Origin of the sequence: Phocicoccus schoeneichii, assembly GCF_014635565.1 — a bacterium.
In the GTDB taxonomy this organism is placed as follows: Bacteria; Bacillota; Bacilli; order Staphylococcales; family Salinicoccaceae; genus Phocicoccus; species Phocicoccus schoeneichii.
The window spans coordinates 402,929-518,271 of record NZ_BMDB01000001.1 but is presented as its reverse complement, the minus strand read 5'-3'; the positions used below and the strand labels follow the sequence as shown (position 1 = coordinate 518,271).

Sequence of the window (115,343 nt, the reverse complement as noted above, 5' to 3'; positions counted from 1 at the left end):
AATACACAAGTGAATCTACGGTGTCAGTAGTAAACCTACCAAATGACGAAATGAAAGGTAGAATCATTGGACGTGAAGGTCGTAACATCAGAACGATTGAAACGCTGACAGGTGTCGATTTAATTATCGACGATACACCTGAAGCAGTAATTCTTTCTGGATTTGACCCGATCAGACGTACGATTGCAAAAAATGCCTTAGAAGAGCTCGTTAAAGATGGACGTATTCATCCAGGTAGAATTGAAGAAATGGTAGACAAAGCACGCCGTAACATCGAAACAGAGATTCGAGATGCAGGTGAGCAAGCAGCATTTGAAGTAGATATTCACAACTTACATCCTGAACTTATCAAACATTTAGGTAAGATGAAGTTCAGATTGAGCTATGGACAAAACGTTTTAAAACACTCAGTCGAAGTTGGATTCTTATCAGGTATGCTTGCAGCAGAACTCGGACTAGATGTATCCCTTGCTCGTAGAGCAGGATTACTACATGACATCGGTAAATCGATTGACCATGAGATTGAAGGATCTCACGTAGAAATCGGTGCAAACTTAGCAAAACGCTATAAAGAATCTGATGTTGTAATAAATGCAATCGAGTCGCATCACGGTGATGTAGAACCGAATAATATAATTTCAATCATTGTAGCAGCAGCAGATGCGCTGAGTGCAGCACGACCAGGAGCTCGTAGAGAGACTCTTGAGAACTATGTCAAACGACTGGAAAACCTTGAGCAAATCGCGCTCGGTTATAAAGGTGTGGAAAAATCATTTGCGATTCAAGCAGGTAGAGAAATCCGCATCATGGTGAGTCCAGAAGAGATCGATGATGTAAAAGCACATCGACTTGCACGTGACATTAAAGCACAAATTGAAGATGAACTGCAATATCCAGGGCACATTAAAGTGACAGTTGTCCGCGAGATGAGGGCAGTAGAATATGCCAAATAAAGATTGGAACTCTGTTTCCAATCTTTTTTATTTAGAAAATAGTGAGGGTTATTATGAGAATATTATTTATCGGTGATATCGTCGGTAAAATCGGACGACGTATGGTTAAAGATCATCTATCAGAATTGAAAAAAACACATCATATTAATTTTACAATTGCCAATGGTGAGAACAGTGCACATGGTAAAGGAATCACAAAGTCCATTTATAAAGAACTCACAGTAGCTGGTGTAGACTTTATCACTCTAGGAAATCATGCGTTCCATAAAGATGAAGTGCATGAACTTCTAGAAACAAAAAACATTATCAGACCTGCAAACTACCCAGATAGTGTTACAGGTGATGGGTACAAAATCGTAAATATAAATAGTATTAAACTCCTAATTGTAAATATTCAAGGACGTAGTTTTATGGAAGCCATAGACAATCCATTTACAAAAATTGATTCCATTTTAGAAGCGAACACATACGACGAAGCTTTTGTAGATTTCCACGCAGAGACAACAAGCGAGAAAATAGCGATGGGGTATTATTTAGATGGTCGCGTCAATGCAGTTGTTGGTACACATACGCACGTTCAAACAAATGATGAAAAGATATTAGAAAAAGGAACTGCATATATCACAGATGTTGGAATGACTGGATATAGTGAAGGAGTTCTTGGGATTGACCGAAAAGCAGTAATCGACCGTTTCATAGATCAACTACCCAAACGCCACGAAGTACCTGAAAATGGACCTGGTATTTTATCGGCAGTAGTCATTGATACGAATAAGAAAACGATTGAGAAAATAAGAATTGAGGAATAGTCGTCCGATAGACTGATTTTGTTAAAAGCACACTAAGATTCTTAAAGAAACCCAATATTTTTGATATAGTTACATTACTAGGAGGCTAGAAATAATGATTAGTCAATTATCGTGGAAAGTCGGCGGTCAGCAAGGTGAAGGTATCGACTCGACTGGTGAAATTTTTTCCACTACATTAAATCGAATGGGGTATCACTTGTATAGTTATCGTCATTTCTCATCTAGAATTAAAGGTGGACATACAAATAACAACATTCGTATCTCATCAAAAGAAGTAAGATCTATTTCCGATCACATAAATATACTCGTTGCATTTGACCAAGAAACAATCGACGTCAATGCACATGAACTTGTTTCTGACGGGGTTATTTTAGCTGATGCTAAATTTAAACCAACGAAACCTGAAGGAATTGAAGCAGCATTAATACAAGTGCCATTCACAGAAATTGCTCAGGAACACGGCAGTAAATTAATGAAGAACATGGTTGCTGTAGGTGCGAGTGCAAGACTCATGCACCTACATAGTCAAGATTTTGAAGATATGATTTACAAAATGTTCATTAGAAAAGGACAAGAGATTGTTGATAGCAACATTCAAGCATTGCTTGCTGGATATGAATACATTCAAAATAAATCAGAATTCATCGAAGGTGATTTTGAACTAGAGAAAGTTGAAAAACGCGATCAACTTTACCTCATTGGTAACGATGCGATAGCTTTCGGAGCATTAAACGCAGGTGTTAGATTTATGGCAGCATACCCAATCACACCCGCAAGTGACATCATGGAATACATGATTCAGCACTTACCAAGTGTTAAGGGAACAGTCATTCAAACTGAAGATGAAATCGCAGCTGTCACTATGGCAATCGGTTCAAACTATGCTGGTGCAAGAAGTTTCACATCATCTTCAGGTCCTGGTCTATCTCTAATGATGGAATCTATCGGTTTATCTGGCATGACTGAAACACCTCTTGTAATTGTAGATGCAATGCGTGGAGGTCCGTCAACAGGACTACCAACCAAGCAAGAGCAATCAGATCTCATGCAGATGATTTATGGAACGCATGGAGATATTCCAAAAATCATTCTTTCACCAACTGATGTGGAAGATGCATTTTATCTTACAACAAAAGCATTTAACTTAGCTGATAAATACCAACTTCCAGTGATTGTTCTTTCTGACCTACAGATGTCACTTGGTAAGCAAACAACACCTGTGTATGACTTAAGTAAAGTCACTATCGACAGAGGTAAGATGATTACGGATCAGATTGCTGACGAAAATGGGGATTACTATGAGCGCTATGAAATTACTGAAGACGGTATTTCTAGTCGTCCAATTCCAGGTGTTAAAGGTGGAATTCACCACGTAACTGGTGTAGAACACAACTCGATCGGTACACCAAATGAAGGTTCAGTAAACCGAAAAGCACAAATGGATAAGAGAATGTTGAAAGTAAAAGACTTCTCATTAGATAAGCCATTTAAAGTTAATGGTGAAAAAGAAAGTGAGCTACTCATCATCAGCTTCCTAAGTGTAAATGGAGCAGTAGATGAAGCGGTAGAACGTATTGATAACAACATTACTGTAATTCACATGCGTCAATTATTCCCAGTCCCAATCGAGGCATTAAGACCTTATTTAGACGGTGCGAAAAAAATCTCAGTAATCGAACAGAACTATACAGGTCAATTATTTAACATCATCAAGATGAACTATGGTGGACATGACAAAATGGACACATTCGTTAAATATGATGGAACGCCATTCAAGCCTGTAGAAATTGAAGATTATATCAACGATATATTATAAAAAGGATGAAATAAATGGCAACATTTAAAGATTTTAGAAATCACGTGAAGCCAAACTGGTGCCCCGGTTGTGGACACTTCAGTATACAAGCAGCGATTCAACGTGCAGCAGCGAATAATGGAATCGAACCAGAAGAACTTGCATTAATTTCTGGTATCGGATGTAGTGGGCGTGTGAGTGGTTATATTAAATCATACGGTTTCCACGCAACACATGGTAGAAGTTTACCACTTGCTCAAGGTGTTAAAATGGCTAACGATGATTTAACAGTTGTAGCATCAGGTGGAGACGGAGACGGTTTTGCAATTGGTATGGGCCACACGGTTCATGCATTAAAACGTAATATCGATATCACATACATCGTTATGGATAACCAAATTTACGGTTTAACTAAAGGACAAACGTCACCATCTTCAAGTACAGGGTTTGTAACTAAATCAACACCTGATGGATCGATTGAAGCACCTATTGTACCGATAAAAACAGCGATGGCATCTGGTGCAACATTTGTTGCTCAAAGTGTTTCAAGTGATATCAAAGGACTTACAAAAATCATTGAAGAAGCAATGAACCATAAAGGATTCAGCTTCGTGGCCGTATTTAGTCCATGTGTCACTTACAATAAAGTAAACACATACGATTGGTTCAAAGAACATATCGTACCTATTGATACAATTGAAGACTATGACGAAACAGATTCGAATGCTGTAACTCGTCACATTAATGAACATGAAGGTATGTTAACAGGTATTCTTTATAGAGACACTGAGAGAAAATCATACTCAGAATACATTGATGGTTATTTAGATGAAACACTTGTTGAACGTGAACTGAAACTTGAACAAGATCAATTTGACGATATTATGGCAGCATTTAAATAATTATATTCACGACATCTTCGGATGTCGCTTTTTTTTATATGTATTTTTAGAAAAATCAAACATCAGTCAAATGATTGATGTCATCTCACTTCATTTTATGTCATACTAGAATAAACAATTCGATTTCCGAAATAAAAAGAGGGGTTCCATGAAAACTGTCTTTCGTTATGCTTTGAAATATAAGTGGATTATCATACTCGGGTTAATCTTAATGCTCGTTGAACTCGGAGTAGAGTTAATTCAACCTCTCTTCATCAGAGGTGTAATTGATGAAGGGATTCAACAAAATAGCTTAGAAAAAGCTTACTTATATCTATTCTTAATGCTTGGAGGAAGTGCCGTTTCGTTTATTGCTGGTATATTTAATACATACTTTTCGAGTTACGCAACGAACGCATTCGGTAACGACTTAAGAAATGCGATATTTAGAAGAATCCAAGGATTTAGCCTTGGTACGCTTGCGAAATTTAATAGTTCTACATTAATCACGAGACTTACACAAGACGTATTAATGTCAGAGAACCTGGTGTTCATGGGTATGAGAATCCTGCTCAGAGCACCACTAATGGTTATCGGTTCTCTTGCGATGTCATTCGTTGTAAATGTAAAACTTGGGTTTTATCTAACAATACTGACACCAATTTTATTTGTTTTCTTACTTATAACAGCGCATTACGGTGCGAGAATCTTCTCACGTATTCAGAGAAGACTCGATGGTATTAACAGATTCTTCCAAGAAAACTTATCTGCGATGACACTCATAAAAGTGAATAACCGTATGGAATATGAGTCGAGTAGATTTAGTAAGACAGCAGGGGATCTTCGTGATGATATGATCTTTGGTTTACGACTTATGGAATCAATTCTACCTGTGTTACTACTCATCATGAACGGTAGTTTATTAATTGTATTATATATTGCAAGAGATTTACTAGAATCATCAAGTATTCAAGTCGGTGAGCTTGTTGCGGTTATCAACTATGCGCTTAGAATGCAAGGCGGATTCTCAATGTTCAGCTGGCTGATCATCGCAGCAACAAGAGCAAAAGCTTCTGCAGACCGTATTGAAGAAGTTCTTGAAGCACCAATTACTAAATATGAATATGAGGATTTTGAAAAGACAATTACAGGTAGTTCTGTAGAGTTTAAAGATGTGTCATTTAAATATCCAAATGATACACTCATGGCCTTAAAACACATATCATTTAAAGTTGAAAAGAATGAAAACTTTGTCATCATGGGTGCAACAGGAGCAGGTAAGAGTACGCTCGTAAACTTAATCCCACGCATGTATGATGCAACTGAGGGACAAATTTTAGTTGATGATAAAGACATCAAGGAATGGAACATTGTAGAACTTCGAGAAAAAGTAGGATATGTACCACAATCCGCGATTCTCTTCACAGGTTCTATTTATGAGAACATGCTCTGGGGTGATAGAGAGGCGCATGAAGACAGTATCTACGATAGTACAATGAAAGCACAAATTCACGATTCAATTTTAGAATTTGATGATCAGTACAAAACGCAAGTTGGTCAACGCGGTGTGCAATTATCTGGAGGACAAAAACAAAGACTCTCAATTGCACGTGCATTAGTGAAACGTCCAGCTGTACTTATTTTAGATGACAGTACTTCTGCACTTGACGTCTCAACGGAGACGAGTCTATGGGAAGCAATCGAAGACGTAGAAGTGACTAGAATTGTCATCACACAAAAGATTTCTACAGCAAAAGCTGCGGACCGTATACTTCTCTTAGATGAAGGAGAAATCAGTGCGATTGGTACTCATGAAGAACTTGTAAGAAAGTCAGAACTCTACAATAAAATTGTGCAGTCACAATCGGAGGGAGGGTCATTTGATGATTAACTTCTTAAGAGAACCATTTGGTCAAAAGCGTATACTAAAAAAAGAAGATATCGGAAACAAGAAGAATAAACGTCGTGCGAATGACTTTACCGGTACACTGAAACGACTGTGGCAGTTCATGCGTGGAGAAAGAAATGTCATTATCTTCATCGTATGTATTGTCGTAGTGACGAGTTTACTTGGAATACTAGGACCTTATATTGTTGGACAAATTATCGATAAATATTTTGTTCCAGGAAACTTTAGTGGGGTAGGAAAAATCCTATTATTTCTGCTATTCATATATATCTTGCACTCACTGACAACATTGACACAATCATTCTTAATGGTTGGGGCATCACAACGTACGATATTTAATATGAGATACGAGTTATTTAACCACATGCAGTACTTACCAATTGATTTCTATAATAGAAGACAACATGGTGAATTAATGAGTCGTATGACAAACGATATTGAGACACTCTCTCAAACATTGAACTCATCATTCATACAATTCACGACAAGTATTATCACACTGATCGGTACGATTTCTGTAATGCTGTATTTATCTCCATTATTAACAATCTTAACGGTGACAATTATTCCGTTACTTGTTGTAGGAATTAGATTTATAACAAACCGTACAGGTCCGTTATATAAAATTCGCCAAAGAACGACTGGAGAATTGAACGCATATATTGAAGAAGTCATTTCTGGTCAAGAAATAGTAAAAGTATTCTCGCAAGAAGAACGCGTTATTGAAGAATTTGAAGTAAAGACAAAAAATTTAAGAGATGTTACATTCTGGGCAAACCTTTATTCAGGTATGATTCCTAAATTAATGAACGTTTTAAATAACTTGAGCTTTACAATTGTTGCAGGTGTCGGTGGGTTACTCGCACTTACAATGGATAACGTCGTGACAGTCGGTACAATTGTAGTGTTCGCAGAATACGCGAGACAATTTACACGACCACTTGCAGATCTTGCTAACCAATTTAACCAAGTGTTATCAGCAATTGCCGGAGCTGAGCGTGTGTTCCAAATTATTGACACTGAAGTTGAAGAAGATAGTGGTTATATAGAAAATGCAAAAATTAAAGGTTCAATTGAATTTAAGGATGTCACATTTTCTTATAATAAAGACCAACATGAGCCAACAATTAAAAATGTATCTTTTGACATTAAGAATGGGGAGTCCATTGCTTTAATTGGGGCGACTGGTGCTGGTAAAACAACGATTGTACAGCTCTTAAATAGATTCTATGATGTCGATCAGGGTGTAATTGAAATAGATGGCATACCGATTATGGATTATAAACGTGATGTATTAAAAGACAATTCAGCATTCGTACTTCAAGATCCGTTTCTATTTAAGACATCAATTAAAGAGAACATTAAGTACGGTAATCTTGATGCAACAGACGAAGAAATTGTTGAAGCGGCTAAACGTGCAAATGCGCATAGCTTCATCATGAAACTTTCTGACGGTTATGACACAATTATTGACGAAGAACATACAAGTCTATCTGTCGGACAGAGACAACTTGTCTCAATTGCACGTGCATTTGTCAGAAATCCTAGTCTGTTATACTTAGATGAAGCCACATCTTCTATTGATACAATCACTGAAATTGAGATTCAAGAAGCATTAGAAGAGTTAATGAAGGGACGTACATCAATTATTATTGCACACAGGTTAAATACTGTGCGTGCAGTAGATCGATTAATCGTACTTGAAAAAGGAATTATCAAAGAAATGGGTTCTCACGAAGAATTACTAAGTCAAAAAGGAATCTATTATAAAATGGTGAATGGCTAATGTTGAGTAATCGAGTTAAACACTTTATAATGAAGACAACGACTAATTAAAGGTGAGAATTAAATGTATACAAAAGATGAAATAGTAAATGCAGCAAAAGAACTCGGTAAAATGATTGCTGAAACTGACGAAGTTAAATTCTTTGAAAAAGCTGAAGCAAAAATCCACGAAAATAAAGATGTAAGAGAAAAAATGGCGTCATTACGTTCTCTACAACAACAATCTGTAAACTTCCAAAGCTATGGTAAAGACAAAGCACACCAACTTGCTGAGAAGAAGATTTCTGTACTTGAAGAAGAACTAGACAACATGCCAATTGTAAATCAGTTCATGGATGCACAAGATGACGTGAACAGTATCTTACAGATGGTGTCACATGCAATCAGCAGCACTGTTACACACGAAATCATTGAACGTACTGGTGGAGATCATCTTGAAGGTGAAACTGGTGCAGCAATGGCAAATAGACCGAGCAAGGACGTTAAATAAGAACTCATAGAGGCGATTATATTCGCCTCTTTTTTAAATTTTTATAATGGATGTGTAAGAAATGACGAACGTAACCCCGATGATGAAACAATATTTTAGTATCAAAGAAGACCATAAAGACGCGCTTCTTTTGTTTAGACTTGGCGATTTTTATGAACTCTTCTATGACGACGCAGTGACTGCTGCAAAAGTATTAGAAATTACGCTTACTACTAGAGATAAAAAGAATAATATACCTATGGCAGGCGTGCCTCATCATTCTGCAAAGGGGTATATCGAAAAACTTATCAATCACGGATACAAAGTAGCAATCTGTGAGCAGATGGAAGATCCTAAAGAAGTAAAAGGTATGGTGAAGCGAGAGGTAGTGCGTATCATTACTCCTGGGACTCTGATCGATGACTTTGGAATTGACTCTGGAGAGAGTAACTTTATTTTATCTGTCTATTTTAATAATCAAACATACGAAGTGTCTTATAGTGATATATCAACTGGAGAAATTTACCAATTCGACACAACTGATTTAGAAGTAGTTACAAGTGAAATCAGACGTATCACGCCTCGAGAAATCGTAGTGAATAGTCACGCTCTAAAAAGTGTCCGAGATATGTTTTATGAACCGCCGATGATTACAGTTAAAGATACATTTGAAACACATGATATTGAGTTAAATTCAGATGTTTTAAATAGAAACGCAGTCGATTTACTTCTTTCTTACATTGAAACGCAAAATATGAAACCACTAGAGCACTTAAAACCGGTAGAAAAATATAATGTACACGCATATTTAAAGTTGAACTATGCAGCATTATCTAACTTAGAGTTACTCGAAAACTTACAGACGAAAAAACAAAAAGGATCGCTTTATTGGTATCTTAACCACACAGAAACGCCAATGGGCAAAAGAAGACTGCGTCGTTTAATCGAACAACCATTAGTGAATAAAGAAGATATTATCAACCGTCAAAATATCGTCGAAATTCTTCTGGATAATTTCTTGCCTAGAGAAGACATGAAAAATCTTCTTAACAACGTTTACGATATTGAAAGGCTTGTCGGTAGAATGAGCTTCGGTAACATTGATGTGAAAGGACTTATTCAACTGAGAGATTCGCTCGAACATCTTCCTGAAATAGAAACTTTACTAATAGAAACGAAACTTACGGACAACCACATTTTCAGAAACTTCGATAATATGAGTGATATTTACAACACTCTAAAAGTTTTAAAAGATGAAGCCCCAAAAACCATTCGTGAAGGTGAAATCTTTAAGTCAGGTGTGAGTGAAGCGCTCGATGAGTTAAGAGAAATCCGTGATAATTCAAGAGTTTGGCTTGAAAATTATCTTGAAAAAGAACGTGAACGCACAGGCATTAAAAACATGAAGATTGGTTTCAACAAAGTATTTGGATACTTTATTGAAATATCAAAAGGGCAAGCGACTTCATTTGACTCAGATGCATATGGCTATACAAGACGTCAGACATTAACGAATGCTGAACGCTATATTACCGATGAGTTAAAATCTATGGAAGATAAAATCTTGAAATCAGAAGATGAGAGTATCTTACTAGAATATCGTATGTTCCTAGAATTAAAAGATATGCTTAGTGAGCATATCACGAGACTTCAAATCATTGCTGAACAACTTGCGATGCTCGATGTCTTTATCAGCTTTGCGACCGTAGCAAACATGTATAGACTTGTAAAACCAGAGTTTAGTGATTCTATTTTAGAACTGAAAGACTCAAGACACCCGATCGTTGAAAAGATGAGTGGAGAAACGAATTATGTACCAAACGATGTGAAACTTGACCAGGATACGGGTATCTATTTAATCACAGGACCCAACATGAGTGGTAAGAGTACGTACATGCGTCAAATAGCACTCATTGCGATCATGGCACAGATGGGGATGTTTGTTCCTGCGAGTAAAGCAACAGTTCCAATCTTTGACGCGATTTTCACACGTATCGGTGCTAGCGACGATCTATCGAGTGGTAAATCGACATTTATGATTGAGATGATGGAAGCAAACGAAGCATTAAAACACGCAACGAAAGACTCTCTTTTAATCTTCGATGAGATAGGTCGCGGAACGTCAACATATGACGGTATGGCTTTAGCTGAAGCAATGCTTTTATACATTCATAATAAAATCGGTGCAAAGACACTATTTTCAACGCACTATCATGAATTGACTGAGCTTGATAAGAGACTCCATAGACTTGTTAACGTACATGTAAAAGCGACAGAGCACAATGGAGAACTAATCTTCTTACACAAAGTAGAATATGGTGCAGTAGAAAAGAGTTACGGTATTCATGTCGCCGAACTTGCCGGATTACCGCTTGAGGTCATCGTTGAAGCGAGAAATATATTGAGTACACTAGAAGTGAATGAAACGTCTAATGTGAGACAATTAGAACTCGATTTAATGGATAATGATACGAGCAAATTCGATGACACAAATACTGAAATATTAGAGCAAATCAAGAACTTAAACATCAATGAATTATCACCACTTGATGCACTCATGTTTATCGATAAAATAAAAAAAGAAATGAAGTAGCGTGTGCTTGAGTTAATAAATAGTGTAAAGGAGGATATATCTTGGCAAACATTCAAGTATTAGATCCGATTATCACAAATAAAATTGCTGCTGGTGAAGTTGTAGAAAGACCGAGCTCCATCGTAAAAGAACTCGTCGAGAATAGTATCGATGCGAATGCGAGTTATATTGAAGTCTTCATTGAAGAGAGTGGTATGAAATCAATTAAGGTTATCGATGATGGTGATGGCATTTTAAAAGAAGATGCATCACTACTATTTGAACGACACGCGACGTCTAAAATTTCATCGGATTATGATCTCTTTTCCATTCGCACGATGGGATTCAGAGGAGAAGCACTTGCGTCAATCAGCTCTGTTTCTAGAACGATCGTGAAGAGCTTCAACGAATCGAGCGCACCATTCTTGATCGAAATGTATGGTGGTGAAGAAGTCGTTCGTGAACCAGCTGCTGAACGTAAAGGCACCGAAGTTATCGTTCTAGACCTATTCTTTAACACGCCGGCACGTTATAAGTATGTAAGTAGTTTGACGACTGAAGCAGGTAAAATTATTGATGTCATGCAGAAGTTTAGTTTTAACCATCCAAATATTAGTTTTAAACTGACGTTCGACGGTAAACAGAGATTTAGAACTAAAGGGAACGGAAATCTAAAAGAGATTATTGCAGATATTTATGGCATAAACACCGCAAGAATCGCCCTTCCAGTCGAAGCGAAATCACCGGATTATTCATTAACAGGTTATATCATTAGACCCGAAATGACGAGAAGTAATAGAAACTATATTAATATCTCAATCAATAACCGAATGATTCGTGACTTTAGACTAACGAATAGTGTGATACGTGCATATCACACACTTTTAGCAAAAGATAAATACCCAATCGTCATTTTAAACGTGGATATGGATCCGAAAATCGTAGACGTCAATGTACATCCTGCTAAAACTGAAGTCAGAATTTCTAAAATAAAAGAACTAGAAGCACTGATAGAAGAGTCAATTAAAAAAGTGCTTCATGGCGAGACCTTGATCCCTGATTCAATTGAACATACAACGTTTCAAAAGCCTAAGATTGAAAAGCCACGTATAGAACAAGAAGCAATTGATTTTAGTTCAATTACTGATGGTATCAATCCATGGATTCAAAGAGAAAAAGACTACTCAAAAGAGAATACTGATAGTGAAGACAAAACTTTTAGAGATAATATCTTAAGTTATAACAATAAAAATGTGGACAGAGAGGTACCACCAAACGTATCTAGAGCAAATGAATCTATACCACAAAGCTTTAAAGACGATACTAGAGGAGTAACAGAAGTAGAAGTAAAAAAAGAAAGACTTCCGTACTTTGAAATCATTGGACAGTTTCATGGTACATACATCTTAATGCAAAATGAGACAGGACTTTATTTAATGGATCAACACGCTGCACAAGAGCGCATAAAATATGAGTATTATTATAATCATATTAAAAACCGCGACGAAAAGGTGCAACTACTGCTTCCTTATACATTTGAGTTCGCATATGATGATGTCATTAAAATAGATGAAAAACTCAATGACTTGAAAAATCTAAGCTTCAAAATTGAGAAGACTGGCATGAAGAACTACACAGTCGTAGAATACCCTAGCTGGATTAATCAAAAAGATCCTGAGGGCGATATTCGTGCAGTGATTGATTTTATCTCTAACACAGATCACTTTAGTGTGGAAGACTATAAAGAAGAAATGTCTATCATGATGAGTTGTAAGGATTCAATTAAAGCCAATCATTATCTTGATAAAAGACAAATGCAAAATCTTTTAGATGAATTAGGTCAATGTCATTCACCATTTACATGTCCACATGGAAGACCAATCATCATTCACTTTACAACATACGAAATCGAACGCATGTTTAATCGAATTATGAAATGAGGAGAGTATGTGTTTACAGTTCAAACAGTAATAAGAGAAGATACAGAATTTAAAGTGAGAGTATATGCTCCAGAGAATCCAAAAGCGTGTATTCTCATATTACATGGAATGGCTGAGCATAAAAAAAGATATCATTCAATGTTGCAATATTTCTATGATAATGATATTTATGCAGTCATTTATGATCATAGAGGTCATGGTACAAGAAAAAAAGAAAAAATCGGTCATTTTGATTCATTCTCTGATCTTGTCGAGGATGCGAAGGCAGTTTTTGAAATGTTACCGGGTGACATGCCAAAGTATGTACTTGGTCACTCAATGGGGAGTATCGTACTCAGAATACTTCTTAAATATATTGAACCAACAGGTGCTATTATCATTGGAACTGGAATGAAAAATCAACTGACAGATTCAATCGGCGGGAAATTTATTTCGAGACTAGCGCATCAATTTCCAGTGAGACGTAGTCCAGTGATCAACACGCTTGGTTTTTTAGGTTACGACGCGCACTTTAAAGGTAATACTAGAAATAGATGGCTTTCAGAAAACTATGCAAACATTCATGAATATAACAGAGACCCGTTAAGTGGAAATTTGATGTCGAACACTGCATTAAAAGAAACATTGGAAGCAATTCAAATCGCTGATAGAGAATCATTTATAGATACGTATAGTAAGTCTGCAAAATATCTTTTCATCTCTGGGAAAGAGGACCCCTTCGGACATTATGGAAGAGATATAGAAATACTAAAAGATAAATATACGGCAACAGGTTTAGATGTCTCCGCCTATTTATTTGAAGGGTATCGACACGAAGTATTAAATGAGGGTGCTAAATATGACATTTATGATTTGATTATAGAGTGGATGATTAATAATGAATAAAAAAATCATTGTCTTAGTTGGACCAACAGCAGTAGGGAAGACCGCCCTTTCTATCGATATCGCAAAAAAATATGACCTTGAAGTCATCAGTGGGGATTCTATGCAAATATATAAGGGTATGGATATAGGAACTGGAAAAATTACTGAAAGTGAGATGGATGGTGTTAATCATTACATGATTGATGTGATTACACCAGAAGAAATTTATTCAGTTGCTGAGTTTCAAAGAGATGTAAAAAGCCTTATTGATGAGTCATATGCTAAAGGAAAAATTCCGTTCATCGTTGGGGGAACAGGATTTTATATTCAAGCGTTGCTTTATGAATTTGAGTTTGATAAAGACAATGAAACAGACACAGATATTAAATATGATGCGTTAGTTATCGGTTTAAATAGAGACCGAGCTAAGCTTTATGAAGCAATTAATGCGCGCGTTGAAGAGATGTTTGAAGCGGGATTAGAAAACGAGGTAAAGAAACTTTTTGATAATTATACATTTGGACTCACTGCAAGTGGTGCAATTGGTTATAAAGAGTTTATTCCATACTTTGAAGGAAGTCTAACTCTAGAAGAAGTAAAAGAAAATATACAGAAGAATTCTAGGAACTATGCGAAACGTCAGCTGACTTATTTTAGAAATAAGCTTCCAGTCATATGGTTTGATACAGATGAAGACAGAAAAGAAGATGTGTTTAAAACAATCGACCAGTTCTTAGAAAAAAATATATAGAAGGAAACGTTATCCTTCTATATATTTTTGTATAGAATTCTCTAATTCGTCCAAAGAACGTTTAGAATTAAATCGTTTTACTATGCGGCCTTCTCTCGAGATTAAAAACATAGTGAATGCACGTTTAATTTCATTCTTAAAAATTCGGTTTTTACTTTCAGTAAGATACCGAAACAGTGGATGAGTATTGTCTTTATCTAATTGAATTTTTTTCATAACTTGAAAATCTATATCATACTTGCGATCAAAATCTTCTTTTAAATCTTGGTCTTCTAAAATCATGCCCTCAGAAAATTTATTAGAAGGGAAGGCGAGGATTTCTAATCCAAAGGGTTGATATTTTTTATATAAGTATTCTAACGTTTTAAATTCTTCGTAGTAAATATCATCTGAATTAGTATTTAAAATCAGTAGAACACGGCCTTTGTAGCGGGAGAGTGGGACTTCTTCATAATCATTATTCAAAACTGAAAAATTATATAAAGTTTGTTTCATTATTTTAACCACCTATAATTATCGTCTATAGATTATAGACTAAAAAGAGAATTACTAAACATTTTATAGAAAATTGAATGGAGTGAGTGGATTTTGACATTTAAATATAAAGGCGTCATCGTTGCTGTAAATACAAAAGAAACGTATAAAATCGAAACAGAAGTTCATGAACTAAAAGAACTTGCTGAATCGATTGATATCGAAGTGATTGGTACGCATATCCAAAATCGTTCACGACAAGATCGTAAGTTTTATGCCGGTAGTGGATTTTTAGATGAAGTGAGAGCGATGTATGATGATATCGATTACGTGATTGTGAATGATGAAATTCTCGCTTCACAAAATCGAAATATAGAAGCTTTATTTGATGCGTCCGTGATTGACCGTACACAAGTCATTTTAGATATCTTCAGTCAAAGAGCAAAGTCGCGCGAAGGTAAGCTTCAAGTCGAACTTGCTCAACTAAATTATTTAGTGCCTAGGCTAAGAGGTCAGGGGATTAATCTATCAAGACTTGGTGCCGGAATTGGTACGAGAGGTCCAGGTGAAACGAAGTTAGAGACTGACAGAAGACACATTGGAGAACGTATCAAAGAAGTAAAACACCAATTGAAGACAATTGAGAAACATCGTGAGAGTTATCGTGAAGACCGCAATAAAACACTTGTTACGAAATTTAGTTTGATTGGATACACGAATGCTGGAAAGTCAGCGATGTTTAATACTTTAACTGAAGCGGATGAATTACAAGAGAATAAACTGTTTGCGACTCTGGATCCAAAAACAAAGCGCTTAGAATTTAATACAGGGCTAGAAGTATTACTTACGGATACAGTTGGGTTTATCCAGAAACTACCCACGATGTTGATTGAAAGTTTCAAATCGACATTAGAAGAAGCAGCGGACAGTGATTTTCTCATTCACGTGATTGATAACAACAATGAGGATATTATGAGTCAGTATCGTACAGTAAAAGCACTTATTGAAGAACTAAAGATGGGTGATATTCCGCAAATTGTATTTTTCAACAAGAGTGATTTAAATGATGAACTCAGATTCATCCCAGAAGAGAAATATACGTTCACAAACTATCATATGAATAAAGAAGACATCAAATCTGTGTTGTTGTCATTGATTGAAGAACATTATTTTCCGTATAAACGACATTTAACAATGGCACAGACAGATGAATTATATACGTTAAAACGAGATACGTATGTTAAAAAAGAAACGTTCAATGAAGATACTTTGAAGTATGAAGTTGAAGGGTTTGCAAAAGATATGAGTATCGTTAAGAGAACATTGAAGGAGTAAACATGAATAATTTTGATTTAATACAAGAAACGTTATTAGAAATTGATCCAATTATAAAAGAAAATAAGAAAATTGCTTATTTTAATTTTAAAAAAGTGATGTCAGCATTTAGAGCGCATTCTGTGATGGAGAGTGATTTTTACGGTACGACTGGATATGGATACGATGATACAGGTCGAGATAAATTAGAAGATATTTACAGAGATGTATTTAAGGCAGAGGACGCAATCGTGCGTTCACAAATCATTTCAGGTACACATGCCATCTCACTTTCATTGCTCAGTCTCCTAAATAAAGGAGATGAGTTACTTTACATCACGGGTACTCCGTATGACACTTTAGAAAAAGTGATCGGAAATAGTGTAGATGACGTAGGGAGCATGATGGAATCTGGAATCAAATTCAATACTGTTGACTTAAAGGAAAACACATTTGATACTGAAAAAATTCTAGAAAGTATAAAACCGAATACTAAAATTATTGGAATCCAGCGTTCACGCGGATACAGTGAGCGTAAATCAGTAACGATTTCTGAAATAGCTGCAATTATTAAAGAGATAAAAGACAGACATAAAGACATCATTATTTTTGTAGACAACTGTTACGGAGAATTTGTTGAAACAAGAGAACCTGTTGAAGTTGGAGCAGACGTTGTTGCAGGAAGCTTAATTAAAAATCCGGGTGGTGGACTCGCTAAGATGGGTGGGTACATCGTTGGTCGTGAAGATTTAATTAAACGTATCAGCTACAGACTCACTGTACCAGGAATTGGTAAAGAAATGGGTGCGACGCTCACTGGATTGAACGAAATGTACCAAGGATTCTTCATGGCACCCCATGCAGTCATTGAAAGTTTAAATGGTGCAGTTCTCATGAGTAAAACATTAGAAAAACTTGGATTTACAACCAATCCAAGTTTTGATGCGAGACGTACAGACATCATTCAGAGTGTCTATTTTAACAATCCAGACGAAATGATCACGTTCATTCAAATGGTTCAAAGTGCGTCACCAGTGAACTCAAGATTCCTACCGATTCCAGATCAAATTCCTGGATATGAAAATGAAGTCATCATGGCGGCAGGAACGTTTGTGCAAGGTGCATCATTAGAACTTTCAGCAGACGGGCCAATTAAACCACCGTATATTGCCTTTGTACAAGGTGGACTCACAATAGAACATGTGACTTATGCACTCGAATATATTTTAGATGGTTTGAATAAATAAAAGACTCTTTTGTTAAAAACATACAAAAGAGTGTAAGGTGTTTTGTACTTTATAGACATACTAAAAGTCGTGTATAAAGCTATACTATTAAGTTAAGGATGAAATTTTATTAAAAGGGGATGATATGTATGTTAGTAAAATTATTAGAGCCTTTAAACGTAAGTGATGAAACAATTGAAACACTTGCGAAAGAAATAAAAGATTTAGGTCATGAGTTCGAGTATTACAATACAAAAACAACTGACACAGAAGAACTCGTAGAACGCAGTAAGGATGCAGATGTCATCATGATCGCAAACAATCCGTATCCAAAAGAAGCGATTGAAAATAACCCTAATTTAAAACTAATCAATGTTGCATTTACAGGAGTAGACCATGTTGAGCTTGATGACAACAGTGACATTTTAATTTGTAATGCAGCTGGATATGCGAATACAGCAGTTGCAGAACTCGTTATTGGTTTAGTATTAGATCTTTATAGACAAATCACTAAAGGTGACAAGGATACAAGAAGAGCAGAAGACTTCCCTGGTGCATTCCAAGGGCGTGAAATTAAAAATAAAACAGTAGGTATTATTGGTACTGGAAAAATCGGTGTTGAAACCGCAGCTTTATTTAAAGCGTTTGGTGCAAAACTCCTTGCAGCAAATACTTCATCAGTAAACAATAAAGCACTAGAACTTGGTGTAGAGTACGTTTCAATGGATGATCTCTTAGAACAATCGGATATTGTTACACTTCATGTGCCTGCAACAAAAGATACAAAGCACATGATTGGTAAAGAAGAACTTGAAAAAATGAAATCAAGTGCGATTTTAATTAACTGTGCGAGAGGTCCAGTTGTAGACAATGATGCACTTGCGGATGCATTGAACAATGAAGTGATTGCCGGTGCTGGACTCGATGTCTTCGACATGGAACCACCGATTCCAAGGGATTATAAAATACTCTCAGCAAAAAATACAATCTTAACACCACATGTTGGTTTCTTAACAGATGAAGCCATGGTACTCCGTGCTGAAACAGCATTCAAAAATACAGTGAACTTCCTAAATGGAAATCCTACAAACCTTATAAAAAAATAACAATTAAGAAAGATTGATGAACACATGTGGTTTCAAGAATATAACCCAATTGGAAACGAGATCCTAAGTGGACTCGTTGCTGTAATACCTATTGTAGTTTTTTTACTCGGACTAACCGTATTTAAGTTGAAAGGGACAATTGCTGCGTCTTTGACACTTATTTCGGCGCTTCTAATCACAACATTCGTATATAAGATGCCAATTGATGCAGCATTACTTTCACTCATATTAGGGGTAGGTAAAGCGTTATGGCCAATTGGTTATATTATTATCATGGCAGTTTGGTTATATAAGATGTCTGTAAAATCCGGAAAATTCGATATTGTTGGTAAAACGATTATCGGAATTTCAAATGATCAACGCATTCAATTGCTCGTTATCGGGTTCTGTTTCCTTTCGTTCTTAGAAGGAGTTTCTGGACTCGGTGTACCGATTGCCATCTGTTCGGCATTACTTGTTTCACTAGGATTCCATCCAATTAAAGCAGCTGGCTTCTGTTTGATTTCAAACGCTGCAACTGGTGTATTTGCAACAGTTGGTATTGGAGTATTTACTGGTGCAGAAGTTGGAAATATGCCTGTGTCTGAACTTTCAGCACTTACAGCCTTATCTGTACCTGTGATTGCATTCATTGTTCCGTTCTTACTAATTTTTATTCAAGATGGAATCAAAGGTGTTAAAGAAATTTTCCCAGCACTGATTACTGTTAGTCTTGTATTCTCAGTATTCCAGTTCTTAATTGCGACTTTTGTTGGTCCAGAACTTACAAACATTATTCCATCTCTACTTGCGATGCTTACACTCGCACTCGTAATGAGAAAATGGGAACCGAAAAATGTGTATTATGAGCCTAATGCAGATCGCACAAAAATAGCTGAAAAATTATCGTTTAAACAGCTATTAAGAGGATGGTCACCATTCTATTTCCTTACCATTGTAATTGGTATCTGGAGTTTACCATTCTTCAGTAAACTATTTGCTGAAAATGGACCTTTATCATTCACAACACTTCATATCAAGATACCTAACTTGCATGAACGCATAATACAATCTGCACCGATTGCTTTAGAAGAAACAGCGATGCCAGCGATATTCCACTGGGATATTATTTCTTCAACAGGTACTGCAATTCTAGTAGCAGCAATTATTACTTCTACAGTATTCTCAGAAATTACAATGAAAGACCGTGTCGGACTCTTTGGTGAAACACTAAAAGAATTAAAGACACCATTAATCATTATTATTTTAGTATTATCATTTGCAAGCCTTTCAAATTACTCTGGATTAAGTGCATCTATTGGATTAGCACTCGCAAATACGGGAATGTTATTCCCACTATTTAGTCCATTACTTGGTTGGCTAGGGGTATTCTTAACGGGATCAGTAGTAAACAACAACGCATTATTTGCAGGTCTTCAAGTTGTGACAGCAAAACAACTTGCATTAAATCCATCATTATTTGTAGCTGCGAACACAGTAGGTGGTGCAATGGCTAAACCAATTGCACCAACGTCACTCGCAATTGCAGCAGCAGCTGTTGGACAAAATGGTAAAGAATCAGAAATACTGTCATTTACGCTAAAGTATAGTTTACTGTTAATAACAATCATCTGTATTATTAACTTTATGCTTGCATACACAATGACTTAACAACAATTGGTTTTAATGATTTAAAAAATAAAAATATATTTAGGAGAGGTTTCTTTTGAACAATTCAAATACTGCAGTATCCAATAAATATTGGATCAAGATAGTTGTACTGTTCACACTTGGTTGGCTCGTAATCTATGCGACACGCCAAGTCCTCGCACCATTAATTCCAACAATCATGGAGGAATTCAACTTATCTAACAGCCAAGCTGGTAACATCATGTCTATATTCTTTATTGGTTATACATTATCTCAGGTTCCATCAGGAATTATTGGAGATAAAGTTGGTCGTAAGACTATGGTTATTATCGGTACAATCGGATTTGGTATCTTCGCAGCACTGACAGGTATGATGACAACATACATCCTGTTCATTGTTGCATGGTTCTTAGTTGGTTTATTCCAAGGAATGTACTACGGACCACAATATGCATTATCATCTGAAGCAATTCCACCCGAAAGAATCACTTTAGGTTCTGCATTAATTAACTCCGGTATGGCATTCGGTACTTCAATCGGTATGTATATTTCAACAATCACTGTGTTTGACATGGGACTAGACTGGAAATGGCCATTTATCATTATTTCTATCCCGGTAATCTTACTTGGTATTGTAATGTTGTTCTTAGTTAAAGAACGTGCACCACATATCGAAGCAATGAAACAACAAGAAAAAGAAAGTGGCGCAGAAGTAGTTGTTGAAGAAAAACTTAAGATCATTGACTTATTTAAGAAGCGTAACTTAATCTTAGCGTTCATCACAATTTTCTGTTCAATCTACGGATTCTTCGTAATCTTAACTTGGTTACCAACGTACTTATTAAACGAACGTGGTGTACAAGGTTCAGACGTTGCATTCGTAACATCTTTAGTACCTTGGGCTGCAATTCCTGGTTCATTAATCCTATCTTGGATTTCAGACAAACTAGGTCGTCGTAAACCAGTATTACTCGTAATGCTACCAGTAGCATTCATTTCAATGATTTCTATCGTATTCTTCGATAGCATGACTGTATTATACGTTGCGTTAATCCTTTACGGATTATTCGGTAAGATCTCAACTAACCCTGTGTTAATCGCTGTAGTAGCAGACGCAGCTCCACGTGTTGGATTATCTACGTCATTTGGTGTATATAACTTCATCGGTATGTCAGCGTCAATCTTAGCACCAGGACTTACTGGTTGGATCACAGACGTTTCAGGAAGCTTCAACATGGCATTCTACGTAGCAGCAGGATTTACATTAGTAGGTATTATCGCATCATCATTACTCGATGAGTCAGATAATATTGACAGAATGAAAAAGCATAAGAAGCTTGAACTTCACACAGAAGAAGCAAACTAATAAATATATAGTTTTTCACCCATCAGTATTTATCAATTGATGGGTGATTTTTTTGAATTTTTATTAATAGATAAACACAAAATAACTCCTGACATTGTCGTCAGGAGCGTGAATTTAATCTTATTTAAATGCCGACGGGAAAGGTGAAATATCGAAGTTGAATATAATTGGTAAAAATACAATTGAAACAATGATGATAACACCGTAGAATGAGCAAGTTGCCCGTTTAGTAATCATATGTTACATTAGGTAAAACCTAAAAAAATAGGTAATACCTAAAAAAATTAGGTAATACCTAAAAAAGGGGTTATTAAATGGGGAAATATCCTTTTCTGTCGGTTATTAGCAATACACAAGAAGAATTATCTTATCCTACATATTAAGAATCTAGAGAATACCAAGCGAAATTAATGGGGTTATGGGAACAGCAACAACGTGTTTTGGGTTATACAGAGAGTACAATCGCTCTTGGAATAAATTGTTTAAATGAATTTTTAGATGTCTCCAATAAGTTTATATGGGAAGTTGATATGTTAGATGCAGATCAATTTTATTTAGGTTTAGTTGGAAGAGGATTAGCTTATTCAACAAGGAGGAAGTATCAATCCACTATATCAAGCTTTCTAGAATATCTAAAGTCCAGACATGGATATGAGATATGGGAAAAATACAGAGTTCAAGTTCCTAACCTATTCTATAAATTTAATCGTTACTATCACAGAAAAGATGATCATAATGGCAAGGTAATACCACCGAGACCTGAAATATTAGAAAGGTTTTGGGATGGGTTGAAGCATGAAATGAAAACTGCAAGAAAATATTCTACTATCGCGAGGGATTATACAATTTTTAGAATGCTCGAGCTAACAGGTTTAAGAACTCACGAAATAATCATGATGGATGTAAAAGATTGCCGATTTGATTTAGGTGAAAAAGGAAAAATACATGTACGTTTTGGAAAAGGATCTAAAGGGTCAGGATACAAGCGTAGATGGGTAACTATGTTAGATGGTGTAGATTTACTTATCAAGTGGTACTTGGAAGGAGTAAGACCTCTGTTCGTTTCTAATACAGAAGGTTCCTTATTTTTATCAGAAAGTGGTACAAGATTAAGTAAGCATACAGCTCGAAGAAGTTTGACGAGAAGGCAAAAGAAAATGGGCTTTACAGAAGAGGAAGTATTTAGTCCTCATCAGTTGCGGCATTCATTTGCAACACGACAAACAGAACTTGGTGTAGATTTATTGACCCTTAAGGAACTGTTAGGACACGCTGATGTTGCCACTACATTTAATTATTCTAATCCTGGTTCATATCATTTAGAAAAAAGGGTGAGAATGGCACAGGAGAAGTGGAAAAACCAATTATTAAACTTTAGTAAAGAAGGTGAATGACATGGCAATTGAATGGAGACTAAGAAAAGTCATGGCAGAAAAGGGGGTTTGGTCTGGTGCGGAATTAGGTAGATTATTAGAAGATAAGGCAGCTTATAAGCTTTCTCCTCCTTCTATAAGTGCCCTCATCACTGGTGAACCAAAACAAGTAAAAGCACAAACAATGGATGCATTATGCACTGCACTTGAATGTACACCAAATGATATATGGGAACATACTCCTACACCTGTTAATAGACTTGAAAAACCAACCAATACCGAGCTGAAAAAGGTTGTTAATGAAATGAATTCTAATGATAAATTACCACCAATTTAGGAGAAGATAGAATGAGCAATTTTATTTGTAATCGGTGTGGGGGACAACTAAACAATTCAGAAATTAATAAAAAAGCTACAATTTGTCACTTGTGCTATTCTAAAGCACGTGTGGAAAGAATACAGACAGCTGAATTCTTAAATACTAATTTTGAGAAAACAAGGAGTGCAAAATTATTTAATAAATATGTCCTGTATTTAAAAGAGATTGATATTAGTGTGGAAACGATTCGTAAACACAGTGGTAAAGTTTTAAAGATTTTTCAAATAGCAGAAAAGGAATTTATCAAGCTTTCCGATATTACGGAAAACTGGTTATTAAATATTATAGAAAAAATAAGAATGTTAAAACTGTTAAATCAAGTTTATTCAACTTTTTATTAAAAGAAGATCTTCTTACTTTTAATGAAGACCAAAATCTTCTCTCAAGTATAACAAGTTAATAGAAATAATCCCGAACGGATTTAAGCGTCTATTAGAAATATATTTTAAGGAACGGATGGAATTAAGAAAGAGGCAATTAAAGTTTCAAGCAAGAACTCCATTATCTTTGTTAACCGTAAAGACGGATATGGAAATTTTTGTACGATTAGTGCGTTGGCTTCAAGAGAATAAAAGTCATCTTACATCATGGGATACTGTACAGCAAGAGGATATACATACATTTCTCCTTAGTTTAACACCTAAACATCGTGAAATTGTAAGAAAGGATTTGGTATATCTTTGACGCAAGCATCAAGATATGGAAAGTTAGAGGATTATCTTATCGAAGAACAAATCCAATCTGGAAGAGAATTTTTACATGGTCAGTAAATTCAAATAGATGGATCTGAAAAGTCATATAATAATGGAGACTAGTTTAACATCACCTTTTATTGAATGATTATAAAAAGTTTGTGATAAAATCTACTTAAACTAACGGGCAGTTATGTTTAAGATACTTTAAAATTTGGTTAAAATCTCCGAAAGGATTGGTTTCTAACATTAGAAACCAATCCTTTTTATTGTAATATTAATTACATATCAATCAAACAAACAGTCATTTGAATAAGGAGGGTAATTATGACAAAAGATATGTGTGAAGTTACCTGTATTCATGAAGATAAGGTAAACAGGGCTAAAAAAGACCTTGCTAAACAGAATCTTATGGATGTAGCGAAAGTTTTTAAGGCTCTGTCAGATGATACAAGGGTTAAAATTGCTTATGTTTTGTCTTTAGAGGGAGAATTATGTGTTTGTGATGTAGTTAATATCATTGAATCTTCAACGGCTACGGCATCCCATCATTTAAGATTATTGAAAAATTTAGGTATTGCAACATACCGCAAAGAAGGAAAATTAGTCTATTATTCACTGGATGATGAGCATGTTAAACAGCTCGTAGTAAAAGCCTTCGAGCATCAGAAGGAGCTATGAAAGTTGGATAATACAGCAGCAAGTATCAAACCACCGCATACTCCCCCGAAAAATATGAAAGCAATCATAGGAATTACAGCATCAAATACCATCATACCAGCCAACGCCCACACAAAAATATACGGTAAAAATAATGACAAATTTATTTTCATAAGTCCCACCTCCTTTAAATGTATTATTAAATAGTTCTGACTACTAAAATCACTCCTTTTTAAAACCACATCAGTAAAAAATTACGATTCAGAAAGTTCTTTTTGAACTCTTTGACGGTAGGTTTTGTCACCAATTAATTTTGACTCGAAGGAATTTAAATTATGACTGAGTCGAATCTGCTGCCAAATGTTTAAATCATTTGTGAGAAGAACTATTTCTACTTTGTTGCCATTATGCTCTTCTGCGTACATTGCATCATTTAGTATAAATGCTGTCGATCCACCTTTTGCACCGAGATGACTGAAACGTTCCTGATTTGCTTCATTTACTTCCATCGGCCATTCAAGTAAATCTCTAACGATTTGATTTGCACCTGTTGGTAGTTCATCATTGGAAATAATCCCTAATAATCTTCCGTAATCATTCGCTGATGCCCCAATTAGGCGATCCGACCATACTCTTTGTAAATCAAGCGGCATATCAAAAGTATGGTCTTCAATATTGAAAGTTCCATCTTTCATTTGTTGGCTTAATTCTTCAGCTGTTTCTCGATACATTTCCATCGGCATCTTTTCTAGCTCTTCTATTAATTTATTTTCATCTTTTTCATTATTTTTTAGATAATCTGGAATTAGAAGACTGCCAACAAGTGGATAAATCTCCTCATGGCTTGTAAGTCCAAGAGATTGAGCTTGCTCATTGATCGAATCAATACCAAGTACATGAATAAGATAATCGGTATTAGCATTGGAGCTATAAGTAATCATTCCTTTTGCAACATCATGCAATGTTATTTCATTATTAACGATTTTCCCTTCGTCTTCCATTGTTTTAAGCCAAGATTCATGTGCATTCCCATCTGTATCCTCATAATAGAACTTATTAATCTTATCTAGGGATACGTAATTATCCTTATTGAGTATTCCTTCCTCCAACTGCATCGCATATTCGACAGCTATTAGTATTTTTACTGTGCTAGCTAAAGGGCGTACAACATCTGATTGATAGGTAATTAATTCCTCACCATTTTCCGCAACATAGAGGGAGGACGACTCTGGATAATCCTTCAGATGATTAAGTACATAATCAGGATTATCTCGAAATACGGAATAGCCTGCAATTCCAATAACTAGAATAATCGCTCCATAAATAATTAATCGTTTCTTTGTATATGTTTTTTTATCGAATAAAATCATTGCAATGGCACCAAATATAAATGCAATTAAAAAATTAACGTTAAAAATCATAACCGCAACGATAATACCTATCACAATAACGATTGTTATAATTGCTTTTCGTACCTCTTGTTTTGTCCTATTTTCTTTTGATAATAAGGGGATAAGGGTAAATATAATGATTCCTGTCAACCCAATCCATGAAAATATATTCATCTAAAACTTCCTTTCCACATTTATCTGTGTTAATATCTTCTTTTTAATACCGTTAGGATACTAGCATGAAGAATCATTAAACCTGTAATTAAAAACCAAATGGCTAATTTATATGTTTCATAGTCCAGATGACTAATGAACTGATCATATAATTCAATTAAAAACCATCCAAGAGGTATTAACGGAAAAACAAGACCATAAGATTTATTTGAAATACTTTGTCCACGTTCATCTTTATTCTCTTCTCCCATTTCGAATTTTAAAGAAATAAACACTGCAACAAAGAATATTAATACATATACAACACGTAAAATGGCTAGGAAAATATCCATATTTATTTCTCCTCCTCTATTTCATACTGAAAAACATCATGTAAATCTACACCAAATAGAAGTGCAATATCGAATGCTAACTTCAAGGATGGATTGTATCTATTTTTTTCTAGGGATATAATGGTCTGCCTACTGACACCTAATTTATCAGCGACTTCTCGTTGTGATAAGCCTCTTTCAGCTCTTAATACAACAATTCTATTTTGAATTTTTCTATTGTTATTTAATGGCACCTTCAATCACCTCTTATACTATGATAGTAAAGTATTTAGTACAAAAAGTAAAGTATTTTTTACCTTTAGTACTAAATACTTTACCATAGGTTTTTAAGTAAAACGCAGTAGAATGTTTATCAAACAACTAATAGTAAAATTGAAGTAAAACTATTTCGTGCTTTAAAATACATATAAATGAACCAATAAAAAAAGAATTCATTTTGATTATTTAATATCAAATGAATTCTTTTTTATGGCAATGTCGAACTTATATAACCTAACATGATCATTTCCAATCCAAGCAATGATGTTGAGCCAGAATCCTGCTGATACCATATCCTTGATGGATACTTTTCCTGTACCAAACACAATCGCGTTTGGAGGTGTTCCAACTGGTAACATGAATGCACAGTTTGCAGCTATCGCTGCTGGTGCCATTAGAATCATTGGGTGTACATCTAATGTAATTGCGAGTGCACCAAGTAATGGTAAGATCATTGTAGCTGTTGCAGTATTTGACGTGATTTCTGTAAGCATCAATAAGAGGATTATATCAAATAATCAGAAAATTGAAATCGTTTCCATTAATACATATAAAAATAATAGTAAGGATACTTTAATCCTCACTATTATTTAAGATCTATTAATTTGCTACTTTGTTTTTTCTAGTTGCAATTACTATGAAGAATAGAACAACTGCTACAAGAAGTAATCCAGATCCAATGTAGAATCCAAGTACTTTAGATCCAGTTGTATCTCCGATGAAACCTGTTAACCATGGCGCAACAATAGATGATGCCATACCAAATGTGTTAAAGATTGTGAGTGCTTTTGCAACTTTAGCTTGTGGTACAGAGTCTGATACAAATGTAATCAACACTGGGTCAATTGCAAGTTTACCAAGGAATCCGTATAACACTAATGCAACGTAAAGTACCCATGGGTTTGGTGAGAATACTGTTAAACCAATAGTAATTGCTGCTGCTAGTAATAACATAACGATTGTCATGTTACGTTTACCAGGGTTTTTATCTACAAATCTTGAAAAGAATAAAGCCCCAGGAATTGCTGTAACTGCAACAATTGCTGCTACGTACCCCACTGAACCTTGGTCGAAACCTTTTTCGTCTACTAAAAACGCTGGTAACCAAGTAACGATCATATAGTAACCATAACATACTGCGAAGTATGTGAAGTAAGTTACTAAGTGAGTTGCAGTAAATAATTTAACTGCTACGTTTGTGTCTTCTTCGATTACGCTTGCAGTTGTTACTTGTTCAACAGTTTCTACATCATTCTTGTCACTCTTGATGAGTAAGAAGAACAATGCAGTTACTGCTAGAATTATGATTCCTGCACCATAAAGCATGAAGTTCCATTGGATATCTAAAGCTCCTACTAGTACTGAAGACCCAATTAACCCAATTACCATACCAAGTGCTGAACCTGAGTTGATGATTGCGTTAGCTGTACTCTTGAAGTGTTGTGGAACGTGTTTCGCTGAAAGAGAGAACGCTGAACCATAGTAACAACCTGTAGAGATACCTGCTAAGATTGCTCCCAGATAAACTTGCAAGATTCCAGTTGAAGTTCCAATGATGAATGTCGCTAATGCAAACCCTATAAATGCAGGGATTAAAACTGTTTTTTGTCCGAACTTATCAACTAAAAAACCTGACGGAATTTGCATTCCTGTATATGCAAAGAAATAACATGATGCGATTAACCCGATTTGACTTTGAGAAACATCGCCGAGTGCTTCTTGTAATTGTGGGTAGATTGGAGTAAGAATCGTTCTATATATCCAAATTGCAACCCAACCAAGTACAAGTGCTACAATTATCTTTTTATAATAATTGTTGTTTAAATCACTTTGTGACATTTTCTTAACCTCCTATTGAATTTTATATATTGATGGTAATATGAAAAATTAAAAAAATCATTGTGCGACATGCACAATGATTAATTTTATTTTATTTAGATGTTATAAATGTTCTACAGGAAGTACTTCTGAGATGAATAACGCGAGTCTAATATCTAAAGATTTTTTTGGGTCTGTGATATCTGTGTTTAAAATTTCTTCACATTTATTAATTCTATATTTAACTGTATTTCTATGCACATAAATCAAGTTTGATGTTTTCGTAATATCGAACTGATTTTCCATATAAACTTTTAAAGTGTTTTTAAGTTCTTTATCTTTTGTATTAGTAGGGAAGGCAAGATCTCCTAAAGTATATGTGACGAATGGTCTCAGTTTGTCGACAGGTAAGAGTTGCATTAATTCCTCAAGATTTCTTGTTCTATATTTCTCTAAGAATTCCATACTACCTTCACTGTTGTGAATGTTATATGTTTCTAGAGCCTCTAAGAATGCTGAACCAATTTGTGAAAGTTCTGATACCTCATTACCAATACCGAACGATAATGAATCTCTAAAGAACTTCTTATATTCTTTCTGTAAATGCTTTAAGTACGGCAAGTAATACTCGTGTTTCTTTTGGAATAGGATTGCAAATTTATTCAGTTCACCAAATCCAAATACTGAGATTGATTCATCTAATGTTTTTAACACACTTTCAAGCCATTGGAATGTTAAATGATATCTTTCTTCTACATATTCACTGTTTTCTATGTCGCTGTGTTTATCAATTCCACATACAAATACACGGTAATAATTCGATTTAATAAGATTGTAGTGTTCGAAAAACTCTGAGTTGTTGTGCATATTCAGTGGTAAATTATCCGGTAAATTCACGAGAGACTGGAAGAACGTGTTTGCCTCATCTTGTTCAGTAGCCTTAATCTTCGTGTTTTTGTATATCGCGAATGACAGTGTATTTATTGCTTGTTCAATCGCAAGTAAACTAAATGGATAATTTATTTTGTGTATATCACTTACTACTAAATAATACGGGAAGTAGGTAAGTGCGGGTACTTCAAACACTGCATACTTATCATCTAAACTTACGCGCTGTTTGTCCTCAGCTGGAATATAAATGTCATGGAAGTACTTCAAGTGTTCCTCTAACATCCTTTTATTATTATTAAATTGATAACTTGCGACTTCTACTTTTAAGAATGGGTTCATTAAAATCAGAGGAAGCTTTAGAAACTTGCTGAGTGAATCCACCATTCTTTCTACTGTAAAGTCTTTAATTAACATGCTGTTCATGCGCTGTTGTACTTCTAATGCAAAGTATAACTTTTGTGTTTCATCACTAGAAATATAAGAGCTGACTTCATGTATTGCTTGGCCGAGCTTCCAATTTGCTGGGATTTCGATAATAGGAAATCCCAACGCATCTGCATGCTCAATAACTTCTTTGTCGATTTTTTTTAAGAATCGACTTGTTTTGATTCCGAGACCTGCAATTGGAACTTTATTGAGCTCAGTGATTAAGTCAATGAGTCCTTGTTGATCGTCTTTGAAGAAAATACCTGTTGTAAGTAGAAATGTATTTTGAGATACGAAATTCTTAATATCAGGTGCTTCAGTTATGTCTGCGCTCATTATTTCACGCGTTAAATCCGCGTTTTGGTTGATTGGTTTAAATACTGAAAAACGGTCAACGCCCAGTAGTTCTTGGAATGTTACCATATATGAAAACTCCTTAAAAATAAAATAAGAAAACATTTAGTCACATTTGCACAAAAACAAAATCATATTTGTGTGTTTGGAACAAAACAAAGTTGTTTTGTATATAGTAAACTATAGTTAAATTCAATGTAAATTATGAAGCGAATATTTCGGTTTTCTTTAATAATATTTGACACATGTTTGATATACATAATTAGAAAACTTTCTGTTATTAATAACAATAACAGAATCTTATTATAACACTAATTATGAATATAATTGTATATTTGATTTTAAAGAGAATCAATTCAACTAGAGGGATGGGTTCGTGAATTAGTTTTACTGAGATTTAAATTAAAAGGGGTGGACACATTTGTCTCATGAACAAAATTCAGCGGCTGAAGCTGTAGAAGCTAAAAAAGTTGCAGATTCACTAAAGCCTAATGGGCCAGAGGATCGTACACTTGGACCAGGAGGATATGTTTCTCTATGGATCGGTGACGGAGTAAACATGGGTAACATGACACTCGGTGCAAGTACGATCGCTGCCGGTGTTGCTTTACTCAACATTTGGCAAACAATTGCTGCTGCAATGCTTGCAATTGGTATCATTTCTGTTTTATTCGCGTTAAACGATAGAGCAGGTTATAAATACGGTATCTCATACGTCACACATTTAAAACAGTCTTTCGGTGAAAAAGGAACACTCGTTTCTTCATTACTGCGTGCTGTTCCAGCGATTATCTGGTATGGTATCCAAAGCTGGATCGGTGGTACTGCGTTAAACGAAGCATTAAAGATTCTTACTAATGATGCATTTGATAACGTAGCAATTGCATTTGTAGCAATCCTTTTATTACAAATCGTAATTTCTATGTTTGGATTCAGCGGTATCAAATGGATTGAATCTATTGCATCAGTTGTGTTAATGATTATTGTTGCAACAGTGTTTGTAATTCTTCTTAGAGATCACTCAGACAAAATTGCGGATACTTGGGTAAGAGCAGAAGGGACTTGGGGATTACCATTCTTCGGATTCGTAATGGCGTTCCTTGGCAACTATGCTGCCATCTTCTTAAGTGCTGCAGACTATTCTCGTGAACTTAAGACAGGTTACTCAGATGTAAAACGTAGTTTATTATACTTCTCACCAATCACGATTGCGTATGGTTCAGTAATCATGGTAGGTGCGATGTTAGCAAGTGCAACTGGTTACGCAAACCCTGCACTCGGTTTACCAGCATTATTCGATAACGAAGGTATGCAGTTATTCATTTCTGTGTTCATCGTGTTTGGTGCAATTGCAGTTAACATGGTAGCAAACATTGTAACACCAACTTATGTCATTCAATTATTTACTAAATTCAACTACAAAGTTTCAGTTACAATCACGGGATTACTTGCAATGGTTTCATTCCCATGGGTACTCGTACAAGATTCTAACGCAACTGGACTTGAAACTTTCATTCACATCTATTCAGCGTTCTTAGGACCAATGATTGCGATCTTAATTGTTGAATATTATGTACTTAGAAAACAACATCTTGACATAAAAGAGTTATATAGAGAAGGCGGATACTACGAAGGCGTTAACTGGGCAGCGATGCTTGCATTAGCAATTGGTGCTGCGGCAGCGTTCTTACTTGTAGACATCGGTTGGATTATTGGTCTCGTAACAGCAGGGATTGCTTACCCAATTATTACGAAGTACATGTTTAAAAACTCTGACTACAAGATTGGTACCATCTATGAAAATAGAATAGAAAAATAATCCGTTTAAATAACGATAGAGACATATTTGCTTTCTATCGTTATTTTATTCGGACTTAATTAATTGTGTTCAATATAAAAAAGCTTTATATTTGAAATAAGTAAAAGGTGAGAAATACTCAATATGAAAGGTGAACTTTTATGAAATTTGATTCAATTATTAAAAATGGCTTAGTGATTTTACCTGAAGGTGAAGAACGTGTAGACGTTGGTATTAAAGACGGTAAAATTGCAGAAATTGGAAAAGACCTCGGTACTGAAGGAAATGTTATTGATGCTACTGATTTAATTGTTTCTCCAGGTATGATTGATGCACATGTACACATTACTGAACCAGGTGGCGGTTACCGTGATCTATGGGAAGGTTATGATACAGGTACGCGTGCTTCAGCGAAAGGTGGCGTGACTTCATTCATGGAAATGCCATTAAACCAAGTTCCAGCTACTGTTGATAGTGAATCATTCGACAAAAAAGTCGATGCGGGTAATGGTAAGTTATCTGTGGATGTTTACAGCTACGGTGGTTTAGTACCATTTAACTTAGATGGTGGAATCCAAGAGTTAGACGACAAAGGTGTCGTAGCATACAAAGCATTCGTATCAACTTGTGGAGACCGTTCAATTGACGGGGACTTCATGAACGTAGATGATTACTCGCTATATGAAGGTATGAAGCAAATTGCTAAAACTGGTAAAGTTTTAACAATTCACGCTGAAAACGCATCGATAACAGATAAACTCGGCGAAATCGCATATAAAAATGGTGAGAAATCACTTGCTGCTTATGTAGACTCGCGTCCAGTATTTACAGAAGTTGAACCAATTCAACGTATTATACTTTTCGCGAAAGAAACAGGATGCCGCATTCACATTGCACACTTAGCATGTGCTGAAGGTATTGATCTTGTTAAACAAGCACAAGAAGAAGGCGTAGATATTACGTGTGAAACTTGTACACACTACCTATACTTCCACAAAGAAGAGTTAGACGATATTGGTCCAGTAGTTAAATGTTCACCACCAATTCGTGAAAAATCTCGTCAACCAGGAATGTGGGAAAGAGTTATGGATGGTAGAGTAAGCATGGTCGTAAGTGACCACTCACCATGTACACCAGATTTAAAAGATACAGACAATGCGTTTGAAGCATGGGGTGGTATCTCTGGTATCCAAAGTAACGTTGACATGTTCTTTGACGAAGCAGTTCAAAAACGTAACATGCCATTAAAAACATTTGCTGATTTGATTGCTACAAACGTTGCGAAACGCTTTGACTTAAAAGATAAAGGAAGTATCGAAGTTGGTAAGGATGCAGACTTTGTAATCATTAAACCAAACTCACCACACACTTTAAAAGTTGAAGATCTTGAATACAGAAACAAAATTTCACCTTACTTAGACCGTGAATACGGTGCGCAAGTTGCTAAGACAATCTTACGCGGTGAAGAAATTTACTCATTAGAAAATGGCGTATCAGATATTAAAATCGGACGCTTCTTATAAGTAAAGATTATTTAGAGGTTAACTCACAAAGAGTTAGCCTCTTTTTTATAATAGCTCATCATTGTCTAAAAGTTATTACACAGAAATATGGACTTGACTATCTTCCTGAATAGTTCTATAAGAAATTTAAGCCATTCTTTAGCATAAAAGAACTTATAGCCTTGTATCGTACTTCAAATAATCGTTTAAACAACTATTACTCTATGCACAATGACTTGGAACTACGTCAAGAAGTTACTATTATCGCTGTACAGAGTCTAATTAAAAAATTAAAACAGTACCATCAAGGTAAATCGGAAGCAATCAAGAATATGTTTGCTTATTTAAACGCGACTATTGATGTGTTATGTGCAAAGAATGATATAAACGGCGATTTATACGCCTTTATTTAGCATACAATCAAATACTGATATAATTGTTTATGGTAACTAGTCACAAAAAAATTCCCCAAAGGTACTACTATACCTAAAGGGAATGTGTTTATCATGAAACTATCCTCGTTTGTTATCTGTATTATATCATGTTTAATTTATATAGAAAGAAGGTTAATAAGATGTATTTTTTTAAGAAGATTGCTTCTATTACTATTGTGGGAATTTTAGCAAGTTCAATTTTCTTTAGTAGTACAGATTCACAAGTACACGCTCAAACATCAAAAGTATATATTTCTAAGAACAATGAAGGAGTGTCTATTTCTTCAACTCGTAATCATTTAAAAGGTCTTGAAACTGGTGCAGGTGCTATTGCAAAAAGTTTAGGCTATTCTCGTACAAATTATTACTCAATGGGACAAAAAGTTTATAAAAGTAATGAAAATAAAAACCCAATTTATATTACAAGAGATAATGGTTCTCATATTGGTGGATATTGGAATGGAGCTAGAACTGTAAAAGATCTTGCACGTAAAGAAACAAGAAGTGGAACCTATGATAAAAACCTTAGAAGGTTAGGTGATTAGATGAGTAATAATGCTCCTTTTAATCTAGATCTTACTAACGTTAATATTAGTCCTTACCTTTATGTAGAAAATAAAAATAGAGTAAGGTTTGATTTTGATAATATAAATAATTTTATTATTAATTTTATTATTGACCAGTTTAAAAATGAAGAATTATTAAATATACTTTATCTATCTAATGTTTCGGTCAATGAATCTTCACAAGATTCATTGAACATAGCCACAAAAGAATATTTAAACTTATATAAATCTTCACATTTATGGAAAGAAAAAATAATTAATGTCATTGATGATGGAGATTTAATAGAATATACTTTTTCTGAAATAAAAGATGTGAATATAAGCGCTGTTTATGATTATTATTTATATATGAAAACAACAGAAGCTCAAGATAATTATCTTTATTTTTATAACAAAAATTTTATTATTAACATGAATAGTGATGTTCTTGATATTGTTACTAACAATGAAAAATTTATTAAAAATATAAAAACTTCAATTATTTCTTATGATAAATATCATGAGTAGCTTAAAAATGCTAATTCTATTTAATATAGAACGAGCATTTTTAAATGTATTTAATATAGAATTACATTTAAAAAGGAGTGGTATTTATGACAATACTTAAGAATGGTCATTTTCAGGGTATATTAATAGTGTTAATAGTTGCAGCACTAGTAACATTAATTATTATGCTATCGTATTCGTATTTTAATCTAACAGAAATAAATACTTTAGTAGACGATGCGGATAAAAGAAACTTAGAATACGAATTAATTATACATAATAATTTAACCAATTCGTATACTTTTAATATAGTAGAGCAATAAAAAGCTAAGTATAGGGAGTTATTACTTCTTCTACTTAGCTTTTTAGTTATTGTGATATATCAATATTTAATTAGATAAAATTATAAAACAAAATAACAAGCATTTAATACAGATACAATTTTCAAATAATTAATTTATTTTTGTTCTACTTCTCTAGTAGATTTCCTAAATAATATGTTTCTAAGATGTTTATCTAATACGTACTTATATCAACTAATTTTATTATTTATATGTTGCGTTAATAGCTACATATATAAGGGTTTTAACGCTTATTATGGCATTGCGTTAACATACTAATTAATTGTTAATTAACGCTAAGGAGAGGGTAACTTTGGAGCATTTTAAACAACTAAAACAAGTTGCAGAAGAATTAAATGTCACTGTCAGTTATTTAAGAGGATATGTCACTGTATTAGAACAAGAAGGATATTCATCCCATATACAAAGAGATAGTAGAAATCATCGCTTATTTTCGGAAAAGAATATCGCAGGGCTTAAAAATATGATTCATTTGATAAAAAATGCGACTTATACGATTCAAGAAGCTGCTCAAGATTCTGTGCAAAATACAGATATGATCCATGAATCTATAAAGAAAAATAATCATTCAGAGAATATAGAAAATTTTCTGCAGAGGGTAATGTACAAGAGTTAATAGAGTTAAACAGAATGATGTTCAAAGAGATTAAATCTTTAAATGATAAAATATCATTAAAGATTCATTGTATAAAAGTTATTACACAGAATTATTGACTTGACAAAGAACTCAAGATTCCACGACATGATTAAGAGCTAATCGTAACGTGGTTTTCAAGAATTCAAGATTCCACGACATGATTAAGAGCTAATCGTAACGTGGTTTTCAAGAATTCAAGATTCCACGACATGATTAAGAGCTAATCGTAACGTGGTTTTCAAGAATTCAAGATTCCACGACATGATTAAGAGCTAATCGTAACGTGGTTTTCAAGAATTCAAGATTCCACGACATGATTAAGAGCTAATCGTAACGTGGTTTTCAAGAATTCAAGATTCCACGACATGATTAAGAGCTAATCGTAACGTGGTTTTCAAGAATTCAAGATTCCACGACATGATTAAGAGCTAATCGTAACGTGGTTTTCAAGAACTCAAGATTCCACGACATGATTAAGAGCTAATCGTAACATGGTTTTCAAGAATTCAAGATTCCACGACATGATTAAGGGCCAATCGTAACGTGGTTTTCAAGATCAATAAATTCCACATTACGATCAACACACAAACATCATGTGGTTACAACGAAATTTAAGTATACATGACGTTTATTATCTAAAATCATGTACCACTGCAAACCGAAGTCCAAACGATAAAAAAAGCGCTGCTTCTGCAGCGCTTTTTACTCATGCTAAAAATTCTAATGCTTCCCTATAAATTTGTAATGTTTCATCAGTAACAGTCTGATCGAAGTCATGCGTGTTTTTATCTAATTCTATAAATTTACAATCTGGAATAAGTGTAGATGCGTGTTTACTATAATCAAACGGTACATCTGGATCATTATTCGCATGGACGAGTACGGTTTTTGGCATGTGTTTAAGGTCCTCATCAGTGAGGAAGTACTTATTATCTTCTAAATTTACACCTAATTTTTTTTGCCATAAAGATTCATTGCGGTAGTAGAGATAGAGTAAGAATCTTGGATTTGGTAATGCTTCTGTTATAACCTCGAACTTCACGTTTTGTTTTTCAATTGAGCTACTCAACATCGGTGCAAACTTCACTTGGTCTTTTGGTAAACTCATGAAATCTCTATGTGTGAAGTCGTAATAACCATATAAAATAAATGCACCTGATACTTCAAAATGTTTACTGAATAAATAAGATAAATATCCACCAGCACTTCGGCCAAGTACATAAATCTCATCTGTAAAATTCTTCTTAGTGTAGTTATAAATGTGAGTAAGATCTTCAAAAATATCATTTAAGTCAGACTCAGGCACAAGGCGATAGGCAACACTAAACAAATTAAATTCTTCAGTGATGAGGTTTACATACTCATTCGGTAAATCGTTCTTAGTACCAAAAATAAGCCCACCACCATGAAAATATACAATCGTTTTATTAGAATGTTCGTTTTTAGACTTAAAAAAAGTTCCGTTCAAAGAATATTGTTCGTTTTCAAAAATAGTATGTTCTGCTGATTTCATTAATATAACCTCTTTCTTTTGTTTATTTTATCTTAATCACAAAAAATTGTCTTGGTTTTGTCTAAAGTAGATAAAAGCAGGGTATGGGTTTGTTGAAAGTGTCAATGAGGTTAATACTTATCAAGCGTATAATTGTATATAACTATAAAAGGAGTGAGCAAAAACGATGGATATTCGTTCTACTTTTGAAAGATTAGATGAGAAATTTACTAGTTTTGGTGGATTAGAGCCACGAGGAATAACTCGTCTTCTATATTCTCCTGAGTGGAGAGAAGCTGTTCAAGCACTTATCGCTGAATTTGAAGAAAACGGTTTTGAAGTAAAAAAAGACAGCATTGGTAACATCACTGGTCGTATCGAAGGTTCTGAAAAACCAGAAGAAACAATCATGGCAGGATCTCATATTGACACAGTTGCACGTGGTGGACACTTAGATGGACAATACGGTATTTTAGCAGCACTAACTGCAGCAATTTATCTTAAAGAAAAATACGGACAACCAAAACGTTCAATTGAAGTATTATCACTTGCTGAAGAGGAAGGAAGCAGATTCCCTTACACATTCTGGGGTTCTAAAAACTTCTTTAACCTTCAAGACAACAAAGATGTTGAAGATATCGTTGATGCGGAAGGCGTAAAATTCGTAGACGCAATGAGAGAATCAGGGTTTGATTTCCGTTCAGATGACAAGGTAAGAAATGACATCAAAGCATTCTTAGAAATTCATATTGAACAAGGTCAAGTACTAGAACTCGAGAAAAAACAAATCGGTGTTGTAACTGGTATCGTTGGTCAAAAACGTTACACTATCAACCTCAAAGGTCAAGCAAACCACGCAGGTACAACTCCAATGGGCTACCGTAAAGATACAGTAGTTGCATTCTCTGAAATCGTACAAAACTTAGTAGGTAAAGCGAAAGAAATCGGTGACCCTCTCGTATTAACATTCGGTCACGTTACGCCAGTACCAAACACAGTAAACGTAGTTCCAGGAGAAGTTGAATTCTCTGTAGACACTCGCCACATTGACCAAGAAGAACTTAACAAATTTGGTGAAACTGTAGAATCTACTATTAAAGAAATTGCTGGAAAATATGGTATGGAAGTAGACATTAACCTTTGGATGGATGAATCACCATCATTAATGGATGATGAAATCATCAAAACTATCGAAGAGTCTGCTAAAGAATTTGCTGGAGACAGCTACAAAGTTATGCCGTCAGGTGCTGGACACGACGCGCAAATCTTTGCTGAGTTCGTACCAACTGGTATGATTTTCGTTCCTTCAATCGGTGGTATTTCACACAACATTGAAGAAGAAACAAATATCGAAGACTTAGTTCGCGGTATTGAAGTACTTGCTCAATCAATCTACAAACTTGCTTATTAATTAAAAAATTGTTTTATTAAATTTTTAAAACTTTTAGGGGGATATATAAATGGGTTACTTAAACCATCAACAAGGCTACAGAGAAGGCCTATTAGAACTTAGATCAGTAGTAAAAAAAGATAATTATGCTGTTTTAACTCCAGACGGCTTAGTAAATAACGTCGTACCAGGATTTGACGACTGCGACATCACAATCTTAGGTTCACCAAGAATCGGTGCACGTTTTGTTGACTATCTAGTTACACTTAAAAACAATGGTGGAAACACTCAAGGTTTTGGTGGAAACGGAATTCAAACATTCATCTATGTAGTATACGGAAATATCACAGTTACTGTTGACGGAAAAGAGTATGAATTAACTGAAGGTGGATATGTATATGCACCACCTCACTTAGAAATGACTTTCGTGAACAACAATAAAGGTGAAGATTCAAGAGTATTCCTTTACAAAAAACGTTACCAAGAAGCTAAAGGTGTTGGCCAACCAGAAGTAATATCTGGAAATAAAAACGACCTTACTTGGAAAGCATACGAAGGCATGGAAGAAGTTCAAGTTACAGACTTCTTACCAGCAGACCTTGCTTATGACATGAACATCCACATCCTTTCATTTAAACCAGGTGCTTCACATGGTTACATTGAAACACACGTACAAGAGCACGGTGCATACGTACTTTCAGGACGTGGTGTTTATAACTTAGACAACGAATGGATGCCAGTAGATAAAGGTGATTACATCTTTATGGCAGCTTACACTCCACAAGCAACTTACGCAGTTGGATTAGATGAAGAATTCTCTTACATCTACTCTAAAGATGCAAACAGAGATATCGAACTATAATTTTAAATTAAAGTCAAAGGGAGGGATTCGATGTCAGAAAAACTAGTTAGAGTACCTGCTGATAAATTAAGAGAGTTATTCAAACAAAAATTTATCGCAAATGGTATGAAAGAAGAATTTGCAGATCGTACCGCAGATGTATTACTGTGGGCTGACGAACGTGGTATTCACTCTCACGGTTCTGTGAGAATGCAGTACTACTCAGAAAGACAAGCCAAAGGTGGATTTAACAACGACCCAGAATTTAAATGGGAAAAAACAGGTCCTTCGACAGCGATTTTCCACGGTGATAACGCTAAAGGAACATATGTAGCACATGAAGCTATGGAAAAAGCTATAGAAATGGCTGAAGAAAATGGTGTAGCAGTAGTGGGAATGTCTAGACTTTCTCACTCAGGTGCGATTGGTTACTACGTTGAAAAAGCAGCTGAAAAAGGTATGGTAGCTTTATCAGTAGTACAATCTGACCCAATGGTTGTACCATTTGGTGGATCTGAACCTTACTTTGGTACTAACCCGATTGCTTTCGGAGCACCTAGAGCTGAAGGTAATAAGCCAATCGTTTTCGATATGGCAACAACAGTTCAAGCTTGGGGTAAAATTCTCGATGCAAGAAGTAAGAATAAAGAAATCCCTGACACTTGGGCGGTAGACAAAGACGGTAAACCAACAACAGATCCTTGGGAAGTTAACGCACTTTTACCAGTTGCAGGTCCTAAAGGTTACGGACTTATGATGATGGTAGACGTTCTTGCTGGATCATTACTTGGATTACCATTCGGTAAGCACGTTTCATCAATGTATGCAGATTTATCTGAGTACAGAAACTTAGGTCAATTACACATTGTAATTAACCCTGATTTCTTCTCATCTAAAGATGCATTAATTGAAAAGATGGAACAAATGGTTCAAGAATTACACGATCAAAAACCAGCACCTGGATTTGACCAAGTATACTATCCTGGTGAACTAATGAATGCTGTAAAAGAAGAGTACGACAAAGATGGAATTCCAATACCAGAAGACATTGTAAATTTCTTAGAATCTGACCGATTATATTAATAAGTAGGTGTATTCAGTGCACGTAGAACAAACAAAATTATTTGAACTCATGAAGAATAAATTTGTTAAAGCTGGCGTAAATGAAGAAACTGCTAATGCTATGGCAGATGTACTTGTATGGGCTGACCACCGTGGGATTCACTCTCACGGTGCTGTCCGTGTTGAGTACTATGCTGAACGTATTGCTAAAGGCGGAATCACTAACAATCCAGAGTACAAATTTGAAAAAACTGGACCAACATCTGCAATCTTAGATGCAGATAACGGAGCAGGTCATGAAGCAGCACGTTACGCTATGGAAAAAGCAATAGAAATTGCTGAAGAAAATGGTGTAGCAGTAGTAGGTATTAAGCACATGTCTCACAGCGGTGCACTCGGATATTTCACTGAGATGGCTGGTAAAAAAGACATGGTGGCTTTATCAGTATGCCAATCAGATCCTATGGTTGTACCATTTGGTGGTACTGAAGCATATTTCGGAACGAACCCAATCGCATTCAGTGCGCCATCAAACGATGATCGTATCATCACATTTGATATGGCAACTACTGTTCAGGCGTGGGGTAAAGTTCTTGATGCTAGAAGTAAAGGTGAAAAAATCCCTGATACATGGGCTGTAAATGATAAAGGTGAACCAACAACCGATTCAAGAGATGTACATGCTCTTGTACCAGCTGCTGGACCAAAAGGTTACGGCTTAATGATGATGGTAGACGTACTTTCAGGTAGCTTACTCGGATTACCATTTGGTAAACATGTCTCGTCAATGTATCATGATTTAACTAAAGGACGTGACCTTGGTCAATTACACATTGTAATTAATCCACGCTATTTTACAGATTTAGAGTTGTTTAAAAAGCAAATCAGCACAATGCTTGATGAGCTTAAAGAACAACCTGCAGCACCAGGTTATGGGGAAATCTATTACCCAGGTGAACGCGGATTACTACGTGCTAAAAAGTACGATGAAGCTGGTGGAATTGAAATTGTTGATGACATCTATGAATATTTAATCAGTGATGATGTTCATTACGATCGATACCACGGCAAAAATAAATTTGCTGAATAATATAAATATGGAGGCACATAATGTTATACACAATTACTAAACCAAACACTTATCAAGACTCAATCGTTTTGATGTTATTATCTAACAAATTAAACGAAGTTGAGGGTGTAAACAAAGCACAAGCTATGATGGCAACTCCAGCAAACAAAGATATCCTTGCTGGTGGTGGTTTTGATACTGAAGAAATGAGAGAAGCTGGTGCTAACGACATCGTTATCGTTGTTGACACTGATGATGAATCTAAAGTAGAAGAGATTTCAGCTTTAGTTGATTCAGAACTTGCTGGTGGCGCAGATGACGAGGAAGAAGTAGAAGCAAATAACTGGAGAAAAGCTTTAACAATCGCTAAAGAGCCTAACGTTGCACTGATTTCTTTACCAGGTCAATACGCGGCTATGGAAGGTATGAACGCACTTCATAACAACCTAAACGTATTCATGTTCTCAGACAACGTTTCTGTAGAAGATGAGCGTAAACTTAAAGAAACTGCACACAAAAAAGGATTACTCGTAATGGGTCCTGATGCTGGTACTGGTGTAATCAATGGTACGCCTCTTGCATTCACAAACATAATCAACAAAGGTAACATTGGTGTAGTTGGTGCTTCTGGTACAGGTATCCAAGAAGTAACTACAATTACCGACCGTTTAGGTGGCGGCGTAACTAACGCTATCGGTACGGGTGGTCGTGACCTTAAAGATGCTATCGGCGCAATCACTATGATCGACGCTATCAAAGCATTAAACAGTGACCCATCAGTAGACGTAATCACTGTATTGTCTAAACCTTCGTCAGAAGCAATTCAAGATAAAGTAAATAGCGTACTACGTTCATTAGACAAACCAGTAGTTGTTCTTTACCTAGGTGACACTCCAGAATATACTGAAGAAAACATTTTCCACGCATATACTTTAGAAGAAACAGCAATTGCTGCTTTACAAAAATCTAAAGGTGAAGAAGTTTCATTCGAACCATCAATCAAAGAAGACGTTACAGCGAACTTTAATGACAAACAAGTTGGAATCCGTGGATTCTACTCAGGTGGTACGTTAGCAACTGAAGCTGCGATGTTAATCAAACATGCAACTGGTGAAGAATCTGCTGAAGACGAAGCATTCGTATATAAGAGTGAACACCACCAAATCATTGACCTAGGTGATGACATGTACACTCAAGGTACACCACACCCAATGATCGACCCAGCAAACAGACTAAAAGCTCTAGAATCAGCTGCATCAGACGATGAAATCGCAGTTGTACTTTTAGACAACGTACTTGGATATGGTTCACACAAAAACATGGCAGCACAACTTGCTCCAGCAATCGAAAAATTCCTTGCAGCTAAGAAAGACGCTGGCCAAGAAGTAGTAGTTCTCGCAACAGTAGTAGGTACAGACAAAGACGTACAAGGTTATGACTCACAACGTCGTATCTTAGAAGGTGCTGGTGCAGTAATCTGTGATACAAACGACCAAATGGTTCGTACTGCACTTAACTTAATTGGTGAAAAAGTTGAGCAACCAGTAAGAGAAGTAAAATCATTTGATAAAACAAATGAAGATCTTACAGTTGCAGACAGCTTAAAAGACTTAATTTCAGGAGAACTTTCAGTAATTAACATTGGTTTAGAAGGTTTCACAGAAGCACTAGTTGACCAAGAAGTCGATTACGTACAATTCAACTGGAGACCATCAGCAGGTGGTAACGAAGAATTAATGAAAGTACTTCAGTTCTTAAATCACTACGAAGGAGACATTTAATAATGGGATTCAAAACAATTGATGAAGCAAACGAAGCAGTAGTTCAAAGAATGATTTCAACACAACCAACACTTATGGACGTTGTACCAGCAAAATCAGTAATTCCTGAACTTAACGATGAAAACACGAAAACATTATTACACGCAGGACCCCCAATCCGTTTCGACCAAATGTCGGATCCAATGCAAGGTTCATGTGTAGGTGCGATTCTTTTCGAAAAATGGGCAGATAACGAAGAAGACGCACGTAAAATGTTAGAAAATGACGAAATTCGTTTTGTACCATTCCACCATGTAAACGGTGTTGGACCAATGGGTGGTATCACTTCAGCTAACTTCCCAGTATTAGTTGTTAAAGATACAAGCAATGAAACTGAAAATAATACAGCATATTGTACTCTAAACGAAGGTATCGGTGCGGTATTACGTTTCGGTGCATTCGGTCCACAAGTAATCGAAAGATTAGAATGGCAACGTGATGTTTTAGGTCCAGTATTATCTAAAGCATTAAGAAAAATTGAAGGCGGAATGAACGTTAACGGTGCGATTGCTCGTGCAATTGCTATGGGTGACGAATTCCACCAACGTAATATTGCTGCTTCATATGCATTCTTACGTGACTTAGCTCCAATCATTACGGCTTTAGAAGACGTAGATCAAAAAGATAAAGAAGATGTAATTCAGTTCTTAGCCGACACTGACCAATTCTTCTTAAACATTGCAATGGCTGCAGGTAAAGTTATGACTGACACTGCACGTAATGAAATTCAATCAGGTACAATTGTAACTGCAATGTGCCGTAACGGACATGAGTTCGGAATCCGTATCGCTGGTATGGGTGACGAATGGTTCACAGGTCCAGTGAACACACCGCAAGGTCTATACTTCACTGGATTTTCAGAAGATGACGCTAACCCAGATATGGGTGACTCAGCAATCACTGAAACAATCGGTGTTGGTGGTATGGCTATGATCGCCGCTCCTGCAGTAACTCGTTTCGTAGGAACGGGTGGATTCAACGATGCACTTGAAACTTCAAACGACATGGCTGAAATCACAATTGCAGAAAACCCTAACTGGATCATTCCAACTTGGAACTTCAAAGGCGCTCCTACAGGAATTGACGCACGCTTAGTAGTTGAAACAGGAATTCTTCCAGTAATTAACACTGGTATTGCAAACAAAGTCGCTGGTCGTGGTCAAATTGGTGCAGGTACAGTAAACCCTCCGATGGAAGCTTTCGAAAAAGCAATTACAGCATACGCTAAAAAACTTGGTATGGAGTAATGTTATACACTGCTAGTGTGGCGGGTTCTGCCGCACTGCACCTTTTAAAAACAGAGCGGGAACTTAAAATCCACTCTGTTTTTAATAATGGTGTGAATCTTGTCAATAAGACTGGAACACTCTTGTTCATTGGTACAGATAAGAATGGATACTTTCCATTTGGCATCACTCTTGACCAGTACAGTGTCAAAGAAGTAGTTACAAAATCAAAACCACATGATAAAATTACAATCAACCGACAAGAAATCAGACACAAAAATTATTCAATCATGTTAAATCAGGTTGAAGAATTTAGACCAGACTTTGACTTTCATTTAGCAGATCTTAATCAGCTAAGAGAAAATTTTAAGCACATTGATTTCTCAAGTTATCAAAATTCTGATTTCGATGATTTGAAAATGAAAAAATTGCTTGATGGACTAAAGAACTACAGTCCAGAACTTGAAACAACATTAAGATATTTTGTTGGACGAGGTAAAGGACTCACTCCAACAGGAGATGATATTTTATCTGGCATACTATATGCTGATGCGCTCGATAAATTCATTGATGATAGAAGTTATAGTTTAATTGAACGACTCTATAACGAGAATCTAACAACAATGGTATCAAAAGCATTTATTCTACTTGCTTTAAAAGAAATATTTAGCTCTAGAGTTACAGCATTACAGCGTAACCCTAGTGTAGAAACAATGAATGCATTGAAAGCACTTGGTTCTTCATCAGGACTAGACACATTGTATGGAATATACAAAACTTTAAATCAGGAGTGAATTAAAAATGGGTAAAAAAGTAGTTTTAGCTTTAGGTGGAAACGCGATCTTAAGACCAGGTCAACATCCCAACTTCGAAAACCAATATGGTAACGTTGTAAGTGCAGCTGACTCAATGGTAAACATCACAAAAGCAGGTCACGACATTATCGTAACTCACGGTAACGGACCCCAAGTAGGTAACATCATCGCTCAAAACGAAGCAGCGAAAGATAAAATCACGCCTATGCCAATCTTCGTGAACAACGCTGAATCACAAGGTATGATTGGTTACATGCTTGAAACAGCACTTAAAAACAAATTAAGAGAAGCTGGAAACGACACAAACGTAGTAACTTTACTTACTATGGCTGAAGTTGACAAAGACGACAAAGCTTTCGATAACCCAACTAAACCAATCGGTGTATTCTTCACAGAAGAAGAAGCTAGAGAAATGGAACAACAAGGTTTCAACATGGCAGAAGACGCTGGACGCGGATACCGCAGAGTAGTACCTTCACCAGAACCAAAAGTAATTCATGGTGTAGACGAGATTAAAACATTATCAGATGCAGGTTCAATCGTAATTTCATCTGGTGGTGGCGGAATTCCAGTATGGAGAGACGAAAACGGCGAAATCCACGGTGTTGAAGCTGTAATCGACAAAGACCGCTCTGGACTTAAACTATCGGAACAATCTGATGCTGATGTATTCATGATGCTCACTGACGTATCCAACGTTTACATTAACTGGGGTAAAGAAAACGAAGAAAGACTTGAAAATATCACAGTAGAAGAAGCTGAAAAACATATTGCTGACGATCAGTTCCCTGCTGGATCTATGTTACCAAAAATCCAAGCAGCTGTTGAATTTGCTAAAACTGGTAAAGTTGCAATCATCTGTGCTTTAGAAGACGCAGTAGATGCACTTGAAGGTAAAGCAGGTACAAGAATTACTCTATAATTCACTAGCTCTTCAGTAATTGTAAGACTTTATAAGAGCTAAGCAACACGTGTTGCTTAGTTCTTTTTTGTATTTAATATAAAAGGAGGACATAAATGAACAGCTTAGATAACCAATTGAGTGATCGACCTATACTTGGTCAATGGAAATTTTTAATTAGTATTATACTTATCGCAACAATGATGCGCGTACCTCTAACTGTTGTTGGCCCATTAATGGGAGATATTAAAGCAGATTTAATGATTTCAAACACAGTAGCAGGATTACTTACAACTATTCCATTAATTATCTTCGGACTTGTATCTCCATACGTAATTAGAATCGTACAATTGTCATCACTTAGGCATACAGTATTTATAGCAATTATTTTAATATTTTTAGGACTGTTAATCAGAGTGATGGGCGATATTAACATGTTTATTACTGGTACAATACTTATTGCTATTGGAATTACATTTACAAACGTGGCTATGCCAAGTTTCGTTATGTTAAAATTCCCGTTCCAGATTGGTATCATCACAGGGATTTACAGTACGACGATGAACCTTGTTTCAGGGCTCGGAAGTGGATTTGCTGTGCCTATTTCACACAGCTCAGAACATGGGTATAAATTTGGTCTAGGTATTTGGGCAGCACTCGCACTTGTTGCACTCATTGTATGGATAAGACAATTATTCTTAAATCCGAAGACATTAGCAAGATTTGTTGTTAATCGTGAAGGTAATAAATTTACATTTAAAAACGTTGCAAAGTCTAAACTTGTTTGGGCAATCACAGCTCTATTTGGTGGTCAATCAATCATCTTCTATAGCTTAGTGGCTTGGGCACCAACGATGTTAGTAGATAAAGGGATTTCTCTACACGCAGCAGGATATTACTTCATGGCGTTGCAACTCATTGTCATTCCCACAACATTTGTATTCCCAATGCTAATTGCTAAGTTAGAGAATCAAAAAATTATCGCTTACTTAATTGGCGCATTTTTCTTATTTGGTTTCTTACTATTCTTTACGACAAATGCAATACTCTTATTTATTGCAATGCTACTTATTGGAGCAGGTATTGGTGCAAGCTTTAGTTCATGTATGGCTCTATTTGCATTAAAAGCAGAAACACATAGTGGAAGTATTGGTATGAGTGGATTTGCTCAATCTGTAGGGTATATTTTTGCAGCAATAGGACCAATTCTAATGGGACTATTATTTGACCTATTTAACTCAACAAATATGAATATAATTATTTTCTTAATTATTGGTTTAATCAGCTTTGTCGCGACGATAGTAGCAACTGAGAAAACGACAATTGAAGCATCACTTTCCCACATTAAATAAATTTTGGAGGAGATTAGAATTCACTCTAATTTAAGTACGAGTTTAAGGCAAAGATGGATACAAGTTATTGGTATTATTCTCGTTGCATCAATTTTACGTGCAGCAATTACGTCAGTTGGACCAATTGTTGAATTAATTAAAGACGACCTCTTAATCTCCAATACAGTTGCTGGATTACTCACGACGATTCCTTTACTTTTATTTGGGATCGTCTCACCATTTGTACCTAGAATTGTAAATAAAATTGGCATTGAATGGACAGTATTCTACGGACTCATTATTATTTTAGTCGGTATCCTTGTACGTACACTTGGTGGTATTGAATTATTCCTACTTGGGACAGGACTCCTTGGCATTGGTATTGCTATAGGTAACGTAACGATTCCTGGACTCGTAAAGCTTAAATTCCCACTTCAAGTCGGGCTTGTCACAGGACTTTACGGAGCTACAATGAATGGTATGGCAGGAGTAGGAGGAGGATTATCAGTTCCGTTGTCTACAATGTCATCGTTTGGATATAAATTATCGCTCAGCATTTGGGCTGTTTTAGTCGTCATCACGATACTCGTTTGGACTAGAGAACTAAACAAAAATTTAGCACAGGTACAAGATAATAATGAAACACTGAGTGAACCAAATATTAAGATTAAAACACTCATTAAAAGTCGTATGGTATGGTCGATAGCAATGCTCTTTGCCATGCAATCCATGGTATTCTACTGTATTGTCGCATGGTTACCAAGTTTACTCGTTGAACGTGGATTAACACCAGATATAGCCGGATACTTCTTCATGTTTAGTCAGTTTCTTCAAATCCCAATCGCTTTCTTCTTCCCACAATTTGTGGCGAGAGTTAAAGATCAAACGATTCCGATGTATATAATCTTAGGATGTTTTATTGTAGGATTTAGCTTACTATTCATAGAGAATAATATTGTTTTACTTTTAGGTGTATTAATTTCTGGAGCAGGTATTGGCGCTGCATTCAGTGCATGTATGACTTTCTTCTCTGTCAAAGCAAAAACATATCATGGAAGTATCGCCTTATCCGGTTTTTCACAGTCCATTGGTTATATGTTCGCTGCATTAGGACCTTTATTTATGGGACTCGTATTTGATATTACAAACTCCTCGAATATCACTAACTTTATATTCCTGATTATGGGTGTTTTATTATGTGTATTTGGACAATTTGCAGCTAAAGGTGAATATATTGAAGACACATTATAAGCTTTGTACTATGTTACAAAGCTTTTTTATTTTACAATTGAGTTAGAACATAAATGAGGTGTAGTTATGAATTTTGAATACACATATTTGGACTTACCAGATGTGTTTTATAGTGTGAATCAACCAGATCTAAAAGTTAAGAAAATAGATCTCTTGAATCACTCGCTGATGAGAAAACTTAATCTAGACAAAGTGGAAGATATTTTAACGTTCGATGAAAATACATTTTCTCAGAGTTATATGGGTCACCAGTTTGGTTCCCCAGTTATCTTAGGTGACGGTCGCGCACATATTTTAGGTGAACGTGTCGTTGATGGTGAGCGTTTTGATATTGCGTTAAAAGGTAGCGGTACAACAAAGTACAGTAGAAATGGTGATGGCCGTGCACCTTTAGAAGCTGTGTTAAAGGAATATATTTATTCTGAGTTTATGTATAACATTCATATTCCGACGTCTCGTAGCTTAGCGATTTTAGAGTTAGAGGATTCAATCGAGCGCGGAACTGAAAAGAAATCAGGCGTAATTATTCGTGTAGCAAGTAGTCATATAAGGGTAGGTACGATTCAACTTGCTGCATTAAAAGGGAAAGATGAACTTCAAAAAATCGTAGACTATGCGATTGAAAGACATTATCCATATCTCACCAATCATGAAGAAAAATATGAAATGTTTTTTGATATGGTTGTACGTAAAGAAGCAGAGCTTGTCGCAAAATGGCAGTCTGTTGGGTTTATCCACGGTGTAATGAATACAGATAATGTACTGATTTCAGGAGACACAATTGACTTTGGTCCATGTGCGTTTTTAGAGACGTATGATCCAAATCAGTGGTTCAGTGAAATTGATGTGAATGGTCGATATAGATTTAATAATCAGCCAAGTATAATGCATTGGAATTTAGGAAAACTTGGAGAATCTCTTGTTCAACTATTTGATACTGAAGATGAAGCGGTTGAAGTACTTCAAAAAATATTAGACAGATTTGGAACGTATTATCTAAATCACTGGTTCATGTTGATGGGAGAAAAGATAGGTATCAATGACTTTGACTATACGAATGATGATGACAGAGGTATTGTATTAGACTTCTTAAAACAAATTGAAGATAAAAAACTCGATTACACAAATACGTTCAGACAGTTAGCATTAAAGAAGCTGGACTTTACACCTGATTATGGTGACTATACACCAGACTATGAACTCATGAAGAGTGTGAATCCATCATTTGTCCCAAGATATCATTCAGTTAATGCAGCAATAGAGCTTGCATTAGAAGGTGATTATAGCAAAATGCATGAGTTAGAGAAGTTTATAACGAAACCATTTAACGACCGTGTACCAGAATATTTAAAACAACCGACAGACCATAACTTTAATACAACTTGTGGGACATGATAAAAAGTAAGCCAAGCTTTCATTTAAGGAAGCTTGGCTTTTTTATTGTTTTTTAGCTTCTTTGAATTTTCTTACGTACCCATAATATTGCAAGTGCAAGACCGAGTAGTGCTCCGAGATAACCAAAGATTGGGTAGAACATGTTTACGAGATCAACGAATCCGATGAACGTGAAGATATATGCAACAATTAATGAAACAATGAGCATAATCTTATAATTTCTAGATCTAGGTGTTGTAAATCTTGCTAGGAAACCGTACATTAATCCGACAACTGTATTATAAATTAGTGCGATGATTAATATAGAATATAATGTACCGAAAATGGGGTGAACGTTGTTCGCCATAACGAGTGCTGGAATAGACATTTGGTTTGCTTCTTCTAGAACAGTGAGTAGTGATCCGTTCATTAATACTACAAGTACTAAAACAATAAGACCACCTAATAATGATCCTTTTTTTGCAATTTCATGTTTGTTTGCATCAGAACCCATTAATGCTAAGAAACTAAATGCGACTCCCATTTGTAGACCCATGTATACAATGGCATCAAACCACCAAACACCATTTGGTGTTCTACTAATATCTGCGTGTGTTGCTGCTTCTGTAAAAGAAGTATCTGCAACTACTAGGTTCGTAATTACCATAATCACAACCATAATTAGTAATATAGGCGTGACTGAACCTAAGACATTCATAATTTTATCGAAATCCATAAGTAATGTAACAAGAACTAAAATAATTGTAAGAATAGATCCTATTGCAACTGGCACACCAAAACCTTCGTTTAAGTTTGCACCACTACCTGCAATCATAATTACAGCAAGTCCATACATGAAGAAAGAAAGTACATAGTCTATTATTTTACCTGCTGTGTGTCCGAAAAGCTTATCGAGAGGAACTTCATGAGATTCTACGTGATAGATAGAACCTATCTTTGCGGTTTGTCTACCAACAAAGACTAAAAGAAGTCCTGCTATAAAAGTACCTACGAAACTGTACAATCCGTAGTTTGTAAAGAATTGTATAACTTCCTGACCAGTAGAGAACCCCGCTCCAACTACCACGCCAGTATATGCGAATGCAAATTTTGCAACCTCTCGCAATTGACTCAAGTGAACCATCTCCTAAATTTTTATCAGTGTATATTTTACCCTAGTGAAATCATTTGAAAACAAAAAAAGCGCATATGCGCTTTTAATTTTACATTTCTCTAAATAATCCAACAACTTTACCAAGTACTGTTACTGAATCAACTAGGATAGGGTCCATGGTGCTGTTTTCAGGTTGAAGTCTGTAATAACCTTTTTCCTTGTAGAAACGTTTTACAGTTGCTTCATCATCGGCTGTCATTGCGACAATGATTTCACCATTGTGTGCGATATTTTGCTTTCTAACAATCACTTTGTCTCCGTCATGTATACCAGCTTCGATCATACTATCTCCAACTACATTTAAAATGAATATTTCACTGTTATGACCAGTTGTGAAATGTTCAGGTAGTGGGAAGTATTCTTCGACGTTCTCAATTGCAGTGATCGGAAGACCTGCTGTAACTTTCCCAAGCACTGGTGCATGAATCACTGGTGTTGTTAATTCATCCTCAGGTGACACTACTTCAATCGCACGTGGCTTTGTACGGTCGCGTCTGATATAACCCTTTTCCTCAAGATTATTTAAATGACCATGAACAGTAGAACTTGACTGTAAGCCAACCGCATTTCCAATTTCTCTAACACTTGGTGGGTACCCTTGACTATTTACTGTAAGTTTTATAAAATCAAGAATTTCTTTTTGTCTCGCTGTGAGTTCTTTCATATTTAGTGCCCCCAGATTTTTATTAATTTAATCGTACCATACATGAAATCAACAATCAAACATTTGTTCGTGTTTTTGTTGACAACGAACATCTGTTCTAGTATATTATAAATACAAACAAACGTTCGGGAGATGAATATTATGACAAAGCAAGAACAATTCACTGTTACTAGTATTGCGCTGTTAATGCTTCTATTAAGCATTTATCTATACATTGACTTCTATTTTACGGGGAACACACATTCTACAGACGCCCTAAGTGGAATGACACAAATCTTTGGAATGACCGACGAACATATACAGAACATCAACTCAGAAATTACTGTAAAAGTACTGAGCCAAGTCACAAGTAAATAATGAATAAAATATATATGAATAAATTCGAAATAAGCACTAGGAACATTAGCCTGGTGCTTATTTTTATGGTAAATTTATATAGAAGGGTGGGGAGATTATGTTAGAGAAAGAACAGTTAGATCGTTTAAATGAACTCGCAAAAAAGAAGAGAGATCAAAAAATTAATAAAGATGAACTCGAAGAGCTCACAAAACTTAGAAAAGAGTTTCTGACTAATTTTAGAAATTCATTTAAAAAACAGATCGAACAAACCAAAGTTATCGACCCAGAAGGTAACGATGTTACCCCAGAAAAAATCAAAGAAATTCAAGAGAAAAACAAACATCTTTAAAGGAGAACTTATTAAATGAGCTTTGATAAAACAGACGAATTAGTAGTAAATACAATAAGAGCATTATCTATTGATGCGATTGAAAAAGCAAATTCAGGACACCCCGGACTTCCTATGGGTGCAGCTCCGATGGCGTATTCACTATGGAAAAACCATCTAAACTTTAACCCAAAATCAGTAGACTGGTTTAATAGAGATAGATTCGTCCTAAGTGCAGGACACGGATCAATGCTTTTATATAGTTTGCTTCACTTATCAGGAAGCTTACCAATGGATGAAGTAAAGAACTTCAGACAATATAATTCAAAAACACCAGGACACCCAGAATACGGATACACAGATGGTGTTGAAATTACGACTGGTCCACTTGGACAAGGGTTCGCAATGAGTGTAGGTATGGCAATGGCTGAAAAACACCTTGCCGCTCAGTTCAATACTGACAAGTATAATGTAGTTGACCATTACACTTACGTAATCGCTTCAGATGGTGACTTAATGGAAGGTATTTCTCATGAAGCGGCATCTCTTGCTGGTCACTTAGAGCTCGATAAGTTAATCGTATTATACGATTCAAATGATATATCACTTGATGGTGATCTTTCTATGAGTTTCTCTGAAAAGATTGAAGAGAGATTCAAAGCTTACGGTTGGCACTATCAATTAGTAGAAGATGGAAATAGCTTAGTTGATATCGATCAGGCAATTGAAAAAGCTAAAGAAACCAACCAACCATCAATGATTGAAATTAAGACTGTTATTGGGTATGGTTCACCAAACAAAGGTGGTAAGAGTGCTGCACACGGTGCGCCAATTGGTAGCGATGAGCGTGTACTTGCATTTGAAAACTACGGTTTAGATTCAGGTAAAGAATTCCACGTTGAAGATTCTGTTTACGACAGATTTAACGAAACCCTTTCTTCTAGAAGTAGTGAAAAAGAAGCAGAGTGGAACAAGTTAATGGAAGATTACAAAGCTGAACATCCTGAGCGATACAAACAACTTAAGGATGGAATTGAAGGTACGTTAGCTGAAGACTATGCTAATAATCTACCAAAATACGAAGTAGGTACTAAAAAAGCAACACGTGGTAATTCAAGCGACATGATTCAAGAGTTATCTAAGACTGTACCAACTCTATTCGGTGGTGCAGCAGACCTGGCATCATCCAATAAAACAAATGTAGTGGACGAAGATGACTTCTCTAAAGACAACTACAAAGGTCGTAACATCTGGTTTGGTGTACGTGAATTTGCGATGGCGGCTGCAGCGAATGGTATGGCAGCACATGGTGGAGTATTCCCATACGTCGGCACATTCTTCGTATTCAGTGACTACTTAAAACCAGCAGTTAGACTCAGTGCATTAATGGGTCTTCCTGTCACTTATGTATTCACTCATGACTCAATTGCTGTTGGTGAAGACGGTCCAACACACGAGCCAATTGAGCAGTTAGCAGGACTCCGTGCAATTCCAAACTTAAAAGTGATTCGTCCAGCAGATGGTAACGAAACACGTGTAGCTTGGAAAGTAGCTTTAGAGTCTAAGAATACACCAACAGCTCTAGTGTTAACACGTCAAGACATCGAAGTGATTGATGTTAATGAAGATGTGGTTGAAGCGGGTGTGCGTAAAGGTGGATACATTGCATATGACCAAGGGGACGATGCAATTGTATTTGCAACAGGTAGTGAAGTACCACTTGCTATCAACGCAGCAGAAAAACTACACGCTGAAGGTGTAAACATTAAAGTTGCTTCAATTCCTGACGTTCAAACATTCTTAGCTCAAGACAAAGAATATGTAGAATCAGTATTAAACAAACAAATCGAAAATAGAACAGCGGTTGAGATGGCGGCAAGCCTTGGCTGGCACCGCTTCATTGGTATGGATGGTAAGCTACTTACAATCGATACATTTGGTGCTAGTGCACCTGGAGACGAAGTTATGGAGAAATATGGTTACACTGTTGATAACCTAGTATCAATGATTAAGCAATAAGACAAGTGATCCCCGGTTTTACCGGGGTTTTTCTTTCTTAAATAATATTGATATTTAATGATATTTAATGTAAACTTAATAATGGTTTAAAGTGAAAGAGGTGAGCAATTTGGATACTTGGATTTGGATTATTATTGTAATCGTAGCGTTAGCTGGTGGTGTTGCGCTAGGTTTCTTCCTAGCTAGAAAATATATGATGGATTATCTCGAAAAGAATCCACCAATTAATGAAGACGTGCTCAGAATGATGATGATGCAGATGGGTCAAAAACCGTCGCAGAAAAAAATCAATCAAATGATGTCGATGATGAATAAAAATATGCAAGATCAGAAAAAAAAGTAAGACACGAAGTACCGTCAAGATGGCGGTACTTTTTTTGTTTCTGACCACTATAAAATTATTAGAACTGACTCTTATTGAAGGTCAGTTTTTATGATTAAATTAATATAAATAGAGTTTAGTGGAGGAATATCGTGTTTACTAGAAAGAATTTTACATACATAACATTATTTTTAATGCTGTTTGTACTTGGAGCATGCAGCAATGAAGAACCAAATAAACAAAATAACATTGATCAAAATATCATTATTGGGGTAGATAAAGACATCTCATCTATCGATCCACATGGGTCAAATGACAGTGCTTCTCGCCAAGTCAGAAGAAATATTTATGAAACGCTTATTTATCAAAATCCAGACTTAGAAATAGAACCTATGCTTGCTACAGAGTTTAAACAACTCGGTCCCACAGAATGGAACTTTAAATTAAGAGAAAATACGGTATTCCACAGTGGTCAAGAATTTACTGCAGAAGACGTTAAAGCTTCACTAGAGCGTGGACTCGATCCAACAGTGGCATCAAGTTCATCGTTTATGTATGAAATGATTGAGAGGATTGACATTGTTAACAATCATGAAATAAATATTCATACATCTTATCCATTTGCACCATTAACTGCGAATCTTGCGTATAATACGTCGAGTATTATGTCTAAGACTTCAATTGACAAAGATTACGCACAAGCAATTGAAAAAGCAGGACTCGATATCACTGTTGATGAGTATTATAAGTTAAGAGACAAAAAGGACGAAGAATTCGGAGAAGTCTCTAAACAGATGGGTGAGTACATCGGCGAATTTATTCAAAAGAATCCAGACGGTACAAACCATTTAAAATTCGTATCTAGAACAAATGGTGACAACATCAAACTTACAAAGTTCGAGGCGTTCAATAACGGCGAACGTGAATTTAAAGATGTCACTTACCGTGTAATTCCAGAGCCGAGCTCTCGAGTAAGTGAACTAGAAGTTGATGGTGTAGATATCATCAACGCATTAGACGTTTCTGAAATAAATCTATTAGAGGACAGCGACCACTCAAAAGTTGCCACTAAAGATTCGGTTCGTACAACGTACTTAGGGTTCAATACAAAAAAAGCACCATTTGATGATAAAAACATCAGACTCGCAATCAGTTATGTCATAAACCGCGATGATATCGTAAATGGAATATTAGAAGGTGTCGGCACAAAAGCAACAACACCTTTAGCTAAAAACGTTTTTGGATACGATGATTCTATTGAAGGCATAGACTACGACATAGGAAAAGCAAAAGAGTATATGAGTAAATCTTCAATGCCAAACGGGTTTAAGACAACAGTGTGGATTAACGAAGACCCTCAAATTAACTCTACAGCACTTTATATTCAAGAAGAGTTAAAAGAACTTAACATCGAAATGGAAATTCGTAACTATGAATATGCAGCACTTTTTGAAGAACTTCAAAAAGGTGAGCACGATATGTTCATCTTAGGATGGTCAACAGTGACAGCAGACGCGGACTATATCTTTAACGCATTATTTGAATCAACTTCAATTACAGAAGCAAACAATAGAACAAACTTTGATAACGAAGCGTTCGATAACGTGATCCGTGACGCAAGAAAAGAAATGGATCCAGAAATTAGGCTTGATTTATACAAGACAGCGCAAGAAATTATACTTGAAGAATCGCCAGCAGCATTTATTTACAATAACCAATTTGCTATAGGTATTAACACAGACAAGCTCGATAGAGTAGAAGTCGACGCGTCAGGTGATATAAGACTCGAAACATTAAAACTTAAAAAGTAATATTTTAAGCACTCTGAAAATATTTTCAGAGTGCTTTTATTAATTTATAAATATTAATTAAATTCAGATTTTTTTAAATATTTATTGAATTTAAATTTTTCATGTATATAATTAACTGTAATTATATATAGGAGGATACAATATGAATATCTGGAAAAAATTATCACTCGGTATTTTGTTTTTATCAGTGCTTGTATTAGTCGCTTGTTCAGGCGATAATAACGAAAGTAACGAGTCAGCGGAGGATAGTGAAAAACAAGGAGACATTGTGATAGGCGTCGACAAGGAAGTTGTTTCACTAGACCCACATAACTCAAACGATAGTGCGTCTGCTCAAGTAAGGATGAATATTTATGAAACATTGATTTACCAAAATCCGGACGGAGAGTTAGTCCCTGGGCTTGCAACGGAATGGGAGCAGGTAGATGAAAATACATGGAACTTCAAATTACGCGAAGGCGTAACTTTCCATAGCGGACAAGAATTTACTGCAGAAGACGTGAAAGCTACATATGCAAGAGTTCTAGACCCAAACGTCGCAGCTTCTGTTCAGTTCCTTTTTGAGATGATCGACGATGTTGAAGTAGTGAATGATCACGAACTTAACATCAAGACCAAAGAGCCATTTGCACCACTCGATCGTCACTTAGCACATAGTACTGCAGGAATCATGAGTAAGTCATTGATTGATAAAGACTATGAGAATGCTTTAGAAGCTTCTGGACTCGGACTTTCACTTGACACATACTACGCTGAACGTGAAGAAGGTAGTGAAACATTTGCTGAATACGCAAGTAAGTTAAACAACATCGGACAAATCATTAACCAAGAACCAGACGGAACAAACCACTTAAAACTACAAAGTCGTTCTGCTGGGGATAACGTTGTTCTTGAAAAATTCGAAGAATTTAACAATGGCGAACGTTTCTTTAACACAGTGACGTTTAAAGTGATTCCAGAAAACGGCTCGCGAGTAGGTGAGTTAGAAACTGGTGGAATTGATGTTGCAACAGGCATCGACACAGCAAGTGTGCCACGTATTGAAGGTGGCGCAGACATGGAAATTATCGAGAAAGATTCTGTTCGTACAACATATCTCGGATTGAACTACAAAAAAGAACTATTCCAAGATGAAAACATCAAAAAAGCAATTGCCTATGCAATTGATAGAGAAGACATCGTGAATGGTATCTTTGACGGAATGGGTATACCTTCAAAAGGACCACTCGCGCCACCAGTATGGGGATATAGTGAAGAACTCGTTGGTGCAGAATATGATATTGAAAAAGCAAAAGAATATCTAAGTCAATCTTCACAACCTGATGGCTTTAAAACTACTTTATGGGTGAACGAAGATGAGCAAATCATCAACACAGCAGTATACATCCAAGAGCAACTTAAACAAATCAATATCGATGTTTCAATTGAACAAATGGAGTGGGGTGCATACCTCGATAACCTGGTTCAAGGGAATCACGATATGTTCATCTTAGGTTGGACGACAGTGACACAAGATGCAGACTATGGTCTATATGCACTCTTCCATTCTAAGAACCACGGATCAGCTGGTAACCGTATTTTCTACACAAACCATAAAGTTGATGAGTTACTTGACGCAGGACGTTCTGAGACAGATGAAGCTAAGCGTGCTGACATATATAAAGAAGCAGAACAATTAATCGTAGATGATGGACAAAGCGTATTCTTAATGCACAATACGTTCTTCGTAGGTGTGAATACTAGAAAAGCAACAGGGTTCAAACTAGACTCAGCAGGTGCTGTTCATATTCAAGACGTTAAATTCAAGTAAATATAGTACACTCCAAAAATATTTTTGGAGTGTATTATTTTTTGTAGGTCCTAAGAAGTATTTCAATATTCGAAATAAAATGGTACGATAAACCAAATGATAACTGAAGAGAGTAGGAAAGAATGTGCGTGTCTATAAAAATTTAGCCTGGTTTTTTAAAGCATACTATAAGCATTACATAGTCGGTGTACTCATGTTACTGCTCGTTGCTTTGTTACAACTTGTACCACCGCAAGTCATTGGTCGTACAATCGACTATATTACAACAGACTCATTAACTGTTAACATACTCATCGGACTTGTTGTACTCCTCATTGTCGTTGCGCTTTTAATGTATGTATTTAGATACTTCTGGAGATTATTAATCTTTGGAACAGCAAATAGACTAGGAATGGAACTGCGCAGTCAATTATTCAAGAAATATGCATCGATGTCTCCAGCTTTTTATCAAAAACATCGAACTGGAGACCTCATGGCGCATGCAACAAACGACATCAATGCCGTCAACATGGTAGCTGGAGCGGGGATTTTAACAATTGCGGATAGTTTAATTTCCGGAGGTGCTGTTTTAATCACAATGGCACTTACTGTAGATGCAAAGTTAACGCTCATCGCGATGATACCTCTTCCGTTTATGGTTTTATTAACGAGCTATTACGGTTCTATACTTCATAGACTATTTAGAGTTGCACAAGCAGCATTCTCTTCATTAAATGATAAAACACAGGAATCCATTGCAGGTATTAAAGTAACGAAAACTTTCGGATATGAAAAAGAAGATTTAGATGATTTTACTGAACTGTCTACTGATGTTGTACAGAAGAACTTGAGTGTTGCGAAAGTCGATGCCCTATTTAACCCAACAATTACAGCAATCATTGGTATCAGTTACTTCCTAAGTATTTTCTTTGGAGCACGTATGGTAATCAGCGATGAGATAACGATTGGACAACTTGTTACATTTACTACATATCTCGGTATGATGGTTTGGCCATTACTCGCTCTCGGTATGTTCTTTAATATATTACAACGTGGAAATGCATCTTATGATCGTATTATAAACATTTTAAATACTGAGGATACAATAAAAGTAACTCATGAAATCGATCGTATTCCTGACGGCGATATTGAATTTAATATTGATACATTCTGTTTTGATGATTCTGAAACAATTACTTTAAAAGATGTCCACTTCACAGTACAACAAGGTGAAACGGTTGGAATTGTAGGTCAAACAGGATCAGGTAAATCGAGTTTAATTCGATTGTTACTACGTGAATTTGACCCGAATAAACTAAATGAAGTAACATATGGCGGTGAACCACTGAGTCGATATAATGTACAAACATTACGTCAAAAGTTTGGCATTGTTCCGCAAGAAAACTTCCTGTTCTCAACAACGATAAAAGATAATATCGCGTTCGCGAATCCAGATTTATCAATAGATAAGATTATTGAAGCGGCAAAGAATAGCTACATTCATCATGACATTGAAAGATTCCAATATGGATATGATACAGTAGTCGGACAGCGTGGCGTGTCTTTATCAGGAGGACAAAAGCAGAGAATATCAATTGCTCGCGCATTAATTATGGATCCAGATGTTTTAATTTTAGATGACTCATTATCTGCAGTAGATGCAGAAACGGAAAAAAACATACTAAACAATCTAGAGACTTTAAGAAAAGGAAAAACGAATATCATCACTGCGCATCGTATGAGTGCAGTGATGGAAGCAGATAAAATTATCGTAATGAGTAAGGGTACGGTAGTAGAAATGGGTACGCATGACGAGTTAATGAATAATAAAGGGTGGTATTATGAAACATTCATGGCTCAGTCTTTAATTCAAACTCTAGAACATGATTTAGAAGTCATGACGGATGGAGGCGAGGATCATGAATAATGAAACTGTAAACTTAACGTTTAGAGATCAAATGCGTGTTTTAATACGATTATTAAAATATGCATTACCGTATAAAAGATTAATCGCACTCGCATTCTTAATGCTTGTCTTAACAACAGTAGCTGGAGTCATGGTCCCTTATTTAGTCATGATATTTATAGATAACTATTTGACACCAATGAACTTTCCAGAGCAAGATATCAGTGTACTAATCATACTCTTTTTCATTGTTGAGTTAGTTGCTGTAATAAGCGGATATTTCCAAGCGTATTTATTCCAGGTACTTGCTTTTAAAGTTATACAACAACTTAGAATAGATAGTTTTAAAAAGATCGGTACTTTAGGTATGAAGTATTTTGATGTTGTACCAAGCGGAAGTGTCGTATCAAGACTGACCAATGACACACAGTCAATCGCAGACATGTTTATCGGGGTACTTTCTACATTTATGATGGCTCTATTCATGGTTCTGTCGAGCTTTGTAATGATGTTTATGCTCGACTTTAGACTCGCGTTGATTGCATTCTTATTTGTACCGATTATCATCATTATCATTGCTATTTATAGAAAGTATTCAGCGATTTACTTCGGTAAAGCACGTGGGTTTTTATCAGAACTCAATGCCAAAATTGCTGAATCTATTGACGGTATGAACGTCATCCAAGCATTTAACCAAGAAAAAAGATTACAAGATGAATTTGAAGAAACGAACTATAATTTTTACCATTACAACGTAAAAAATATTAAACTCGATGGTCTTCTCTTAAGACCGGCATTCGATATGATCTACATCATCGCAATCAGTATTATCTTAAGTTACTTTGGAGTCATGAGTTTTAGTACAGTAGTAACTGCAGGGGTAGTGTTCGCATTCATTCAATATATGGAACGATTCTTTGAACCAATCAATCAAGTGTCTCAAAACTTGAATATCCTTCAACAAGCACTTGTGTCAGCAAGTCGTGTGTTCACATTGATGGACGATGAACGACATGAACCCGCACAAAAAGAAGAAACAGAGATAATCACAGATGGACATATTGAATTTAAAAATGTGACATTTAGTTATGACGGTGAAGTGGATGTTCTTAAAGATATTAGTTTCGAAGTGAAACCAGGTGAGACAGTAGCACTTGTAGGACACACTGGATCTGGTAAGAGTTCTATCATTAACCTAATCATGAGATTCTATGAATTTACTAAAGGAGACATTTTGATTGATTCACATTCTATAAAACGAATTAAAAAGGAGAACCTGAAGAAAAATATTGGTCTCGTCCTGCAAGATCCATTCGTGTTTTATGGAACGATTGAGTCAAACATAAAACTCTACCACCCGACAATGACTTTCGAGCAAGTGAAATATGCAGCTGAATTTGTTTCTGCTGACAAATTCATTGAAAGACTCCCTGATGGTTATCATCAAAAAGTAACAGAAAAAGGAAGTAGTTTTTCAAGTGGTGAACGACAACTCTTAGCTTTTGCTCGAACAATCGCAACGGAACCTAAGATTTTAATTTTAGATGAAGCCACAGCAAATATCGACTCTGCAACAGAAGAGGAAATACAGCGCAGCCTAGAGAAAATGCGTAAAAACCGTACAACGCTCGCGATTGCACATAGATTATCAACAATCCAAGATGCAGATCAAATTATCGTCTTAAATCGTGGTGAAATTGTAGAGAAGGGTACGCATAATGAACTGATTGCATTAAAAGGAATTTATCATAAAATGTATCAGCTACAAAACGGTATTACAAAATTGTCATAATTAGCTTTAAAAACATATTCCCCCTATAATCTAAGTCTGATACACTTAGGTACGATAGGGGGTTATTTCATGGGAAGTGATGTTACATTTCTTCTAGCGTTTGGTGCTGGTGTTTTATCATTTGTTTCACCATGCGTATTACCTGTTTTCCCAGCATTCGTCTCTTACATTACAGGGATGAGTTTTAGTGAAGTACAGGAACAGAAGTTTAACATAAGAGCAATTCTACATACGCTGTTCTTCTTAGTAGGATTTAGTTTAATTTATATTGCCCTCGGATTTGGTACGTCATTCTTTGGCGGATTCTTAATAGAACATTCGAATCTCATTCGTCAACTCGGTTCGATATTAATTATTGTATTTGGACTAATTATATTAGGAGTCTTTAAAGTAGATTTCTTAATGAAGAACCATAGAGTAGAATTTAAGAATCGACCTGCAGGGTTTATTGGTTCGATTCTAATTGGGATGGCATTCGCAGCAGGTTGGACACCGTGTAACGGTCCAATCATTGGCGCAATTTTTGCGATGAGCGCTAGTCAACCAAACGATGCACTCATGCTGATGGTTGTTTATTGTCTAGGGTTTGGAGTTCCATTCTTTGTATTATCATTCTTTGTATCAAGAACACGTTGGATTTTAAAATACTCTGGCGCGATTATGAAGGTTGGTGGAGTACTCATGATTTTAATGGGTATCTTACTATACTTTGATGGACTGACAAAAATCATTATTTGGTTAGCACCATACTTTGGAGATTTCAGAGGGTTCTAAATGGAAGAGATAATAAGTTTTTTAAAAGCACATGAAGATACACTCTTTATTATATTCTCTATAGCTGCAATATTTATGGGAATTGGAGTCATTTTTTGGAGAAATAAAGAGACGAAAACGCCGTTATACCTTAAAAAGATTATCATCCCACCAATTATGATGAGTACTGGTGCGTTGATGTTCGTATTTCCGTACTTTAGGCTTGGTGGATCTGAAATAATAGAAGCAGTATTCGTAGGTGCAGTTTTCTCTATATTACTTTTAGTTACAACGAAGTATGAATCTCGTGGGGATGATCTCTATGTGAAACCATCGAAGTTATTCCCAGTAATATTAGTTGGATTACTCATCATTCGTACTGTAATGAAACAAATACTTAGTGTTAATACGACACCAGGTGAAATCGGGGGCATGTTCTTTTTACTCGCATTCACTATGATTGTGATCTGGAGAAGTTCAATGCTTAATAAATATCTCAAATTTAAAAAATCTCGACAAGAAGGTAATTAGTCTTCTTGTCGAGATTTTTTTGTTACAAGTTCCGTTTGTTCAAATATAGAGAACTTCTGTTTTTCATCATCAGCAAGCTCAAAAAGTTCGAGATAATCCGTATAATCAATACCTAATTCATTTAGTTTTTTCTTCATGAATTTGTGGTCTCGTTTTGGTGTTGCGATGATATATCCCTTCATTATTTGGTCTAAACTTATTGTATCTACTTTTTCATCAAGTGCAATTTTAGAAATTCTTCCCGCGATTCGTTGTTTTGCTACGTCACGGAATAGTTCAGGTACTGGACTGACAAGCTCGTTAAGTAAATCTTTTGCTTCCTCATTCCATAGTGGTAAAGCTTCATTTATGTAGTATTCCTGCCAATCGAGTTCTGAGTAACCATCTTCTCTCGGCAATGCTTTTAAAAATTTTCTGAACATGAAATACCCACCGATAGCGAGTAAACCAATCATAATAAAGCCCCAAACGGCAATTAAAATCATGACCCAATCAGCATACATTTTCTTCACCTCTCTAACATATTATAAAAAACAAAAAATTATTTGTCCATTTAATCTGACCATACGATATATAAAGCGTAAGGGAGGTGACACACATGGTTAAAGCATTAAGTGCAAGATTCTACTTTGTTGTTGTAGATGATGAAGGAAAGGAACGCATGAAGTCTCGTTCGATTTCTGGATTATCTATCAATGCTCCGGACCAAGATGTTGTTTTACTTGGTGAAGCATATGGAGCATTAAAGAACGAAAACTACTTCGCAGTTGAGAAAAACGTAACACACGTTATTAAATAATTAGGAGGAAATTAAAATGGCAGAAAAACTTGTATTAACTTTTAACACAGAGTATGACAGAAAGTTTAACATGACAATCAATGATCCAAAAGAAGGATTAACTCAAGCAGACATTGTGCGTGAGGCGAATAAAATCATTGCAACAGATGTACTTAGACCATCTTCAGGTAAGCCGGTATCTTTAGTCAGTGCTAAGATTATTCAAACTGACACAACTGTCCTACTGTAATGGATTGGATACCGTTTGTGAGTGATGTCGGGGTACCGGCAGCCATCACATTTTTTCTTCTGCACCGTGTAGAGAGAAAACTCGATGACTTAATATCAACCTTACAACAGATCTCACAGTAAAATATTTCTTAGAAAAGCACATTTGCTTTCCTGGGGGGTGTTGGCTTGTAATCTCATGCTAACGCTACTTCCCTAGGGTCAAATGTGTTTATTTTTTCTTTATTGTCCATTCTTGTCGATACTGACAAAATGGGCTTTTTTTAGTACCATATATAAGAATAGAGAGGATGATTGTGTTGAGAATTCTTCATACTGCGGACTGGCATATTGGTAAACGTTTGGCGGGTCAGAGTTTACTCGATGACCAGGCGTTTGCGCTCGATCAGATAGTCTCATATATTAAAAATAATAGCGTGGATGTAGTTGTCATTGCAGGGGATATTTACGATAGAGTGAATCCTTCGCAAGGTGCAATGAATCTCGTCAATACATATTTAAAACGCATCAATCTTGATTTGAAAGTACCAATCGTGATGATCAGTGGAAATCATGATGGAAAGGTTTTTCTAGATGGCAATTCTGAGTGGTTTAAAGCGACACAATTATACGTGAATACTGATTTAAGTAAATGCTACGAGAAACTTACAATTGGAATTACGAACTTTTATCTTTTACCATACATTGAAGTGACAGAAGCACGTGTCTTTTATAAAGATAAATCCATCACAACGTTTGAAGCGGCTTATGAACGTATTTTAGAAGATATTAAGAATGAAATGAATCATGATGAAACGAATGTCCTAGTCGGACATCTTTTTGTGAAACATGCGAAAGAGTCTGAGTCAGAAGAAAAGATGAGCGTTGGCCTCGTTGAAGAGGTTTCTCAATCACTATTTACCGACTTTGATTACACACTTCTTGGACATCTCCATCATCCATTCGCAATCACTCACGATACAATTCACTACAGCGGATCACCGTTAAAATATTCCTTTGATGAAGCCAAACAACCTAAAGGATTTAAAGTAATTGACATATCAGCAAATACACATGAATTTATTCCGTTAGAAGGTAAGCATGAGGTGATTGAATACCACGGAAGCTACAAGTCTGTCGTAGAAGACAAAGTAGATGTTGGGCCAAGAGATGCTTATTATAAGTTTGTGTTAACGGATATGGAAAGTGCGACTGAACCGATGGCGACTCTGAAAAAGTTATACCCAAATACGTTGGTATTATCTAGACAAATGGATGTGGCTGATTACGATATGAATACGATTGATGTAAGTGAACAATCAGATACAGAAATCTTTGAATCATTTATAAAAAAGTTTAAAGATAGAAAACCAACCGAATTCGAAAATGAAACATTCAATCAAACAATGAAGGAAGTTATACATGAGACCAATTAGCTTAGAACTTCAATACATTGGCCCATATGAAAACGAAACTATTGATTTTAAAGATATTAACCAGACTTTGTTTTTAATTAGTGGTAAAACGGGGTCTGGTAAATCGATGATATTTGATGCGATTACGCATGCGCTATTTGCGACAGCATCCACTTCTCTTCGCGGTACAGAGAGTTTAAGAAGTCAATTTGCACCAAGTACAGAACCTTCCATCATCATATTTACATTTATGTATAGAGGTAAGACATATAAAGTAGAGCGTCGTCTTAGATATTTTAGAGGTACAAATACGACAGAAACACCACCGGAATCTTCGATATATAACGAGTTTGGTGAATTGATTGAGAACGGACTAACGAAAGTAACCTCTTTTATAACAGAGTTGCTTCAACTTAGTGCAACACAATTTAGGCAAATTGGACTCTTACCCCAGGGTGAATTTCGTAAATTTTTAGTTGCAAGTTCAAGTGACAAGGAAGAGATTTTAAAAGCTTTATTTAGAACAGAACGTTTCAATGAACTTTATCTAAAGTTAAAAAAAGATCATGACAAAGATAAACAACAAATTGAAATGAAACACGCACTTATCATGAATCAGTTTAGCCAAGTATTAAAGGAAGAAGAGCAATCGACTTCTTTTAAAGAAAATTTAGAACGATTCCACACGATACAAATGGATGCTCGTAAAGAATTACAAGAAGCAGAAGAAAGTTATCAAAAAACTTTAGAGTCGAAGGACGTATTGTCAAAAGAAATTCAATCAATAAAAGAAAATAATGACCGTGTTGAAACGTATTTCAAAGAGAAAGATAACTTGGAACTGTTATTACAACAAAAGTCAGTTATTGATGACAAAGAATCTAAGTTAAGTCTGAGCCAAAAAGTACACACAATTAAAGATGCGTATTTTAATGAGAAAGAATATAGCAATAAAGTAAAAGATAGTAAGTCGCGCGTAAATGAAATGCGTCTAGTACTTGATGAAAAAACTTCAGAGAAGAAAAAAAATGATTCAGAATTCAAAGATTTACTGAATAAAGAACCAGAAATTAATGAGTATAAAGTAAGAGCTAAACATTTTTCAAAATACGATACAGAAGAATATCGATCCATTGAACAAGATATTCATAACTTGCTTGTTAAACAAGAGAGCGAAAGTAAATCATTAGAAATAAAAAAAGAAGAATTAACTGGTCTGGAAGTATCCATTTCTAAAATGAACGTTACCGATGAGAAGTTAAGGAAATCTGAAGCGGAATTGTTCAGCATAAAAGAGAATTTATTTACATTGCAAAATGAGTTAGAGATCGCAAAAGAATCAGAACAAAACAAAAGAGAAATTGATGATCTGACTGAGACGATTCATTCATTAGAATTAGAGATAGAAGAATTATCTCTCACTATTGAAAAACAAAACCAAGAAGTACAATCACTAAATAATTTAAATGTAAAATCAGTCAATGAAATGATCGCTCATTTAGAAGCTGGGAAACCTTGCGTTGTTTGCCAACAAACCGTAGCACAGATTCCAGATACAATTGATTTTGATGAGGTATTATACAGTGAATTAGAGTCAAAACAAAAATCGTTAGATTCTTTAAAAATAAAACTTGGGATTTTGTCGGAAAAAGATCTTAAAGAAACCAGATCGAGTAAAGATTTAGAAACTGAGATTTTAAAAGCAGAGAAAGAATTAGCTCAAAGAGAATCTCAGATTGCGAGTGAAGCAAGATCTCTAGAGGAAAAGCAAGTGTTAGAAGTGCGTCTGAATGAATTGAAATCAGAAGTAAGCGCGTTTGCTCATGGTATAGATATTTCAAAACGTGAAGTAGAATTTCTAGAAAAACGATTTTCACAATTTAAAGAAGAGACGAATTTTGATGACTTTCTTCACTTCAAAGATGCTTTAAACATAATGGAAGCTGACATTGATACATTTCTAAAGAATAAAAAATCTTTAGAAGATAAAAGGCAGACACTTACACTAGAACTCACAAAGTTAGAAAGTCAGTTAGAGTCAGCGGAGTTTAAACTTGAAACTGAACGTAATATATTAGATGAAAACAGTCAAAAAGTGCGCGTGTTTTTATCTAAAAATAGCGAAGTGTCAGTGGAAGACTTAGAGACATTAATTGAACTAGATAACGATGCATTAAAAACTGAGATAGAAACTTATAAAAACAAAGTCGCACAAGTCGAAAGTTTAATTCTACACATTAAAAAAGATATCGAAGTATTTGAAGTTGTAGACTTAACAAATAAATTGTCTGAAGAACGTCATCTAAATGAATCCATAAACATAGAGTCAAAAAGACTAGGGCAACTTGAAAGTAGATTGAAATCATTAGATGGATTATATAAAAAGATTGAGAACGAAATCGAAACATATAAAAAAGAAGAACACGCATTTACAGAACTTGTAAAACTCGTTGAACTCCTAGGTGGAAAGCAAGGGACACCCACATTATCACGATTCGTACTCGTCTATTATTTAGAAAGAATCTTAAGCCAAGCAAACATCAGATTACGTAAGATGACGAATGGACGTTACGAGCTACGTCGAAGAGAAACATATAGAAGTGACCAAGCGCTTCACATTGACGTATTCGATTACTTTAACAACGCGAGGAGGAGTGTCGCAACACTCTCTGGCGGAGAATCATTCCAAGCAGCGCTCGCACTTGCACTTGCATTATCAGAAATTATACAACATGAGTCTGGGAGCATCGATATGGACATGTTACTGATTGATGAAGGGTTTGGAACACTCGATGAAGAAACATTGAAGGTTGCCATTGATACATTATTTGATTTACAAAAATCAGGTAAAATGATTGGAATCATCTCGCACGTTGAAGAATTGAAAACAATGATTGGTAATGTGTTGTATGTAGAGACGCTAGATGAACGTAGCCGTACAAAGCTTGTCACACCATTGTCAAATTAAATTGGAAAGATTTGGGAAAAATAGTTTAAAAGTTGTTATATTAGATGTAAGAGTATGTACGGAGGAATAAAATGAAGAAGGTATTGTTTTTAATGCTTTCAGTGTCATTTATTATTACAGCATGTAGTAAATCTGACGTTGAAGTTATGAGTCGCTATGGAAATACTATAGAAGAATTTTCAGTAACAGATCAAAACGATGAAACATTTACTGAAAAGGATATGGAAGATAAAGTATGGCTCGTTGATTTTATCTTCACGAATTGTGCGACAGTGTGTCCACCAATGACGATGAACATGACAAGTGTCGTCAATAAATTAAACGAAGACGGTGTGACTGACTTTGGTGTAATGAGCTTTTCAGTGGATCCTGAAACAGACTCACCAGAAGTATTAACAGAATATAAGAGTTATTATGATATCCCTGAAGACGTAGAATGGAAATTCCTAACTGGATATGATTACGACTTTATTAGACACCTTGCTGAGAAAAACTTTAAAACAATTGTAGCACCACCACCAAAAGGGAGTAACCAAGTGACACATGGAACTGCTTTTTATCTTATTGACAAAAATGGTAAAATCATAAAAGATTACTCCGGTGTGGATAATGGAAATGCAAGCTTCCCAGAAGCAGAAATTATTAAAGATGTTAAAATATTAACTAAATCAGAAGAATAGAATGATATGCACCAATAAGAAAGAATCCTATTGGTGCCTATTTTTCTATTTTTTGAATAAAAAACTCAGTTAGAAAGTAGGAGTATGGTTGCTTACGAAACTATTACCTAATCCAAGTAGAAGACAAATTAATCTTTTAAAAGTGTTAGAAGAACACGATGGTAAAAAGTGGATGACAAAATATGAAATCGCAGAAAAACTGAACTGTTCTTATAAAATTTTAGAAACAGATGTGGACCATATTGAAGAAAAAGCTGATTACATCAAGTTCACATGGGCAAGAGACGCGATGGATGTATCGATTGATCCAAACAAAGGTGTTCAAGCGTACTATAGAAGAGAGTTTAAAGAATCAAAAGTGATTCGCATGCTAGAAGTACTGTTCTTTTATCCAAAAATTGATATTTATGAATTAGCAAAACGCACAGACTCAAGTACATCAACGATGTATAGAAACATTGCAGCAGCGAATAAAGTGCTAAGCGAGAAATATCAGATTAGTATCTCTAGACAACCGTTTGAAATCATTGGAGATGAAGCGGAGATTAGAAGTTTCTATCATGCATTTTTCATGGAGAAATACACAGTACAAGAATGGCCATTTGAAGATATTGATTACCATACAGTATTCAACTTAGTCGATACTTTATTGAGTAAATCAGCATTTGAATTAAACATGTTTAGAACTCGCAATTCAACAATTCAACTTGCGGTTAACCTAACACGTTTAAAAACAAATAAATATTACCATTCAGAAGATGCAAAAATTAAAGATAAAAACAGAAAAATGTTTGATTTAATATCTGGTTCACTAGATCCATTACTTAATAAATATAATATAGAAATTAATGATCGCACTCTGCTAGACCTCTTATATCCATATACAAACGTCAACTGCTTGCTCTCAGAACGTCAGATGTTTGATTTAAAGTCTTCAGAGAAATATATTTATAATTCATATGAATTTTTGAAGCAGTTTATTAGACAGATGACAGAGAAATTTTCACTTGAAGTGGTAGATGAAAACTCTCTTATTCTAGAACTACACAATGCTGCATATTTAAATAACATCAATAATACGTCACAGACATTCTTTACAGAAAACACGAATACTTTAATCAACTACGTTAAAGAATTGAACCCAGAATTTGATCAGTACTTGCAAGAAGAGCTATCTAAATATCTTGAGCTTATGACGAGTGAAACAAAAGACTCTAAAGTACGTGTTATGAAAGAATCGGTGTACGTGCACTGGGAAGGACTTGTCGAAGCGTTACTGAAGAGACAAGGTGAAGTATCAATGCTTGTTGTATCAGACAACGAGCGCTATCACGGAGAAGCAGTAAAATCTGTGTTAAAATCAGAATTACCAGATCGAGTATCGTTTGAAGTGTACAAAGAACCAGAATTAGACTTAGAGTTAATAAAGAAATCCGAACATGAAATTATTGTATCCACGTTCCCGCTGAAGAAGTTAGAGGGTAAAGAAGTAATATTTGTGGAAGGATTCCCGACATTTAAGGAAATACAGTTGGTTTATAAAGCAGTGCACGGTAGATTAGATAGTAAGTAATAAAAAGGAGATGACGACATGTCATCAGTAATGCTTTTGATGATGGTATTGATGGTAGGGATCATGGTCGCAGTGGCAGCCGTAGTAGTCATCGCTGCTGTGATTAGCGCAAAACGTAAGAAGCAAGAAGAAGAGTTAGTAAATAAAGATGAAAAGATAGAAGAAGACCCACACTCTTAGAGAGTGTGGGTTTTTGTGTGGAAATTGATGGATGGTAGTGAAATAAAGTTGTAAATCTCAGTTATTAAATAATTGAGATAATAACATTACTATATTTAAAATTATGTAACCAAATTCTACGGAAAGCAATTTTATTTAAACTTACATATCAAGTATCCTTGACTGTAGTAAGGAGGGAAAGCGTGCTCTTTTTTATAAGTGGGACACTAATAGCTTCATTTATGTTTGTGGTTTCTTGCTCGGAGAAATTAAACTTTCGTTTATTATCTAGACGTAGTCGATGTGATCATTGCCTGAAAAGTCTCAGTTGGCTTGAACTCATACCAATAATCAGCTTTCTAGCTTTAAGAGGAAAGTGTAGAAATTGTAAGACTAAAATAGCTTCAGGTTGTTTGTTTGTAGAAATAATTTTAGGCATTTCTTTCACTCTTCCTTTATTTTTCACATTAGAAGCTGAATATTATACTCATTACTTCTTAATAGTTTCATTTTTAATACCTCTTTCGATTATTGATTATGAACAATTAATTGTTCCAAATCATATGCTAGTTCTTCTTAGTATATGCTCAGTGATTTTGTTTCCAATCTACTCCTCATATTTTTGGTTAAAGTTAATAATAATATTTCTGATTCTAAAGGTTTATCCATATTTTTCTAAATTTATTGGATTCGGTGATGTAAAATTATTTATGATTTTATTCCTAATTTTTCCAGCAAATATTTTTTTAATTATATTTTTATCTACTTTTATTATTGGTGGTTTAGCTGCAATTATTTTTGAGTTTATTTTAAAAGATAAAAATACAGTCTATCCATTAGTACCTTTTATTACCACTGCTTTTATTATTGTAATGATTAATTTAAAAGAATTAAAAATAATATTTGGAGGTCTATTATGACAGAAAAATTATTAATCAGAGAAATGTTCTCAGAAGATAAGCCAAGAGAAAGATTAAAAACTTATGGAGCTGAAAAGCTTACTAACCAAGAACTACTTGGAATAATTATCAACACAGGCAATAAAAATGAAAGTGCATTAAGTCTTGCGAATAAAATTCTTAGTAATATAAAATCAATTCGTGAAATCAGACATATGACAATTCAGGAGTTAACGGAAATCAAAGGCATAGGTGAAGCTAAGGCTATTACAATACTTGCTGTGATTGAGCTTGCAATTCGTATGCATAGTCATAGTCTTGAAGATGACATTTATATTAGATCTCCACAGGATGTTTCTAATTTATTAATGGAAAAAATGAGATACTATCAACAAGAACACTTTGTTGTGTTATATTTATCTACAAAATACATGGTTATTCATGAAGAAACTATCTTTAAAGGATCACTGAACTCGACAGTAGTTCACCCACGTGAAATATTTAGAGAAGCAGTGAAACGTAGTGCTGCAGCATTCATTTGTGTTCACAACCATCCTAGTGGAGATCCATTAAACATAGTATCCTAAACTAGAGTACTCTAAGTACTCGAAGTTTAGGATTTTTTAATTACAGTGCTTTAACTATTAAATATATAAGGGTATTATTAATAGTAGTTAAAGTATTTAAAGGTGGTGGAAAGATGAAGGTTCAGAAAGTAATTGTGGAGGAAAAATCATATCCGTTATACATACTGCTAGATAAAGAATTTGAAGTGATAGAACCGGTTAAGCGATTTATAAAGTACTTGGATAATACGGGCAAAGCTCCAAATACCATTAAAACATATTGTTATCATCTCAAGCTGTTTTATGAATTTATGAGCCAAAGTAGAATCGAATTAGGAGATTTACAATTTGAGGATTTAGCAAACTTTGTAGGATGGTTAAGAAATCCAGCAGGGCATTTAAAGGTAATAGATATACAACCAAAGAAGGCTAAAAGAGAGGAAACATCAGTTAATTCCATACTTAACGCTGTAACTAGTTTCTTAGAGTATTTAAATCGCACAGAAAATTTTAAAGCTATAGATATGTCTAAAGAAGCAAGAGGAAGAAACTTTAAGGGGTTTCTTCACCATATTTCTAAAGGTAGATCCTATAAAAAAAATATTTTAAAGCTTAGGGTCAAAAAGAAACTTGTACAAGTATTAGAACATGGACAAGTCAAAGCAATAATTGAGGCATGTCATACCAAAAGAGATAAGTTACTTATTATGCTTATGTATGAAGGGGGACTTCGGATAGGAGAAGCATTATCCCTTCGTATTGAAGATATTTCAACATGGGATAACCAGATTAACATCAGGCCAAGAGATCATAATGAAAATGGAGCTTATATTAAACTTAAAAAAGAAAGAACTATTGATGTAAGTAAGGAATTAATGGCATTATATACCGATTACTTAGTACATGAATATGGGGAAGATTTAGATCATGATTATATATTTATTAATCTTAAAGATTCTTATTTTGGCCACCCTCTAAAATATCAAAGTGTATTAGACTTAATAAGAAGACTAGGAAAACGGACAGGGATTACTTTCACTGCCCATATATTACGTCATACGCATGCCACAGAGCTTATTAGAAGTGGATGGGATGCTGCATATGTACAAAAAAGATTAGGGCATGCCCATGTACAAACAACACTTGATACGTATGTTCATCTTTCTGATCAAGATATGAAGAATGAATATAAAAAGTATCTTCAAGGGAGAGAAACATGACAATGAAATTTCCAAGTGTAGCAACTAATCGAAAGCTTATCGCTAGTACAGAGATTAATAAAAAAATAGCTAATATGACAAGTGTTTTAAAAGGTTATTGGGCAGCAGATAGATGGGATATAAGAATTTGTCCGCATCCTAGTGCAATTGAGTTAAGTAAGAATCCGTCACTAAGAAATCGTTGGGTAAATTTCGATAAGGTGGAAAATGTCTGGTTGAAAACAGAATTAAAATATTTTTATTACCTTCACTTGAATAATGGAGCTTGGAATGCAAAATCCGTTTGGATTAGAAAGGGAACAGTGATAAGCCGGATGATGGGATTTTTAAATTTAAAATATCCTAATATTACATCGATAACCGAAGTGCCTATAAAAAAAGCTTTGACAGAATACCGGACCTACTTAACAGAACAAAAAGTAAAAACTACGACTACTAATTACAAACTTGATGTAAATCAGCAGAAAGTTACTGTACATGCGAATTCCTATTACGTTACTCATCTTAAGCAGTTTATGGAATTCTATGAGGACTTCTATTTTGATGGGGAAGAATGGGAAAAAGATGTTTGGAATCGAAGAAAATTATCATTACCGGAAGATAAGGTAAACCCAACATCCTACGAATATACGATCAACTTTAAGGGTTTTAAGAATAATTATTTTAAAGAAATAGTTAAGCGATATTGTAAACTAATGTTAAACACAGCTAGCTTTTCTCACGTAGTAGATATAGCTTCAAAATTAAAAGAATTTTTTAATTTCATGAACAAAAATTGTGAAGGTATACAAAGGATTCATCAATTAACTAGAAATGAAATTGAGCAATATTTTAATTATATTAATTTAAAAGGTTTAAAACCCAGTACTGTAACTGGACGAATATCTACTTTAGACGTTTTTTTTACTACAATTCAAAGATATGACTGGAAGGATACACCTTCTAAGATCCTTATCTTTCAAGAAGATTACCCTAAAGTGCCGAAGGCACTACCACGTTATATTGATGAACATATACTTGAACAATTAAATGGGAAATTAGATAAATTGGAACCTTATATTGCTACAATGGTTATGGTACTTCAAGAATGCGGGATGCGTATCAGTGAACTTTGTACATTGAAAAAAGGGAGCGTCATAACCGATAAAGAAGGGGATTGCTTTTTAAAGTATTATCAGTGGAAAATGAAGAAAGAGCATATCATTCCTATTTCTAAAGAAATTGCTGCATTGATATTAGTTCAAGAGCAAAGGGTGGCTGATGAACTCGATGATGGATGTGTATATGTGTTTCCCCGAAAAGATTGCTCACCATTGAAACAAGATACCTTTAGGGTTAAATTAAATGAACTAGCTTATGAAGAAAAGATAACGGACAGCAACGGAGAAATTTTTCGTTTTCATGCTCATGCCTTTCGGCATACAGTTGGCACTAGAATGATAAATAACGGAGTGCCACAACATATTGTCCAGAAGTTCTTGGGTCACGAATCACCGGAAATGACGGCAAGATATGCACATATTTTTGATGAAACCCTAAAGAAGGAATTTACGAAATTTAAGGAAACCTTAGTAACGAATAACGGTAGCATTCTGGATTTAAGTGAGGAAAATACTGAAGCTGACAATACAGATCTTCAATGGTTTAAAAAGAATATCAATGCACAGGCACTTCCTAATGGCTATTGTCGGTTACCAGTAATTGCAGGACCATGTCCTCACGCAAATGCATGTTTAGATTGTACGAATTTCTGTACAAGTAAACAATTTCTTACTGAACATGAAGAGCACTTAGAGCGAACTAAAGAAATACTAAATAGGGCTAAACAAAACCAATGGCAGCGTCAGGTTGAAACCAATGAACGTGTTAAAAATAGATTAGAACAGATTATTCATTCGTTAAAGGAGACGAATTAAAATGATTAGAAAAGGTAACACAACTGCCATAGTTCAGCTAGCTAAAGACAAGTCGGAGAAAACAAGAATTAGGGTTGAAAAGACAATTTCAGAGATGGCATTGAAAGAAGAGAAGATTAATTTTAATTCCGTTGCACAAAAAGCAAATGTTTCAAAGTCATGGCTTTACAAACAAAAAGATATTAGAACTAGAGTGGAGACATTAAGAGGGATGCAGATAAGTGAGTTAACCCCCCGTAAACCTAGTAAAAGCCCTCGTTCAGAGGACGTATTAATAAAAACCTTAAAAAGCCGTATAAAGGCGTTAGAAGAAGAGAATGAACGGTTAAAGGATCAAGTTCAAAAATTACATGGCAAGCTGTTTTAGCAGATTTGTGTTTCTTGGAATTTATTGGGCACTTTGAATTGGCTACCTAAAATGAAATCGCTAAAACCTTCAATAACTTCAATAGCCCATTTCCCTAAATGTGTTAAGGGGAAATGGGCTTTCTTCTAGTATTGTTGGCATGATCGCAGAAGTGTTTTATGCTCTTAAATAATACTTTTTAATATATTGCAAATACTCATTAGCACTTTTCTGTATCTCTTCGCCCTTCATATCCGAATTAGCACCGTAAAGTACAAACTCTGGTACATATTCAGCATGAATCTATGCACATAAAGATTTGAATGGTGTTAACATCTGGGTTAATGTATGCTTGTTTTTACCCATACTTGTAAATTCACCTTTTTTTACGCCAGCTGATATAGCTAATCCTAATTTTCGATTATAAAATATTCTTTTACCCTTTGATCCGTAAGCCCATCCATATATAATCACTTCATCGATCCATTTTTTTAATAATGAAGGAGAACTATACCAATATAATGGAAATTGAAAAATAATATTATCATGATTTTCAACTAATTCCTGCTCTCTTTTTACATTTATAATAAAATCAGGATACTCTCTATAAAGATCATGAATGGTAATTTCGTTTGAATAAGACGCTGCTTTTTCTACCCAAACTTTATTGATTCGAGAATTTGGCATATCTGGGTGAGAAACGATCACCAATGTTTTCATTGTTTCATCCTTAACATACTCAACTTTCGCACCAATAAAACAGTGTACGAAAGTTGAGTTACTTAAAAGTATTCTATTCTAAGAAATTCAAATTTGCGTGATTCCTAAGCTATTTATTTACAGCTTAAACTATAGAAGATGAACTAAACAATAACTAATCTTTACATAACTAAGTTATTACCCACGCTTTTTTAAACCTAATCCAGCTATTAAGGCAATGAGTATTGCCCCTGTAGCTGCAAGGAACGCATCTGAGTAGGACATAGCGTCCAATATATATAATGGATTTATCGGCTCAGTAGCATCACGTCGAGCGGATAATAATGCTCCAATCATACCTGCTCCAGTTCCTGCTCCAAGGTACAAAGCACCTTGGAAAATCCCCATTCCGACACCAACCTTGTCTGCATCGAGTGCACTTACTGCGGCGTTATTTGCGGGAGAATTCGTGAATGCAAAAGCAATCCCTACTCCGAGGACCCCCACGGAAACTAACAGAGGTGAAGCACCAGATGCATAGGTGGACAAGAATAAGGTAGACAGCCCCATCAGAGTCATCCCAGTAATTATCAGACGTTTATCCCCAAATCGATCAGAAAGACGGCCAACGAAGGGAGATAAGATTGCAACAGCCACACCACCTGGCAACAATATCATTCCAGCCTGTCCAGAAGAGAGTCCATTCACCTCAACGACTAGTAATGGGACGAACACAAGAACAGCGAAATAAGCAAACATCGAAAAAAATGCAATTATGACCGTATTGACATAATCCTTGTTATTGAACAGGACAGGTGGTACAAATGGATTTTCTGCGGTAACAATTCTCCAAATAAATCCCACCAAAGCTACAACAGAACCAATTAGGCTAGTTAACGATGAGAACGAAGAAAAACCAGAAGTTTCTCCTTGAGTGATGCCAAAAAGGAGTAATCCTACTGTGAGGCCGAGGAATAAACCACCAATGAAATCAAAGTTCTTATTGCTTCCTACGGATTCTGCCGGTTTAATTGTCGGTAACGCGTAGTAGGCACCAATAACAATCATAATGGCTAACAAAAATGTGAACCAAAACAAGGCATTCCACCCTAAATATTGACCAACTACTCCACCAAATATTGGACCAGCAGCAGTTCCAACACCAATACTTCCTGCGATAATTCCCAAAGCTCCCCCACGTTTTCCTTGTGGGAAAACCTTCGAAATTGCAATGACTGATAGAACTGGAATTGCGGACATCCCAGCACCCTGAACCATTCTTCCCAAAACCAACAATGGGAGGTTCGGGGCAATTGCACATAAAAGACTACCACTTGCCAGAATCATAATGGCAAAGATATATAGCTTTCGTAACTCAAAAAAGTCTGAGATTCGACCATAAATCGGAACTCCAATCGCAAGAACAAGTGCAATACCACTAACTATCCAACTCACTTGAGATTTCGAAGCTTCTAAATCTTTGCTTATTAGTGGAAGTACGGGATTGACTAAATCAACCGTAATTGCAGCTACAAGTACAGATAGGGAGAGTACCATCATTAAAAGCCTAGTAGAACCCCTTTTTTCAGATTGAATCATTTCTTTAGATTTACTATCCTTTTTCATTTTATTTCCTCCTAAAATATATTGTGATTTTAGGAGGCTAAATCCACTGCTTTCACCATAAACCTCACCTCATATCTATTTATATTGTAAAACCAAATCAACGAACTCACCATATTTCTACAGCATGATTAAAGATTCGGTTCTCCAAACTAACTGAACTGATCAAACAAAAAAAAGGCACCAGTTTAACAACCGGTGCCTAATCATTCGTATGCATTTTTACAAATGCAATAGATTCATAAATTTTTGCCCATTATATAAAAGGAGGCAAAAAGTTTTCCGGTAGTGTTTCCATTTTTTGTTTTTGTGAAAAAGGACATACTGATCCCGTTGTACCTAAATCCCCTGAAACTTTTACATGCTTTCTAAACTCGACATTAATGAAATCAATTCCCATTACTTTTTGCCTCCTTTCTCATATTGTGATAATAACACAATAATAATTGATGAAAAAGAAATAATCAACCCTACTTTTTTGAAAACCAATTTAAAGCTTTACTACTTTTACTTACATAATAAAGGCAGGTGCAGTATAAACTTTTTTAAATAGGTCTTCTTTAACGAGCAGGTAGCGTCAGTTAAAGTAGATAATTTAAGATCGAAATCATATTATAGATATTCCGAAATTGGGCGTGATTGTTGCAGGTCAAAAGCTTAATTCCTCGATAAAATAAAAAGGAATTAGTTTTTTTATTTGTGGTACATTCTTCTGACCGTAATCAATTGTCATCTAATAATTACATTGTATTTTTTCATTTGATTTAACACGTTAAATATATGTTCTTAAAGTAAAAACATTGATGTTAATGGATTTTTAGTAATTTACTCTTGATAAGACCCAACTCCGTCTAAAGAAGATATTGATGTTACTAAACGATTAAAAAAAGGTAGCGAGTTAATTGGAATAGACTTTTTAGATCACATTGTGATTGGTAATGGAAAATTCATTAGTATGAAAGAGATGGATCATTTCTAAAATGTATTTATATCAAAATTGGACTGGTAAGAGTAGCTAGATTAGAAACAAATCGTTTTTATTTCAAAAGTAGAGCAGGGAGATCGTCTAGATTAGAAACAAATCGTTTTTATATCAAAAGTAGAGCAGGGAGGTCGGCTAGATTTAAAACAAATCGATTTTATTTCAAAAGTAGAGCAGGGAGATCGTCTAGATTTGATATAAATCATATTCATAGAGAAATTATATGAATAATATGGTGATATCATCTTAAAACTACGAATAAATTAATTTAAATGATAATTCTAAACTAAGATTAAAGTCTGAGTAATGTGTTGCCAAGCGCATTGCTATCGCTTACCCTAATTTTTACTTATTCTATAAATCATTAATTTTTAATGAATACCCTTGCATTATCTCTAACATTAAAATATAATGAGAATATAGTTAAACATAGAGAACGGACACTGTTTTGATACAGCGGTCACTCACCGATAGCACATACTGCTAGATATCATATTATTATCTGTTACGTTTTAGCTAGTCTAAAACAAAACCACTAGAGAGCGCCATCTCTGGTGGTTTTCTTTATTTATAGGGTTACTAAGATAACTTATAATACTCTTTTTTACATATTAAAAGGCACAAATAAGGCACAAAGTTTTGTATAAATCTTCCCTTTCAAGCTATCTTCATTTTTCTCTTTTTACAATAGAAGTAGTGCGGGTGGTTGTGGTAAACTTGTATGGAATATATGGAGGTGGGTTCATGCGATTTTTGAATAGAAACAGAATGATCATCGTTATTGTTTCAGTAATCGTGTTAATTCTATTAATCGGATTTTCATTATCTGACAGATCGCATACTACTAAAGCTGAACAGTTTACAGCGGATACGACTGCAACCACTCAACGCGTCATCGATGCGCCATTTAATTTTATTGGTAATATTTTTTCAGGTATTTTTAGTGGATTTGGTGCAGATAAAAAAATAAATGAGTTAGAGGCCAAGCTCGATTCATTGCCGCAGCTTAAAGCAGATAACGAGAGACTCGCCGAAGAGAATAAGGAATTAAAGGAAGCACTAGATGTTTCTTCGAAACTCGACTACGAATCTATCAATGCTCGCGTTATTTCTCGAGCACCGGATCAGTGGCTTAATTCTTTTGTTATAGATAAAGGTCAAAAAGACGGAATCGAAGAGGGCATGGCAGTGATGACGCCTAAAGGTCTAATCGGGATCGTAAAGCGTGTCAACGGAATGTCTTCTTATGTTGAAATCATCGCTACGAACACAGCGAAAGAGAATATCTCTGTTGAAATTAGAGATGGTAAAAACAAACATTACGGTACGATTGAAAAGTATGACGAAAAAACAGATACGTTATTAGTAAATAATATCGTGAATGAAGGACGCATTAATAAGAATGCGAAAGTGTATACTTCCGGATTAACGGGTGATTTCCCTGAGGGGATCATCATCGGTGAGGTTGTCACTTCTGAAAATGATTCATACGGGTTAAGTCAAAATGCACATGTGTCTTTAGCGAGTGACATCGACAATATTGACACTGTATTTGTTTTAAAGAGAGACCCGGAGTCTTTAGGTGATTAAATGAGAACTATTTTTTTATTTTTAATCTCATTTCTTCTATTATATGTAGATATTTCTTTTACGAATATTAGCCCAATTGATGTCGCTGGGCTAAATGTCTATTTCGTACCTAAATTACTCTTCATGTATATTTTACTTTTATCTTATTATCTCGGACTGAAGTGGAGTGTTACTACTGCACTCATCCTCGGATTAATGACTGACGTATACATTGGTACTATCTATGGATTACATCTGTTTGGATTTGTTCTGTTCGTGCTATTTATGAATTCAGCTTTCAGAGTGTTCTATAGAGACTATGTCACATTGTTTTTCGTCATCATCATGAACACATTTTTATTTGATACGTATATTTATTTGATGTATAGAGTGATAGGTGTTATTGAGATGCCGGTATTCGATTATTTTGCGTTACGTGCAGTACCAAGTTTACTCTTAAATTCAATACTCTATATCCCACTCTTAATTGTAGTTATTATACTTTCAAAAATTCGTAAATCTGTATTTAATAATCGTTGACTTAGAAAATGAACTACTTTATAATATAGAAGTTGATGAATTTGTAAACATCAACCGCTCAGAAAAGGTTTAAGTGAGAAATCCACCTATATGGCGTGTCTTAATATTCAGGAGGTGTAAGTATGTTTGCAATTATTGAAACTGGCGGTAAACAACTAAAAGTAGAGGAAGGTCAAACGATCTTCGTTGAAAAATTAGACGTTGAAGAAGGCGACACTGTTACTTTTGACAGAGTATTATTCGTTGGTGGAGACAGCGTTAAAGTTGGTGCTCCATTAGTTGAAGGTGCTACTGTTTCTGCGAAAGTAGAAAAACAAGGTCGTGCTAAAAAAATCGACGTGATCAAGTTTAAACGTAGAAAAAACTACCATCGTAAACAAGGTCACAGACAACCATTCACTAAAGTAACAATCGAAAAGATTGATGCTTAATGGTTGAAATAGAAATTAAGAAGAGTAACAGTAATCAAATTGAGCGTATCACAATGCGTGGCCATGCAGACTATGACGTTCATGGTCAAGATATTGTTTGTGCAGGTGCATCTGCAGTAGTGTTTGGTTCAACCAATGCGTTGTTCGAACTTACTGAAGGAAAAGTATCCGTTGAACAAGATCCGAATGGTGGCTACTTTAAAATTGATATATTAGAATTTGATGAACGTGCTGAACTCATTCTGAATTCTATGATTATATCACTACAAACGATAGAAGAGTCATACCAAGAATATATTAAATTAAGTTATAAGTGAGGTGGACTTAAATGTTTAAATTACAATTAGACTTACAATTCTTCGCATCTAAGAAGGGTGTAGGTTCAACTAAAAACGGTCGTGATTCACACTCAAAGAGACTTGGTGCTAAACGTCAAGACGGACAATTTGTAACAGGTGGATCAATTATTTATCGTCAACGTGGAACTAAAATTCATCCAGGCGTGAACGTTGGACGCGGTGGAGACGATACATTATTCGCTAAAGTCGATGGTGTTGTTAAGTTCGAACGTTTCGGTAGAGACAAAAAACGTGTTTCTGTATACCAAGAAGCAAAGTAATGTAATTGTAGCATCAGCAGAAGCTGATGCTTTTTTTTATAAATTTAATGGAGGTGACAAAATGTTTGTCGATTATGTAAAAATACATTTAAAAGCAGGTAACGGTGGTAACGGACTTGTTGCATACCGTCGTGAAAAATATGTACCAATGGGTGGTCCTGCTGGAGGTGATGGTGGTAATGGTGCCGATATCGTCATGCAAGTGGATGAAGGTCTCCGTACTTTAATGGATTTTAGATTCCAAAGCCACTTTAAAGCCGAGCATGGTGAAAACGGAATGAACGCAAATAAACACGGTAAGAGTCGTGATGCATTAATTCTAAAAGTACCACCAGGTACAATCGTGAAGGATGCTGAAAGTGGTGCACCTATTGCTGACCTAACAACGGATGGTCAAACGGCTGTCATCGCTAAAGGTGGGCGTGGTGGACGCGGAAACTCTCGTTTCGTATCAAGTCGCAATACTGCACCGGACTTCGCAGAAGGCGGAGAACCTGGTCAAGAAGTTGAAGTTATCTTAGAACTCAAACTCATGGCAGACGTTGGGCTAGTTGGTTTCCCAAGTGTTGGTAAGTCAACACTTCTTAGCAGAGTATCACGTGCTGAACCAAAAATTGCTGCATATCCATTCACTACAATTAAGCCGAACCTTGGTGTCGTGAACACTAAAGACGGACGTAGCTTCGTTATGGCGGACTTACCTGGTTTAATCGAAGGTGCGTCAGAAGGTACTGGTCTCGGACATCAGTTCTTGAGACACGTAGAGCGTACTAAAGTGCTTGTTCACGTGATTGATATTGCTGAAACTGAATTTAGAGATGCCGTGGAAGACTATAATACAATCAGAAATGAAATGAAATTATATAATGAATCACTATTATCTCGTCCTGAAATTATTGCGTTAAATAAAATCGAAATTTTATCAGACGATGAAACACTCGAAAAATTTAAGAGAGAAGTCGATACAGATTCTAAAATCATGCAGATTTCTGCGGTTACAGGTCAAGGTATTGACGAGTTACTTTATGAAATTGCTGATACACTCGATAATTATGAAGAACAAGAAGAAGTTGAAATTGATGATTCTGACATTCGTGTTGTTTATAAACATGAAAAAGATCGCGATCAATTCGAAATTTCACGTGATATGGATGGTACATTTGTTGTTTCTGGCGAAGGTATCGAACGTCTGTTTATGATGACTGATTTCTCAAGAGATTCTGCAGTCCGTCGTTTCGCACGACAAATGCGTTCTATGGGTATTGATGAAGCACTACGTAAACGTGGCATTAAGACAGGTGAAATCGTTAGAATTATGGACTTTGAATTTGAATTTGTAGAATAGGTGAAGAAATGTATCAATATATTAAGGGAGTAATTACAGAAGTTAAACCAACTTTTGTCACGCTTGAAAATAATAATATTGGTTTTTTAATTGTTGTACCAAATCCATTTAGATTTGAAAGTGCATTAAACACTGAAGTGCAGATTTTTATTGAACAAATTGTACGCGAAGATAGTCTAACGTTGTATGGATTTAAAACAGAAAAGGAGAAAGCGATGTTTCACTCTCTCCTTAAAGTGACAGGAATTGGTCCTAAGAGTGCACTCGCAATCTTAGCCGCATCAACACCAAACGAAATAATCCATGCTATTGAAAATGAGGATCAGGCGTATCTTCAGAAGTTTCCGGGGATTGGTAAAAAGTCTTCAATGCAGATTATTTTAGACCTTAAAGGTAAGCTTTCTTATGACGAAGAGTTAGTAGAAACAGTTCAAGTGACTACTAAATCAAACGACGTTATTATAGATGAAGCACTGATGACACTAGAGGCCCTAGGTTACAGTAAGAGAGAACTTACTAAATTAGATAAACACCTGAAGCAGTTAGACATCGACACTGTCGAAGAGGCAGTCAAACAAGGGTTAAAATTTATTGTCGAATAATAGTGGGAGGAAATTATGGACGAAAGAATACTAAATGACGCGCAAGAAACTGGCGAAGAAATGGTTGAGTTGTCTCTTCGTCCCATCGTTTTATCACAATATATTGGCCAAGATACAATTAAAAGAAACTTAAAGATTTTTATTGATGCAGCTAAAATGCGCGGTGAAGCGCTAGACCACGTGATCTTACACGGCCCACCAGGTCTTGGAAAGACGACGTTATCTAACATCATCGCCCATGAAATGGAAGTCAATATCAGAACGACAACTGGACCTGCCATTGAGCGTCCAGGTGATCTTGCTGCAATTCTTTCTAGTCTCGAGCCAGGTGACGTTTTATTTATTGATGAAATTCACAGACTCCCTAGGATTGTCGAAGAAATTTTATATTCAGCAATGGAAGATTTTTTCATTGACGTTGTGATAGGTAAAGGTGATGAAGCAAGAAGCATCAGAATCGATTTGCCTCCATTTACATTGGTCGGTGCGACGACGCGTTTTGGGAGTTTATCGGCACCATTACGAGACCGTTTTGGTGTGCAATTAAGACTAGAATATTACGATATTGATAGTCTAGAAACGATAATAAATCGTACTGCAGATATCTTTGATAGTAAGATTGATGCTGATTCTGCACACGAGCTCGCGAAGCGCAGTAGAGGTACACCGCGTATTGCGAATCGTTTACTTAGACGTGTCAGAGACTTTTCAATGGTAAAAGAGGAAAAATCCATCACTTTAGAGACGACGAACTATGCGCTTAATGTGTTAGAAGTCGATGGTGAAGGACTCGATCCAGTAGACCATAAAATTATGCAGACGATCATTGAGACGTATGGCGGTGGCCCCGTTGGACTTGAAACTGTTGCGGTCTCAATTGGTGAAGAAGTTATCACACTTTTAGACGTTTATGAGCCTTATTTAATTCAAAAAGGATTCTTAGAGCGTACGCCACGAGGTAGAAAAGCAACGGCAAAAGCAATAGACTATTTTGAACAATCGTTTGGAGCAAACAATAATGAATATTAATGAATTTGATTTTGATTTACCAGAAGAATTAATCGCACAAACGCCACTTAAAAATAGAACTGAGTCAAAACTGTTAGTGTTAGATAGAGAGACAGGTGACATTGCGGACAAAAAATTCTATGATATTGTAGACTATTTAAATCCAGGTGATTGTCTTGTCTTAAATGACACAAAAGTACTTCCAGCACGTCTATTTGGTGTAAAAGAAGATACCGGTGCTAAAATTGAAATTCTTCTATTAAATCCAGAAGAATCTCTCTATAAAGTGCTCATTAAACCAGCCAAACGTGTTTCAATTGGTACAAGAGTATCATTTGGTGATGGACAACTTGTCGCTGAAATCGTTGAAAAACACGACGAAGGCATACACATGGTGAAACTACACCACGAGGGAATCCTAGAGGAAATTTTAGATCAGCTCGGTGAAATGCCACTTCCACCATACATCAAAGAACGTTTAGAAGATAAAGACAGGTACCAAACGGTATTTGCACGTGAATCAGGAAGTGCTGCTGCACCGACAGCAGGATTACACTTTACTGAAGCACTTCTTGAAACTCTTAAAGAACGTGGTGTAGAAATTCACATGGTGACACTTCACGTTGGTCTTGGAACATTTAGACCTGTTTCAGTGACAGATATTGAAACGCATGAAATGCACAGTGAATTTTACACGATGAATGAAGATACAGCGAATGCACTAAACGCTGCACGTAAACGTGGTAATAAAATCATCAGTGTAGGTACAACTTCAACGCGCACGCTAGAAACGATTTATAAAAAACACGGCAAGTTTGTTGCTGACAGTGGATTTACAGATATCTTTATTTATCCAGGAATTGAAGTGGAGTCAATCGACGGCCTCATCACGAATTTCCACCTTCCAAAATCATCTCTTGTCATGCTTGTTTCAGCATTTAGCACAAGAGAAAATATTTTAAATGCATACCAACATGCAATTGAAGAGAAGTATCGATTCTTTAGCTTTGGTGATGCAATGTTTATTATAAGGACGTGAACAAATGGCGATTCGCTATGAACATATACACACGTGTAAGCAGTCTGGTGCTAGACTCGGACGTCTTCATACACCACACGGCGTTATTGAAACTCCGATTTTTATGCCAGTCGGCACACTAGCGACTGTAAAAACGATGACTCCGGAAGAGCTTGCAGATATCGGAAGTCAGATTATTCTCTCGAACACATATCATTTATGGCTCCGCCCGGGAAATGATCTCGTTAAAGAAGCAGGCGGCTTACACAAATTTATGAACTGGGACAAACCGATATTAACGGATAGTGGTGGATTCCAAGTATTTAGCTTACAAAACATTAGAACAATTGAAGAGGAAGGCGTACATTTTAGAAGTCACTTAGATGGGTCTAAGCTGTTTTTATCTCCAGAAAAAGCGATGGAAATTCAGCACGACTTAGGTGCAGACATTATCATGTCATTTGATGAATGTGCACCAATTCCGTCGACGAGAGAGTACGTAAAAGATTCTCTTGAACGTACAACACGTTGGGCGGAACGAGGACTCGAGTATCACACAAAATCTGGTAAAGATAAAACACAAGCACTTTTTGGAATCGTTCAAGGTGGGGAATACGCAGATCTTCGTAAACAAAGCGCGAAAGAGTTAACAAGTCTAGACTTTCCTGGATACTCTATTGGAGGATTATCAGTAGGGGAACCTAAACCATTGATGTACCAAATGTTAGAAGAAACGATTCCGTACTTGCCTGAAAACAAGCCGAGATACTTGATGGGTGTCGGATCACCGGACGCACTAGTGGAAGGTGTAATACGTGGTGTTGACATGTTTGACTGTGTGTTACCAACACGTATTGCAAGAAACGGTACATGTATGACATCTAATGGTCGTCTAGTTGTTAAAAACAAAAAATATGAGCGTGATTTCACACCACTAGATCCAAATTGTGACTGCTATACGTGTAAAAATTATTCACGTGCTTACATCAGACACCTGTTTAAATCGAATGAAATTCTAGGTGCTCGTCTTACGACTTACCATAACCTCTATTTTCTGTTAAAATTAATGGAAGATGTACGTAAAGCAATATTGAATGATAGTTTGCTTGATTTTAAAGAAGTTTTCTTTGAAGCGTACGGGTTAAATAATGTCAACCCAAAAAACTTTTAAGGAGAAAATATATAATGGATATTCTTGGAATGTTACTACCATTTATCGCGATCTTTGCTGTGATGTATTTCTTAATGATTCGTCCAGCTCAGAAGCGTCAAAAAGAAATGAACAACATGCAGTCTAGCCTTAATAAAGGAGACGAAATTATCACTGTTGGTGGTATTAACGGTGTTGTTACTTCATTTGATGCAAACCACATGTATGTGGATCTTGGTGATGGCACCGTTGTAAAATTCGAACGTCGTGCGTTACATCAAGTTGTAAACAAGGCTTAAAAAGTCGACTCTGTCGGCTTTTTTTATTTTCCATTTTTTTTTTACCCAAATAAGTTTATAATTGAGCTATTGAAAGGTAAGGTGACGAGGTGAAAAAGAAACCAAGTAGAATAATTTCTTGGCTGTTGATTGTAGTTTTACTTTTTACAGTTATTTCACTCACAGCAAAAGATATATTCAAAGATGTTAATTTAGGGCTTGATTTACAGGGTGGTTTTGAAGTCTTATACCAAGTTGAACCACTTAATGACGGAGAAAAAATTGATGATACGGCGGTTCGTTCAACAGCATCAACTTTAGATTCTCGTGTCAACGTGCTTGGGGTTAGTGAGCCAAATATTCAAATTGAAGAAGGAAATAGAATTCGAGTACAGCTCGCTGGTATAGATGATCAGCAATCTGCGCGTGAACTACTCGCAACTCAAGCAGAGCTCACAATTCGTGACGTCAATGACAATGTGATGCTCTCAGGTGGAGATTTAGAACAGGGTGGCGCAAGCCAAGGATATGACGAGCTCAACAACCCGATGGTATCACTAAAATTAAAGGATGCGTCAAAATTCAATGAAGTGACGAAAAAGATCTCAGAAATGCCTGAAGGTCAAAATATCATGGTCATTTGGATGGATTTTGAGGAAGGCGTAGACTCATATAAAGAAGAAGCAATGAAAGAGAATCCGAAGTTTATCTCTGCAGCGAATGTGGCACAGCCAATTAACTCAACGGACGTAATGATTTCAGGTGGGTTCCAAGGTAAAGAAGGGTTAGAGCGTGCGCAAAATATTGCAGCACTACTAAACTCAGGTGCACTTCCTGTTAAGTTAACGGAGATTTATTCAACTTCAGTTGGTGCACAGTTCGGTGAAAAAGCTCTAAGTGAAACTGTCATTGCTGGTGCAATTGGTGTTGGTCTTGTTCTTCTCTTTATGATTTTATTCTACAGAGTGCCTGGTATTGTTGCATCTATTACGTTAATTGTTTATGTATTCGTAACAGTATATGCATTTAACTTAATTAACGGTGTACTTACGCTTCCAGGTATTGCCGCACTGATTCTCGGGGTCGGTATGGCTGTCGATGCCAATATCATCTTGTATGAGCGTATTAAGGAAGAATTAAGGATTGGTCGAACGACGAAAGCTGCGTATCAAAAAGGTGCAGGTCAATCATTATGGACCATCGTCGATGCAAACCTTACTACGTTAATCGCTGCAATCGTACTCTTTATTTTTGGTACATCAAGTGTTAAAGGTTTCGCAACAATGCTCTTACTATCAATCATTATGAGCTTTGTGACAGCAGTATTCTTAACACGAGTACTTATGAGATTACTTGTAAACTCTGGATATTTAGACAACAAGCCTGGTCTGTTTGGACTTAAACAAAAACACATCCACTTAATCAGTGAGGGTGTAGATGTTCAAGATCTAACTACAGCTTGGGATAAGTTAGACTTCGCGAAACATGCAAACAAATTTTTCGCACTAAGCGGAGTGCTTATTGTCGCAGGTATTGTTGTGCTCTTTATCTTTAAGTTAAATCTTGGTATCGACTTTACAAGTGGTACACGTGCGGACATTCAAGTGACAGACGGTGTCACTGCTGAAACTGTAAATAATGAGTTGAAAGATTTAGGGGTAGAACCTGAGAGTATTTCAACAAGTGGTAACAATACAGTAGTTGCGCGTTATGCAACAGATTTAAATAAAGAAGAAGTTGCCAATGTACAGTCTTACTTTAAAGAAAAATACGGGGCTGAACCAATGCTTTCAACGGTGAGTCCGGTGATTGGTCAAGAACTTGTTAGAAACGCAGGATTAGCGTTACTATATGCTGCGATTGGTATCATAATCTATGTAACGATTCGTTTCGAATGGCGCATGGGTTTACCAGCGGTGCTCGCACTCTTACATGACGTATTTATAATGGTTGCGGTATTCTCCATCTTCAGATTAGAAGTGGATATTACGTTTATTGCAGCTGTACTGACGATTGTCGGGTATTCCATCAACGACACCATCGTTACACTTGACCGTATACGTGAAAACAATAAGAAAATGAAAGTCTATCGTAGTGAAGCGGACATTGATCGACTCATCAATACGTCACTCAGACAGACATTGACTCGTTCTATCAACACAGTACTGACTGTTTTAATCGTCGTTGTGTTCTTAGTATTAATGGGAAGTGACGCAATCTTCACATTCTCAGTTGCACTACTCGTTGGTTTAATTAGTGGAGTGTACTCATCACTCTTCATTGCCATCCAACTTTGGGGCGTACTTAAAAAGAAACAGCTACGTAAAAATGGTGGTACACTTATAGTATATGACGATTCTAAAAAAGATAATGACAAGGTAGTCGTATAAAAAACGAAACGTCTAGGAAACTAGACGTTTTTTTAAAGGGGAATTATATGTTCAAATCATTATACAACTGGGTTTTGAATAAAAAAATAGAGGAAATCAGTGATGAGACTGTCAATGAATTTTCTATTTCACCCTTCGCAAAAGAATTTCTAGAACGTAGACATATTACGTCTTATGAGAAGATAAAAACAGTACTTCAACCTGAATATGGAAATTTTAAAGAGATTTATGACATTGATAGAGCAGTGGACACAATCAATAGACACATTGAGTCAGGGAGTACAATCCTCATCTATGGTGACTACGATGCTGATGGTATCACAAGTACGGTGCTACTATATTCAGCACTCTTAGATAAAACAGATAATGTTCATTTCTTCATTCCAAACCGTGTAGACCATGGATATGGACCAAACTATGATTTCTTTGAACAAGAAGTAATAGGCAATGTTGATCTCATCATTACAGTCGATAATGGTGTCACTGCTGTACGTGAATTTGAACTACTAAAAGATCATGGTGTCGATGCAATTATTATTGATCACCATGAGTTTAGTGACACATTGCCTGACGCAATTATTATTCACCCAAATCATCCATCTGGGAACTACAGTGATCCGCATTTAGCAGGTGTCGGAATCACATATAAAGTTGTAGAAGCACTCGGATTGTTAAAATCAAATCTCATAGGGCTTGCTGCAATTGGAACAGTAGCTGATATGGTACCTATGTTTGGTGAAAACAAGCGGATTGTCATCGATGGTTTAAAAGAATTAAATCAAAATTTACCACTCGGTTTACGTGCGGTCATGAATTTAAATGAAAAAAATGACTCTATTGATACTGAAACAATCGGCTTTTTCTTTGGTCCAAGATTAAATTCAACAGGACGCATTAGTGACGCATCTATTGGAGTAGAATTGTTACTGACTGATGATACAAGTTACGCGAACATGTTAGCAGCTGAAATTGAAGAGTTGAACAATACGCGTAAAGAAATGGTGGAAACAACACTTTTAGAAGCAAAAGATCAGATCAACACAGATAATAAGGTCCAAATCATTTATGGTAGAGATTGGCACCCTGGTATTCTAGGCATCGTTGCTTCTAGAATCGTTGAAGAGAATGGCGTACCTGCGATTCTACTCACACATGATGAAGGTGTATATAAAGGTTCGAGCCGTTCGATTGAAGGTGTGGACCTCTTATCATTAATACGCAGTGTGGATTCAACTCAAGTTGCTCATGGTCACGCAGCAGCGTTCGGTATTACTGTGCCTGAAGCGGATATTGAGATATTCAAAGAAAAGGCAACTTTGTACGTGAATGAACACTTACTTAAAGTAAAACCAACACGTCACGTGGATTTAGAACTATCACCGACATTTAACGAAGAACATTTAAATGAAATTTATAAGCTAGGACCGTTTGGACAAGAGTTTCCTGCGCCTGTATTTATGGAAGAGAGAAAGCCAATCGATGAGATTAGACAAATTGGAAAAGATAAAGCCCATCTTAAATTTAAACTGAAAAATACACCAATGGATTATATTGGCTTTAACTTCGGATACGTGGCTGATGAAGTGTCGACGGATGATCATGTCAGTGTGATTGGTAAAGTGAATGTGAATGAATTTAATGGTAATAGAAAGTTACAAATGATCATTGAAGACGTTAAAATGGATGAATTAAGAGTCATTGATATGCGTGCAAAAGCAGACCAGAACTTTAATTTAATTAAACCGACGGATATCTTCTTAATTCAGGAAGGTAAAGAAAAACTTGGGAGCAATTATTTTCATTACGGTGAACAGATACCATTTATTGCATCCACGCTTGTTTTGAGAGATTTACCGATTGACCTACAAGCATTCGAGCATACATTAAGAGAAATAAAAGTAGGCAAGATCATCGCCATTTTAAATGAAAAAGAAGAACTCTTTTTCCAAGGGATTCCAAAAGAACACACGGTGAGAGATGCATACAATCTCATTACTGAAGCTAAAAATGGCGCCATCGATCTAAAAGTACACGCACCACGATTTTCAAAAAAATTAAATATTTCAATGCACAGTCTAGAAAAAGTGATGAATATTTTAACAGATTTAGAGAGAGTTAAACTTCAGAATGGAGTTGTGTTTTATAATCCTGAAATCACAGAGGATATTCTTATCAGTGAATCTAAGGTGTACACAGATATGCAGAAGAAACTCGCATCTGAATCAAAACTAAAAATGTCGTCAAGACCAGAATTAAAAAAATATTTAGAGGACTTAATTACGAGTCAAAACAATTAAATGTCTTACACGCATTTGTATGGTAAAATATATGAATAAAGTAATGTCCCTGGGAGGAAATCATGGATTTAAAACAATATGTTTCAGAAGTAGAGAATTGGCCAAAAGAAGGCGTACAATTCAAAGATATTACAACAATCATGGATAATGGAGAAGCATATGGATATGCCGTCGATCAAATCGCAGAATATGCGAAAGACTTGGATATCGATATTGTTGTAGGACCTGAAGCACGTGGATTTATCATTGGATGTCCAGTTGCTTATAAACTCGGAATTGGGTTTGCACCTGTCCGTAAGCCGGGCAAGCTCCCAAGAGAAACGGTAGCGTTTGAATATGATCTTGAATATGGTCAAAATACACTTGAAATGCACAGAGATGCAATTAAGCCAGGTGCACGTGTATTAATCACAGACGACCTACTTGCAACTGGTGGGACTGTAAAAGCCACAATTAAGCTGATTGAAGAATTAGGTGGCGTTGTAGCAGGAATGGCATTCCTTATTGAGCTTAAATATCTTGATGGTAAATCATTACTTGAAGGATACGATTATGTCTCATTAATTAAATATGAAGATTAAATGCCTGAAAGCCTGATAATTCAGGCTTTTTTTGTTAACCAACATAGTGTAAAATTAATATCAAATCTAAAAATTACGGAGGGGGTATCAGATCATGAGTATGAAGAAGGAATATCCATATACAGTAGAAGACGTATTTAACATGTGTAGTGCATATCTTGAAGACCAAGAACTCGATAGGATAAAAAAAGCTTATGATCTCGCAGAGAAAGCACATCGTGGGCAATATAGAAAAAACGGCTTACCGTACATCGCACATCCAATTCAAGTTGCTGGTATCTTAGCGGAGTTAAAACTGGATATGCCAACGATAGTGGCTGGTTTTTTACACGATGTTGTTGAAGATACCCCATATACGCACAGTGACTTAGTTGAAATGTTCAATGAAGAAGTTGCTGAAATAGTAGATGGCGTTACGAAGTTGGAAAAAGTAAAATACCGTTCTGTTGAAGAAGAGCAAGCAGAAAACCATCGTAAGTTATTCATTGCTATTGCAAATGACATTCGCGTGATTTTAGTAAAGCTTGCAGACAGACTTCACAACATGCGTACTTTAAAGGCAATGCCAGAAGAAAAACAAATACGCATTTCTAAAGAAACACTAGAAATCTACGCACCACTCGCAAACCGACTCGGTATTTCGAGCATTAAATGGGAACTAGAAGATATTTCACTCAGATATATCGATCCAGCTAGTTACTTTAGAATCGTAAGTTACATGAAGAAAAAACGTAGTGAGCGTGAGGTTATAATCAATCGTGCGATTGGTATGATTGAAGATGAACTACAGAAATCACACATTAAAAACGAACTTTCTGGCCGTGCAAAACACATCTATAGTATTTATAAAAAGATGAAAGATCAAGACAAAGAGTTTGATCAAATTTTCGACTTACTCGCGATTCGAGTACTCGTAAATGATATTCGTGATTGTTACGCTGCGCTCGGCATTATTCATACGATTTGGAAGCCAATGCCAGGTAGATTTAAAGACTACATTGCAATGCCTAAACCAAACATGTATCAGTCATTACATACGACTGTTGTGGGTCCTAACGGTGATCCTTTAGAAATTCAGATTCGTACATTTGAAATGCACGAAGTTGCTGAACACGGGGTTGCAGCACACTGGGCATATAAAGAAGGTAAAGAGCAAAAAGCGAAAAGTACTACAGCAAATAAATGGGTGAAAGAAATTGTAGACACTGAGTCTTCATATGCGAATGCACAAGACTTCATGGAAGCTTTGAAGAATGATTTACTCAGTGACAAAATTTATGTCTTTACACCAAATGGTGACGTGATTGAATTACCAAGCGGTGCGACTCCAATAGATTTCGCTTATCAAGTTCACTCTGAAGTCGGAAACAAGATGATTGGTGCTAAGGTTAACGGTAAACTAGTCCCAATCAACCATGTGCTTCAAACAGGTGATATTGTTGAAGTACGTACAAGTAAACAGTCCTTTGGGCCGAGTCAAGATTGGCTAAAGATGGTTAAATCTTCAAGTACGAAAAGTAAAATTAAATCTTTCTTCAAAAAGCAAGACCGAGCGGAAAACATCGAAAAAGGTCGCATTCAAATTGAAGAAGAAATTAAATCACGCGGGCTTGAAATAGATGATGTTTTATTCGATAAAAACATCTCAGACGTCTTAGAACGCTATAATTTAAAAGAAAAGAACGACTTATTTGCTGCTGTTGGTTATGGTGGGATCACACCATCTCAAGCAACAAACCGTTTAACAGCAAATATCAAACCTGCTGAAAGCGAACAGTCCAATGTTGTCGTTGACGTGGATCGTTCTAAACACTACAAAGAAATATCTTCTGACAGTGGGGTTGTAGTTGAAGGTATGGATAACATGCTCGTAAATCTAGCGAAATGTTGTAATCCAATACCTGGTGATGACATCATCGGATATATTTCAAAAGGACATGGGGTAAAAGTCCATGTCACAACATGTCCAAACATCAAGAATGAAACTGCGAGACTCATTGACGTTGAATGGGTTGCGAATAAGAAAAAAGATAAGAGATATCAAGTAGATTTAGAAATTAGTGGATATGATCGTAACGGTTTAGTGAACGAAGTATTAAATCTAGTTTCAAGTGAAAAAATTCCGATTACACGAGTAAATGGAAAGGCAGATATCAATAAGTTTGCGATTATTACTTTATCTGTCATGGTTTTATCTAATGATGAATTATATAAATTAGTAGAAAAAATTAAACATCTACCTGACATTTACAGCGTAGAACGTGTGTTTAAGTGAGGTCTTAATATGAAAATCGTATTGCAAAAAGTTTCACATGCATCCGTTTCAACAAATGAATTATTTAACGAAATTCATACAGGATATTTATTACTAGTGGGTGTAAGTGAAACATCTACTGAAAAAGATGCAATTAAGCTTGCTGAAAAAATTGCGAACTCACGCAACTTTGAAGATGAAAATGGAAAAATTAACCTTTCAATTAAAGAAGTGGGTGGAGATATATTAAGTGTATCTCAATTTACACTTTATGCTGACGTTAGAAAAGGGAATAGACCGTCGTTTACAAATGCAGCTTCTGGAGATAAAGCGAAAGTGCTCTATGAAAAATTTAACCAAGCATTAGAGAGTCATGACATCACTGTTAAAACTGGATTCTTTGGCGAAGATATGGATGTCAAATTAATAAATGATGGACCGATTACAATCATTTATGAGGCACAAGAGGGCAAAATTCTGTAATGGATGTTTTAAAATCAATACTTAAAGCGTTTGGTGATTTTTTAAAATATAAGAAACATCTATATATAAAGCCACTCTTTATTTTTACTCTTTCTGTTTTATTTATTATTACTTTTGTTTTTATAGTAAAAAAATATGAGCCGAATGAATCATATGAACCAATACAAATGGAATTTGAAAGAAAAACTTTTGATTTAAAAGGGCAAAGAATCGTGTTAGACCCAGGGCACGGTGGAGATGATCCCGGTGCACCAAGTATATTCGGAGTCAATGAAGCACATATTGTGTATTCTATTGCTACTAAACTACAAAAAGTGCTAGAAGAATCCGGTGCAACAGTCGTGATGACCCGCGGTGAAAATGAAACTGTCGACTTAGATAGTAGAAAAATGGATGGCGATATTTTTATCAGTATTCATAGTGATGCATTTGAAAGTAGTGAGGTATCTGGATTTACTACATTCTATCGATATGAAAATCAGATAGAACTCGCTGAAACGATTAGTGAATCAATGGACAAATATGCATTTATAACAAATCGTGGAACACAAGAGATGGGCTATCAAGTGATTTGGCAACTCGATTATCCGGCTACTTTAATTGAGCTTGGCTATTTATCTAATAGTGTAGATGATTCACTTTTAAATGATCCAGGATATCAAGAGAGAATGGTATACGGGATTGCTGAAGGTATCGATAATTATGTGAACAAGAAGAAATAATTTGACTAAGCGTATTTTACGCTCTATAATTATTACTATTATCATAACGAATAGAAGACTTAGAGTAGCGTATTTTTAGAGACATTACGGTTGGTGAAAGTAATGAATACAGCACTTGTATGGACACTTCTGTTTTACTTAAATATCTTAAATGAGAGCACGTATGTGCTAAAGTAGGGTGGCACCACGACTTTTCGTCCCTTATATCCAGATACTGGGTATAAGGGATATTTTTATATATGGGGGAATAATTATGATACAAATACCAAGAGGTACAAAAGATATTTTACCTACTGATTCTAGTAAATGGCAATACATCGAAGAAGTGTTAAGAGAAACTTGCCGTAACTTTAACTATAAAGAAATCCGTACACCAATTTTCGAACAAACAGAACTATTTGTTCGTGGTGTTGGGGATACAACAGATATCGTAAATAAAGAAATGTACACATTCACTGATAAAGGTGACCGTAGCATGACGCTCCGCCCAGAAGGTACGGCACCTGCTGTGCGTAGTTACATTGAAAACAAAATGTACGGTGATCCAAATCAACCGATAAAATTATTCTATCAAGGTCCAATGTTCAGATACGAACGTCAACAAAAAGGACGTTACCGTCAGTTTGAACAGTTTGGTGTAGAAGCAATTGGTGTTGAGGATCCGTTAATCGACGTTGAAGTGATCAGTCTATTACTCGACATTTATAAGAGTTTTGGTCTGGAAAAATTAGAACTTCACATCAACTCAATCGGTGACTTTGAAAGTCGTGAAGAGTACCAGAAAGCATTAAGAGAGCACTTTGCACCATCTATTGGTGAATTTTGCTCTGATTGTCAGTCTAGACTCGATAAAAACCCAATGAGAATCTTAGACTGTAAAACGGATGCTAATCATCCTTTAATGAAAACTGCACCTAATATTCAGGAGTATCTAAACGATGCTTCAAAAGAATATTTTGAAGCAGTGAAAGAGACTCTAACTAAGATGGGTATTGGTTTTGTAGTAGATCCTAATTTAGTACGTGGTCTTGATTATTATACACACACAGCATTTGAACTTATGAGTAGTGCTGAAGGTTTCGGTGCAATCACAACACTTGCTGGTGGTGGTAGATATAACGGTCTAATTGAGATGTTAGATGGTCCAAGTGAAACAGGTATTGGATTTGGTATGTCAATTGAACGTCTATTACTTGCACTTGAAGCAGAGGGTATTGAATTACCGACCGATGACACGATCGATTTTTATCTTGTTACTATGGGAGAAGTTGCGCGTACAGAAGCAAGTGTCATCTTACATCGTCTTCGTACGAATGGATATCGTGCGGATATGGATTATAAAGCACGCGGTATGAAAGCCCAGATTAAAGATGCAGATAGAAAGAAAGCAAAATATATGATTGTACTCGGCGATAGTGAGTTAGAGTCAGGAAAAATTCACGTGAGAAATATGGAAACACGTGAAGAAGTTGAAGCAAACTTAGATAGTTTTGAAGAGGAAGTGAACTTTGATGAAGCGTAGTTTAGTAAATGAAATAAAGAATATAGAAATTGGCGAAAAAATTAAGTTAAACGGTTGGGTACAACGTCGTCGTGATTTAGGTGGGTTAATCTTTATCGATCTCCGTGACGTATCTGGATTCGTTCAGATTGTGTTTAACCCAGATGTATCAAAAGAGGCACTTCGAACTGCGGACACTCTAAGAACAGAATTTGTCATTGAAGCAATCGGTGAAGTGGTGCGTCGTGACGAGAGCCAAGTGAATAAAAATAATGAGTTTGGCCACTTAGAAGTAATTGTGGAAGATGTAACAATTCTTTCTAAAGCAGCGACACCACCATTCCAAATTTCTGATGATAACATCAATGAAGACATTAAATTAAAATATCGTTATGTTGATCTTAAAAGACAAGAGTTACAAAATATTTTAAGATTAAGACACAAAACAACAAAAGCAGTACGTGAATTCTTAGATAACGAAATGTTCGTGGACATTGAAACTCCATTTCTTTCTAAATCAACACCAGAGGGTGCACGTGACTACCTTGTACCTTCAAGAATTCATGAAGGAGAGTTTTACGCACTACCACAATCACCACAAATCTATAAGCAATTATTAATGCTCGGTGGATTTGAAAGATACTATCAGATTGTAAAATGTTTTAGAGATGAAGACTTAAGAGCAGATAGACAACCAGAATTCACTCAAATCGATATTGAGAAGTCATTCACTGACCAAGAAGATATTATTGAAATGAACGAGCGTTTAATCAGTCATGTTATGAAAGAGGTTAAAGGACTAGATGTTCTGTTACCATTCCCTCGCATGACTTATGACACAGCAATGAATGAGTACGGAGTAGACAAGCCAGACACGCGCTTTGATATGAAGTTAAACGATTTATCAGACTTCTCTAAGACAGTGGACTTTAAAGTGTTTAAATCAACTGTAGAAAACGGTGGAGTTGTAAAAGCAATTGTTGTGAAAAACCAAGCATCTGAATATTCAAGAAAGAATATCGACCAACTTGAAGCATTCGTTAAAAACTACGATGCAAAAGGACTTGCATGGTTAAAATATAACGAGGAAGGATTCACTGGACCAATCGCAAAATTCTTTGGTGAATCTGAACAGAGTGAACTAAAAAATCTTCTAAATGTTGAAGAGAACGATCTTGTGTTATTCGTTGCTGATAAGCCATCAGTTGTTCACGCGTCACTTGGTAACTTACGCAATAAGTTAGCAAAAGACCTTGGTTTACTCGATAAGAACCAATATAACTTTGTGTGGATCACAGATTGGCCATTATTTGAATACGATGAAGAACGTGGACGCTATATCGCTGCACACCATCCATTCACTTCACCTAAAAAGGAAGACGAAGGATTACTTGAGACAGATCCAACTAAAGCAAAAGCGAATGCCTATGACATTGTGTTAAACGGTTATGAGCTCGGTGGTGGTTCAATTCGTATTTCAAATCCTGAACTTCAAGAAAAGATGTTTAAAGCTTTAGGATTCTCTGATGAAGAAAGAGATAAGCAGTTTGGATTCTTAATCGAAGCATTTAAATACGGTGCACCACCACACGGCGGAATTGCATACGGTTTAGATAGATTTGTCATGCTACTTGCAGGAACTGATAACATCCGTGACGTCATTGCATTCCCTAAAACAACAAGTGCATCAGACTTAATGATGAAATCACCATCTACGGTATCAAAAGAACAACTAGAAGAATTAAATATAGAAATTATTAAAACAAAAGAATAGTTTAGACCTACTCGAAAGAGTAGGTTTTTTATTCATTAAAATCACGACTACATTAACAGAAGGAACTAAACGTTCCATTGAAGGAAAACCAATTGATTATATTGAATAAAAAAATGCAACTGACAAATTAAGTCAGTTGCATTTTTGTGTTACCAGAATTTATATCCTTTAGATCCTGCAATGCTTTCAGTGAATATCTGTGAAATTGGCATTGTGTAAGCGATGAGTACTAGGAAGATAGTGATAATTACGAGTAATCTCCAGTTTTCTACCCAGCCAACTTTTATTACGTCATCATCTAAGAATCGTGCTACAGGGAATTCTTCAACTTCATTAGAACGTGGCCCCATGATCAGCTGAACAAATAATGTTACAGCAATAATGATTGCAATGAATAAGAATACTCCACCCACTGCTTGCATCATTTGATATGAAATCCATTCTTGTGCCACTTCGTGTCCACCGTATTCAGAGAATGTTGAACGACGTGGTGCTCCTTTTAGACCAACAATGTGCATTGCTGTAGACATAATACCCATACCAAGTGCCCATGTATATGCGAGCCAAAGTCCCATTGTGTTCATTGATGTTGAAATTCTTTTTCCTGTAATATGTGGAAGTAAGAACATCATTGCACCGAAATATGTGAGAACAACAGGTGCACCAACTGTGATATGGAAGTGTCCTACAATCCAGATCGTGTTATGTACGAGCTGGTTCATTTGACCTGATGCGTTGATGATACCGCCGAGTCCACCAGGGATAAAGAACAACATACCAACAAATGGAAGTACAAACCTAGCGTCTTTCCAAGGTAATTTTTTAAACCAGTCTAATAGACCAGTTGCGCCTTGTTTACGACCATATGTTTCGAACGTTGCGAATAAACTAAATGCAGTAATTAATGATGGCACAATTACCATGAATGTGAGTACTACTTGAAGTCCTTTCCAGAATGCGTCAATTCCTGGCTCTACTAATTGGTGGTGAATACCAACTGGAATAGAGAAGAATAGGAATAAAACAAAGCTCATTCTTGCAAGCTTATCTGAGAAACCTTTGATACCAATAATTTTTGGGATACTTACGTACCATACCATGTATGCTGGAAGTAACCAGAAGTATACTAGTGCGTGTCCGAAGTACCAGAATAACGTACGAGTTAATTTAACGTTGATTGTTTCCATCATTCCAAATGACCAAGGAATAAATTGGAATAACATGATTGAAGCTACACCTAATGTACATACATACCACATAACGTTGTTTACTGCGACCATGAATGCGAGTAGTGGAGATTTTTGACCTTTGTTTTCACGTCTCCATCTTTGATATCTCATGATTTGACCAGTTGCAGCTAACCATGTACCTACAACAACGATCGTAAGTCCTACATAGAATAATCCATGTGCTTGAAGCGGTGCATAGAATGTATATAATACAGATGCTTGGTTCGTTGCAATCATTGCTGCAGCCATTAAAGTACCGACAGTCATGAACCAGAATCCAATCCATCCAAGTGTTCTTTCTACTTTATTTAAGGCACCACAAACGCGCGAAACTGCTGCAGTTTGGAATCCCATAATAAAGAAGAATGTAAGCACTAATGCTAAGATAACACCATGTAAAGTAAGTAACTGATAATATCCAATACCAAAAGGAAGTTCAAATTGTCCAGAACGGACTAGAGTTTGAAGTAATCCAGCTGTACCACCGATGAGTAGAGCGAATATGACCCAAATCATGTTCGCAAGAACGAGTCGACCGTCTCTTGGATCGATTTTTGTGTTTTTATCGAAAATAGCGTCTCCAGTATAGTTTTCTGCTGACATTACTCTTCACCTCCAGTTACTTTAATTAATGAAGTCATGTCTGTGTGTCCGACACCACAATATTCGTTACAAATGATTAAGAATTCGCCTTCTTTATTGAAGTTAGCAGTGTATTTTGAAATAAGTCCCGGTTCAACCATCATGTTGACGTTTGTATGAGCAATTTCAAATCCGTGAATCACATCAGGAGTTGTAACATGAATTCTTACTCTAGAACCCTTTGGAATTTCAACTTCGCGTGGTTCATATTGGAATGCGCTTGCTACAAAGTATAATTCGTAATCGTATTCGTCACTCTCTGCTTCGTATAACCCAGGTTCTTTAAATCTTGCATCATCTCTAACATGCTCTGGGTTAATTGTTTCGATTCCACTCGCAGCAGGTGAGTGTCCTTGATGCACAGCTGATATTCCTAAAATAACTAAGAAAATAACTAAAGCACTTGTACCAAATGTCAGCCAAATCTTTTCGTATTTATGCACAATTATTCACCATCCTCTACATTCTCTCCATAAACAGCATAAATGCTCCAAACCACGATAACACCATTATGACGCCGAGTGTCATAACCATTAAGAACGTTCCTTTTAAGTTCATTCCGTCGTGATGATTCTCATTTACATTGTCTTTCTTTTTCTCATTGTTTGACATGTAATCACCTTCCATAATCTCTTCATATGAATAGTGTATGACAATCGAACGTTTAAAAAAGTGATAAAAGTCACATTTCGTGGTAAAATTTTAAGTAAGTTGTGAAGAGGGTGAGATCGTAATGGTGCAAGTATTTCAACCAAACTTAATTATTCAATTTATAAAAGAGAATGGCACGAATATTAAAGTAAAAAAAGATGAATACATATATCATACAGGTGACAAAACAGACTGTATTTATTTGCTACTGTCTGGAGAAGTATTCGTATGTAGAATGCAGCCGGAAGGCATTGAACTTGTGACGCACTTCTTAAATGAAGATTCTATTTTTGGGGCAGTGACACTTTTTTGTGGACCAAAGACATTCTCGACATTCTCACAAGCGAAAGTAGACTCAGAGTTGCTCCGTATTGAAAAACATATGTTTGAAGAGGCAATTTATGCACACCCTGAATTTACGAAAGAATGGATGAAGTGGGTAGATATCGAGCGATCGAGACATTCTACTAAAATAAGAGATTTATTTATGTTTGGTAAATACGGTGCATTAGCCAGTGTGTTAATCCGTCTTACGAATTCATTTGGCGTTAAAAAAAGTAATGGTGTATTGATTGATACTAAATTAACGAACCAGGAGTTAGCAAAACTCATTGGTACTTCAAGAGAAGTGGTCAACCGCCATTTAAGAGAGATGCGAAATGATGGTATTTTAACCATAGATAAGAAAAAAATTACTGTACTTGATCTAGAGGAATTAAAGAGGATCAATAACTGTGAGAACTGTGATATCAATGTATGTCAGATTTTCTAGCCATATTTATTGCAAAAACACAGTTCGAGTGATAAGATTACATTAATAGAAATTCCTGAATGGTACGTGATGTGTCGGTTATATTTTGACCTAACACCTTTTAAAACGGGAGCACGAGTTTTCGGTGGAAGAACACGCCTACATGACGATGTCGGGACGTTCGGAAGCTGGAACAGGGCACCCACCTGCAATGAGCAGGCCAAATTAATCGACAAATACACACGGCTAATGTTGGGTATTTCAAAGCAGTCAATTCATTGGCTGCTTTTTATTTTTTGTGTTTTTATCCTAAAAAACACTTTATTTTATGTCAATGTATGTTATTATAATAAACGTAAATTCGAGATGGAAAGGTTGCGGGTGTTTGATGGCACATGTAATCAAAACCAATAAAGACAAGTTAATTGAAGAGAAACAAATTAAAAATGAAGATAAGATGTGTGAGTTACTTAAAAAGAGAAAACAAGCACGTCGTAATATCTTTAGAGGTATATAGATAGAAGCGCTCGATATTCGAGTGTTTTTTTGATTTAGGACTTTGCTTCGGAAAGTCACCAGTTTTCACCAATAGTTTGGTAAGCAAATTTTATATGTTACGTTAGATTAAAAAAGACACGCTTTACATTGATAGCGTGTCTTTATCTTTATTTAAAATAGTCACTTAGTCTTGTGTACGTGTCGTTTAATAGTGATTCGTATTTTGAGATTCCGTTGTCTTTAAAGTATTGTTTGCTTTTAAGTGTATCTGGTAGGTATTGTTGTTTGACTACGTGGTTCGGATATTCGTGTGGGTACTTATAGCCAATCGAGTTTCCGAGTTCTTTTGCTCCAGCGTAGTGTCCGTCTTTCAAGTGTTTCGGCACAATTCCTGCGCGTCCTTTTCTTATATCAGATAACGCATTATCTATACTCGTAATCGCTGTGTTTGATTTTGGTGAGAGTGCAAGTTCTATTACAGCATGTGAAAGTGGAATGCGTGCTTCTGGGAATCCGAGTCGTTCTGCTGCAAGTATCGCGTCGAGAGTTCTACTTGTGAGTCCGGGATTTGCTAAACCGATGTCTTCATATGCAATGACGAGCAGGCGTCTTGCAATCGTTACTAAGTCACCTGCTGAAATCAACCTTGCGAGATAGTGAAGCGCAGCGTCCACGTCACTTCCGCGAATCGACTTTTGGAACGCACTCATCACGTCATAATGCTGATCTCCATCTTTGTCATGTAAAAATGCTGTTTGTTGCATCGTGTCCCTCGCGTCTTTTAAAGTGATTGTAATTTTTCCATCTGTGTCTTCACCAGATAAAACAGCAAGCTCTAACGCATTCAGTGCACTTCTAATATCGCCCTGTGCACTATTTGTGAAGTGTTCTAGAGCATCTTCTTCTATTTCGACATCATAACTCCCAAGTCCACTGTCTTTATCTTTTAAAGCACGTTCTAACGCGATTTTTATTTCATTATTTGTTAAAGGATAAAGTTCAAAAATCTGTGCGCGTGAACGTATGGCTGGATTAATGGCATGATACGGGTTTGATGTCGTTGCTCCGATTAAAATGAGTGTTCCATTTTCTAGGTGAGGGAGTAGGAAGTCTTGCTTCGGCTTATCGAGTCTATGAATCTCGTCCAACATTAAAATTACAGAACCAGACATTTTGCCTTCGGCAACTACTTGCTCCATATCTTTTTTTGTATTAGAAACAGCGTTTAGGGTTCTAAATTTTAAATTTGTAGAACCTGCTAAAGCACTAGCGATACTTGTTTTACCAATTCCAGGTGGTCCATAGAGTATCATGGATGAGAGTCGTTTTGCTTTCACCATACGTCTAATGATGCCACCGTCACCCACAAGATGCGACTGTCCAAGGACATCATCTATTGTTTTTGGGCGCATTCTATAACTGAGTGGTTGATTTACCATTGTTTTCACCTGACATTTATATAATAATTAGATAATATGTTTAGTAGAGTTTATTGTACAGTAAATTATTGTTAAATTCGAGAGGTGATACTTTGTTTATCTCTACTAAAGGAAGATATGGACTTTATTTCATGACCGTTTTAGCAGATAACTATAACTCATGCAAGCGTTCTGTAAAGTCAGTCGCAATAGAGCGTGGGATCAGTGATTTATATTTAGAACAAATTGTAGCAAAACTAAAAAAAGCGAATCTCGTTAAGAGTACACGTGGTGCGCATGGCGGATATGAGCTTAGCATGCCGCCAGAAGATATTTCCGTGTATATGATTTTTAAAGCAGTGGAAGAAAATATACTTGTCATTGAACAAGATGAAAAAGACACTAAGAATGAAAAGTATTTATGGCGTGAAATGAGAGACGCAATGAGTGGAGTAATGAAAAATACGACGCTATATGATCTCATCACAAGTCCAGATGAGATTGAAGAGTATATGTTTTACATTTAAAAAAACAGGTCTGTTTTTTATAACCGACCTGTTTTTATTATGGAGTAAATAAGCCATAAGAACATGAGCACTGCTAATATAGAGCCTATTTCTATTATTGGGAAACGGAATAATATCGATCCTTGACCGAGTATAGAAGCTCCAATGATGAGTCCAACCATTAGTATTGATAGAGAAAGCAGTACTAAGCTGAAACTTAGTCTGTTGATGATTTTATCGGCATGTTTTCCAATTTCTTTTCTACCATCAATCGTTAGTCGAATCGGTAATTCTTTATTTTTTAATCCTTTTGTAAATTGATGCAGGTTTTGTGCAGCATTTGCTGCGTCTTCTTGAATTTCTATCCAATCAATAATTTTACTACGTGCAAATCGTTTTGGATTTAATCGTTCTAATACGAGCTTTTTTCCAAACGGTTCCGCAATGTCTAATATACTGAATGATTTTGACAATAGCTCGATATTACCTTCAAGTGTGATCAGTGTTTTTCCGAGTAATGTAAAGTCTTTTGGTAGTCTGATATGATAATGATTTGTAATTGTAAATAAATCTTCTACAGCATCACTAAAGTCAAGTTGTGAAAGAGGGATGTCATAATATTTATCTTGCAGGATTTCTGCTTCACGATACAAATCGTTCACATCAACATTATCTGGCACGACCCCCATTCGAATAATTGCACGGACCACTTTTGTGGATTCTCTTTGCATCATTCCAATTAAAATATTTCCAAAATTATAACGCAGGTCACTTGTAAGTGTTCCAACCATGCCAAAGTCTATAAATCCAAGCCGTCCGTCTTTTAATACGATAATATTACCTGGATGGATATCCGCATGAAAGAAGCCGTGGTCAAATATTTGTTTGAATACTGTTTTTGACAATGCTTCTGCAAGGTGCTCTCGATTGATATTCATTTCTTCAAGTGCATCTGTATCTCGTATAGAGACACCTTCTAAATATTCCATCGTGAGAACAGTCTTATTCGTAAGTTCAAAAATGCATTCTGGGAATACTGTAGTAGGATCATCTTTAAATGCTTTTCTAAATCGCTCCATGTGACGTGCTTCAATCAAGTAATCCATCTCATCAATCATTGCACTTGAAAGTTCATCTACAATACTCGTTACTTGATATTGTTCAGCCCAACTAAAATGATTTTCTGCAGTTTGAGCGATCGTTCTTAAAATTTCTAGATCTGCACGTACTTGTCGTTCAATGTTTGGACGTTGTACTTTAACAGCAACGACGCGACCATCTTTTAAAACTGCACGGTGTACCTGTCCAATCGATGCTGAACCAATCGGTTTATCTTCAAAAATTGAAAATACATCGTCAATTTTTATGTCTAAAGATTCTTCGATGAGCTTTTTTGCCGTTTCTGTTTCAAACGGAGGCACATGATTTTGAAGTTGTTCGAGTTCTTTAATGATAGATTCAGGTATGATGTCTCCTCTAGTAGATGCAATTTGACCAAGTTTAATAAACGTTGGTCCAGCTTCTTCTAAGAAAATACGTATGCGTTCAGCAAGTGTCTTTTCCTCAGAAACCTGTGTTTTTGTGATAAGTCTTCTCGGCAAAGAGAGAATTCTGTCTAACCCGGATTCTTCGATTATGAAACCGAGGCCACTTTTAGAAAATAAAACAGCAATTTCTCTAAAACGGTTTAAATACTTTATTTGTTTTTGTAATAACATAGCGTGCACCTCTAATTTCCTTATGGGTCTATTTTAAGGTTTAAACAAGGTATTGTATAGTGATTGAATTGCGCGTTTCTCATCAATTTCAGCAACAGCAAAAATAATACTACTTTCATGTGCACCAGACATCGTCATGATAATATTAATGTTTTCTTTTGATAGTGCATGTGTCAGCATATAGATGCTCCCAATCGTGTTTTTCATACCTTCACCTGCAGCATAAATGATAGCCATGCTTTCTTGTAAAGAGATGTTGTCTGGGTTTAGTTTTGTTATTATCTCCTTAACAAACTCCAGTATTTGTTCAGGTGAATCGAAATTTTATTCATTTCTAAAAATAAATTTCCATTAATCTTACCTTATATCCTTTCATAATAGTAGTGGTTTTGTTAGAATTAAATGAAAATATCAAATTTTCTTATTATTCAGGGGTCATTTTATGAAACTATTAATGTTAGGTTTAGGTACTGTAGGTAGCGGAGTTATTAAAATATTAGAAAGTAATAAAGATAAAATCACTAGAAAAATGGGTAATACGATTACTGTAACTCATGCTTACGTTAAAGATATAAAAAAAGAAAGAGACGTCGATGTGAGTAATATAGAGCTCACCGATGACATAGATATTGCTAAACATTTAGATGTTGATATGGTAGTAGAAGTAATGGGTAGCATTAATGAAACGAAAGAAATCGTCGCACATTTTTTAGGAAAAAAGGTACCAGTAGTTACCGCAAATAAAGATATGCTCGCAGTCTACATAGATGAGCTAGAAAATATTGCCGATAAGAATAATGTACAGTTTAAATATGAAGCAGCCGTTGCAGGCAGCATTCCAATTATACGTACGATAGAAACGAGTTTTAATAGCAACGAAATCACAAGAGTCATGGGTATTTTAAATGGGACTACGAATTTTATCTTAAGTGAAATGGGAAAACATAACTCATACAAGGATGCATTAGAAGAGGCAACACGTCTTGGATATGCAGAGCAAGATCCGACAAATGATGTAGATGGGATCGACGCGAGTAGAAAAATTGTGCTTTTAGCACGACTTGCATTTAATATGTCACTTATTTTAGATGAAGTTGATGTAAGAGGAATTAGGGACATTGATACTGTAGATATTAAGAACCTTGAAGATGAAGGGTATAAGGTAAAGCTCGTTGGAGATGCTGAGCGTGTCGGTAGAGAAGTGTTTGTATCTGTTGCACCAAAGGCTTTTAAAACGTCACATATATTAGCAAATACGAATGGCAGCATGAATGGTGTGTTCCTAAAAGGAAATGCCTTTAATGATGCATTTATGTATGGGCCAGGTGCAGGGAGTTTAGAGACCGCTTCAGCAGTTGTTTCAGATATTATTAATGCATATAATGAAGAACCTAATTACGATATTCCTACGACGAAGGCACGTATTCATAAAAAGATGTCTGAAAAGGAATTTTATGTGAGAACAGCTGAAGGGTATACTTTTATTCAAGCACATGAAGGACAGTTGCAAAAAGACAATACAGTACTACAATACTTTGAATTGGTAGGAGATTAACATGACAGAATACAAAGGGTTATTAGATAAATATCAGGCATTTTTACCTGTAACAGATGATACTCCGAATCTAACTTTATATGAAGGAAACACACCACTCATTCCATTAGAAACACTCTCAAAAGAGCTTGGTGTAAAGCTATATGGCAAGTTTGAAGGATTAAATCCAACGGGCTCATTTAAAGATCGTGGAATGGTGCTCGCAGTAGCTAAAGCGAAAGAAAGGGGTGCACATTCCGTAATCTGTGCATCTACTGGTAATACGTCTGCGTCAGCAGCGGCTTATGCAGCACGTATGGGATTAAATGCGATTGTTTTAATACCAGACGGAAAAATTGCTTTAGGGAAATTATCACAATCCATGATGTACGGTGCGGATACGGTCGCTATTGATGGAAATTTCGATGAGGCTTTAGAACTTGTCATTAAAATTGCAGAAGAAGATGATGGGATTGCACTTGTGAATTCTATTAACCCGTACCGTATTGAATGTCAAAAAACGGCAGCGTTTGAAATTGTTGATACACTAAAAGACGCACCAGATATTCTTAGTATACCTGTTGGTAATGCGGGGAATATCACAGCGTACTGGAAAGGGTTTAAAGAATACAATGAAGTAAAGGGAAGTAAGCTACCTAAAATGTTTGGGTTTGAAGCGGAAGGAGCAGCGGCTATTGTAAGAGACGAAGTCATCAAGAATCCTGAAACAATCGGTACAGCGATTCGTATAGGAAATCCAGCGAGTTGGAAGGGGCGACTAATGCGAGAGACGAATCTAATGGCATTATTGATTCAGTGACTGACGAAGAAATCATCGATGCATATAAACGAATCGCAAGAACTGAAGGTGTATTTATTGAACCAGGATCAGCCGCAAGTCTAGCTGGTGTTATAAAATCTATAAATAATGGTCTAATTGAAAAATGTTCGACAGTAGTATGTGTGTTTACAGGTAACGGTCTGAAAGATCCAAATACAGCTATTGACTATTCCGTGAGTCAACCTGTAAAAATGCCCGTTGATGAAGGTGAGATTCGTAAATTTATTAAAGAGCTGAACTCCAATGTTTGAGTTTAAAGTACCTGCAACAAGTGCGAACTTAGGGCTTGGTTTTGACTCCATTGGAATGGCTTTTTCGAAGTTTTTATATATTAAATCAGTAGAATCAGAGAGTTTTAAAGTCATTCATGAATCAAAAGAGAATTTTATTTTACCTATGGATGAGTCGAATTTGATCATTAAAACAGCAATTGATGTGGCAAAGAAATTTAACAAAGTGATGCCAAAAATTCAAGTTACAACTATAAATGAGATACCACTGTCACGTGGTCTTGGGAGTTCATCTAGTGCTATAATTGCAGGCATTGAACTTGCGAACTTTTATTGTGACTTAAAACTAAAAGATTATGATAAGATTTTAATTGGATCAGAGATTGAAGGGCATCCAGATAATATAGGACCGTGTGTGACTGGTGGATTATTTATTGGTTCGTATGACGATGGTGTATTAACGTATTATCATTCGCCGTATCATCATTTTAGCTATATCGTTTCAATCCCAAATTATAAAATACAGACTGTGGAAGCGAGAAGCGTATTACCTGATTCGTATAAAAAACAAGATGCAGTATTGCATAATGCTTCTGCAAATGTCTTCGTTGCCGGGTTATTAAATGGTGATCAAAATATCATTAGAAAGACAATCATAAATGATCGGTTCCATGAAAGTTATCGTAGTGATTTAATAAAAGAATTTAAAGAGATAAAAGAAATAGCCAAAAAGTCTGGCGCTATAGGAACTGTAATGAGTGGCGCAGGACCAACGGTTCTCACTATTACAGAAAATGGACATGTGAGTGCAGTACTAAACGCACTCAAAAACAATATCGAATGTGACCACGAAGAGATATTTGTTTATAATAAATAGTAACAAGAAAGGTGGCGCAATATGAGTTACATACAAGATACGATAGATTTTAGACGTGAATTACATGAAAATCCAGAACTATCAACAATGGAGGAACGTACTTCTAGAAGAGTGAAAGAGAAACTCGAGGAATACGGGGTTCCGTATAAGGATGGATTTGCGAAACATGGTATTTTAGGAATTATCAAAGGAGACAAACCTGGTGGTATTGTGGGAATCCGTGCAGACATGGACGCACTACCTATCAATGAAATCAGTGGAGAACCTTTTTCATCTAAAGTAGAAAACGTGATGCATGCGTGTGGTCATGATGCGCATACTTCTATGCTAGTAACGGTCGCAAGGATTTTGAACGAACGTAAGTCAGAAATAAGTGGAACGATTCTTTTAATCTTCCAACCTGCAGAAGAAAATTCACCGACAGGTGGATCACAAGCGATGATGGATGATGGTGTATTTGACGAATATGAACCAGATGTACTACTTGCTCAACACGTATGGCCAAGTTTACCAGTTGGACAATTTGGTGTCATGGGTGGACCAATCATGGGTAATTCAGACCGTTTTAAAATTAAGGTTACTGGAACAGGCGGTCACGCTGCGATGCCAAATGAAACTAATGACGCAGTCATCATGATGAACGCGTTGATTAATAATCTCCAAACGATTGTATCTAGAAACGTCGATCCATTTGACCCAGCTGTACTTACGATAGGAACAGTGAAAGCAGGTACGGCATATAATGTGATTGCAGAAGAAGCAGAACTAAACGGGACGATTCGTACGCAATCTGACAATGTGAAACAATTAATGAAGAGACGTTTCCACGAAGTTGTAGAAGAAACCGTTCAAGCATATAACGGAAAAGTTGAGATTGAGTATTATGATGGGTATCCTGCTACTGTTAACGATGAGGAAATCGCACAACACGTGAAATCAATCATTGGAAACATGCACGGAGAAGCCTCTGTGCCAAATTTACGCCCATCACTCGGAGGAGAAGACTTCGGACGTTTCTTGAAGAAATATAGAGGTGTCTATTACTGGCTCGGTACTTCAATTGGAGAAGGACAGAAACCACTCCATAACCCAGGTTTCAAATTAAACGAAGATGGGCTAAAATATGGAGTAGAGACGATGGTAGAAGTTGCTCTAAAAACATTAGAAAGAGTGAACGAAAAATTAAATGATTAACTTACTCGTAATAATCATTCCAATTTTAGTGATACAAGTCGCTGCCTTCACAGGTATCGTATTATACATTAGAAAAAACAAAGAAAGACAATAGTTAGCTCTTTAGTTAAAATAAAAAAACGCACTCGCTTTCCTGGGGCGTCGCCTAAGCCTGTAGTCTTATGCTGACGTTTCTCCCCTAGGAGTCTTGTGCGTTTTTTTATAAAAATAACATTACTTTCTATTAAGATTCTTTTAATTCATCTACAACTTCTTCAAATAAATCATATGATTTTTTCCATGCGTCTGTGTCGTAGATTGCTGATGCGATGATGAGTTCATCAACTTCATATTTTTGCTGGAAGAATTCTAACTGCTTCTTAGCAGTCTCTTTACTTCCTTTTACTTGAATAGGGAACTGACTCTCAACGACGAATTGTTCATGCGTAGACCAGAGTTTACTCATATCTTCGACTGGTTTCTTCATTGGCGCACGTTCATGTTTAATCATGCTTAAAATATTTTGATAGTGACTTGAAGCTAACACTTCAGCTTCTTCGTCTGTATCTGCCATAATCACATTTAAAGTTGCCATTTTATATGGTTTGTCTAATTGTTCACTTGGTTGGAAGTGACGCTCATAGATTTCAAACGCTTCTTTCATCATTTTTGGTGCGAAGTGTGATGCGAATGCATACGGAAGACCGAGCTCTGCTGCGATGTACGCTGAGTCTGTAGAGCTTCCTAGAACGTATAGCGGGATATTTGTTCCCGATCCAGGGTTTGCAATCACTTGTGATTCTTGGTCAGATAAAAAGAATTGTAGCTCTTTAATCTCATCTTTAAAGTTAAATACACCTTGGTTGATATCACGACGAATGGCACGTGCAGTCATCATATCTGTACCTGGTGCACGTCCGAGTCCAATATCAAAGCGGTCTCCATAAATTTCATGCATCGTTCCGAAATCTTCGGCAACCACATATGGTGTATGGTTTGGTAACATCACACCACCAGATCCTACTCGAATTTTTTCTGTTTTCGACGCAGTGTAGTGAATGAGTTGACGTGTCGCACTTGAAGCAATAGACCTCATGTTATGATGCTCACTAATCCAGTATCTTTTATAAGAAGAATGATCTAAATGTTGTGCAAGATCAATCATGCGATCAAATGCATCTTTACTATCATAATCTTCCCTTACATAGACTAGGTTTAAAACTGAAATTGATAAATCTTTATTCATGTAATCTCTCCTCAAAACAATTATTCTAAAATTTAAGGGCAAAGTCTATTTAAACGCCTTGAGCAATGGACTATAAATAAGACCCTAAACATGATAGAATATTTAACTGACAATGTATTAAGGAGAGACTTATAATGCAAGAGAATACACCGATATATTTAGACTATGCGGCAACAAATCCGCTAGATAGAGAGATTTTAAGCAAGATGATGATGGTATCGACGCATTACGGTAACCCATCTTCTATTCATAAAATTGGTAAAAATGCGAAGACACGATTAGAACGTGCTAGAGAACTCATCGCGGACAATATCATGACAGACCCAAATGAGATTGTTTTTACAAGTGGTGCTACAGAATCAAATAACACGGTGTTAGAGAGTGTAAGTCGTGCACATAAAAATGCACATATCATTACGACGAAGCTTGAACATAAGTCTATCTTAGAAACGTTAGAACAAGATAAAAATATTGAATTCAGCTTTGTAGATACAGACAGTGAAGGTCTTATTAACATCGATGATTTAAAATCTAAGATTAAAGACAACACAAAGCTCGTAACAATTCACTACGTAAACAATGAAACAGGTACAATTCAACCAGTTAAAGAAATTGGTGAATTATTAAAAGATACAGATGTTTTATTCCATGTCGACGCTGCACAAGCCCTTGGTCATGTGCCACTCGTTATGAGTGAGTTAGATGTGGATTACATGAGTATCAGCGGACATAAAATTGGTGCACCTAAGGGTATTGGTTTACTCTACATCAAAAATGGTAGCAAATTAAATCCATTAATGTACGGTGGAGAACAAGAGCGCGGACGTCGTGCTGGTACTGAGAACTTAATCTACGCGCATGCAATTTCAGTCGGTGTGCGTAAAGCAGTACGTGACTTTGACGAGAGAAGTACGACTGAACAACGCTTAAAAGAATTATTCTTATCAGAGCTCGATTCACTTGGCGTGCCTTATGAATTAAATGCATCAAAAAAGGTGAGTCCTCATATCGTTAATATCTATTTACCATTTGTTACAAC

The 115,343-nt window shown here is 35.9% G+C and carries 107 protein-coding genes, 1 other RNA gene, 3 pseudogenes and 1 other annotated feature (2 of these 112 running past the window's edge); of the genes and pseudogenes, 89 read left to right on the top strand and 22 right to left on the bottom strand.

Translation table 11 applies throughout. The annotated features are described in order from the left end of the window. From rny to IEU51_RS02700, 11 genes are all read left to right on the top strand, one after another. Positions 1-953: the 3' portion of a ribonuclease Y gene (rny, locus tag IEU51_RS02750; RefSeq protein ID WP_186087182.1), read on the top strand. 607 nt of this gene lie to the left of the window's left edge; the window shows 953 of its 1,560 coding nt (coding positions 608-1,560); its start codon lies off the left edge, out of view; it ends in the stop codon at positions 951-953. Positions 954-1,006: 53 nt separating this feature from the next. Continuing rightward, a complete protein-coding gene (locus IEU51_RS02745; protein ID WP_186087185.1) occupies positions 1,007-1,762 on the top strand; it encodes a TIGR00282 family metallophosphoesterase in 756 nt (251 codons plus the stop codon). A gap of 94 nt (positions 1,763-1,856) precedes the next feature. After that, positions 1,857-3,578, top strand: a complete 1,722-nt coding sequence (locus IEU51_RS02740) for a 2-oxoacid:acceptor oxidoreductase subunit alpha (protein WP_186087188.1) — start codon at positions 1,857-1,859, stop codon at positions 3,576-3,578. A gap of 14 nt (positions 3,579-3,592) precedes the next feature. Then, the gene (locus IEU51_RS02735) at positions 3,593-4,459 is read left to right on the top strand and encodes a 2-oxoacid:ferredoxin oxidoreductase subunit beta (RefSeq protein ID WP_186087191.1); all 867 of its coding nucleotides are present in this window, start codon (positions 3,593-3,595) and stop codon (positions 4,457-4,459) included. Between the two features lie 148 nt (positions 4,460-4,607). Further along, the gene (locus tag IEU51_RS02730; protein WP_186087194.1) at positions 4,608-6,329 is read left to right on the top strand and encodes an ABC transporter ATP-binding protein; all 1,722 of its coding nucleotides are present in this window, start codon (positions 4,608-4,610) and stop codon (positions 6,327-6,329) included. Beyond that, entirely contained in the window at positions 6,322-8,133 is a 1,812-nt protein-coding gene (locus tag IEU51_RS02725) for an ABC transporter ATP-binding protein (protein ID WP_186087197.1), read from the top strand. The genes IEU51_RS02730 and IEU51_RS02725 overlap by 8 nt, the downstream gene beginning before the upstream one ends. Positions 8,134-8,196: 63 nt before the next feature. Next, a complete protein-coding gene (locus IEU51_RS02720; RefSeq protein ID WP_186087200.1) occupies positions 8,197-8,622 on the top strand; it encodes a RicAFT regulatory complex protein RicA family protein in 426 nt (141 codons plus the stop codon). 61 nt (positions 8,623-8,683) lie between these two features. Next, positions 8,684-11,194: a DNA mismatch repair protein MutS gene (mutS, locus tag IEU51_RS02715; RefSeq protein WP_186087203.1), complete on the top strand. Its 2,511-nt coding sequence runs from the start codon at positions 8,684-8,686 to the stop codon at positions 11,192-11,194. Between the two features lie 41 nt (positions 11,195-11,235). Further along, positions 11,236-13,113 (top strand): DNA mismatch repair endonuclease MutL, encoded by a 1,878-nt coding sequence (gene mutL, locus IEU51_RS02710; RefSeq protein ID WP_186087206.1) that lies wholly within the window; start codon positions 11,236-11,238, stop codon positions 13,111-13,113. Between the two features lie 9 nt (positions 13,114-13,122). Beyond that, positions 13,123-13,998 (top strand): alpha/beta fold hydrolase, encoded by an 876-nt coding sequence (locus tag IEU51_RS02705; RefSeq protein ID WP_186087209.1) that lies wholly within the window; start codon positions 13,123-13,125, stop codon positions 13,996-13,998. Next, entirely contained in the window at positions 13,991-14,728 is a 738-nt protein-coding gene (locus IEU51_RS02700) for a tRNA (adenosine(37)-N6)-dimethylallyltransferase (protein WP_308808168.1), read from the top strand. The genes IEU51_RS02705 and IEU51_RS02700 overlap by 8 nt, the downstream gene beginning before the upstream one ends. Before the next feature lie 9 nt (positions 14,729-14,737). On the opposite strand, the gene IEU51_RS02695 is transcribed toward IEU51_RS02700, so the two are convergent. Next, positions 14,738-15,223, bottom strand: a complete 486-nt coding sequence (locus IEU51_RS02695; protein ID WP_186087212.1) for a thioredoxin domain-containing protein — start codon at positions 15,221-15,223, stop codon at positions 14,738-14,740. Between the two features lie 93 nt (positions 15,224-15,316). Here IEU51_RS02695 and hflX point away from each other — a divergent pair, with 93 nt between their 5' ends. From hflX to IEU51_RS02650, 9 genes are all read left to right on the top strand, one after another. Next, positions 15,317-16,537 carry a GTPase HflX gene (gene hflX / locus IEU51_RS02690; RefSeq protein WP_186087215.1) on the top strand — a complete coding sequence of 407 codons (1,221 nt, stop codon included), beginning with the start codon at positions 15,317-15,319 and terminating at the stop codon, positions 16,535-16,537. 2 nt (positions 16,538-16,539) lie between these two features. Further along, entirely contained in the window at positions 16,540-17,763 is a 1,224-nt protein-coding gene (locus IEU51_RS02685; RefSeq protein WP_186087218.1) for a methionine gamma-lyase family protein, read from the top strand. Between the two features lie 128 nt (positions 17,764-17,891). Continuing rightward, positions 17,892-18,848 (top strand): NAD(P)-dependent oxidoreductase, encoded by a 957-nt coding sequence (locus IEU51_RS02680; protein WP_186087221.1) that lies wholly within the window; start codon positions 17,892-17,894, stop codon positions 18,846-18,848. Between the two features lie 24 nt (positions 18,849-18,872). After that, positions 18,873-20,498: an L-lactate permease gene (locus tag IEU51_RS02675; RefSeq protein WP_186087224.1), complete on the top strand. Its 1,626-nt coding sequence runs from the start codon at positions 18,873-18,875 to the stop codon at positions 20,496-20,498. Between the two features lie 55 nt (positions 20,499-20,553). After that, positions 20,554-21,843 carry an MFS transporter gene (locus tag IEU51_RS02670; RefSeq protein ID WP_186087227.1) on the top strand — a complete coding sequence of 430 codons (1,290 nt, stop codon included), beginning with the start codon at positions 20,554-20,556 and terminating at the stop codon, positions 21,841-21,843. A gap of 410 nt (positions 21,844-22,253) precedes the next feature. Beyond that, the gene (locus IEU51_RS02665) at positions 22,254-23,237 is read left to right on the top strand and encodes a tyrosine-type recombinase/integrase (RefSeq protein WP_229713806.1); all 984 of its coding nucleotides are present in this window, start codon (positions 22,254-22,256) and stop codon (positions 23,235-23,237) included. A 1-nt stretch (position 23,238) separates the two neighbouring features. After that, complete coding sequence (locus IEU51_RS02660) at positions 23,239-23,553, top strand: helix-turn-helix domain-containing protein (protein ID WP_186087229.1); 315 nt, start codon at positions 23,239-23,241, stop codon at positions 23,551-23,553. Positions 23,554-23,564: 11 nt separating this feature from the next. Continuing rightward, positions 23,565-23,936, top strand: a complete 372-nt coding sequence (locus IEU51_RS02655; RefSeq protein WP_186087232.1) for a hypothetical protein — start codon at positions 23,565-23,567, stop codon at positions 23,934-23,936. A gap of 678 nt (positions 23,937-24,614) precedes the next feature. Then, entirely contained in the window at positions 24,615-24,968 is a 354-nt protein-coding gene (locus IEU51_RS02650; RefSeq protein WP_186087235.1) for an ArsR/SmtB family transcription factor, read from the top strand. Here IEU51_RS02650 and IEU51_RS02645 read toward each other — a convergent pair. From IEU51_RS02645 to IEU51_RS02615, 7 genes and pseudogenes are all read right to left on the bottom strand, one after another. Beyond that, positions 24,953-25,120, bottom strand: a complete 168-nt coding sequence (locus tag IEU51_RS02645) for a hypothetical protein (RefSeq protein WP_186087238.1) — start codon at positions 25,118-25,120, stop codon at positions 24,953-24,955. The two genes, IEU51_RS02650 and IEU51_RS02645, sit on opposite strands and share 16 nt — an antisense overlap. An 81-nt stretch (positions 25,121-25,201) precedes the next feature. After that, the gene (locus IEU51_RS02640; RefSeq protein ID WP_186087241.1) at positions 25,202-26,512 is read right to left on the bottom strand and encodes a serine hydrolase; all 1,311 of its coding nucleotides are present in this window, start codon (positions 26,510-26,512) and stop codon (positions 25,202-25,204) included. A gap of 29 nt (positions 26,513-26,541) precedes the next feature. After that, positions 26,542-26,844, bottom strand: a complete 303-nt coding sequence (locus IEU51_RS02635) for a hypothetical protein (protein ID WP_111715687.1) — start codon at positions 26,842-26,844, stop codon at positions 26,542-26,544. A gap of 2 nt (positions 26,845-26,846) precedes the next feature. Continuing rightward, positions 26,847-27,077 carry a helix-turn-helix transcriptional regulator gene (locus tag IEU51_RS02630; protein WP_408634871.1) on the bottom strand — a complete coding sequence of 77 codons (231 nt, stop codon included), beginning with the start codon at positions 27,075-27,077 and terminating at the stop codon, positions 26,847-26,849. 276 nt (positions 27,078-27,353) lie between these two features. Further along, positions 27,354-27,608: pseudogene (locus tag IEU51_RS02625) on the bottom strand (anion permease); the annotation flags it as partial. Positions 27,609-27,702: 94 nt separating this feature from the next. Next, the gene (locus IEU51_RS02620) at positions 27,703-28,941 is read right to left on the bottom strand and encodes an MFS transporter (RefSeq protein ID WP_186087247.1); all 1,239 of its coding nucleotides are present in this window, start codon (positions 28,939-28,941) and stop codon (positions 27,703-27,705) included. A gap of 102 nt (positions 28,942-29,043) precedes the next feature. Then, positions 29,044-30,660, bottom strand: coding sequence for a PucR family transcriptional regulator (locus tag IEU51_RS02615; protein ID WP_186087249.1), 1,617 nt, complete (start codon positions 30,658-30,660; stop codon positions 29,044-29,046). A 352-nt stretch (positions 30,661-31,012) separates the two neighbouring features. On the opposite strand from IEU51_RS02615, the gene IEU51_RS02610 reads away from it, so the two are divergent. From IEU51_RS02610 to IEU51_RS02585, 6 genes are all read left to right on the top strand, one after another. Then, the gene (locus tag IEU51_RS02610; RefSeq protein WP_186087252.1) at positions 31,013-32,410 is read left to right on the top strand and encodes an NCS1 family transporter; all 1,398 of its coding nucleotides are present in this window, start codon (positions 31,013-31,015) and stop codon (positions 32,408-32,410) included. Positions 32,411-32,550: 140 nt separating this feature from the next. Further along, a complete protein-coding gene (allB, locus tag IEU51_RS02605) occupies positions 32,551-33,912 on the top strand; it encodes an allantoinase AllB (protein ID WP_186087255.1) in 1,362 nt (453 codons plus the stop codon). Between the two features lie 203 nt (positions 33,913-34,115). Further along, the gene (locus IEU51_RS02600) at positions 34,116-34,304 is read left to right on the top strand and encodes a hypothetical protein (RefSeq protein WP_188349266.1); all 189 of its coding nucleotides are present in this window, start codon (positions 34,116-34,118) and stop codon (positions 34,302-34,304) included. 161 nt (positions 34,305-34,465) lie between these two features. Beyond that, complete coding sequence (locus IEU51_RS09430; RefSeq protein ID WP_408634870.1) at positions 34,466-34,870, top strand: toxin C-terminal domain-containing protein; 405 nt, start codon at positions 34,466-34,468, stop codon at positions 34,868-34,870. Continuing rightward, positions 34,871-35,398: a hypothetical protein gene (locus IEU51_RS02590; RefSeq protein WP_188349265.1), complete on the top strand. Its 528-nt coding sequence runs from the start codon at positions 34,871-34,873 to the stop codon at positions 35,396-35,398. A gap of 633 nt (positions 35,399-36,031) precedes the next feature. Continuing rightward, positions 36,032-36,355 (top strand): MerR family transcriptional regulator, encoded by a 324-nt coding sequence (locus tag IEU51_RS02585; protein ID WP_186087262.1) that lies wholly within the window; start codon positions 36,032-36,034, stop codon positions 36,353-36,355. A 727-nt stretch (positions 36,356-37,082) separates the two neighbouring features. On the opposite strand, the gene IEU51_RS02580 is transcribed toward IEU51_RS02585, so the two are convergent. After that, the gene (locus tag IEU51_RS02580; RefSeq protein WP_186087265.1) at positions 37,083-37,889 is read right to left on the bottom strand and encodes an alpha/beta hydrolase; all 807 of its coding nucleotides are present in this window, start codon (positions 37,887-37,889) and stop codon (positions 37,083-37,085) included. A gap of 166 nt (positions 37,890-38,055) precedes the next feature. On the opposite strand from IEU51_RS02580, the gene allC reads away from it, so the two are divergent. The 11 genes from allC (at position 38,056) to IEU51_RS02525 (ending at position 50,969) form a co-directional block, all read left to right on the top strand. Then, on the top strand, positions 38,056-39,279 hold the full coding sequence (gene allC / locus IEU51_RS02575) for an allantoate deiminase (RefSeq protein ID WP_186087268.1): 1,224 nt from the start codon (positions 38,056-38,058) through the stop codon (positions 39,277-39,279). 49 nt (positions 39,280-39,328) lie between these two features. Then, a complete protein-coding gene (gene allE, locus IEU51_RS02570) occupies positions 39,329-40,120 on the top strand; it encodes a (S)-ureidoglycine aminohydrolase (RefSeq protein WP_186087271.1) in 792 nt (263 codons plus the stop codon). 30 nt (positions 40,121-40,150) lie between these two features. Beyond that, positions 40,151-41,182: an ureidoglycolate dehydrogenase gene (gene allD, locus IEU51_RS02565; protein WP_186087273.1), complete on the top strand. Its 1,032-nt coding sequence runs from the start codon at positions 40,151-40,153 to the stop codon at positions 41,180-41,182. A 16-nt stretch (positions 41,183-41,198) separates the two neighbouring features. Next, positions 41,199-42,251, top strand: a complete 1,053-nt coding sequence (gene allD / locus IEU51_RS02560; RefSeq protein ID WP_186087276.1) for an ureidoglycolate dehydrogenase — start codon at positions 41,199-41,201, stop codon at positions 42,249-42,251. Positions 42,252-42,271: 20 nt separating this feature from the next. After that, complete coding sequence (gene fdrA / locus IEU51_RS02555) at positions 42,272-44,011, top strand: acyl-CoA synthetase FdrA (protein WP_186087278.1); 1,740 nt, start codon at positions 42,272-42,274, stop codon at positions 44,009-44,011. A 2-nt stretch (positions 44,012-44,013) separates the two neighbouring features. Continuing rightward, positions 44,014-45,297 (top strand): YlbE family protein, encoded by a 1,284-nt coding sequence (locus tag IEU51_RS02550; RefSeq protein ID WP_186087281.1) that lies wholly within the window; start codon positions 44,014-44,016, stop codon positions 45,295-45,297. Further along, a complete protein-coding gene (locus IEU51_RS02545) occupies positions 45,297-46,070 on the top strand; it encodes a DUF2877 domain-containing protein (RefSeq protein WP_186087284.1) in 774 nt (257 codons plus the stop codon). Before IEU51_RS02550 ends, IEU51_RS02545 begins: the two co-directional genes overlap by 1 nt. 7 nt (positions 46,071-46,077) lie before the next feature. After that, the gene (gene arcC, locus IEU51_RS02540) at positions 46,078-47,013 is read left to right on the top strand and encodes a carbamate kinase (protein ID WP_186087286.1); all 936 of its coding nucleotides are present in this window, start codon (positions 46,078-46,080) and stop codon (positions 47,011-47,013) included. A gap of 95 nt (positions 47,014-47,108) precedes the next feature. Beyond that, complete coding sequence (locus IEU51_RS02535; protein WP_186087289.1) at positions 47,109-48,344, top strand: MFS transporter; 1,236 nt, start codon at positions 47,109-47,111, stop codon at positions 48,342-48,344. Positions 48,345-48,347: 3 nt separating this feature from the next. Beyond that, complete coding sequence (locus IEU51_RS02530; protein WP_186087292.1) at positions 48,348-49,574, top strand: CynX/NimT family MFS transporter; 1,227 nt, start codon at positions 48,348-48,350, stop codon at positions 49,572-49,574. Positions 49,575-49,640: 66 nt separating this feature from the next. Then, the gene (locus IEU51_RS02525) at positions 49,641-50,969 is read left to right on the top strand and encodes a protein adenylyltransferase SelO family protein (protein ID WP_186087295.1); all 1,329 of its coding nucleotides are present in this window, start codon (positions 49,641-49,643) and stop codon (positions 50,967-50,969) included. 52 nt (positions 50,970-51,021) lie between these two features. Here the strand turns inward: IEU51_RS02525 and IEU51_RS02520 are convergent, their stop codons facing one another. Both IEU51_RS02520 and lexA read right to left on the bottom strand, forming a co-directional pair. Continuing rightward, complete coding sequence (locus IEU51_RS02520; RefSeq protein ID WP_186087298.1) at positions 51,022-52,083, bottom strand: YkvI family membrane protein; 1,062 nt, start codon at positions 52,081-52,083, stop codon at positions 51,022-51,024. An 88-nt stretch (positions 52,084-52,171) separates the two neighbouring features. Then, a complete protein-coding gene (gene lexA / locus IEU51_RS02515) occupies positions 52,172-52,786 on the bottom strand; it encodes a transcriptional repressor LexA (RefSeq protein ID WP_186087301.1) in 615 nt (204 codons plus the stop codon). Between the two features lie 141 nt (positions 52,787-52,927). Here lexA and IEU51_RS02510 point away from each other — a divergent pair, with 141 nt between their 5' ends. The 10 genes from IEU51_RS02510 to IEU51_RS02465 all read left to right on the top strand — a co-directional run bounded on the left by IEU51_RS02510 (position 52,928) and on the right by IEU51_RS02465 (position 64,376). Then, positions 52,928-53,143: a hypothetical protein gene (locus IEU51_RS02510; protein ID WP_186087304.1), complete on the top strand. Its 216-nt coding sequence runs from the start codon at positions 52,928-52,930 to the stop codon at positions 53,141-53,143. Positions 53,144-53,240: 97 nt separating this feature from the next. Next, positions 53,241-53,474 carry a DUF896 domain-containing protein gene (locus IEU51_RS02505; RefSeq protein ID WP_186087306.1) on the top strand — a complete coding sequence of 78 codons (234 nt, stop codon included), beginning with the start codon at positions 53,241-53,243 and terminating at the stop codon, positions 53,472-53,474. 15 nt (positions 53,475-53,489) lie between these two features. Further along, a complete protein-coding gene (gene tkt, locus IEU51_RS02500) occupies positions 53,490-55,472 on the top strand; it encodes a transketolase (protein ID WP_186087309.1) in 1,983 nt (660 codons plus the stop codon). A 109-nt stretch (positions 55,473-55,581) separates the two neighbouring features. Next, positions 55,582-55,815: a YneF family protein gene (locus IEU51_RS02495; RefSeq protein WP_186087312.1), complete on the top strand. Its 234-nt coding sequence runs from the start codon at positions 55,582-55,584 to the stop codon at positions 55,813-55,815. A gap of 131 nt (positions 55,816-55,946) precedes the next feature. Then, positions 55,947-57,605, top strand: coding sequence for an ABC transporter substrate-binding protein (locus IEU51_RS02490; RefSeq protein WP_188349264.1), 1,659 nt, complete (start codon positions 55,947-55,949; stop codon positions 57,603-57,605). A gap of 142 nt (positions 57,606-57,747) precedes the next feature. Further along, positions 57,748-59,415, top strand: coding sequence for a glutathione ABC transporter substrate-binding protein (locus IEU51_RS02485; RefSeq protein WP_186087318.1), 1,668 nt, complete (start codon positions 57,748-57,750; stop codon positions 59,413-59,415). 124 nt (positions 59,416-59,539) lie between these two features. Continuing rightward, positions 59,540-61,321: an ABC transporter ATP-binding protein gene (locus IEU51_RS02480; protein ID WP_186087321.1), complete on the top strand. Its 1,782-nt coding sequence runs from the start codon at positions 59,540-59,542 to the stop codon at positions 61,319-61,321. Continuing rightward, positions 61,314-63,092: an ABC transporter ATP-binding protein gene (locus tag IEU51_RS02475; protein WP_186087324.1), complete on the top strand. Its 1,779-nt coding sequence runs from the start codon at positions 61,314-61,316 to the stop codon at positions 63,090-63,092. The genes IEU51_RS02480 and IEU51_RS02475 overlap by 8 nt, the downstream gene beginning before the upstream one ends. A gap of 69 nt (positions 63,093-63,161) precedes the next feature. Further along, positions 63,162-63,866, top strand: a complete 705-nt coding sequence (locus IEU51_RS02470) for a cytochrome c biogenesis protein CcdA (protein WP_186087326.1) — start codon at positions 63,162-63,164, stop codon at positions 63,864-63,866. Continuing rightward, the gene (locus IEU51_RS02465; protein WP_186087329.1) at positions 63,867-64,376 is read left to right on the top strand and encodes a CcdC family protein; all 510 of its coding nucleotides are present in this window, start codon (positions 63,867-63,869) and stop codon (positions 64,374-64,376) included. It begins immediately after the preceding gene. Here the strand turns inward: IEU51_RS02465 and IEU51_RS02460 are convergent. Continuing rightward, positions 64,373-64,879 carry a DUF2621 family protein gene (locus IEU51_RS02460; RefSeq protein WP_186087332.1) on the bottom strand — a complete coding sequence of 169 codons (507 nt, stop codon included), beginning with the start codon at positions 64,877-64,879 and terminating at the stop codon, positions 64,373-64,375. The two genes, IEU51_RS02465 and IEU51_RS02460, sit on opposite strands and share 4 nt — an antisense overlap. A gap of 95 nt (positions 64,880-64,974) precedes the next feature. Between IEU51_RS02460 and IEU51_RS02455 the strand changes: the two genes are divergently transcribed. From IEU51_RS02455 to IEU51_RS02395, 13 genes are all read left to right on the top strand, one after another. Beyond that, on the top strand, positions 64,975-65,175 hold the full coding sequence (locus tag IEU51_RS02455; RefSeq protein ID WP_186087335.1) for a DUF1659 domain-containing protein: 201 nt from the start codon (positions 64,975-64,977) through the stop codon (positions 65,173-65,175). A 16-nt stretch (positions 65,176-65,191) separates the two neighbouring features. Beyond that, the gene (locus IEU51_RS02450; protein WP_186087338.1) at positions 65,192-65,404 is read left to right on the top strand and encodes a DUF2922 domain-containing protein; all 213 of its coding nucleotides are present in this window, start codon (positions 65,192-65,194) and stop codon (positions 65,402-65,404) included. Beyond that, a complete protein-coding gene (locus IEU51_RS02445) occupies positions 65,404-65,526 on the top strand; it encodes a YvrJ family protein (protein WP_186087341.1) in 123 nt (40 codons plus the stop codon). Before IEU51_RS02450 ends, IEU51_RS02445 begins: the two co-directional genes overlap by 1 nt. Positions 65,527-65,699: 173 nt before the next feature. Further along, positions 65,700-66,818 carry an exonuclease SbcCD subunit D gene (locus tag IEU51_RS02440; protein ID WP_186087344.1) on the top strand — a complete coding sequence of 373 codons (1,119 nt, stop codon included), beginning with the start codon at positions 65,700-65,702 and terminating at the stop codon, positions 66,816-66,818. Next, entirely contained in the window at positions 66,805-69,765 is a 2,961-nt protein-coding gene (locus IEU51_RS02435; protein WP_186087347.1) for an AAA family ATPase, read from the top strand. Before IEU51_RS02440 ends, IEU51_RS02435 begins: the two co-directional genes overlap by 14 nt. A 71-nt stretch (positions 69,766-69,836) precedes the next feature. Next, positions 69,837-70,445 (top strand): SCO family protein, encoded by a 609-nt coding sequence (locus IEU51_RS02430; RefSeq protein ID WP_186087350.1) that lies wholly within the window; start codon positions 69,837-69,839, stop codon positions 70,443-70,445. Positions 70,446-70,533: 88 nt separating this feature from the next. Then, the gene (locus IEU51_RS02425) at positions 70,534-72,018 is read left to right on the top strand and encodes a helix-turn-helix domain-containing protein (RefSeq protein WP_186087353.1); all 1,485 of its coding nucleotides are present in this window, start codon (positions 70,534-70,536) and stop codon (positions 72,016-72,018) included. Between the two features lie 18 nt (positions 72,019-72,036). Further along, the gene (locus IEU51_RS02420) at positions 72,037-72,198 is read left to right on the top strand and encodes a hypothetical protein (RefSeq protein WP_186087356.1); all 162 of its coding nucleotides are present in this window, start codon (positions 72,037-72,039) and stop codon (positions 72,196-72,198) included. A gap of 182 nt (positions 72,199-72,380) precedes the next feature. Next, positions 72,381-73,097 (top strand): prepilin peptidase, encoded by a 717-nt coding sequence (locus tag IEU51_RS02415; protein WP_186087359.1) that lies wholly within the window; start codon positions 72,381-72,383, stop codon positions 73,095-73,097. Beyond that, positions 73,094-73,663 (top strand): RadC family protein, encoded by a 570-nt coding sequence (gene radC / locus IEU51_RS02410; protein WP_186087362.1) that lies wholly within the window; start codon positions 73,094-73,096, stop codon positions 73,661-73,663. The genes IEU51_RS02415 and radC overlap by 4 nt, the downstream gene beginning before the upstream one ends. A 113-nt stretch (positions 73,664-73,776) precedes the next feature. Continuing rightward, positions 73,777-74,862: a tyrosine-type recombinase/integrase gene (locus IEU51_RS02405; RefSeq protein WP_000867971.1), complete on the top strand. Its 1,086-nt coding sequence runs from the start codon at positions 73,777-73,779 to the stop codon at positions 74,860-74,862. A gap of 2 nt (positions 74,863-74,864) precedes the next feature. Further along, positions 74,865-76,778 (top strand): tyrosine-type recombinase/integrase, encoded by a 1,914-nt coding sequence (locus IEU51_RS02400; protein WP_029658482.1) that lies wholly within the window; start codon positions 74,865-74,867, stop codon positions 76,776-76,778. Position 76,779: 1 nt separating this feature from the next. Continuing rightward, complete coding sequence (locus tag IEU51_RS02395; RefSeq protein WP_000619629.1) at positions 76,780-77,145, top strand: DUF6262 family protein; 366 nt, start codon at positions 76,780-76,782, stop codon at positions 77,143-77,145. Positions 77,146-77,427: 282 nt separating this feature from the next. Here IEU51_RS02395 and IEU51_RS02390 read toward each other — a convergent pair whose 3' ends face one another. From IEU51_RS02390 to IEU51_RS02380, 3 genes are all read right to left on the bottom strand, one after another. Continuing rightward, on the bottom strand, positions 77,428-77,844 hold the full coding sequence (locus tag IEU51_RS02390) for an NAD(P)H-dependent oxidoreductase (RefSeq protein WP_000855243.1): 417 nt from the start codon (positions 77,842-77,844) through the stop codon (positions 77,428-77,430). A 177-nt stretch (positions 77,845-78,021) separates the two neighbouring features. Next, positions 78,022-79,449, bottom strand: a complete 1,428-nt coding sequence (gene fexA, locus IEU51_RS02385; RefSeq protein ID WP_040928540.1) for a chloramphenicol/florfenicol efflux MFS transporter FexA — start codon at positions 79,447-79,449, stop codon at positions 78,022-78,024. A 253-nt stretch (positions 79,450-79,702) separates the two neighbouring features. Next, positions 79,703-79,846, bottom strand: coding sequence for a hypothetical protein (locus tag IEU51_RS02380; RefSeq protein WP_002360221.1), 144 nt, complete (start codon positions 79,844-79,846; stop codon positions 79,703-79,705). A gap of 438 nt (positions 79,847-80,284) precedes the next feature. Here IEU51_RS02380 and IEU51_RS02375 point away from each other — a divergent pair. From IEU51_RS02375 to aspS, 20 genes and pseudogenes are all read left to right on the top strand, one after another. After that, positions 80,285-80,425, top strand: a pseudogene (locus tag IEU51_RS02375) (JAB domain-containing protein); the annotation flags it as partial. Positions 80,426-81,172: 747 nt separating this feature from the next. Next, positions 81,173-82,018, top strand: coding sequence for a rod shape-determining protein MreC (gene mreC, locus IEU51_RS02370; RefSeq protein ID WP_186087365.1), 846 nt, complete (start codon positions 81,173-81,175; stop codon positions 82,016-82,018). Beyond that, complete coding sequence (mreD, locus tag IEU51_RS02365; protein WP_186087368.1) at positions 82,019-82,537, top strand: rod shape-determining protein MreD; 519 nt, start codon at positions 82,019-82,021, stop codon at positions 82,535-82,537. It begins immediately after the preceding gene. Positions 82,538-82,579: 42 nt separating this feature from the next. After that, positions 82,580-82,648, top strand: a sequence feature (ribosomal protein L21 leader region). 11 nt (positions 82,649-82,659) lie between these two features. After that, the gene (gene rplU, locus IEU51_RS02360) at positions 82,660-82,968 is read left to right on the top strand and encodes a 50S ribosomal protein L21 (RefSeq protein WP_186087371.1); all 309 of its coding nucleotides are present in this window, start codon (positions 82,660-82,662) and stop codon (positions 82,966-82,968) included. After that, the gene (locus tag IEU51_RS02355) at positions 82,968-83,285 is read left to right on the top strand and encodes a ribosomal-processing cysteine protease Prp (RefSeq protein WP_186087374.1); all 318 of its coding nucleotides are present in this window, start codon (positions 82,968-82,970) and stop codon (positions 83,283-83,285) included. The genes rplU and IEU51_RS02355 overlap by 1 nt, the downstream gene beginning before the upstream one ends. A gap of 11 nt (positions 83,286-83,296) precedes the next feature. Further along, a complete protein-coding gene (gene rpmA, locus IEU51_RS02350; protein ID WP_186087377.1) occupies positions 83,297-83,587 on the top strand; it encodes a 50S ribosomal protein L27 in 291 nt (96 codons plus the stop codon). A gap of 61 nt (positions 83,588-83,648) precedes the next feature. After that, the gene (gene obgE, locus IEU51_RS02345) at positions 83,649-84,932 is read left to right on the top strand and encodes a GTPase ObgE (RefSeq protein WP_186087380.1); all 1,284 of its coding nucleotides are present in this window, start codon (positions 83,649-83,651) and stop codon (positions 84,930-84,932) included. An 8-nt stretch (positions 84,933-84,940) separates the two neighbouring features. Continuing rightward, a complete protein-coding gene (gene ruvA / locus IEU51_RS02340) occupies positions 84,941-85,534 on the top strand; it encodes a Holliday junction branch migration protein RuvA (protein WP_186087383.1) in 594 nt (197 codons plus the stop codon). Between the two features lie 15 nt (positions 85,535-85,549). Then, a complete protein-coding gene (ruvB, locus tag IEU51_RS02335; RefSeq protein ID WP_186087386.1) occupies positions 85,550-86,563 on the top strand; it encodes a Holliday junction branch migration DNA helicase RuvB in 1,014 nt (337 codons plus the stop codon). Beyond that, the gene (gene queA, locus IEU51_RS02330; protein ID WP_186087389.1) at positions 86,553-87,581 is read left to right on the top strand and encodes a tRNA preQ1(34) S-adenosylmethionine ribosyltransferase-isomerase QueA; all 1,029 of its coding nucleotides are present in this window, start codon (positions 86,553-86,555) and stop codon (positions 87,579-87,581) included. Before ruvB ends, queA begins: the two co-directional genes overlap by 11 nt. A gap of 4 nt (positions 87,582-87,585) precedes the next feature. Then, positions 87,586-88,731, top strand: coding sequence for a tRNA guanosine(34) transglycosylase Tgt (gene tgt, locus IEU51_RS02325; RefSeq protein WP_186087392.1), 1,146 nt, complete (start codon positions 87,586-87,588; stop codon positions 88,729-88,731). Between the two features lie 14 nt (positions 88,732-88,745). Further along, complete coding sequence (yajC, locus tag IEU51_RS02320; RefSeq protein ID WP_186087395.1) at positions 88,746-89,009, top strand: preprotein translocase subunit YajC; 264 nt, start codon at positions 88,746-88,748, stop codon at positions 89,007-89,009. A gap of 89 nt (positions 89,010-89,098) precedes the next feature. Further along, positions 89,099-91,378 (top strand): protein translocase subunit SecDF, encoded by a 2,280-nt coding sequence (gene secDF, locus IEU51_RS02315; RefSeq protein WP_186087398.1) that lies wholly within the window; start codon positions 89,099-89,101, stop codon positions 91,376-91,378. Between the two features lie 47 nt (positions 91,379-91,425). Further along, complete coding sequence (gene recJ, locus IEU51_RS02310; protein WP_186087401.1) at positions 91,426-93,675, top strand: single-stranded-DNA-specific exonuclease RecJ; 2,250 nt, start codon at positions 91,426-91,428, stop codon at positions 93,673-93,675. A 62-nt stretch (positions 93,676-93,737) separates the two neighbouring features. Next, positions 93,738-94,256, top strand: a complete 519-nt coding sequence (locus IEU51_RS02305) for an adenine phosphoribosyltransferase (protein WP_186087404.1) — start codon at positions 93,738-93,740, stop codon at positions 94,254-94,256. 100 nt (positions 94,257-94,356) lie between these two features. Next, entirely contained in the window at positions 94,357-96,531 is a 2,175-nt protein-coding gene (locus tag IEU51_RS02300; RefSeq protein WP_186088375.1) for a RelA/SpoT family protein, read from the top strand. A 9-nt stretch (positions 96,532-96,540) separates the two neighbouring features. Beyond that, positions 96,541-96,993, top strand: a complete 453-nt coding sequence (dtd, locus tag IEU51_RS02295) for a D-aminoacyl-tRNA deacylase (RefSeq protein ID WP_186087407.1) — start codon at positions 96,541-96,543, stop codon at positions 96,991-96,993. 167 nt (positions 96,994-97,160) lie between these two features. After that, the gene (locus IEU51_RS02290; RefSeq protein ID WP_229713803.1) at positions 97,161-97,715 is read left to right on the top strand and encodes an N-acetylmuramoyl-L-alanine amidase family protein; all 555 of its coding nucleotides are present in this window, start codon (positions 97,161-97,163) and stop codon (positions 97,713-97,715) included. A 253-nt stretch (positions 97,716-97,968) separates the two neighbouring features. After that, complete coding sequence (hisS, locus tag IEU51_RS02285; protein WP_308808167.1) at positions 97,969-99,237, top strand: histidine--tRNA ligase; 1,269 nt, start codon at positions 97,969-97,971, stop codon at positions 99,235-99,237. Next, positions 99,227-100,990 (top strand): aspartate--tRNA ligase, encoded by a 1,764-nt coding sequence (gene aspS, locus IEU51_RS02280; RefSeq protein ID WP_186087412.1) that lies wholly within the window; start codon positions 99,227-99,229, stop codon positions 100,988-100,990. The genes hisS and aspS overlap by 11 nt, the downstream gene beginning before the upstream one ends. A gap of 149 nt (positions 100,991-101,139) precedes the next feature. On the opposite strand, the gene IEU51_RS02275 is transcribed toward aspS, so the two are convergent. The 3 genes from IEU51_RS02275 to IEU51_RS02265 are packed head-to-tail and all read right to left on the bottom strand — an operon-like array spanning position 101,140 to position 103,473. Continuing rightward, positions 101,140-102,822, bottom strand: a complete 1,683-nt coding sequence (locus IEU51_RS02275) for a b(o/a)3-type cytochrome-c oxidase subunit 1 (RefSeq protein ID WP_186087415.1) — start codon at positions 102,820-102,822, stop codon at positions 101,140-101,142. Then, positions 102,822-103,304, bottom strand: a complete 483-nt coding sequence (locus IEU51_RS02270; RefSeq protein ID WP_308808166.1) for a cytochrome c oxidase subunit II — start codon at positions 103,302-103,304, stop codon at positions 102,822-102,824. The genes IEU51_RS02275 and IEU51_RS02270 overlap by 1 nt, the downstream gene beginning before the upstream one ends. A 16-nt stretch (positions 103,305-103,320) precedes the next feature. Further along, positions 103,321-103,473, bottom strand: a complete 153-nt coding sequence (locus IEU51_RS02265) for a cytochrome c oxidase subunit 2A (RefSeq protein ID WP_186087418.1) — start codon at positions 103,471-103,473, stop codon at positions 103,321-103,323. A gap of 121 nt (positions 103,474-103,594) precedes the next feature. Here IEU51_RS02265 and IEU51_RS02260 point away from each other — a divergent pair, with 121 nt between their 5' ends. From IEU51_RS02260 to IEU51_RS09355, 3 genes are all read left to right on the top strand, one after another. Further along, the gene (locus tag IEU51_RS02260; RefSeq protein ID WP_186087421.1) at positions 103,595-104,284 is read left to right on the top strand and encodes a Crp/Fnr family transcriptional regulator; all 690 of its coding nucleotides are present in this window, start codon (positions 103,595-103,597) and stop codon (positions 104,282-104,284) included. Between the two features lie 49 nt (positions 104,285-104,333). Further along, positions 104,334-104,526, top strand: a non-coding RNA gene (gene ssrS / locus IEU51_RS02255) — 6S RNA. Between the two features lie 125 nt (positions 104,527-104,651). Beyond that, entirely contained in the window at positions 104,652-104,780 is a 129-nt protein-coding gene (locus IEU51_RS09355; protein ID WP_268234171.1) for a hypothetical protein, read from the top strand. Between the two features lie 148 nt (positions 104,781-104,928). Here the strand turns inward: IEU51_RS09355 and IEU51_RS02250 are convergent, their stop codons facing one another. Further along, positions 104,929-106,200: a replication-associated recombination protein A gene (locus IEU51_RS02250; RefSeq protein WP_186087424.1), complete on the bottom strand. Its 1,272-nt coding sequence runs from the start codon at positions 106,198-106,200 to the stop codon at positions 104,929-104,931. Between the two features lie 53 nt (positions 106,201-106,253). On the opposite strand from IEU51_RS02250, the gene IEU51_RS02245 reads away from it, so the two are divergent. Beyond that, complete coding sequence (locus IEU51_RS02245; protein ID WP_308808165.1) at positions 106,254-106,706, top strand: RrF2 family transcriptional regulator; 453 nt, start codon at positions 106,254-106,256, stop codon at positions 106,704-106,706. A 17-nt stretch (positions 106,707-106,723) separates the two neighbouring features. Here the strand turns inward: IEU51_RS02245 and IEU51_RS02240 are convergent, their stop codons facing one another. Then, positions 106,724-108,403: an ABC1 kinase family protein gene (locus tag IEU51_RS02240; protein ID WP_186087430.1), complete on the bottom strand. Its 1,680-nt coding sequence runs from the start codon at positions 108,401-108,403 to the stop codon at positions 106,724-106,726. A gap of 33 nt (positions 108,404-108,436) precedes the next feature. Then, complete coding sequence (locus tag IEU51_RS02235) at positions 108,437-108,640, bottom strand: ACT domain-containing protein (RefSeq protein WP_186087433.1); 204 nt, start codon at positions 108,638-108,640, stop codon at positions 108,437-108,439. A gap of 205 nt (positions 108,641-108,845) precedes the next feature. Here IEU51_RS02235 and IEU51_RS02230 point away from each other — a divergent pair, with 205 nt between their 5' ends. The 4 genes and pseudogenes from IEU51_RS02230 to IEU51_RS02215 all read left to right on the top strand — a co-directional run bounded on the left by IEU51_RS02230 (position 108,846) and on the right by IEU51_RS02215 (position 113,079). Beyond that, positions 108,846-109,958, top strand: a complete 1,113-nt coding sequence (locus IEU51_RS02230) for a homoserine dehydrogenase (RefSeq protein ID WP_186087435.1) — start codon at positions 108,846-108,848, stop codon at positions 109,956-109,958. A 1-nt stretch (position 109,959) separates the two neighbouring features. After that, positions 109,960-111,029, top strand: a pseudogene (gene thrC / locus IEU51_RS02225) (threonine synthase). After that, positions 111,022-111,885, top strand: coding sequence for a homoserine kinase (thrB, locus tag IEU51_RS02220; protein WP_186087438.1), 864 nt, complete (start codon positions 111,022-111,024; stop codon positions 111,883-111,885). Before thrC ends, thrB begins: the two are co-directional and overlap by 8 nt. A gap of 21 nt (positions 111,886-111,906) precedes the next feature. After that, positions 111,907-113,079 (top strand): M20 metallopeptidase family protein, encoded by a 1,173-nt coding sequence (locus IEU51_RS02215; protein ID WP_186087441.1) that lies wholly within the window; start codon positions 111,907-111,909, stop codon positions 113,077-113,079. Positions 113,080-113,302: 223 nt separating this feature from the next. Here the strand turns inward: IEU51_RS02215 and IEU51_RS02210 are convergent, their stop codons facing one another. Next, positions 113,303-114,304, bottom strand: a complete 1,002-nt coding sequence (locus IEU51_RS02210; protein ID WP_186087444.1) for an LLM class flavin-dependent oxidoreductase — start codon at positions 114,302-114,304, stop codon at positions 113,303-113,305. 134 nt (positions 114,305-114,438) lie between these two features. On the opposite strand from IEU51_RS02210, the gene IEU51_RS02205 reads away from it, so the two are divergent. Further along, positions 114,439-115,343, top strand: the 5' portion of a protein-coding gene (locus tag IEU51_RS02205; RefSeq protein WP_188349263.1) for a cysteine desulfurase family protein. Its footprint extends 220 nt past the window's final position; 905 of the gene's 1,125 nt are visible here — the first part of the coding sequence; it begins with the start codon at positions 114,439-114,441; its stop codon lies off the right edge, out of view.

What these genes read in the sequence shown, in the direction of transcription:
- IEU51_RS02615 (WP_186087249.1), bottom strand. Translation starts at nt 30,660, where the DNA reads ATGGTAACATTCCAAGAACTACTGGGCGTTGACCGTTTTTCAGTATTT.
- IEU51_RS02465 (WP_186087329.1), top strand. Translation starts at nt 63,867, where the DNA reads ATGGAAGAGATAATAAGTTTTTTAAAAGCACATGAAGATACACTCTTT.
- IEU51_RS02720 (WP_186087200.1), top strand. Translation starts at nt 8,197, where the DNA reads ATGTATACAAAAGATGAAATAGTAAATGCAGCAAAAGAACTCGGTAAA.
- rplU (WP_186087371.1), top strand. Translation starts at nt 82,660, where the DNA reads ATGTTTGCAATTATTGAAACTGGCGGTAAACAACTAAAAGTAGAGGAA.
- IEU51_RS02210 (WP_186087444.1), bottom strand. Translation starts at nt 114,304, where the DNA reads ATGAATAAAGATTTATCAATTTCAGTTTTAAACCTAGTCTATGTAAGG.
- IEU51_RS02665 (WP_229713806.1), top strand. Translation starts at nt 22,254, where the DNA reads ATGGGGTTATGGGAACAGCAACAACGTGTTTTGGGTTATACAGAGAGT.
- IEU51_RS02470 (WP_186087326.1), top strand. Translation starts at nt 63,162, where the DNA reads ATGGGAAGTGATGTTACATTTCTTCTAGCGTTTGGTGCTGGTGTTTTA.
- IEU51_RS02735 (WP_186087191.1), top strand. Translation starts at nt 3,593, where the DNA reads ATGGCAACATTTAAAGATTTTAGAAATCACGTGAAGCCAAACTGGTGC.
- dtd (WP_186087407.1), top strand. Translation starts at nt 96,541, where the DNA reads ATGAAAATCGTATTGCAAAAAGTTTCACATGCATCCGTTTCAACAAAT.
- IEU51_RS02550 (WP_186087281.1), top strand. Translation starts at nt 44,014, where the DNA reads ATGGGATTCAAAACAATTGATGAAGCAAACGAAGCAGTAGTTCAAAGA.
- IEU51_RS02355 (WP_186087374.1), top strand. Translation starts at nt 82,968, where the DNA reads ATGGTTGAAATAGAAATTAAGAAGAGTAACAGTAATCAAATTGAGCGT.
- queA (WP_186087389.1), top strand. Translation starts at nt 86,553, where the DNA reads ATGAATATTAATGAATTTGATTTTGATTTACCAGAAGAATTAATCGCA.
- IEU51_RS02580 (WP_186087265.1), bottom strand. Translation starts at nt 37,889, where the DNA reads ATGAAATCAGCAGAACATACTATTTTTGAAAACGAACAATATTCTTTG.
- obgE (WP_186087380.1), top strand. Translation starts at nt 83,649, where the DNA reads ATGTTTGTCGATTATGTAAAAATACATTTAAAAGCAGGTAACGGTGGT.
- IEU51_RS02700 (WP_308808168.1), top strand. Translation starts at nt 13,991, where the DNA reads ATGAATAAAAAAATCATTGTCTTAGTTGGACCAACAGCAGTAGGGAAG.
- aspS (WP_186087412.1), top strand. Translation starts at nt 99,227, where the DNA reads ATGAAGCGTAGTTTAGTAAATGAAATAAAGAATATAGAAATTGGCGAA.
- IEU51_RS02675 (WP_186087224.1), top strand. Translation starts at nt 18,873, where the DNA reads ATGTGGTTTCAAGAATATAACCCAATTGGAAACGAGATCCTAAGTGGA.
- IEU51_RS02460 (WP_186087332.1), bottom strand. Translation starts at nt 64,879, where the DNA reads ATGTATGCTGATTGGGTCATGATTTTAATTGCCGTTTGGGGCTTTATT.
- IEU51_RS02650 (WP_186087235.1), top strand. Translation starts at nt 24,615, where the DNA reads ATGACAAAAGATATGTGTGAAGTTACCTGTATTCATGAAGATAAGGTA.
- IEU51_RS02695 (WP_186087212.1), bottom strand. Translation starts at nt 15,223, where the DNA reads ATGAAACAAACTTTATATAATTTTTCAGTTTTGAATAATGATTATGAA.
- allC (WP_186087268.1), top strand. Translation starts at nt 38,056, where the DNA reads ATGGATATTCGTTCTACTTTTGAAAGATTAGATGAGAAATTTACTAGT.
- IEU51_RS02395 (WP_000619629.1), top strand. Translation starts at nt 76,780, where the DNA reads ATGATTAGAAAAGGTAACACAACTGCCATAGTTCAGCTAGCTAAAGAC.
- arcC (WP_186087286.1), top strand. Translation starts at nt 46,078, where the DNA reads ATGGGTAAAAAAGTAGTTTTAGCTTTAGGTGGAAACGCGATCTTAAGA.
- fexA (WP_040928540.1), bottom strand. Translation starts at nt 79,449, where the DNA reads ATGAAAAAGGATAGTAAATCTAAAGAAATGATTCAATCTGAAAAAAGG.
- IEU51_RS02380 (WP_002360221.1), bottom strand. Translation starts at nt 79,846, where the DNA reads ATGGGAATTGATTTCATTAATGTCGAGTTTAGAAAGCATGTAAAAGTT.
- recJ (WP_186087401.1), top strand. Translation starts at nt 91,426, where the DNA reads ATGTTCAAATCATTATACAACTGGGTTTTGAATAAAAAAATAGAGGAA.
- IEU51_RS02640 (WP_186087241.1), bottom strand. Translation starts at nt 26,512, where the DNA reads ATGAATATATTTTCATGGATTGGGTTGACAGGAATCATTATATTTACC.
- IEU51_RS02525 (WP_186087295.1), top strand. Translation starts at nt 49,641, where the DNA reads ATGAATTTTGAATACACATATTTGGACTTACCAGATGTGTTTTATAGT.
- IEU51_RS02730 (WP_186087194.1), top strand. Translation starts at nt 4,608, where the DNA reads ATGAAAACTGTCTTTCGTTATGCTTTGAAATATAAGTGGATTATCATA.
- allE (WP_186087271.1), top strand. Translation starts at nt 39,329, where the DNA reads ATGGGTTACTTAAACCATCAACAAGGCTACAGAGAAGGCCTATTAGAA.
- IEU51_RS02290 (WP_229713803.1), top strand. Translation starts at nt 97,161, where the DNA reads ATGGAATTTGAAAGAAAAACTTTTGATTTAAAAGGGCAAAGAATCGTG.
- yajC (WP_186087395.1), top strand. Translation starts at nt 88,746, where the DNA reads ATGGATATTCTTGGAATGTTACTACCATTTATCGCGATCTTTGCTGTG.
- mutS (WP_186087203.1), top strand. Translation starts at nt 8,684, where the DNA reads ATGACGAACGTAACCCCGATGATGAAACAATATTTTAGTATCAAAGAA.
- thrB (WP_186087438.1), top strand. Translation starts at nt 111,022, where the DNA reads ATGTTTGAGTTTAAAGTACCTGCAACAAGTGCGAACTTAGGGCTTGGT.
- IEU51_RS02260 (WP_186087421.1), top strand. Translation starts at nt 103,595, where the DNA reads ATGGTGCAAGTATTTCAACCAAACTTAATTATTCAATTTATAAAAGAG.
- IEU51_RS09355 (WP_268234171.1), top strand. Translation starts at nt 104,652, where the DNA reads ATGGCACATGTAATCAAAACCAATAAAGACAAGTTAATTGAAGAGAAA.
- IEU51_RS02475 (WP_186087324.1), top strand. Translation starts at nt 61,314, where the DNA reads ATGAATAATGAAACTGTAAACTTAACGTTTAGAGATCAAATGCGTGTT.
- mreD (WP_186087368.1), top strand. Translation starts at nt 82,019, where the DNA reads ATGAGAACTATTTTTTTATTTTTAATCTCATTTCTTCTATTATATGTA.
- tgt (WP_186087392.1), top strand. Translation starts at nt 87,586, where the DNA reads ATGGCGATTCGCTATGAACATATACACACGTGTAAGCAGTCTGGTGCT.
- IEU51_RS09430 (WP_408634870.1), top strand. Translation starts at nt 34,466, where the DNA reads ATGTATTTTTTTAAGAAGATTGCTTCTATTACTATTGTGGGAATTTTA.
- radC (WP_186087362.1), top strand. Translation starts at nt 73,094, where the DNA reads ATGACAGAAAAATTATTAATCAGAGAAATGTTCTCAGAAGATAAGCCA.
- IEU51_RS02405 (WP_000867971.1), top strand. Translation starts at nt 73,777, where the DNA reads ATGAAGGTTCAGAAAGTAATTGTGGAGGAAAAATCATATCCGTTATAC.
- IEU51_RS02685 (WP_186087218.1), top strand. Translation starts at nt 16,540, where the DNA reads ATGAATAATTTTGATTTAATACAAGAAACGTTATTAGAAATTGATCCA.
- IEU51_RS02660 (WP_186087229.1), top strand. Translation starts at nt 23,239, where the DNA reads ATGGCAATTGAATGGAGACTAAGAAAAGTCATGGCAGAAAAGGGGGTT.
- IEU51_RS02450 (WP_186087338.1), top strand. Translation starts at nt 65,192, where the DNA reads ATGGCAGAAAAACTTGTATTAACTTTTAACACAGAGTATGACAGAAAG.
- allB (WP_186087255.1), top strand. Translation starts at nt 32,551, where the DNA reads ATGAAATTTGATTCAATTATTAAAAATGGCTTAGTGATTTTACCTGAA.
- IEU51_RS02455 (WP_186087335.1), top strand. Translation starts at nt 64,975, where the DNA reads ATGGTTAAAGCATTAAGTGCAAGATTCTACTTTGTTGTTGTAGATGAT.
- IEU51_RS02230 (WP_186087435.1), top strand. Translation starts at nt 108,846, where the DNA reads ATGAAACTATTAATGTTAGGTTTAGGTACTGTAGGTAGCGGAGTTATT.
- mreC (WP_186087365.1), top strand. Translation starts at nt 81,173, where the DNA reads ATGCGATTTTTGAATAGAAACAGAATGATCATCGTTATTGTTTCAGTA.
- IEU51_RS02265 (WP_186087418.1), bottom strand. Translation starts at nt 103,473, where the DNA reads ATGTCAAACAATGAGAAAAAGAAAGACAATGTAAATGAGAATCATCAC.
- IEU51_RS02305 (WP_186087404.1), top strand. Translation starts at nt 93,738, where the DNA reads ATGGATTTAAAACAATATGTTTCAGAAGTAGAGAATTGGCCAAAAGAA.
- IEU51_RS02645 (WP_186087238.1), bottom strand. Translation starts at nt 25,120, where the DNA reads ATGAAAATAAATTTGTCATTATTTTTACCGTATATTTTTGTGTGGGCG.
- allD (WP_186087273.1), top strand. Translation starts at nt 40,151, where the DNA reads ATGTCAGAAAAACTAGTTAGAGTACCTGCTGATAAATTAAGAGAGTTA.
- IEU51_RS02680 (WP_186087221.1), top strand. Translation starts at nt 17,892, where the DNA reads ATGTTAGTAAAATTATTAGAGCCTTTAAACGTAAGTGATGAAACAATT.
- IEU51_RS02420 (WP_186087356.1), top strand. Translation starts at nt 72,037, where the DNA reads ATGTCATCAGTAATGCTTTTGATGATGGTATTGATGGTAGGGATCATG.
- hisS (WP_308808167.1), top strand. Translation starts at nt 97,969, where the DNA reads ATGATACAAATACCAAGAGGTACAAAAGATATTTTACCTACTGATTCT.
- IEU51_RS02545 (WP_186087284.1), top strand. Translation starts at nt 45,297, where the DNA reads ATGTTATACACTGCTAGTGTGGCGGGTTCTGCCGCACTGCACCTTTTA.
- IEU51_RS02445 (WP_186087341.1), top strand. Translation starts at nt 65,404, where the DNA reads ATGGATTGGATACCGTTTGTGAGTGATGTCGGGGTACCGGCAGCCATC.
- IEU51_RS02430 (WP_186087350.1), top strand. Translation starts at nt 69,837, where the DNA reads ATGAAGAAGGTATTGTTTTTAATGCTTTCAGTGTCATTTATTATTACA.
- IEU51_RS02620 (WP_186087247.1), bottom strand. Translation starts at nt 28,941, where the DNA reads ATGTCACAAAGTGATTTAAACAACAATTATTATAAAAAGATAATTGTA.
- IEU51_RS02275 (WP_186087415.1), bottom strand. Translation starts at nt 102,822, where the DNA reads ATGTCAGCAGAAAACTATACTGGAGACGCTATTTTCGATAAAAACACA.
- IEU51_RS02590 (WP_188349265.1), top strand. Translation starts at nt 34,871, where the DNA reads ATGAGTAATAATGCTCCTTTTAATCTAGATCTTACTAACGTTAATATT.
- IEU51_RS02215 (WP_186087441.1), top strand. Translation starts at nt 111,907, where the DNA reads ATGAGTTACATACAAGATACGATAGATTTTAGACGTGAATTACATGAA.
- IEU51_RS02400 (WP_029658482.1), top strand. Translation starts at nt 74,865, where the DNA reads ATGAAATTTCCAAGTGTAGCAACTAATCGAAAGCTTATCGCTAGTACA.
- IEU51_RS02240 (WP_186087430.1), bottom strand. Translation starts at nt 108,403, where the DNA reads ATGTTATTACAAAAACAAATAAAGTATTTAAACCGTTTTAGAGAAATT.
- IEU51_RS02390 (WP_000855243.1), bottom strand. Translation starts at nt 77,844, where the DNA reads ATGAAAACATTGGTGATCGTTTCTCACCCAGATATGCCAAATTCTCGA.
- tkt (WP_186087309.1), top strand. Translation starts at nt 53,490, where the DNA reads ATGAGCTTTGATAAAACAGACGAATTAGTAGTAAATACAATAAGAGCA.
- IEU51_RS02740 (WP_186087188.1), top strand. Translation starts at nt 1,857, where the DNA reads ATGATTAGTCAATTATCGTGGAAAGTCGGCGGTCAGCAAGGTGAAGGT.
- IEU51_RS02235 (WP_186087433.1), bottom strand. Translation starts at nt 108,640, where the DNA reads ATGGCTATCATTTATGCTGCAGGTGAAGGTATGAAAAACACGATTGGG.
- ruvA (WP_186087383.1), top strand. Translation starts at nt 84,941, where the DNA reads ATGTATCAATATATTAAGGGAGTAATTACAGAAGTTAAACCAACTTTT.
- IEU51_RS02655 (WP_186087232.1), top strand. Translation starts at nt 23,565, where the DNA reads ATGAGCAATTTTATTTGTAATCGGTGTGGGGGACAACTAAACAATTCA.
- rpmA (WP_186087377.1), top strand. Translation starts at nt 83,297, where the DNA reads ATGTTTAAATTACAATTAGACTTACAATTCTTCGCATCTAAGAAGGGT.
- IEU51_RS02250 (WP_186087424.1), bottom strand. Translation starts at nt 106,200, where the DNA reads ATGGTAAATCAACCACTCAGTTATAGAATGCGCCCAAAAACAATAGAT.
- IEU51_RS02505 (WP_186087306.1), top strand. Translation starts at nt 53,241, where the DNA reads ATGTTAGAGAAAGAACAGTTAGATCGTTTAAATGAACTCGCAAAAAAG.
- IEU51_RS02535 (WP_186087289.1), top strand. Translation starts at nt 47,109, where the DNA reads ATGAACAGCTTAGATAACCAATTGAGTGATCGACCTATACTTGGTCAA.
- IEU51_RS02725 (WP_186087197.1), top strand. Translation starts at nt 6,322, where the DNA reads ATGATTAACTTCTTAAGAGAACCATTTGGTCAAAAGCGTATACTAAAA.
- IEU51_RS02600 (WP_188349266.1), top strand. Translation starts at nt 34,116, where the DNA reads ATGCACAATGACTTGGAACTACGTCAAGAAGTTACTATTATCGCTGTA.
- fdrA (WP_186087278.1), top strand. Translation starts at nt 42,272, where the DNA reads ATGTTATACACAATTACTAAACCAAACACTTATCAAGACTCAATCGTT.
- IEU51_RS02435 (WP_186087347.1), top strand. Translation starts at nt 66,805, where the DNA reads ATGAGACCAATTAGCTTAGAACTTCAATACATTGGCCCATATGAAAAC.
- IEU51_RS02745 (WP_186087185.1), top strand. Translation starts at nt 1,007, where the DNA reads ATGAGAATATTATTTATCGGTGATATCGTCGGTAAAATCGGACGACGT.
- ruvB (WP_186087386.1), top strand. Translation starts at nt 85,550, where the DNA reads ATGGACGAAAGAATACTAAATGACGCGCAAGAAACTGGCGAAGAAATG.
- IEU51_RS02510 (WP_186087304.1), top strand. Translation starts at nt 52,928, where the DNA reads ATGACAAAGCAAGAACAATTCACTGTTACTAGTATTGCGCTGTTAATG.
- IEU51_RS02485 (WP_186087318.1), top strand. Translation starts at nt 57,748, where the DNA reads ATGAATATCTGGAAAAAATTATCACTCGGTATTTTGTTTTTATCAGTG.
- IEU51_RS02635 (WP_111715687.1), bottom strand. Translation starts at nt 26,844, where the DNA reads ATGGATATTTTCCTAGCCATTTTACGTGTTGTATATGTATTAATATTC.
- lexA (WP_186087301.1), bottom strand. Translation starts at nt 52,786, where the DNA reads ATGAAAGAACTCACAGCGAGACAAAAAGAAATTCTTGATTTTATAAAA.
- IEU51_RS02300 (WP_186088375.1), top strand. Translation starts at nt 94,357, where the DNA reads ATGAAGAAGGAATATCCATATACAGTAGAAGACGTATTTAACATGTGT.